The organism is Pseudomonas sp. GL-R-19, from assembly GCF_019956375.1.
Taxonomy (GTDB): domain Bacteria; phylum Pseudomonadota; class Gammaproteobacteria; order Pseudomonadales; family Pseudomonadaceae; genus Aquipseudomonas.
The window spans coordinates 1-115,343 of sequence record NZ_JAHBDJ010000007.1; the positions used below are offsets into that span (position 1 = coordinate 1).

A 115,343-nucleotide genomic window follows, 5' to 3' on the forward strand; every position below is an offset into this window, starting at 1 on the left:
CAGCTTCTTGATGGTTTCCGGGGTTGCAGCAACCCGTGTTTCACCGGTCTGGGTTTCGAGAGGAACACCAATGTGCACGTCAAATCTCCTGCGTGATCTTGTTGAGTAAACCCAGGCACTACGGATGAATGGGGTGGCAAGGACGGCCGATCAGCACGATTGCGCCAAATCGGAACGATCAATCATTCGAACACTGGCAAAAGTCGATTCGTTTCGAGCCTGGTCGAGCGCTGTCAGCGGTCTGGTCGATGACTGCGGCGTAGTCGCGAGCGTTGCCGGTTTGCGACTCATTTCAGAGCCGGAACGCTCGTCGCTGGGTGGAACACCAAAGTACTCGCGATAGCATTTGGAAAAGTGGGGTGTGGACACGAAACCGCATACATACGCCAACTCAATGATCGACAATGATGTTTGCTTGAGCAGTTGTCGCGCTCGAACAAGACGTAACCTCATGTAGTAGCGTGACGGCGTACAGTGAAGGTATTTCTGAAATAGCCGCTCTAGCTGTCGACGTGACAGATCAACGTATTGCGCAAGGTTATCCAGGTCGAGCGGTTCCTCGAGGTTGGCCTCCATCAACGCAACGATCTCCTGCAGCTTGGGCTGGTGAGTTCCCAACACGTGCTTGAGCGGAACGCGCTGATGGTCCTGTTCGTTGCGGATGCGCTCGTAGACAAACATCTCAGAGATGGCAGCCGATAACTCACGACCATGATCGCGACCGATCAGGTGCAACATCATGTCCATAGGGGCCGTTCCGCCGGAGCTTGTGAAGCGGTTTCGGTCGAGGGTGAACAGACTCGAACTGACGCTGACTCGCGGAAAAGCTTCCTGCATGGCGGCCAGAAACTCCCAGTGCACACTGCACTCATAACCGTCGAGCAGCCCGGCTTTGGCCAGTGCCCAACTGCCCGTGCACACGCCTCCCAGCCGTCTGGATTGACGCGCCAGGGCTTGCAGCCAGGTAATGTGCTCGCGGGTAATCACGCTCTGGATTCCAACACCGCCGCACACGATTACAGTGTCCACCACCAATGGATTGCTCCACGAAGCATCCGGGGTGATCGGCACGCCATCACTGGCCCAGACAGGCTCACCACCGGGGCTGAACGTATGCCAGCGATACAGCTGTTGTCCCGACAACTGATTGGCCATGCGCAGGGGCTCTACGGCTGACGCCAGGGAAATCAACGTGAACTTGTCCAGTAGCAGAAAACCAACTGATTTTGTAGGGGTACTGTCGGACACGGTGGATTTCGATGACATCGGGGGTCATGCCCTCACAAAGAGCGATTACGGACTGAGACACAGGAGCTTGTAATACCCCCAGCCTTGGCGCGCGGGGGGTATCAGGTTCGGCGCAATTACCTCCCTGGGTTTATCCCACCGACGTCGCCCTTGCATCCCGCGCAGGCTGACGCGATGTCACCAGACCGATAAAGGAAATCGCCAGCGCCAGCCCAATGGTCGAGCTCACTTCGCTACGGTGTTCCGGGGTGATCATCATGACCGCCAACGCTGCGCAAATGAACGCGATCACCAGCCATGTGAGCCAAGGGAACAGCCACATGCGAAAGGCCAGTTCGACATTCTGCCGACGCAGCATCCGGCGCATACGCAGCTGCGACACCGCAATGGCCAGGTACACCAGCAAGGCAATCGCACCGGAGCTGGCCAGCAGGAAGTCAAACAGCCCGGCGGGCATGAAGTAGCTCCACACGGTGATCGCTGCGCCCAGCACGGTGCTGGCGATGACTGCTGCCCGCGGCACGCCCTCGGAGGAGGTCGCCTTCAGCGCCTTCGGCGCATCGCCACGACGGCCCAGCGAGTACAGCATGCGCGAGGCAATGTAGATCGAGGAGTTCATGCAGCTGGCCACGGCGATCAGTACTACTACGTCCACCATGAACTTGGCGTGGGGAATGTTCATGATTTCCAGGGCCCGCTGATAAGAACCTACCGAGGCCAACAGCGGATCGTTCCAGGGCACCACGGAGATGACCACGAAAATCGACAACAGGTAGAACACGCCGATGCGCCAAATCACCGAACGCGTGGCCTTGGCAATGTTCTGCGACGGGTTGTCGGATTCGGCGGCGGCGATGGTGACTGCCTCGGTGCCGATGAAGCTGAACATGATGGTGATGAAGGCGCCGACTACCGCCGACAGGCCGTTGGGGGCGAACCCGCCGTGTTCGGCCATCAGTCCGCTCAATCCGCTGACTTCCCGATCGGGCACCCAACCCATCAGCACGGCAAAACCCACGCCGATGAAACCGATGATCGCCACCACCTTGGCCATGGCGAACCAGAATTCGAATTCGCCGTACTTGGAGACACTGAACAGATTGGTGATCACCAACGCAATGATCGACACCAGGGCGAACAGCCAGGCATCGATCTGGGGAAACCACTGGTTCAACACATGGCCGGCGGCCAGTGCTTCAATAGGGATCACCAGCACCCAGAACCACCAGTACAGCCAACCGATGGTGAAGCCTGCCCAACGACCTATTGCCTGGTCGGCATAGGTGGAGAACGAGCCGGTGTCCGGGTTGGCCACCGCCATTTCACCGAGCATGCGCATGACCAGAACGACGAGCAAGCCTGAGAATAGATAGGCCAGGAGGACCGCTGGGCCAGCCGCTGCAATGGCATGTCCTGAGCCAACGAACAAACCGGCGCCGATGATACCGGCGATTGACAGCATGGTGACGTGACGAGGCTTGAAGCCCTGCGCCAATTGGCCACTCGAATCCTTGGAGTTCGGGCTAATCATTGTTTTTTTTTTCTCTACTGATCGACATTTAAGCGAATTGATAGGGGCAACAGATCATCATCATTGTTGCCTGCCGGGCTTCCTGAAGGAGGCACCCTTCAAACGCTGCAGTTCTTATCAAACCCATCATCGCGATGTGGTTATCTCGATAAAAAGATGCGCCACCTTACCCGGCTTGTCCGATTATTCAATTACCTGATCACGCCACCTCCGTGTCTGATATCGACACACGAATACATTGTGTTCACGGTTAAAACCAGTCAGTCACTAAGTGGCCAAAGGCAATCATCTCCGGTTCGTTGAGAGTTCCTTTAATAAAGTAGCGTCGATCCTGGTGTTGGCGCCGATGCCGAATATACCCAGTTGCCGAGATGTCACCGACCCAGTCTGATTCCTCACAAACCGTTGCCTGTGCTGGAATTGAGCTGATTTAGAGGTGGGTCGGTCTTGCGTCGGCACGTGGTTCAATTCGGCATCGGCGTCAACAAGGGCGTTTATTTCCACCAATACTCGATCTGAACCCCTACGTTGGAGCCTTGCAAGTCTGTACCAAACGCACCGGTATCAGACAGAGCCGATCCCGGAGATTGCAAGCTGGCGGCGCGTTGCGCAGCCTTGTTCCAGGTAGCGTAGGTGTAATACAGACGAAATTCCGGCCTGTCCCAGAATCCCGGGCCGTTCGGTGACCAAGTCGGCGCGATAGTGTACTTAGTGAGTTTTCGGGTACCGTCTGCGGCTTCAACCTGGTCGCGCCCAACCTCGGTGATCAGCTTGAACTGATCCGTGAACGCATAAATTGGCCGAACACCAATGGATAACCAGTTCTGATCATCCCCTCCAGGGCGAGTGTCTTTTTGATAGACCAGTTCAACTTGACCACTGAAAGCATGAGTCAATTGCCAATCGAAAAACTCCACGAGCCGCCAGCTCTTGTTGCTCTCATCCAGCGTGGTATCACCGGTATAGCCCAATGCGGTGCCCGGCCCTCGGCCGTATTGAACAGCGAACTTGTTGACTCCGCCCAGAAACGCGACCTGCTTGTGCTGGGCAACCACCGACCAGCCCTGATGAGCATCCTCACGGCTCGGCTTGTCCAGATAACTGACGCCCAGCTGAACTTCGCCACCGGGATTTGTGTTGAATCCGCTGACGGTCACATCATGCCGGGTAACAAAATCCTTTTGGAAGACGTTGTCCTTGCGTGACAGCACGTAGCTGTATTTCAGATCCCCCAATGCGACCTGGTCGAACCCAAAGCCCGTTGAGCTTTGGTTCCAGTAGAAGTAGTCGGAAATATTGATGTCGTTTCGGTTGTAGTAACGACGGCCCGCCCAGAAAGAACCGCCATTCAATGCCGGCAACTTGCTCCACTCTGCGTAGAGCTGACTCATCCGCGTATAGCCGTGCTCTCCGTCAAATTTGGGGCTATGGCCATACTCGTTGTTAAACTGTGCCATGCCTTCAACGCTAAGCATTGAGCCGTCGTCCAGTGAAAGCAGATCCTGGCGCAAATCCAGCTCCATATACTGCTCACATTCGTTGCCAAGGCGATATTTGGACTGCGCGCCCGGTAGCTGAAAACACGACTGTGTCCCTCCTTGAGTCGAATTTCCTACCCCGGTTCTGTAGTAACCACTGAACTCTGTTGAATACGCATCAATGGGCAGAAAACCGGCAGCAAGAGACGCACCCAGAACTGCGCTGAGAGTTTTAACGTTCATTCATGACACCTTTTGTTTTTTATATTTATTGGACAAGGTCAATAACGCGAGCTAGCACGCTAGCTCCACACACAAGTTCCCGAACGGGAAATAAGTTAAATCGAATAGAGAACGCACCGTATCGCCTGAGCCAAAGCATGAGAAAAATCCATGCAGTGCCAGGCGGAGTGACGAGGGTAAGCAAGCGATTACTTAACCAATGAGTGAGTTAGCCCTCCTTAAGTTTTAGCCTTTGGAATGTATTTTCAGGCCACGCACTTGGAAGCCCAAACTACCTTAACCACGATGACGTCCTCGGAAGAAATCTATAAGGCCTTGCGTCGAGGAATCATCTGCCGGTTCCGCGTCATAGCGAGTCAGAAGGTTGTAGACGCTGTTGCCTAACTCCTTGCCCAGCTCCACGCCCCATTGATCAAACGAATTGACTCCCCAAATGACACCCTGGACAAAGACCTTGTGTTCATAAAGGGCGATCAGCGCCCCAAGGCTATGTGGATTGATGATCTCAAGAGCAACGGTATTGCTTGGCCGGTTGCCGGGGATCACCTTATGCGGCGCCAGTCGTTCGATCTCACTGGATGAAAGGCCTTTGGCTTTTAGCTCTGCCTCAGCTTCAGCGCGGTTTTTGCCTCGCATCAGCGCTTGGCTTTGAGACAAGCAATTGGCGTACAGCCATTCCTGATGGTCAGCCACTGGGTTGTGGCTGACCACAGGCACAATGAAGTCAGCTGGAATTAGAGGCGTCCCTTGATGCAACAACTGGTGGTAAGCGTGCTGTCCGTTACATCCCACGCCACCCCAGATTACCGGGCCAGTGGTGTAGGAAACTGACGTGCCGTCATGACGAACACTTTTGCCATTGGACTCCATGTCCATTTGCTGCAGATGTTTCACGAAGTTGCGCAGATTATGGTCGTAGGGCAAGAACGCATAGCTTTGCGCACCCCAAAAGTTGTGATACCAAACGCCAAGTACCGCTAAAAGAACGGGAAGGTTCTGTTCCAATGGTTCATTCAGAAAATGTTGATCCATAGCGTACGCGCCGGACAGCAGTTCCTTAAAGTTGGCGATGCCAATGGCCAGAGCAATCGGCAGGCCAATTGCCGACCATAGTGAGTAACGGCCACCGACCCAGTCCCACATAGGAAAAATGTTTGCTTCACGGATGCCGAAATCCAGCGCGGCTTGACGATTACTCGTCACCGCAATGAAGTGGCGATATAGCTTCTCTTCCGTCCCGCCCTTGGCCAGGTACCAGCTTCTACAAGCTTGCGCGTTCTTCAACGTTTCAAGGGTACCGAAGGTTTTGCTGGAGATGATGAACAGCGTTGTTTCTACGTTCAGATCGGCAGTAACCTCTCGGAACTCATTGCCGTCGATGTTAGCCAGGTAATGGCACCGCACCCCATGCCGAGCGAAAGGCGCGAGTGCTTCAGAGACAAGCTCCGGGCCCAGAAATGAGCCACCAATACCAATGTTTACGACATCAGTGATGACCTTATCGTTGTAACCACGCCAAAGATGACTATGGATACGACTCACAACGTCAGTCATCTGCGCCAGAGCACCATGCACATCGCGCATCAAGTTGCGGCCATCGACCATCAAGGGTTCCCCCACTGGTCGCCGCAGTGCGGTATGCAGCACAGGACGCCCCTCGGAACAGTTGATTTTTTCTCCACTGAACATGGCATGCGCGGCCTGTTCCACGCCAGCCTCGCGAGCAAGGTTTACAAGCAATGAACGCGTCTCGTGAGTGATCAGGTTTTTGGAGTAATCCAGAAACAGCCCGCAGCCCGCCAAGGAAAAGTCTTGAAAGCGTTTACTGTCATCTCGAAAGGCATCGCGCATACTGAAGTTGTCCATGCTCTCACGGTGTTCGAGCAACTTGCGCCATGCCGGCAACGCCGTCACATCACTCGTTTTGTTGTAGTTATTCATGCCCAGTCCCTCTTTGCCAATACGGCCTGCGCCGTCTGAACCAACGATTCTAATGTGGAGGTTTTTTGCTTTCGCGAACGCACAAGTACCCAGCAGCGATACGCGCTACAGTTTTAGTGACTACCCTTTATCGGACTGCGTCCACCAGATCGGCGCGCCCATGCAAACATGCACGACAAATAAAAACGAGCTACTGATCGTTCAGTTTAAAAGTTACTCAGGCGGCTGGACTTGGAAAAACAATTGCAATAATTCACGTCCGCAACCGCCAGATCATCAGGATAAATGCCTGAGTACTATTATTTGGGAAAGCCGCAAGAGTCTCGCTGAATTAAAGAGGGTTTCAATCGAAGCGTCTGGCGTCGTCCTTCCGGTTGCTTGATACGCTTCAATAGAAGCTTCACCGCCTGTGCTCCAAGTTCCTCGAGAGGTTGCGCCATAACGGTCAGTCGGGGGCTAAAAGCATCCGCCCAATCGAAATCGTCAAAGCCGACCAGCGCGATGTCCTTCGGCACTTCAAGCCCTGCTGCACGCAGGGCCTGCATAGCACCAATGGTCATCAGGTTGTTGGCAGTCATGATGGCGGTCGGCGGCTGCTCCAGCGCCAATAAACGGCGAGTCGCTTCCATGGCCGGCGCAATCGCCGATTCACCACAGCAAACCAATTGCTCATCGTAGGCAATGCCTGCGTCAGCCAAGGCCGCACGGTAACCGTCAATTCGTTCAAGAGAAGATGACTGGGTCAATCGTCCGGAGACCATCCCGATACGCCGATGTCCAAGTTTAATCAAGTGTGCAATCAACTCTTGAGAGGATTGCTTATTCTCTACCCCCACCTGATCGAAAGACGTCGACAGAAGTCGGTCGATGAGAACCGTGGGTATTTTGTTGGCCTTTAAGTAATTAAATACTCTATTTTCTGGATCATATTCCGAGGCCAGTACAATGCCGTCAACCCGTCTTTCATGCAGCGCTTTGATCGCTTTAAGCTCTTGTTCAGGATCTTTTTGCGTATTGACCAGAATCATCATCAAGCCGCTTTTCGCACAGGCCGCTTCGATGGCACGTACTGTTTCACTGAAGTAATAGTTCGACAGAGTAGCAATCGCTACCCCTATAGCACCTGAAGAGGAGCGTGCCAGAGACCGAGCGAGCGAGTTTCGAATATAGCCCACGGACTCTACAGCCTGATTCACGCTACGAACGGTGTCCGGATGTACTTTGCGAGTACCGTTGAGTACATGGGATACCGTAGACATTGATACGTTTGCGGCCCGCGCGACATCACTCATCTTTGCGCCCACTGTGTACCACTCCTTTCTCACGTGAATTCATGGATAGCGCCGGGACCATGCCCGGCAGTAAGCCATTGTAAAGCTCACGACGAGAAAATGTGTCGCAAGCTCCAGGAATCGGTGCAAGGACAGGCGCGCAATATCGAGGAAGACCCAGCGAGGTGCGCTGCGCACCGATAGCGGGTGAGGCGAGACGATGGAATCCGCTATGCAGCATAGCCGGGCACTCCTTTTTTATTATTTTTACGACCACGTAGCGGACCGTTAACGGGACGCAGGGACGCTGTCGAAAAAAGCATAGCCGACACGAAAGCGCTTGCGCAAGCGCTTTCCTAAGTCTTTCAATTTCCCTCCCGAGCAAAGGAAAGCGCTTGCGCAAGCGCTTTCCTTTGCACTATGTTTGTCGAACAAGAACACCGATGAGAGGTTTCACTGCTTCTCAAATCGGCAGATAAGGAGTCAACCGCTATGCTCAGTACTGGATCTGAAAGTCCTCCTCCTGCTCTATTGGAAATGCGTTCCATCTCCAAGTCATTCAATGGCGTACGCGTGTTGCATGACATCGACCTTAGTATTTTTCCCGGACAAATCCACGCGCTAATGGGCGAAAACGGCGCCGGAAAATCCACTCTGATGAAAATCCTGTCGGGAGCCTATATAGCCGACAGTGGCACTATCCGAATCGATGGATGTGATATTCGAAACTATGGCCTGAACGATGCGAAGTGCCATGGCATTTCAGTTATCTATCAAGAGCTCAGCTTGTGCGCGAATATGAGCGTGGTCGAGAACATCTACCTGGGTAGAGAAATTCGTCGATGTGGGGTTGTAAACCACAAGGCAATGACCGAAGGCGCGCAGGTTGTACTAAAGCGACTTGGCGTCACATTTGATCCACACGCGCTGGTCGGTACATTGTCGATCGCCGACCAACAACTTGTTGAAATCGCCCGTGCAATTCATGCCGATACGCGAATCCTGGTGATGGATGAGCCTACAACGCCGCTGTCTTCAAAAGAGACGGAGAGTCTATTTGCGTTGATTCGCCAGTTACGTGATGACGGTGTCGCAATCATCTATATCAGCCATCGAATGGCTGAAATATACGCCCTGTCCGATTTCGTTTCGGTGCTCCGGGACGGTCGTTACGTGGGTTCGCTGGACCGTGGCACGCTATCGGCTGAAACCCTGGTCCGGATGATGGTGGGTCGCGATGTTTCCGGTTTCTATGCCCATGAGCGTGCTACGTGTTCTTACGAGCAACCGGTACTACGTGTCCGCCACCTTACTGATGGTTTAAAAATTCGAGATTGCAGTTTCGATCTGTATGCCGGCGAAATTCTCGGAATTGCAGGGCTGGTGGGCTCAGGGAGAACAGAACTTGCCCGATTAATTGCAGGTGTCGATGCATACTCGGGCGGACACATTGAACTGGACGGCGAAGTTGTAGCCATACGCTCCCCTCGCGATGCAGGCAATGCAGGTATCGCCTATCTGACAGAAGACCGTAAAGCCTTGGGCCTCTTTCTCGATATGAGTGTCCACGACAATATCAATGTTTGTGTATTGGGAAATGATGCTTCACTGACGGGTTTTGTGGACCGGACGGCTGGAACCGGACGCACCGAACAAGCCATTCAGGCACTCAATATCAAAGCATCTCCAGAGATCAATGTCGGCGCGCTGTCTGGAGGCAACCAACAAAAGGTTTTGCTGGCTCGTCTGCTTGAGATGAAGCCCAAAGTGCTGTTTCTGGACGAACCCACCTCGGGTGTCGATATTGGAGCCAAAACAGAGATATATAAAATAATCAATGCATTGGCCGCCTCCGGCGTTTGTGTCGTGATGATTTCAAGTGAACTGCCAGAGATTGTTGGAATCGCTGACCGTGTATTGGTCATGTGTGAAGGGAAACTTGTCGCCGAACTCGGTGGCCGCAGCGGTGTTGATATCACACCCGAAACCATTATCGCGTTTGCCACAGGCAGCGACAGCTTGACTCTAGCCAACGGAGACTTAGTTCAATGACTTCCCCACTGCAACGCAAAGCAGCAAGTGACTTCATCACACCCAATGCGCGGAACATTGCCGGACCTGGCGCACAGGAAAAAATGCGCCAACTGATGAGGGTAGCGGGCATGCTCCCCGTATTGTTGCTCCTGTGTGTGGGCTTCAGCCTGATGAGCGACAACTTCTTCTCGGCGCAGAACTTCTCGATCATCAGCCAACAAGCCTCTATCAATGTGGTATTGGCATCCGGCCTGACTTTCGTGATTTTGACCGGGGGCATCGACCTTTCCGTGGGTTCGATCCTGGCTGTTTCCGCGGTAGTGGCGCTGTTGATATCGCAAGTTCCCGGATTGTCCTCTCTGGCCATCCCTGCGGGGCTTGGAATCGGCCTGTTGCTCGGGCTCGTCAATGGCGTATTGGTCGCTTTTGGCAAGCTGCCTGCGTTTATCGTCACACTGGGCGGATTGACGGCGATGCGTGGGATCGCACGCCTCATCGGCGAAGACAAAACGGTGTTCAACCCCGACTTGTCATTTGCCTTCATTGGCAACGATACGTTGTTCGGGGTGCCATGGCTGGTTGTCATCGCGCTGGTAGTGGTGACTCTTTCGTGGCTCATTCTTCGTCGGACGGTTTTAGGCGTACAGATTTACGCAGTGGGTGGCAATCCTGAGGCCGCGCGGTTATCGGGAATCAAGGTCTGGAAAGTCCTGCTCTTCGTTTACGCCATATCCGGTTTGCTGGCAGGTGTGGGGGCCATCATGACTTCCGCTCGTTTGATGGCGGCCAACGGTCTGCAAATGGGCCAGTCCTATGAACTCGACGCTATCGCCGCCGTCATCCTGGGTGGCACACGTTTCACCGGCGGCGTCGGCACCATCGTCGGTACGCTGATTGGCGCCCTGATCATCGCGACACTTTCCAACGGTCTGATATTGCTGGGCGTTTCGGATATCTGGCAATACATCATCAAGGGTGTCGTCATCATCGGGGCGGTAGCACTCGATCGTTTTCGGCAGACCGGCGCACGAACCTGAACGCTATAAAACTCCTCTAATACTCCAACAATAAGAGACTGTGCTCATGAAAAAAACAATATTGGCCGCTGCTTGTGCACTCCTGGCATTTAATACCGCTCAAGCGCAAGAGTTGAAATCCGTCGGGATAACCGTTGGCTCGCTGGGAAATCCGTATTTCGTAGCGATGGTAAATGGCGCCAAAGCGCAGGCATTGCAGATCAACCCCGCCGCAAAGTTCACCTCAGTCTCGGCCGACTACGATCTAAACAAGCAGTTCACCCAGATCGATAACTTCATTTCGTCGGGCGTAAACCTGATTCTTGTCAATGCCGTCGACCCTGTAGCGATTGCACCTGCGATTGCCAAAGCCAGAAAGGCCGGCATAGTGGTTGTGGGGGTTGATGTCATGGTGCAGGGTGCCAACGCCACGGTACAGACAGATAACGTTGAAGCCGGCAAGATAGTCTGTCAGTACATTGCCGAGCAGCTGGGTGGCAAGGGTAACGTTATTATCCAGAATGGTACGCAGACTTCAGCAGTCCTGGATCGCGTCAATGGTTGTAAGAGTGTTTTCGCACAGGCCCCCGATATCAAGGTACTGTCCGATAATCAGGATGCCAAAGGCTCGCGCGAAGGTGGCTACAGCGTGATGCAAGGCGACCTGACTCGCTTTGCAAAAATCGACGCGGTGTTCGCTATCAATGATCCCCAAGCCATAGGTGCAGACCTGGCAGCAAAACAACTCAAGCGCAAAGGCATCATTATCGCATCGGTGGATGGGGCTCCCGATATAGAAACAGCACTCAAAAGCGATACACAGATCCAGGCTTCTGCCTCTCAGTCCCCTTGGGGCCAGGCACAACAGGCCGTAACGATGGGTAACGACCTGCTGAATGGCAAATCCCTGGAGAGCACAACGGTACTGCTTCAACCCTCACTTGTAACCCGAACCAATGTTATGGAATACAAAGGTTGGCAAGCTGGCCAATGACTAATAGGCGGTTCAGTCAGAGGGCATAGGCATATCCAGCCACATCTGGAATGCGGGTAATGGCTGCTGCGAGGTGCTCGCAGTAGCCGAACAGCCTGAATTTAATAATCTTTCGATGGCCCTGGCATGTTTTCCAACGCAAACACAATAGTAAGCATAGAGCTACTTGACTACGTCAAGGCTCTGCCTGGTAATCGAATTGTCGTTGCGCTAGCGGGGCCACCTGGTGCCGGTAAGTCCACCGTCTCGGAGGCCTTGGTAGAGGCCCTTAATAGTATCAAGCCGGGGAGTGCAGCGGTCATCCCCGGGGATGGCTTTCATTACGATGACGCGGTTCTTGGATCCTTGAACCTTTTAGACCGTAAGGGCTCCCCCGATACATTCGATGTGGGTGGCTTCAGGAGTCTGCTGCTGCGGCTTCGTGCGAACAACGAACCAACGGTTGCCGTTCCAGTATTCGATCGTAACCTGGAGATATCCCGTGCCGCAGGACGATTGGTTTCCTCTGACGTGAAATATCTCATCGTAGAAGGAAACTACCTTCTATTGAATCTTGCCCCATGGTCGTCCTTAAGGGACTGTTTTGACACCACCATTATGCTGCAGGTTGACCGTAAAACCCTGGAGACGCGACTGCTTGATCGATGGCGATCATTTGGGTTCGATGAGTCTACTGCCTATGAAAAAGTTCATTGCAACGACCTTCCGAATGCCGAATTTGTGATTTCGGCCAGCAGTAGAGCTGACTTCACGATCACAGATGAAGAACCTGCTTCTTCTCCTTGAGCGAGAGTGTCGCAGCCAGCGTGGCTGCCTATCAACAACCTGTAGCGAACCATTAAAGAGCAAACGACTATGTATCTGGTATGTGGCGAAGCGCTGTTCGATTTTTTTAGTGAAAACGACCCCGGAGCTCAAGCTTCAAAAATAAACTACAAGGCCATTACCGGCGGTTCACCATTCAACGTCGCCGTCGGGCTGCGGCGCCTGGGTATCGACGCGGCGCTGTTTGCCGGGTTGTCCACCGACTACCTGGGCCGGCGTTTACAGCAAGTATTGCAGGACGAGGGCGTGGGTTTGGATTTCCTTCAGGACTTCGACGCACCGACCACCCTTGCCATGGTCGCCGTTGGTGCCGATGGCTCGCCGCATTACAGCTTTCGCGGCGAAGGCTGCGCTGATCGTCAGCTGTTGCCGGGGCATTTGCCTGAGTTGGGCGCTGAGGTGCGAGGGCTGCATATCGGCTCGTTCTCGTTGGTGGTGCAGCCGATTGCCGATACCCTATTGGCTCTGGTCCGCCGGGAAAGTGGCAAACGCCTGATCAGCCTCGACCCCAACGTGCGACTCAACCCAGAGCCGAATATCGAATTGTGGCGCGAACGTATCGGCGCTCTGGTCGAACATGCCGATCTGATCAAGGTCAGTGACGAAGACCTGAACCTACTCTACCCCGAGCGTGATCCGCAGAGCGTGATCGAGGGCTGGCTGGAGCACCGCTGCCAACTGGTATTCCTCACCCGTGGCGGTCAGGGCGCGACAGTTTTCAGCCGCCGTCATGGCACTTGGTCGGTGCCGGCCCGAGCCGTGGTGATGGTCGATACCGTAGGCGCCGGCGACACCTTCCAGGCGGCATTGATTGCTTGGCTGACTGAGCAGCAACTGGATTCGGTGGAGGGCTTGCAACGCTTGAGCCGTGAACAGATCGACGCAATGCTCGACTTTGCCGTCAGCGCCGCGGCCCTGACCTGCGGTAAAAACGGGCCGGACTTACCTTTTCGGCATCAGTTGCATTGATATCTGGTCAGGATTGTTTCGTCGGCACTGCACTCTAGCCTGATCGCGCCGCCTCCGTGCCGGATATCAACACGGGAAAACTTTGCACTCGCCGTTGATGCCGGGGTTTTGGCAGTCGCGCGCGATCAAGGAAAAACTCACGTCATCGGTGTATCGAATTTCGATGGCGCTCAACTCAAGCAGGCGGTGAACGAGATCGTTTCGCTCCAGCTGCCGCACTGCGCCTTGTGGTGAAAGGTTGCAATCGACCTGGCTCCACGCAATCACAGCCATTAAAAAAAGCGGCCCTTTGGCACCGATAACATCGTTTCTCGGCGGCGCTGCTTTTCACTATATTGGCCGCCAGATCCGGTGAGTGACTCAACATTCGCCACCCTCAGTGCGAGTAGTCTTTATGAATAAAAAACCAGACAACGCAGGGTTTGTTAATGCAGGTGCGGGAACCCGTGCCGTGTGGGGCGGGGAGCAGGTCAGGCATCCCTACAACGCCACTCAAACACCCATCGTGGTCAGTGCCGCCTATGGTTATGACGACATCGATGTCTGGTACGACGTTGCGTTGGGCAAGACGCCTGGTTTTATTTACAGCCGCATGAGCAACCCGACAGTCGAGACCCTCGAGGCAAAGATTCGCGAGTTGGAACTGGCCGAATCAGCCGTGGCTTTCAGCAGCGGGATGGCGGCGATCAGCAGCGTGCTTTACACCTTCCTGGCCCACGGCGATCGAGTGGTCTCGACCAGGGACAGCTATGGCGGCACCAACAAGATATTCGAAGAGTTCCTGCCACGCACCGGTGTGAACGTGACGTTGTGCGAGACGTTCGATCACGAAGAAATCGAACGCGAAATCGCCAAAGGTTGCCAATTGGTGTATCTGGAAACACCAACCAACCCGACGCTGAAAATACTCGATATCGAGCGTCTGGTGGCTGCGGCCAAGCGTGTCGGTGCCATTGTGGTGGCGGATAACACCTTCGCCACGCCATTGAATCAGAACCCGCTGGCGCTGGGTGTGGACGTGGTCATTCACAGTGCCACCAAGTTTCTCAGCGGCCACGGCGACGTGCTTGGCGGCCTGGTGTGCGGTAGTGAATCACTGATGGCCAAGGTGCGTCATTACCGGGAAATCAACGGAGCGACGCTCGACCCGTTCTCCGCCTACATGATCATTCGCGGCATGAAAACATTGGTGCTGCGCATGCGTCAGCAGCAACGCAGTGCCCGTGCACTGGCCGAGTACCTCTGCGTCGAACCCTTGGTGGAGTCGGTCAATTATCCCGGTTTGCCCGGCCATCCGAATCATGCCGTCGCATGCGCGCAAATGTCCGGCTTCGGTGCCATCGTCAGCTTTGTCGTGGCCGGCGGCATGGACACGGTCAAGGTGCTCTTGCCACGACTGCGATTCGCCCACTGCGCGGGCAATCTCGGTGCGGTGGAAACCATCTACGGTCCGGCCCGCACCACCAGCCATGTCGAGAACACGCTGGAGGAACGCCTGGCCCTGGGTATTTCAGAGGGGCTGGTGCGGATCTCTGTCGGCATTGAAGACACCGACGATCTGCTCGACGACCTGAAACAGGCGTTCGCTTTTGTCAGGGGCGCGGGCAACGAACCCGCGCAATCAAATACGCAGCTTTCAATCAATGAAAGTTGCACCGAAGTTGCAAATTGAAGCGTTAGCGTTAAACCTCACTGCAAGGATGTGAGTGGGGCGTTCATGAAGTGGAATAATAATAAAACTTAGTGGCGATCTGTTTTTTCTCTGCCCCGTCAGTCATCGCAGACGTTAATTCGCGCCCTAACAACTTTCATGAGAGCAATCATGTCCATAAAAGAACAACAACTTCATTCGCGTTCCGGTTTTAAACAGGAAATGCAAACACGGCATATTGTCATGTTGGCATTAGGCGGGGTCATCGGTACCGGACTGTTTCTCACGTCCGGGTACACGGTTAACCAGGCCGGTCCCTTGGGGGCGGTGATCGCTTACATCATCGGCGCGCTCATGGTTTACATGGTGATGATGTGCCTGGGCGAACTGGCGGTACAGATGCCGGAAACCGGTTCATTCAGTACGTATGCCACTCGCTTTCTGGGGCCTGGTACCGGGTATACCGTCGCCTGGCTGTATTGGCTGACCTGGACGGTGGCCATCGGTTCTGAATTCACCGCCGCCGGTATCTTGATGGTGCGTTGGTTCCCGGATACACCGGTATGGATCTGGAGTGCGTTGTTTGCAGGTCTGGTGTTCCTGACCAATGTGATTTCGGTGCGCTTGTTCGCTGAGACCGAGTTCTGGTTGTCTCTGGTTAAAGTGGTGACCGTCATCGTGTTTTTGATGATCGGCGGTGGCGCGATTCTCGGTCTGCTGCACATCGATCAGAGCCACAGTATCGGGTTGAGCAACTTCACTCGCGAAGGACTTTTTCCTACCGGCGTCATGCCGATAGCCATGACGTTATTGGCGGTGTCTTTTGCGTTCTCCGGCACTGAGTTGATCGGCATTGCCGCCGGGGAAACCAAGGACCCGCAGCGCAACGTGCCGCGTGCCATTCGCACGACGGTGCTGCGCCTGGCGATCTTTTTCGTGGGGACCATTTTTGTCCTGGCGACACTATTGCCTCGAGAGCAGGCCGGCCTGGTAGAGAGTCCATTCGTGACTGTGTTCACCTACATCGGGATTCCCTATTCGGCAGACATCATGAACTTCGTGATCATCAGTGCCTTGCTGTCGGCCGCCAACTCCGGTTTGTATGCCGCGTCACGGATGATCTGGACGCTCAGTGACCAGGGTCACCTGCCCAAGCGATTCTCGGCACTGACGCGTATGGGCACGCCGCTCAACGCGATCATCATCAGCATGGCGGGTGGGGCTGCCTCGTTGCTCAGCAGCGTGTTTGCCGCCGACACCATCTATCTGGCGCTGGTGTCGATCTCCGGATTGGCGGTGGTGGTGGTCTGGATGAGCATCGCTGCGAGCCAGATTGCGTTCCGCCGTCACTATGTGGCCAACGGCGGTGATATCCGCGACTTGAAATTCCGTGTCCGGGGTTATCCATGGGTGCCGTTGGGGGCGCTGGTCTGCTGCAGTCTGGCGTGCGTCGGGATTGCGTTCGATCCGGAGCAGCGAGTGGCGTTGTACTTCGGTTTGCCCTTCATCGCCTGGTGCTATTTCGTGTATTACATTACCCGCAAAAGCCGCGAGCGACGCTTGTCGGTTGCCCCCTTGGCACAACCGTCCGACGCGTTCTAGTCAGCGTCGACGGGATGGGCAAGCGTGCTCGGTGGAGGGGGCGTCCAAGAGGTTCAAGCCATGAAGCAAAAGACGCTACCCCCATTGAACTGGCTGCGGGCATTCGAGGTGTCTGCCCGCTGTTTGAACTTCACCCATGCCGCGCAAGAGCTGTTTTTGACCCAGGGCGCGGTCAGTCAGCAGATCCGCCAACTGGAAAGCCATCTTGGAGTGGCACTGTTCAAGCGCTTGCCCCGTGGCTTGGGACTGACCGAGGAAGGCCAGGCTTATCTGCCGGTGGTGCAGGACGCGATCACGCGACTGGCAGTGGGGACCAACGAGATTTTTGGCCAGCATAAACGTCGGCCGATCAAGGTGCGTGGCAGCCTGGCGTTCTTCGTGCATTGGCTGGCACCCAAGCTGGCGGGGTTTAGCCAGGCGCATCCGCATGTCGATATCCGCTACATCAGCAATATCTGGGTCAAGGAACTGGACGGGGAGGATGACATGGAGATTCGCTGGGGCCACGGTCAATGGCCCGGCCTGGTGTCGCAACGCCTGACCTGGGACACGTTGTTCCCGGTCTGCTCGCCGGACCTGATGGCGAAGTCACCGCTGACGGTCCCGGCGGACGTGTCGCACCATCCGCTGTTGCATGTCCTGGGTTATGAAGAGGGTTGGGGTTACTGGTTGAACATGGTCGGTGCGGACACCGTCGACTCCTCGACCGGCATGCAGTTCGACACATTGATCTCCACGTTGCGCATGGCCGAGTTAGGGCAGGGGATCGCCCTGGCGCGGTCCTCGATGGTGGAGGAAATGCTTCAGGATGGACGATTGGTCGAACCCTTTACCCAGCGTATCGAAGCCAGCGAGTCTTTTTACCTTGTGCGCGGTTCCGGGGCCGAGCAACACCCCGACGCGGTGATGTTTTCCACCTGGCTGGTCGAGCAGGCACATCGTTTCAAATGAATGGCCGGAGCCAACCATGCGTTATGTGAGTACCCGAAATTCGGCCGTGCAGGTCGACTTCGAACAGGTCGTATTGTCTGGCATTGCCGAGGACGGTGGGCTGTTCGTACCGCTTGAACTGCCGCTGTTTGAAGCGCAGGACATCGCCAACTGGTCGACCTTGCCCTATGACGAACTGGCCTACAGAGTGATCAGCCCGTTCGTGGGGGAGGCGATCCCCGAGGCAGACCTCAAGCGCCTGCTCAAAGAGGCGGGCAGTCAATTCCGCCATCGTTCCCTGGCGCCTTTGCATCAGGTCGATCGTAACGAGTGGGTGCTGGAACTGTTCCACGGGCCGACTCGCTCCTCGAAGGATTTTGCCGCGCAGTTGCAGGCGCGGCTGGTGCCGTATTTTCTGCGCAAGCGCGGGCGTCGCGGGGTGGTGATCGGTGCCACCAACGGCGATACGGGGCTGGCGGCCATCGAGGCGTTCAAGCACTGCGAGGACACCTGCGTGGTGGTGTTTTACCCAGAGAAGGGCGTACCCCTGGACCAACTCCAGCATCTGCAAGCAGCGGCGCACCCAAGGGTTCATCAGTTTGCAGTGAATGGCAGCTTCGACGAGTGCCAGACCATCGTCACCCGGCTGTTCCGAGAATGGCCCAATACGCAGCACGAGGCGATCAGTTTCAACTCGAGTAACTGGGTCAGTGTGTTGGCGCAACTGGTGTTTTACTTCCACGCGGTGTTGCAACTGGGGGGTGGTCAACGTCCGATCGGTTTCAGTGTGCCGGCGGCGAGTTTTGCCGAGGTGTATGCCGGCTACATCGCGCAAAAAATGGGCCTGCCGATCACCCAGATGATTGTTGCGACCAACCAGAACGACGCGTTGCATCAGCTGTTTCAGAAGAACCACTACAGCAGGTCACGCGCCAACAAGACGCTTTCGCCTGCCATGGACCTGTCGATCTTTTCCAATCTGGAACGCTTCCTTTGGGAGCTCTACGGGCATGACGACCAGGCGGTGTGTGCACTGATGGAGGGGTTCGAGTCCAGCGGCGAGATGGTCATCGCCAACGAGTTCTGGTTGCAGGCGCGGATGATCATCGACTCCTACGCGGTCAGTGATGAGCAGACGCTGACGGAAATCACCTCGCTGTATCGCGACACGGGATACGTCATCGACCCGCATACAGCCACCGGCGTGCTGGCCGCCCGGTTGTATCGGCGAAGCCTGGTGGCGCCAATGGTGACCCTGGGGGAAATCTCACCGGTCAAGTCGGCGGCACTGCTTGGCGAGTTGGGCATCAGTGTGGCGGGGCTGCATCCTGAGGTCGCGACGCAAGGACCGGCGCAGGTTTACCGGATTCAACCGGACGACCTCGATACCATCCATGAGCTGCTCGACGCGCTGTGAAGGCGCGGCAACAGGAGGCCAAGTGAAGCGAATTCTGGACCCTCTCGATGAACACATCATCGCGGAACTACAGCTCAATGCCAGGGCCGCACATGCCGAGCTGGCGGCCAAGGTCAATCTGTCACGCAATGCCGTGCGCCAACGTATAGAAAGACTTGAACGCGACGGGGTCATACAGGGGTATACGGTACGCACGGGGGAGGGGCGACAAGCCACTTCGAACATCAACGCGGTGATTTTCGTCTACCGCTACGACCGGATGCGGGGTGCGGAAGTGCTGCAAGCGCTACGTGCCATTCCGGAAGTCATCCAGTGCGATGTCATGAGCGGTGAATTCGACCTGATGCTGCGAGTGGGTGCTGCGAGCCCACAGCGGGTGCACAAGGTCTGGACTGAAATTGCCGCGTTGCCCGGGGTGGAAAATACCGTGACCTCCTTTGTGCTGTCGTCTGTCGTGTAGCCCATCTTTCGTACCGCTAAAAGCCAACGTGTGTTGGCTTTTGTGCGTGCATCGCGAGCATTTGCGCGGCATTAAAAGTCAAAAGATCTTCTACTCAGGTGGATCGACCCGGTCCAGCACTCGGTTCACCGCCAGTTCGCCCAGCGTGATGACCTGCGCGATGCCCAACAGCGTATTTCGACTCGATCCCTGCGTCCGGTCCGCCAGATCCATCGTCATGACATTGGCCGAAGCCAATGACTCGCAGGCGTGAGCCAACAGGGTTTCGGTATCGAGTTGCGGATTGACGATGAACATGCTGCAGAGTTTGCGGGGAGTGGCCTGCAGGTCGGCGGCAGAGGGGATGCGTTCGGAAGATATTGCCGGATCATTGTTCGGCGGATTGGGTGTGACTTTGAACATATCTCAGGTTCCTAATGATGTGCCAACCTCCGGCTGCTAAACGAAGAGGGTGGCAGCTGCACGCAGGTTAGCAGACCGGGGAACCTAAGAAGCCGGCGCGCCCAAGGGCGCCCTGCGTACAGCCACCATCAAAATGCAGGCGCAAAAACCTGACTGATAGAAGCGTCGTACGACTTAGGTTATACCCGAGCTGCTAAACCCGATCACTGATGAGCAGTGACGCGATTCAAGTTACCGAGCGGCCCCAAGGCGCACAAGCCGGCGGATTCTGGCGTACCTGTAGGCAACGACGCAAGGCGTTGTAGCTTTCATCGAGTAACACTGACAGGCGTTAAACAAGCTCTATTCAATGGCCAAATCGGTGGCGCGAGTTTGCGCAATAACCTGTAGGAGCGAGCCTGCTCGCGATGGTCGTCAACGATAACGCTGAAAGCCTGACACCCCGTGGCGTTCTCCGGTTTTTCGCGAGCAGGCTCGCTCCTACAAGGGGTATGTGGTGGTCAAGATTGGTTCGTCTCCTACCGACTCTGAAGCTTTGCCCAGACACTGGTCAAAACGCCCATAAAATAGAGCAAATTGGCCTATTTCACTGCCCTGGGCCCAGCCCTAACCTAGTGCCCAACAACCCATCACCCGGATCGAGGGCATAACAAAATGACTGAATACAAATTGGCGCTGGTTGGCTTTGGTGGTGTTAACCGGGCATTGGCTCAGCTGATTGCCGATCGTAACGAACAGTGGAAAACAGAACTGGGTTTCACCCTGAAAATCGTCGGTGTGACGGACTTGTTTCTCGGCTCGGTGATTGGCCGCGAAGGGCTGGATGCCAATGCGCTCGCCCAATTGCCGGCAGCCAAAGGTGCATTGGCGCAACTGCCGGGTGGCGACGTCACAGCCCTCAATGAAGCGGTGATCAAGGACTCCGGCGCGGACATTATTGTTGAAGCCACCTTCACCAACCCGGTGGACGGTGAACCGGCGACTTCGTTCTGTCGTTGGGCGCTGGAGGGCGGCCAGCATGTCGTCACCACCAACAAGGGCCCCATCGCCTTGCACGGCGCCGAGCTCAAGGCACTGGCTCGACGCAAGCATGTCGCCTTTGAATACGAAGGCTCGGTCATGAGCGGCACGCCGGTTATCCGCCTGGCCCGGCAGGCGCTGGCAGGCAGCTCCATTGTCGGTTTTGAAGGGATTCTCAACGGCACGTCCAACTTCGTGCTCACCAGCATGGAAGGTGGCCTGGGGTTTGCCGAGGCCGTTGCCAAGGCTCAGGAACTGGGCTACGCCGAAGCCGATCCGACGGCGGATGTCGAGGGGCATGACGTACGCCTCAAGGTGGTGATCCTGGCGAATGAACTGCTGGACGCAAAGCTGACGGTCAGTGACGTCACGTGCAGCGGCATTTCGTCCCTCAGCCTTGGCGACATCGAAAAAGCCCGGCAGGACGGTGCTCGCTGGAAGCTGATCGGGTCGGCGATGCGCCATGCCGACGGTTCGATCAGTGCCAGTGTCGAACCGCGGCTGTTGAACAACGACCATCCGCTGGCCAGTGTCGGTGGCGCGACCAACGCGGTGTCGTTTACCTCCGAACTGCTCGGTGCGGTGACGGTTTCAGGGCCGGGAGCCGGGCGTACGGAAACAGCGTTTGCGCTGCTCTCGGACATCATCAGCATCCATCAATCCACTGCCCGCAACCAGGAGTAAACCCTGTGAAATTATCGCGCCTGGTTCTGGATATCGTAGAGCCGCCCATTGAAGTCTTTAACGCCTATGACGGTTCCGTCATCGGCAGCGTAACGAATGTCTGTGCGTCGCAAGTTCCGCAGTTGTTGGAGACTGGGCGCAGTGGTGCACGAGCGTGCGCGGCGTTAGCGCGTCATCGTCGGGCTCGCATTCTTGAGCAAGCCGCAGTCGACATTGAACGTGATGCCGGTGTGTTTGCCAGGCTGATCGTCGACGAGGCCGGGAAGACCCTCAAACAGGCGGAAAAGGAGGTCAAGCGCTGCGTCAACACCCTCAAGCTGTCGGCCGAGGAGGCCAGGCGCAATGCCGGGGAGGTGGTGCCTTTCGACGCATATGAAGGTTCCGAATCGCGTCAGGGCTGGTTTTCCCGTGAACCTCTGGGTCTGATCGTTGCGATCACGCCGTACAACGATCCGTTGAACCTGGTGGCGCATAAACTCGGTCCGGCGATTGCGGGCGGTAACGCGGTGATTCTCAAACCCTCCGAGCTCGCGCCCTTGTCGGCCATTAAACTGGTGTCTTATCTGGTCGCGGCAGGCTTGCCTGAGTCCGTGGTCACAGTCGCCACCGGCGGCGCGGAACTGGGCAAGGCGTTGGTCGCCGCCCGTGAGGTGCGGATGATTTCCTTCACCGGCGGTTTCGTCACCGCAGAGCAGATCGCCCGCACGGCCGGGTTGAAGAAACTCGCCATGGACCTGGGCGGCAATGCGCCGGTCATCGTCATGGGCGACTGCAACCTTGAGGCCGCTGTCGAGAGTTGCGTGTCCGGAGCCTTTTGGGCAGCGGGGCAGAACTGCGTAGGCACCCAGCGCTTGCTGATTCAGGCGTCGATTTATGAAGCGTTCCGAGAGCGATTCGTCAGCCAGGCCCGTGCGCTTGTGGTCGGCGATCCATTGCTGGCCGACACCGATATCGGCCCCATGATTACTGCGCAAGCCGCGCAGAATGCCGAGCAAGTGGTGAACGAGGCCTTGCAAGAGGGCGCCACGTTGCTCTGCGGCCATCGGCGTGCTGGATCGTGCTACGCCGCCACCGTGTTGGAAAACGTCGATCACGCCAGTCGACTCTGGCGCAATGAGGTCTTCGCGCCGGTGGTGGTATTGCAGCTGTTCGAAACCTTCGATGAAGCCATCGCGTTGGCCAATGAACCCGAATACAGCCTGCATGCGGGGATCTTCACCAATGATCTGGCAACCGCGATGAGCGCCGCACGGAGGATCGAAGCCGGGGGAGTGATGATCAACGACTCTTCCGACTACCGCTTCGATGCGATGCCGTTTGGTGGTTCCAAGTACGGTAGCCTGGGCCGGGAAGGGGTGCGTTTTGCCTACGAGGAAATGACCCAACCCAAGGTGGTGTGCCTTAACACGTTGCGTTAGTCGATTCGCGGTAAATGGATCAGCTCGTATGGCATTGGGTCGGTTTGGTCACTGGCCCAATGCGTTCTGCTGAATGGGGCGGGAGAGGATGGAAGGTGTGTTGTAACGCCTTGCAGCTGTAAAGGCCTTTACACCGCTGCTGCCAACGGCGGGAGTGACTGCTATTCAAATCAATGGGTTAGTTTGTGGCATCGAGTGTGCAGCAGGGAATGTGTCAGCACGAAGCTGGCGAATCTCATACAACAACAAGTGAGACCCTCATGACCCTCATGACCCACAAGAACAACCTGAATGACGCTCTGCCGGGAATGCGCGGCATGCAGCATATCGGCATCACGGTGCCCAACCTGTCTGAGGCTGTTGCCTTCTTCGTCGAGGTGCTTGGTTGCGAGCCATACTTCACCTTTGGCGAGTTCCGTTTTGAAGACGACTGGATGGAGCGGCACCTCAACGTGCATCCGCGCGCGTCCATTCGCGACTTCCAGATGGTCCGATGTGGCAACGGCACCAACCTGGAAATTTTCGAGTACACAGCTCCCGACCAGAATCGTCGGTTGCCCCGCAACAGCGACGTCGGCGGGCACCACTTGGCGTTCTATGTGGACGACATGGAGGCGGCGGTGCAGTACCTGCAGTCTCGTGGCGTGCAGGTACTGGATACTCCATCGACCTTCACCGATGGCCCGGCCAAGGGCCTGACCTGGGTGTACTTCCTGGCGCCCTGGGGGCTGCAGCTGGAGCTGGTGAGTTTCCCGGACGGGATGGGCTACGAGAAAGGCGTGACGCGCCTTCTCTGGGACCCGCGCACACCTGAGCACTGATTCGACTAGAAAGCCTGGCCGGCCCGGCTCGGGCCGGTTACGGGCATTTGAAACTTCTGGTTTAGCTGTCCAGAGCGTTGGGAGCAACGATGTTGTGAAGCTTCATCCAGCGATATAGGGTCGGGCGCGACATGCCGAGCTCGCGTGCCGCGGCGCTGACATTCCAGCGCTGCCTGCGCAAGCAGTCCTCGATTTCGCGTGCATGGGATGTCTGTCGTTCCTGTACGGGAGCCGAACTCCTGGCCTGTTTTTGATTGACGCTCGGCAGGCATTCTTCGGGCAGGTCGTTCACAGTGATTTCATCCGTCTCCGCGGTGGCCAGCGCGTACTGCAACGCATTGCGCAGCTCGCGGATATTGCCTGGCCAGGCGTAGCCGAGGAGAGCACTCATGGCGTCGCCCCGGATTCGTGCGGGACGTTGGCGCTGTTCACAGAGCTCTCTGAAAATGCGTTCTATCAGGTAGTTCTTGTCGGCCCGTTCGCGCAGCGCCGGCAGGCGCAGGATCGCGCCATTGAGGCGGTAGTAGAGGTCTTCGCGAAACTCGTTTCGTTCAATCAACTGCCGCAGGTCGCGGTGACTGGCCGCGATGACGCGGATATTGACCTTGATCGGTTTTTCGCTGCCCAGTGGCATCACTTCCTGCTCGGCAAGCACGCGCAGCAGCCGCGTCTGCAGATGCAGCGGCATGTCACCGATTTCATCGAGGAAGAGTGTGCCGCCATCGGCCTGCTGGATCAGTCCTCGCATACCCTTGCTGCGTGCCCCGGTGAAGGTGCCTGGCTGGTAGCCGAAGAGTTCGCTTTCTATCAATGACTCAGGCATTGCCGCGCAGTTGATGGCGACGAAGGGGGCCTTGCGCCTGTTGCTGCTGTCGTGCAAAGCGCGGGCAAGGCGTTCTTTGCCGGTACCGGTTTCGCCATTGAGCAGCACGTTCAGCGGCTCGTTGCACAGTCGCTTGGCACGAGCGAGCATCTTGCGCATGGCGGGGTCGTCGTCGGAGAGCTCATCGAGCGGGCAGCGTTCCTCACTCGAACGTTGAGCTTGAGGGGCAACGGGCGTTCGGCTGGGCTCCATCAACGCGGCAAAGAACAGGGCGTTTTGACGGTGGGTACGGAAGGCGCGTACCTGGTCGGGGCTGGCGCGGGGGATGCTGAAGATGTCTTCAGGTTCGCAGTCGAACAGATCCTGGATACCGATCCGACGCGCCAGTGCCGAAGGCCGCTCCGGCAACTGCAAGCCACATTCGGCGAGCAGTACACGGGCCGCGGTATTCGCCGCCAGGAGGCTGCCATCCCCGGCAATCGCCAGCAGGTACTGGCGATTGATCAGGACGAACTCGCGGGAACGGTCGAAGCAGAGGATATGAGCTTCACGGTAGCGGCGCAGGAAGTAGGCATCCTCGATCATTCGTGCGTACTGCTTGACCAGTTGCAGGGCGAATTGCTGGGAGTCCTTGGACGGTGGTGAATTCAATGCCGAGATATCCAGCACGGCCAGCAGCTGCCCGTGGGGATTGAATATGGGCACTGCGGTGCAGGTCAGGGCGATGTGATGGGCGCTGAAATGATCATGGTGGTGGCAGGTCAGCGGCAGTTGCTCCTTGATACAGGTCCCCACCGCGCAGGTTCCTGCGTGGTTCTCGCTCCAGTCGGCGCCGAGGTACAGGCCGGTCTTGCGATGCGCCGCCTCATCCAGTGGATCGCCGAGGAACTGCACGGTGATCCCCCGGCTATCGGTGAGGAGAATGACGTACCCCAGCTCGGCGATGTGGCGGTACAGCTGCTCGACGCCTGCACGGGCCACGTTGATCAGCTCGTCCGCGTGGTCCTGGTGTTCGCGCAATACCTGACGCGGAACAAACCGCGGTGGTGCGGGCTTGGCCGGATCCAGACCGTAATCCTGGATACAACGCTTCCAGGACCGGGTGATGATGGATTCGTGCCCAGCGCTATCGCTGGCGTAGGACAGCACAGTGTCGATGTGCAGGCTGGGGGTCGAAAGGGTGCTCATGCGGCCTCCCGGGCACGGGATGAGGGGTCCGTGACGATCTTGTTCTTGTTTGGCATCAGCACGTGGGGGGCGGGCTGGCACGGTTGCAATCACATTACGAGTTTAGCCCTGCGCTGTCACTTCCCTCGTTGATGCGGCTGGAGCACCGCCAGAAGTCCGGTAAAGGGTCCCCCTTTTTGTTGGCGGTGCCCGGCAATGCCGTCGCTGCGATCTTTCACTCAGTTCAGGTATCGCCAGCCTTTACGTATGTAAAAGGCCTGGACGGATGCTTACAGGTGTAAAGCCTTCGCTTTACAGGTCATGCTCGAAAGATGTTTTTTGATTTCTAAAAAATCATTTAAAAACAGCAGGTTAAGATTTGTTTTTGGCATTGGCACACAAGTTGCCCCTTCACTGCCGAAGGGGCCGAAAAGGCACCCGGACTAATAACAATAACGTCGGCCACACCTGTTCCCACCTTACAGGCGTGCCGGCAAAAGCCTGGAGCTCTGCCATGCATGACTCTTCACCCCTGAGTGGCCCTCTGAGCCGTCGGCGCTTCCTCAGTCTTTCGGGGCAGTCGGCCCTGATCATCGGCGCTACCGCCGTTTTCAGCCAGCTCATTCCCGTCACCGCCATCGCCGACGACGTGTTGCCCCGGTTGCCCGCCGGGCTGCTGCAGATGGGGCGCGATATCTATCCCCATGACCGGCTCGGCGATGCACCGTATGCCAAGTCGCTGGTCGAGCTGCTCGGTAAACACCCGGACCTGGTCAACGATGGCTTGAAGGCCCTGCAGGGGCGAGCCCGCACCACACAGGGTCGGCCTTTCGAAGAGATCGTCAGCGAGGACGATCGCGTCGCTCTGCTTCGCGAGATCGAGACCACGCCGTTCTTCCGCGAAACCCGCAGTGCGCTGATGTTTGGCATCTACGACAACAAGACGCTGTTCCCACTGTTTGGCTACGAGGGCTCGTCGGTGGAGAAAGGTGGCTATATCGCGCGTGGCTTCAACGACCTCGACTGGCTCTGATCAGCCTTCTCTTCGCGGCTCCATCCATTCCAACAATGAGGGTTAACCCCATGGCAGCGAAATACTCCCAGGACGACAGCGATGTCGTCGTCATCATTGGCTCGGGCGCCGGCGGCGGGACCCTGGCTCACGCCTTGGCCAAGCAAGGAATCCGTACCGTGGTGCTGGAAGCCGGCAAGCGTTACGAGATGTCCGACATCGAAAACGATGAGTGGGCCATGTTCAACAAGATTTCCTGGCTCGACAAACGCATCGCCACCGGCGGCTGGGACGTGGCGCGCAACCACCCGAACCTGCCGGCCTGGATCGTCAAAGCGGTGGGCGGCAGTTCCGTTCACTGGGCCGGCGTGGCCCTGCGTTTTCGCGACTTCGAGTTTCGCATGCGCACCGAGAACGGCGATATCAAGGGCGCCAATGTGCTGGACTGGCCAATCAGCTATGAGGAGCTGGAGCCCTGGTACGTCAAGGCTGAGAAGCACATGGGCGTGACCGGTCCAAGCACCGGAATGCCTTATCACCAATGGCACAACTCCTTCAAGGTCCTGGCCACAGGCGCCCAACGCATTGGCTACAAGGAAATCCAGTCCGGCCCCATGGCGATCAACACGCAGCCCTATGACAGTCGTCCCGGTTGCATGCAGATCGGCTTCTGCATGCAGGGCTGCCGCGTCGGCGCCAAGTGGTCGACTCTCTACACCGATATCCCCCGCGCCGAGGCTACCGGCAACTGTGAGGTGCGTCCGCAGAGCATGGCGCTTCGCATCGAACATGATGCCCGCGGCCGAGTCACCGGGGTGGTTTACGCCGACGCCGAGGGCCACCAGCAGCGCCAGAAGGCCAGAGTGGTGTGCGTGGCCGGTAACTCCATCGAGTCGCCGCGCCTGTTGCTCAACTCCGAGTCCTCGATGTTCAAGGACGGCCTGGCCAACTCCTCCGGTCAGGTTGGGCGCAACTACATGTGTCACACCACCGCGGGCATCTACGCAGTGCTGCCCAAGCCGATTCACATGTATCGGGGCACCACCTGTGCCGGAATCATTTCCGACGAGTCGTACAACAACACTTCGCGGGGCTTCGTCGGTGGCTACCGGCTGGAAATCCTGTCCCTCGGCCTGCCGTTCATGTCTGCCTTCCTCGATCCGACCCCGCAGGGCTGGGGGCGTGCCTTCGCTTCGCGGATGGAGCGCTACGACCATATGTCCGGCGTGTGGTTGTGCGGTGAGGACCTGCCCATGGAGAGCAACCGCATCACCCTCCACGGCGTCGAGAAGGACCAGTACGGCCTGCCCGTCCCGGTGGTGCACAAGGACGACCATGCCTTCGACACCGCCATGCGTAATCACGGTGTGGAGCAGACCCGCAAGTGCTACGAGGCGGTCGGTGCCACCGAGGTGATCCGCCTGCCGTCTTACCCGGCCAGTCACAACATGGGCACCAACCGCATGAGCGCCAAAGATTCCGACGGCGTGGTGAACAAATGGGGCCAGAGCCACGACATCCCCAATCTATTCGTCTCCGACGGAAGCCAGTTCACCACCAGCGGCGGGCAGAACCCGACCCTGACCATTGTCGCCCTGGCCTTGCGCCAGGCCGAGCACATCGGCGCGTTGATGAACCAGCGCGCCCTCTGAGGAGGCAATCCCATGACCACGCCCAGCAAAGCCCAGCGACTCTGGATGCTCGAGCAGATGCTCGTCAGCCGTTACCTGGAAGAGTCTATCGAACGAATCTACATGGAAGGCAAGACGCCTGTATTCAACATGGCCAATGGGCCAATTCCCGGTGAGATGCACCTGTCCAACGGCCAGGAGCCTTGCGCCGTCGGTGTCTGCGCCCACCTCGCGGTGGAGGACATCGTCACCGCCACTCACCGCCCACACCACATCGCCGTGGCCAAGGGCGTAGACCTGGACGAGATGGTCGCCGAGATCTTCGGCAAAAAGACCGGCCTGTCTGGCGGCCGCGGCGGCCATATGCACCTGTTCGACGCACGGGTGAACTTCTCCTGCTCCGGCATCATCGCCCAGGGCATGGGCCCTGCGGTCGGTGCTGCGTTATCGCGCCAACTACAGGGTAAGTCCGGAGTCGCCGTGGCCTACCTGGGTGAAGGCGCAGCGAACCAGGGAGCCTTCCACGAAACCCTGAATCTGGCCGCGCTGTGGAAGCTGCCGGTGGTCTTCGTCATCGAGGACAACGCCTGGGGCATCTCGGTGGCCAAGGCCTCTTCGACTGCCATCGAGCGCAACTACCTGCGTGCTGCCGCTTATGGCATGCCCGGCGTGTTCGTCCCGGGTAACGATGCCGATGCCATCTTCGCCGCGGCCGGTGAGGCCATTGCTCGGGCCCGTGCCGGTGAAGGGCCGAGCCTGATCGAGATCGAAACTCACCGCCTGGCCGGCCATTTCATGGGTGACGGCGAAACCTACCGTCCTGCCGGCGAGAAGCAAGCCTTGCTGGCAAAGGACCCGATTCCGGTTTACCGCCAACGCCTGTTGGATCTGGGCGTGCTGGACGAGGTCGGCGCCGCCGCCATTGAAGAACGTGCCCGGGGACGCGTCGACGCCGCGGTGCAGTTCGCCCGCGACAGTGCCTATCCGGCACCGCAAGAAGCTCTGGAAATGGTGTTCGTGTGAACGGAGCCCGCCACAACAACGACAAGAAGGAGATCGACATGTACCGACAACCAACGATGAAGGCCGCAGTTTGGCATGGCCGACGCGACATCCGCCTGCAGGACGTTGCCTGCCCGCCGCAACCTCAGGCGGGCTGGGTGCAAATCCGTGTGCAATGGTGCGGCATCTGTGGCTCGGACCTGCACGAATACCTGGCTGGGCCGGTATTCATTCCCACTGATACCGCCCATCCACTGACTGGCCTCAAAGGGCAGTGCATTCTCGGCCACGAGTTCTGCGGCGAGATTGTCTGCGTGGGGGAGGGGGTTCAGAACTTTGCAGTAGGTGAGCGTGTGGCCGCCGATGCTTGCCAGCATTGCGGCAAATGCTGGTTCTGCCAGCAGGGCCAATACAACCTGTGTGAGAACCTCGCCTTCACCGGATTGATGAACAACGGTGCGTTCGCTGAACTGGTCAACATCCCGGCAAATCTGCTGTACCGCCTACCGGAAGGTTTCCCTGATGAGGCCGGCGCGCTGATCGAACCTCTGGCGGTTGGCATGCACGCGGTGAAGAAGGCCGGCAGCCTCCTCGGCCAGACTGTGGTGGTAGTCGGCGCTGGAACCATCGGTCTGTGCACCATCATGTGCGCCCGTGCCGCGGGTGCGGCCCGGATCATCGCGCTCGAAATGTCCACGGCGCGCAAGGCGAAGGCGCTTGAGGTGGGGGCCACCGAGGTGCTTGACCCCAGCCAGTGCGATGCCATTGCTTCGGTGCGCGAACTGACAGATGGATATGGTGCCGCGGTTTCCTTCGAGTGCATCGGCCACAAGAGCACTGCCAAGTTGGCTATCGATGTCATTCGCAAGGGCGGGCGCTGCGTGATGGTGGGCATCTTCGAGGAGCCCAGCGAATTCAACTTCTTCGAAATCGTCGCCACCGAAAAGCAGGTCATTGGCGCCTTGGCCTACAACGGTGAGTTCGCCGATGTCATCGCTCTGATCGCCGACGGCCGCCTGGACGTCACTCCGCTGATCACCGGGCGGATCGAACTGGAACACATCCTCGAGCAGGGCTTCGAGGAGCTGGTTAACAACAAGGACCAGAACGTGAAGATCATCGTCAGGCCGTTCGCGCCTGCCGCTGCCCGTCACTGATCCCATCGACGGAGGAAACGAGACATGTCCGCAACAATCAAAGAACGCAAACTCACCGTCGCCCGCGCCATGGCCGAGGCGATGGCCCAGGAAATGCGCCTCGACCCACGCGTCTTCGTGATGGGCGAGGACATTGGCCAACTCGGCGGGGTGTTCGGCAACACCCGTGGCCTGCATGAAGAATTCGGCAGCGCGCGCATTCGTGATACGCCTATCTCGGAAACCGCCTTCATCGGCGCGGCCGTGGGCGCGGCCTCTGACGGCATGCGTCCGATTGTCGAACTGATGTTCGTCGACTTCTTCGGCGTCTGTATGGACGCGATCTACAACCTGATGGCGAAGAACACCTACTTCTCCGGCGGCAAGGTCAGCGTGCCCATGGTGCTGATGGCATCCACCGGTGCCGGCTACTCCGACGCCGGGCAGCATTCGCAGTGCCTTTACGGCACCTTCGCTCACCTGCCAGGCATGAAGGTGGTGGTGCCGAGCAACGCCTACGACGCCAAGGGCCTGATGACCGCCGCCATTCGTGATGACAACCCGGTCATCTACCTGTTCCACAAGTCGCTGCAGGGCATGGGCTGGCTGGGTACCGAAAAGGGCGCCACGGTGGCTGTACCGGAGGAACCCTATACCGTGGAGATAGGCAAGGCGAAGACGGTTCGCGAAGGCAGTGATGTCAGTATCGTCAGCCTGGGTGCCGGTGTGCATCACGCGCTGCGCGCTGCCCGGCAGTTGGAGCAGCAGGGTGTCAGCGCCGAAGTGGTGGACCTGCGCAGTCTGGTGCCGCTGGACCGTGAGCACGTCATCGCCTCTGTGCGCAAGACCGGCCGACTTATCGTTGTCGACGAGGACTACCACAGCTTCGGTGTGAGCGGCGAAATCATCGCTAGCGTCGTCGAACACGACATCGGGATGCTCAAGGCGTGCCCGCAGCGAGTGGCTTTCCCCGACATTCCGATTCCTTTCACACCGCCTATGGAGCAATGGGCGCTGCCTTGCGCAGCAAAGATCGTTGCGGCCTTCCAGAACCTGAAGAACGAGGAATAACAACATGTCCAACTCAATCCTGATTCCCGCCGACCTCTGGGAAGGCGACGCCGAAGCCGTGATCACCTCCTGGCTGGTCAGTGATGGCGCCGAAGTTGGCCAAGGCGACCTGGTGGCAGAAATCATGTCTGAAAAGGCCCAGTTCGAGATCGAGGCACCGGCTTCAGGCGTGCTGAAAATCCTCGAAGAAGAAGACGCGGTGGTCGCCAAAGGCGCGACCATCGGGTTAGTGGAGTGAGCCATGGGGCACATACAGAATGTTGCTGCCCGTACCGGTAGCACCGTGCTCTTGAAAGGCATGCGAAAAATGATCGCTGCGAAGATGAGCGAAAGCTTGCAGACTGCAGCGCAACTGACTCACCACGCTGAATGCGAGTTGACCAACCTGCAGGCGAAACGGGCGCAGCTGAAGGCTGCGGGTAGCCAGGTATCGCTCCAGGACCTGCTGCTGTATGAGATCGTATGTTCCCTGAAGAACCATCCGGGACTCAACGCAACCCTGCAGGATAACCAGATCACGCGGCATGGTTCGGTGCATCTCGGTCTGGCGATCCCGCTGCCGGACGATCTGCTGGTGGCGCCCGCACTGTTCGATGCCGACCAACTGGATGCGCAGGGCTTGGCATTTGCACGCCGGGCCCTGGTGGACAAGGCACTGTCCGGGAAGCTCTCGGTGAAGGAGCTGACGGGTGCCACGGTGACCGTGACCAACCTGGGGCTGTCGCGGGTGCGTTTCTTCACGCCCATCCTCAATGTCCCTCAGGTGGCCATTATCGGGCTGGGAGGCATCCAGCGTCGCCTGCAACGAGGCGCTGATGGTTCGTTATCGGAGCGCGACTTCATGGGTCTTTCGCTGACCTTTGATCACCGGGCCGTGAACGGTGCTCCTGCCGCAGACTTCCTCGATGATCTGTGCCAGCGAATCGAAGGGGTAGAGCCACCATGAGCCGGATCTGGCGCGTCATTGTCGAGGCCGGCCTGGAGGCTGAGCGAAAAAGGCTGAGGACGAGTCGATTTCCTTAAGACAATCCAGCCGTGCGGACGTTTGAAAAGCGTCCGCTTTTGGCTGTGGATTCATCCGGTCTGTGCGATGGGCGTCCGCATCGGTGGCTAGCCGAATTGGACAGTACCGGACATTTGAATGAGTTTTACGTGCGGGAAGTACTATCAAGTGATCCGCCGAATCCAATGATTGCCTTGGTCTCCAGGTATTCCTCCAAGCCGTAGACACCATACTCACGACCATTACCAGAACGTTTATAACCACCGAATGGAGCCATTGGATTCCAGGCGGGGTAATTCAGAAGCACTTGTCCCGCGCGGATACGAGAGGCCACTGCACGCGCTAGATCAAGGTCCTGAGACTGAACATGGGCGCTCAGGCCGTATACCGTATCGTTTGCGATAACGACCGCCTCTTCGATCGTTTCATACGGAATAATGCACAGCACCGGTCCGAAAATTTCTTCTTGGGCGATGCGCATTGCCGTATCTACCTCGGAGAATACTGTCGGTCGAGTGTAGAAGCCCTTTTCAAAACCCGGCACACGTCCGGGTCCGCCGCAAACGAGTTTTGCACCCTCACTCAGGCCTGCCTCGATCATGGCTTGCACGCGATTGAACTGGGCCTCGTTGGCAATGGGACCGAGCACCGTAGCTTCCGATTGCGGATCACCCACGATGATCGCATTGGCGGTTTCGGCTGCCAGCGATTCAACCTCCGCCAGCCGGTCCTTAGGTACGATCATTCGTGTTGGGGCGCTGCACGATTGTCCGACGTTGCGGAACGCCGACATCACGCCCAATGGAACGGCTTTGGCAAAGTCGGCGTCGGGAAGCAGAATGTTCGGGGATTTGCCTCCCAATTCTTGCGTGACGCGCTTCACCGTATGGGCGGCCGCCTGTGCGACCAGCGCGCCCGCGCGGTTGGAGCCGGTAATCGAAATCATATCGATATCAGGGTGCGCAGCCATCGCTGCGCCGACCTCGGATCCACTTCCGTTCACGAGGTTGAAGACGCCTGGTGGAAGGCCAGCGTCGTGGACCAGTTGTGCAAAAAGCAGGGCGCTCAGAGGCGACAGTTCGCTTGGTTTGAGGACCACAGTGCACCCGGCAGCAATAGCCGGGGCGACTTTCGCGGCGATTTGATAAAGCGGCCAGTTCCACGGAGTGATGAGACCGCAGACGCCTATGGGCTCGCGTTCAATCGCGGTTCCACCTTCAACCGTCTGGAAACGATAAGTGGACAGGAGGTCGCGGGCGACCCGAACGTGTTCGGCCGCGAGAGGCACTTGCATTGCCCGGGCGGAACCGATGGCAGCGCCCATTTCGAGAGAGAGGGCCTGCGCGAGCACTTCTTTTCGCTCAAGGATGAGCTCATGGATCTTTCCAAGGACAAGCGCGCGCGACTCTGCGCAGGTAGCAGACCAACCAGCAAATGCTGCACGCGCCGCAGCTACTGCCCGATCAACATCCTCGGCGGAGCCTTGCGCGACCTGCGCAACGACCTCTTCAGTTGCCGGATTGACCACCGGCAAACTTGCCGGGATTGCCGGGGAAGACCAACAGCCATTGATATAAAACTTGTGAGACGTTTGCGGATCAACGCTGTAGCTATTCGAAGATTGTATTGTCATCCAACTGGCTCCCTTGAGCGGTAATAGGCACTGCAAGCAGCAGAGGGCGGTCTGGCTCATGACCCTGCAAGGCCGCTGAAACATAGATCAAGCCGAACGTGGAAATCACCAGAACATCGCCGTGGCGACCAGGACATCGCTATGCCGCGTCTTCTCAATAAGCTAACAAAGCGTGCCAGATGAAATGTGCTGTTCTTGAGGTTTGCAAGGGAGAATCTGCCGTATCTGTCAGGCTGACTTTGTATGAGCGCAAGTTGACCCGATTTCGTCAGAAACCTTGCTGATAGACAGCTCAAGGAGACCATTACCGGTCAGTGCGGTCGCAGGCTCATCGGTGGCGGTGGTGGGCCATATAGATAAGCAGGAAGGGACGTGGTGCTGCATCGTGCAATGCGCCGCCTTTGTAGAGCTGTCACGACGCGTACAGATGTTGCTTTGACCGGTATGTCACACCTATCGCCAATAGAAGCAAGGTTGTCCCCAAACGCATTGAAGTCTTGCCTGGCCCCGCCTCACCTCGCAGCACAATCAGCGGGCGCGAGCTCAGCGAATGCCCCCGTTCTCCTTTCGCCAGTCATGAATACTGCCGCACATTGCGTTGTGCGTGGCTTGCCAGCGCACTATAAAAGCCCGCAAAGGCGTAGAAACAGGGGGGGAGCGCCCGGGGCTGGAGCATCCCGCAAAGTCTGCTGAGCAAGCCCTGCAAAACGGTGGTTTGTACCAAGCAGCCTATACTTTTAACAGTTTATGCATGGTCTCTTGGTGTTGTAATAAATCCGTGATGCAGCGTTGCTCCGATGCTTCCAGAGCGGAGTAACTGCTTGCCCCGTCATGACCTCAACCATCATTAAGGACCGCACTCATGAGCTTTCTTCGACCCAAGTTTATTACCTTTGACTGCTATGGCACGTTGACCAACTTTCAAATGGGAAACATGACGCGCGAACTGTTCGCCGATCGTGTCCCTTTTGAGCAAATGGATCAGTTCGTCAAGGACTTTGCCGCCTATCGTCTGGATCAGGTGATGGGTGACTGGCGGCCATATGATGAGATCATCAAAACCGCTCTGGCGCGCGTCTGCAAACGTTGGGGTGTCGAGTACCGGGGTGAAGGCCAACTCTACTACGACGCCGTACCGACGTGGGGGCCACATGCCGATGTACCGGCCGGCCTTTCGAAGATCGCCGACAAAATCCCCCTGGTGATTTTCTCCAATGCCAGCGACAGCCAGATCATGTCCAACGTCGACAAGCTCGGCGCGCCGTTCCACAAGGTCTTCACCGCCGAACAGGCTCAGGCCTACAAACCGCGTCTGGCGGCGTTCGAGTTCATGCTCGACAACCTCAACTGCGGCCCGGAAGACATCCTGCATGTGTCCTCCAGCTTCCGTTACGACCTGATGCCGGCCCACGACATGAAGATCAAGAACAAGGCCTTCGTTGCTCGTGGTCACGAGCAGCCAGCGAATGCGGTCTATGGCTACCACCAGATCCCGGATATCGGCGCATTGCCCGGGTTGGTCGGTCTCTAAGTCTCAAGGCACTCTTCAAGGCAAAAGGGGTTAGACATGGGCAGTGAGTCCTATTGGCTCGATACCGCACCGCAATTCACCGGTGCACAGCTCGGCGCATTGCCCGGGCAGGTCGATGTGGCCATCGTCGGTGGTGGTCTCACTGGCCTGGCCGCGGCCCGAGCCCTGGCCTTGAAGGGGGCCAGTGTGGTGGTACTGGAAGGCGGGCGAGTGATTGGCGAGGCTTCGGGGCGTAATGGTGGTCACTGCAGCACCGGCGTTGCCCAGGACTACGCGGCACTCAGCGCCAGCCTCGGCGCTGATAAGGCGCGTGCTTATTACCAGGCCTATGAAAGCGCCGTACAGAGCGTCGTTTCATTGGTGGAGCAGGAGCAGATTGCCTGCAATCTCACGCGTAATGGCAAGCTCAAGCTGGCCGCCAAGCCGATGCATTACGAAAGCCTGGCGCGCACCTGCGAGTTGATTCGGCGAGAGGTGGATGCCGATGTCGAATTGCTGTCCGCGCAAGAGGCCCGTGCTGAAGCCAACTCGGTGCAGTTCCATGGAGGCATGCTGCAGCGCAACGGCGTGCAGATGCACGTCGGGCGCTTCGGTGTCGGGCTGGCCGAAGCGGCGGCACGTCATGGCGCATCGATTTTTCAGGGCGTGACAGTGACGGACTGGAAAGCCGGAGCCGGCGGCTATCAGGTCAACACCACCAAGGGCTCGCTACACGCCACGCAGGTTCTGCTGGCCACAGGCACGTGCCAGCAGGGCGGATTGGGCTGGTATCGGCGGCGGATCGTGCCGGTGGGCAGTTTCGTGATCGCCACGCAGGTGCTACCGCAGGCCCTGATCGACAGCTTGCTACCGGCACGGCGCTCCTATGTCACCAGCCGCATGATCGGTAACTACTTCCGCCTGACGCCGGACAACCGCTTGCTGTTTGGCGGTCGTGCCCGGTTTGCCATGTCCGACAGCATTTCCGACGCCAAGAGCGGCAAGGTATTGCAGGCGGCGATGGTCCAGATGTTTCCGCAACTGGCTAGCGTGAAGATCGACTACTGCTGGGGTGGTCTCGTGGATATGACCTCCGATCGGTTACCCCGCGCCGGGCAGCATGGAGGGGTTTATTACTCCATGGGCTACAGCGGTCATGGGGTGCAAATGTCGGTGCACATGGGGCAGGTCATGGCCGAGGTAATGGCTGGCAAGGTCGAGGCCAATCCGTGGCGCGAACTCGATTGGCCGGCGATTCCCGGGCATTTCGGCAAACCCTGGTTCCTGCCTCTGGTGGGAGCGTATTACCGCCTGCAGGACTACCTGCACTGAGTTCATGTGGTTGCTTCTCATTTTTACGTTTCAATCACGCTGCGCTTAATCGCCAGCACTTGAGCCTTATCATTTGCGAAAGGTTGGACTGACATGACTGACGATAAAAAGAATATCGACTCCCAGTTGATCACCGGTGAAGAAAGTCTGCGTGTTTTTGAAGGGCTCAATCGCGGCATGTCACGCCGCAATGCGTTGCAAATGCTGGGGTTGGCAGGGGTGGCCGCAGTGGGGGCTGGCAGTCTGTTCGGCGCCGCTGGCAAACTGTTTGCCGATGATGAAGGTGCAAGCCCTGGCAAAGGCAAGCCCGGCGGTCGTATCCGCGTCGCAGGCTCGTCCAGTTCCACCGCCGACACCCTGGATCCAGCCAAAGGTTCGTCGTCCACCGACTACGTGCGCCATTACATGTTCTACAACGGCCTGACCCGTTTCGACAGCCATATGGTGCCGCAACTGGAGCTGGCCGAGCGTATCGAAACCACTGACGCCACGCTCTGGGTGATCAGCCTGCGCAAGGAAGTGACCTTCCACAACGGCAAGCCCCTGACCGCCGCTGACGTGGTGTTTTCCCTGTTGCGGCACAAGGACCCGATCACCGGCTCCAAGGTCCTGCCGCTGGCGTCGCAGTTCGCCGAGGTCAAGGCCGTCGGCACGCACGAAGTGCAGATACAATTGAGCGGCCCGAATGCTGAATTGCCGTCGGTTCTTGCCATCTCTCACATGTTGATCGTTCCCGAGGGTACGAGCGATTTCAGCCAGGGCATCGGTACCGGCCCGTTCAAGGCCAAGGAGTTCAAGCCAGGGGTGCGTTCGATTGGTGTGCGCAATTCCAATTACTGGAAACCCGGCTTGCCCTATCTGGACGAGATCGAATTTATTGCCATTGCCGACGAGTCGTCACGGGTCAACGCCCTGTTGTCGGGCGACGTACACATCGTCAACGAGGTTAACCCGCGTTCAACGGTTCGCATCAAGGGCAGCACCAGGCATCAGGTAGTGGACTCGCCGTCGGGTAACTACACTGACCTGATCATTCGTCAGGACCAGCTGCCAGGCCAAAGCCCGGAATTCACCCAGGCCATGAAATACTTGCTGGACCGCGAGCAGATCAAGTCGGCGATTTTCCGTGGCTACGCCAGGGTCGGCAACGATCACCCGATCGCACCCGGTGCGCGCTTCTTCAACGCCGACCTGCCACAACGTGCCTACGATCCGGAAAAAGCCAAGTTCCTGCTCAAAAAGGCCGGCATGGAAAGCATTACCATGCCGCTGATGTGCTCGCCGGCTGCGACCGGTTCGGTGGACATCGCCGTGCTGCTGCAGCAGTCAGCCAAACAGGCGGGGCTCAAGCTCGACGTCAACCGCCTGCCGAGCGATGGCTACTGGTCCAACCATTGGGCGAAGCACCCGCTGAGCTTTGGCAACATCAATCCGCGGCCCAATGCCGACATGCTTTTCTCGCAGTTCTTCCAGTCGACAGCACCCTGGAATGAGTCCGGCTGGAAAAACGAACAGTTCGACCAACTGTTGGTACAAGCCCGAGGTGAAACCGACGAGGCCAAGCGCGGCAAGATGTACGCAGATATGCAAACCCTGGTGCATGAGCACAGCGGTATCGGCGTGCCGGTGTTCATCAGCAACATCGATGGCGCCGATCAGCGAGTCAAGGGCTACGGCACCAACCCCCTGGGCGGTTTCATGGGGTACATGTTTGCCGAGCAGGTCTGGCTGGACGCTTGATGAAAGTCGGGTTTTTGCTGCAGCTACATTGCATGAGGATAGGGTGATGAACAGCAACACACTGTGGTTGATCGGCCGGCGCCTGGGCGCGGCGATCGTGACCTTGTTGATTGTGTCCATGGTGGTGTTCGCCATCACGGCGGTGCTGCCGGGGGACGCGGCGCAACAGTCTCTGGGGCAGTTCGCCACGCCGGAACAAGTGGCCGCCTTGCGCCTGAAAATGGGGCTGGATCAGCCCGGTGTGTTGCGTTACCTGCACTGGTTGATGAACCTGCTTAGCGGTGATATGGGGCAGTCGGTGTCCAACGCCATGCCGGTCAGTGACTTGATGGCCGGGCGTCTGCCCAATACCTTGATGCTTGCGGCCGCGACGGCGCTGGTGTCAGTACCGGTGGCGTTGTTTCTGGGCATCGGTTCGGCCATGGGCCGGGGAGGGCGCATCGACAGTTTCCTGAGCTTTTTCACCTTGACCATGGTTGCGGTGCCGGAGTTTCTGGTCGCGACCCTGGCGGTTCTGATTTTCGCGGTGAACCTGGGTTGGTTGTCGGCGCTGTCCTACGCCAGTGACATCACTTCACCCTGGCAATTCATGCGCACTTACGCGTTGCCGGTGATGACGTTGTGCTGCGTCATCGTCGCGCAAATGTCGCGCATGACCCGGGCGGCAGTGATTGATCAGCTCGACAGCGCTTACGTGGAAATGGCCCGGCTCAAAGGTGTGAGCAAGATTCGGATCGTTTTACGCCATGCCTTGCCCAACGCCATCGGACCCATTGCCAATGCCATCGCCCTGAGCCTGTCTTACCTGTTGGGCGGGGTGGTGATCGTTGAAACGATCTTTAACTACCCCGGCATCGCCAGCCTGATGGTCGATGCCGTGACCAACCGCGACATGGCCCTGGTTCAAGCCTGCACCATGTTGTTTTGTACGGCGTATTTGACGTTGGTGCTGATTGCCGACCTGTGCGCGATTCTTTCCAATCCGAGGCTGAGAAATCAATGAACAATCTCATTGTGAAATCGCCGACTACTACCAAATTGGCACTGGGCAAGGTTTCCCACGGATCGTCCTGGGTCGGCCTGATCGGCGCTGCGATATGTGTGATCTGGTTGCTGGTGGCCATCTTCGGCCCATGGCTGGCACCGCATCCGGTCGGGGAAGTGGTCTCTGATAATGTCTTCGACACCCTGAGCGCTACTTACCCGTTCGGCACCGATTACCTGGGCCGCGACATGCTCAGCCGGATCCTCGTCGGCGCACGATTCACCGTCGGCCTGGCCTTGGTGGCGGCGGTGTTGGCCAGCGGTCTGGGGACCAGCTTCGCGTTGCTGTCGGTGGTGTCGCCGAAGTGGCTGGATGAGTTGATCAGTCGCCTGATGGACGCTTTCATTTCAATCCCCAGCAAGATGCTGGCGCTGATCATGGTCTCGGCCTTCGGCTCCTCGGTCACCTTGCTGATCTGCACGGCGGTATTGAGCTTCACCCCGGGCGCATTCCGCATCGCCCGCAGCATGGCGGTGAACATCGAAGCGCTGGAATATGTGCAAGTGGCCCGTACTCGCGGCGAGCGTCGGCTGTACATCGCCTGCGTGGAAATCCTGCCGAACATGCTCAACCCGGTGCTGACGGACCTGGGTTTGCGCTTTGGCTTCATCGTGCTGCTGCTCAGTGGCATGAGTTTCCTCGGGTTGGGTGTGCAACCACCGGATGCCGACCTCGGCTCGCTGGTTCGCGAGAACATCGGCGGTCTCAACCAGGGGGCGCCGGCCATCGTGATTCCGGCGTTGGCCATCGGCACCCTGACCATCGGTGTGAATCTGTTTATCGACCGACTGTCGTCGCGACGTAGTCGACGTTCGGGAGGTCATTGAAATGAGTGCATTAATTAGCGTTCAGGACCTGCGAGTGGTCGCCTGTGGCGAGCTCGGTGATGTGGAAATCGTCAAGGGCGTAAGCTTCTCCCTGCAGAAAGGCGAAGTGCTGGCGTTGATCGGTGAGTCCGGCTCCGGCAAGACCACTATCGCCCTGGCGTTACTCGGTTATGCCCGACGCGGTTGTCGGTTGGCGGGCGGGGTGGTGCAGATCGGCGAACACGACATGCTGGCGTTGAGCGAAGGCGAGCTGCAAGGCTTGCGCGGCAACCGTGTGTCGTACATCGCCCAGAGCGCCGCCGCGGCGTTCAATCCGGCGAAAAAACTTATCGACCAAGTGGTGGAGGGCGCGTTGATTCATGGCCTGGGCAGCAGGACTGTGCTTGAGGCCAAGGCCATCGAGTTGTTCCGCGACCTGGCCCTGCCAGACCCCGATCACATTGGCCAGCGTTACCCTCATCAGGTTTCCGGTGGGCAACTGCAACGTGTGATGGCGGCCATGGCGCTGATCAGCGATCCATTGCTGGTGGTGCTCGACGAACCGACGACGGCGCTTGATGTGACCACCCAGATCGATGTGCTGCGCGCCTTTAAACGGGTGGTCCGTGAACGTGGCGCGACGGCGGTCTATGTCTCCCACGACTTGGCCGTAGTGGCGCAGATGGCCGATCAGATCGTGGTGCTCAATGGTGGCGAGATCTTCGAACAGAGCGCCACGGCACCCTTGCTTAAAGGCCCGGCCCACGAATACACCCGCAGCTTGCTGGCGGCAGCACGGCCGGACACCACCATCCGTCCACCCTGCGGTGTCGCTGAAGACACGCCTTTGCTGACTATCCAGGGACTGACCGCCGGTTACGGCAACAAAAACGCGCATGGCATGCCATCGATCCTGGTATTGGAGGACATTGATCTGACGGTTCGCAGAGGCCAGGCGATTGGCGTCATCGGTGAGTCAGGTTCTGGCAAGTCGACTTTGGCGCGGGTTGTGGCCGGGTTGTTGGCGCCGGCCCTCGGCGGGCTGACCTTCGATGGCCAGCCCCTGGGAGGCAGCCTGTCGTCGCGCACCGACGAGCAGTTCCGACGCATTCAAATGGTCTTTCAGAATGCCGACACCGCACTCAACCCGATGCACAGCGTCAGCACTATTCTGAGTCGCCCGCTGAAGATGTACTTCGGCCTCAAGGGTGCGGCTTTGCGCGAGCGTATCGGTGAGTTGCTGGATCTCGTTCGTTTGCCGCGCACGCTGGCTGAACGTCGTCCGAACGAACTGTCCGGCGGGCAGAAACAACGGGTCAATCTGGCCCGGGCCCTGGCGGCCAAACCGGATCTGATTCTCTGCGACGAGGTGACCTCGGCACTGGATACCGTGGTCGGTGCAGCGATTCTCGAACTGTTGCGCGACCTGCGTCAGCAACTGGGCGTGTCCTATCTGTTCATCAGCCATGACATCTCCACCGTGCGAGCCCTGTGCGACGACATTGTGGTGATGTACAGCGGCCACAAGATTCAGGCCGGTACTCGACAATCGTACGCTGAAGCACCCTTCCATCCCTATACCGACCTGTTGATCCATTCGGTGCCGGAGTTGCGTCAGGGCTGGCTGGAAAGCTGCGGAACAACGACCTGTGGCACGCTGCCGCCTATAGGTGCGAAGGCCAATGTGCCAGGGTTGTGCACCTTCCTCAATCGCTGCCCGGTGCGGGTTGACGGCCTGTGCAATTGCGTCCCGCCGGATCGTCGGTTGATTGTTGGCGGCAGTGAAGTCCTTTGCCATCACGACAGTGCCGAGCTGCTGAAAGCTCAGCAGGATTCCAACAGCATGACCGTGGGAGCCTATGCATGAACGGGCGTTTCGTAAGGCTGGCCGAACAGGGCCGGCCCATCATCAAACTTCAGGTAGACGGCAAGCCTATCGAGGCGCTGCAGGGCGATACGCTGATGGTCGCGTTGCTGACTCAGGGTTCGGCCTTGCGCCAATCGGAGTTCGATTCGGGCCGCCGCGCCGGTTTCTGCCTGATGGGAGCCTGCCAGGACTGTTGGGTCTGGACCCGCAGCGGCGAGCGTCTACGCGCCTGTTCCAATGAGGTCCGTGAAGGCCTGGATATTGTCACCACACAACCGGAGGCGATATGGCCACTGCGCGGCTGAGCACTCATCGAGTCGTTATCGTCGGCGCCGGGCCGGCCGGTACACGTTGTGCCGAAACCCTGGTCGCCGCTGGATTAAAGCCCATCCTGATCGACGAGAATCGCCGGGATGGCGGGCAGATCTACCGTCGCCAGCCCGAAGGTTTTACCCGGGATTACGCCACGCTGTATGGCACCGAAGCCGCCAAGGCCAACGATCTGCACCAGAGCTTCGATCGCTTGCGCGGGCAGATCGACTATCGCCCGGACACGCTGGTGTGGAACCTGACACCGGGGCAACTGTGTTGTGTCAGCCAGGGCAAGCACTCGACGGTGGATTACGACGCGCTGATCCTCTGCACCGGTGCCACCGACCGCTTGATGCCGATCGAAGGCTGGCAGTTGGCGGGCACGTATAGTCTCGGTGGTGCGCAGATCGCCCTGAAATCTCAGGCTGTGTCCATCGGCCACCGCGTGGTGTTCATGGGCAGCGGGCCGTTGCTGTATCTGGTTGCCAGTCAGTATGTGAAGGCGGGAGCGAAGGTCGCGGCAGTGCTCGACACTTCGCCTCTGAGCAAACGCATCCTTGCCATGCCGAAACTGCTGGCGCGCCCGGGGTTGCTGTTCACCGGGATGAAGTTATTGGCGCAGTTGTATCGCGCGAAGATCCCGGTGCATCTGGGCATTTCGCCGCTTCAAGTGCAGGGCGATGCGGCCAGCGGTGTCAGTGGCGTACGCGTGCGCACGGCACGCGGTGAGACCTTGACGGTGGATTGCGATGCCGTCGCGCTGGGTTATCACCTGCGCCCGGAAACTCAATTGGCCGACCTGGCCGGTTGCCGTATGCGCTTCGATGAAGCGTCGAGCCAATGGTGGCTGGCTACGGATGAAGATGGCCGGACCTCGGTCAGCGGCGTGTATGCCGCCGGTGACGGTTCGAAGATTCGCGGCGCCGATGCGGCCGAACACGCCGGGAGACTGGTGGCCATGGCGCTGCTGGAGGATCAGCAGCAACCGATGAACGTCGGGTTGCGCGACGAACAACGGCACGTGCTGGCGGTAATGGATCAGTTTCGTCTCGGACTGGCCCAGGCGTTTCCGTGGCCTTCTGCCCAGGCCAAAGCGCTGCCGGATGAGGCGATCGTCTGCCGCTGCGAAATGATCACGGCCGGCGAGTTGCGTCGGACCGTCAGTGAGAAGGGGGCCTGTGAAGTCAACCGGGCCAAGGCCTTCAGTCGGGTCGGTATGGGCCGCTGCCAGGGGCGTTATTGCTCGCAGGCCGGGGCAGAGGTGATTGCCGCTGCCGCGGGCGTCAGCGTGCAACAGGTCGGCCGACAACGGGGGCAGGCGCCGGTCAAACCCCTTTCGATACTCACCGAGGAGGTGTCGCCATGACGGTACAGAAAGCCGATGTCGTGATTGTCGGCGGCGGCCTGATGGGCTCGGCGGCGGCGTTTTTCCTGCGCCTGCGCGGGCAGTCGGTGATTTTGCTGGAGCGCGACCAGATCGGTCAGTACGCCAGCGGCGTGAATTTCGGCAACGTGCGACGTCAAGGGCGTTATCTCGGGCAGCTGGAACTGGCCAATCGTTCCTGGGCGTTATGGAAGCGTCTGCCAGAACTGATTGACGATGACCTGGAATTCATCGCCAGTGGGCATATGCGGGTGTGTTACCGCGAAGACGAGATCGCCGAGCTGCAAGCCTACGCAGACGCTCCTGAGGCAGAGCAGCTGGAGCTGAAGATCTTTAGTGGCGACGAATTACACAAGCGCTTTCCGTTTCTCGGCCCGGATGTGAAAGGCGGCTCTTATGCCCCCCACGATGGGCATGCCAACCCGCGTCTGGCGGCCCCGGCATTTGCCCGCGCGGCACGACGCCTCGGTGCGCAGATCGAAGAGCGCACGGAAGTGGCCGAGGTGCAAAAGGTCGGCGGTGAGTTCCACATCAGCACCACCGACGGTCGTCAGTTCTGCGCCGCTCAGCTGTTGATCACCGCTGGCGCCTGGGGCCAAAAACTCTCGGCGCAATTCGGCGAACCGGTGCCGCTGGAAACCCATGGTCCGCAAATGGCCGTGACCGAGCCAGTGCCTTACGCCTTGCCGACAGTCATCGGTGTCTATACCAAGATTCCCGAGGAAGTGATTTATTTCCGCCAAATACCCCGTGGAAACATCATTATCGGTGGCGGCTATCGTAGCGAGCCGGACATGCTCAACCGCCGGGCCTATGTCGAGCCGCGCAGCATTCTCAATCAGTTCGATCAGATGCGTCGCCTGCTGCCGGGTGTCGGCAACCTGAACATCATTCGGGTCTGGAGTGGTATCGAAGGTTACCTGCCTGATTCCCTGCCCATAATGGGGCCGAGCGGCACCATTGATGGTTTGTTCTATGCGTTCGGTTTCAGCGGTCATGGCTTCCAGCTCGGTCCGGGCGTGGGCGATGTGATGGCGGAACTGATCAGCACCGGCAGCACCAGCACTTCGATTTCGCCGTTCTCCATCAACCGGTTCGCTGCTTCAGTCGAGCAACGGAGCAAGGTCTCATGAAGCCCCGTGTACTGGACATTCTTGAACGCCTGATGGCCTTTGAAACCGTCTCTTCGGAGTCGAACATGGCCTTGATCGAATACGTGCGCGATCTGCTGCTGACCAAGGGCATCGAGTCGCTGATCGTCAAGGACTCCACTGGCAAAAAAGCCAACCTCTTCGCCAGTACCGGGCCGCGGGAAGTGCCGGGGATTCTGCTGTCCGGTCATACCGACGTGGTGCCGGCAGCGGGGCAGGCCTGGACCTTTCCAGCGTTTCAGGCAACGGTGCAGGACGGACGGATTTACGGGCGTGGCAGTTGCGATATGAAGGGCTTTATCGCGTTGGCCATCGACTCCATGCTCGACGCCGCCGACCATTCATTGAGTCGGCCATTGCAACTGGCGCTGTCCCATGACGAAGAAATCGGCTGCGTGGGTGTTCGACGCTTACTGGACGTTTTGCACCTGGCACCGGTGCGGCCGTTTCTGTGCGTGATCGGTGAGCCGACCAATATGCAGTTTGTGCTCGGGCACAAGGGCAAGGGTTCTTACCGCACTTACTGTCGCGGTCTGGAGGCACATTCCTCCCTGGCACCGCGCTCGGTCAATGCGATTCATGTGGCCTGCGATTTCATTGCTGCGCTGCGTCAAAGCCAACATCAGCTACAAGAGCAGGGCGCTCAGGATACCGATTACGACGTGCCTTACAGCACTGTGCATGTCGGGCAGATTATCGGCGGCAAGGCGCTGAACATCGTGCCGAACTTGTGCACCCTGGATTTTGAAGTGCGTAACTTGCCGGCGGACGACCTGGATCAGTTCCTGGAACAGATGCGCGAGCGTGCCGAAGTGATCGTGCGCGAAGCCAAAAAGCTGTCCAGTGTGGCGGATATCGAAATCGAAACCCTGAACGTCTATCCGGGCCTCGATACCCACCCGAGCGTCGAAGCGGTGCGCTTCCTGAAAAACTTCGCCGCCCCGGACATTGGCACTGCCAAAGTTTCATTCGGCACTGAGGGCGGGCTGTTCAAACAACGCCTGGATGTGCCGGTGGTGGTCTGTGGCCCGGGCTCGATAGAACAGGCACACAAGCCTGACGAGTTCATCGAGATCAGCCAGATGGAAGCCGGCGAACACTTCCTGCAAGGGTTGTTGGGCTCGATGCGGCTTTAGTGTCCCGCTTGCTGACACCGAACATTGATTGGTGTACATATCCGTTTCTGTGGTCACGGCTACTATTGGTTTCGCTTTTACAGCGAGTCACTTGGAAAAACGGAACGCCGCCCGGCCTGTAGGAGCAGCCGGTCGACGCTCGATTGCTCGCGATGGAGGTCAACGATGACGCGGGGAGCCTGACACCCCGCGGTGCTCTCAGGTTTTTCGCGAGCAAGCTCGCTCCTACAGGGCCCGCCGCGATCGGCCATCCATGGCCGTGCGCGGCTAACCCGGCATCCATGCCGGGTTGCCCACTGCGCAGAACCTCCACTCGGCCTCTCGATATAGGTGCATCAAGATCAACAGCTGCAGGCGAGCTAACGCTCGGCCTGATGAGTGGTGAAAAGCAGAGCGGATGGGCGCTGATTTTTTTGTGGGAGCTGGCTTGTCGGGTCGCCGCATCGCTGCGATGGCGGCCTGTCAGCCGATCAATCTTCTCCGGATGTACCCAGTCCAACTGTGGGGGCCTGCTCGCGAAGCTGTTGATCTTGGCCTGCAAACTGAATGACATCGTCAAGCACTACATCGTCTGACCGCGACAATATCCATCACCCCACCAACAGTAGAGCCTGCCGTCGCATGCCGATTTTCAGCATTCGACGACTGCCGGGGCGGCGCTTTCAGCATCCTCGTCCGGGACGACACAATAGACTGAAGGCTGTCTCGGAACAGGACTCGACCATGCTCAACAATCGCCTGAAAGACCCCAGCCTGCTGGTAGAACTCGCTTACATCGACGGTCAGTGGATCAGCGCCGACAACGACGCCACCCTTGACGTCATCGACCCGGCCAGCGGCCAGTTGCTCGCCCGCGTACCCGCGATGCACGGCAGCGAAACCCGACGCGCCATCGAAGCTGCCGAACGCGCCTGGCCGGCCTGGCGCGCACGCCCGGCGGCAGAACGGGCGGCGCTGCTGGAGCGCTGGTATCAGGCGATGATCGACAACCTGGACGATCTCGCGTTGATCATGACCTGCGAGCAAGGCAAGCCGCTGAATGAAGCCAAGGGCGAGGTCCGCTATGGCGCCAGTTTCGTCAAATGGTTCGCCGAGGAAGCCCGCCGGGTTTACGGCGAAACCATACCGGCACCCAGTGGCGACCGCCGCTTGCTCACGCTCAAGCAGCCGGTCGGGGTTTGTGCCGCGATCACCCCGTGGAACTTCCCCAACGCGATGATCACCCGCAAATGCGCACCCGCTTTGGCGGCCGGCTGCCCGGTCATCGTCAAACCCTCGGATCTGACTCCACTGTCCGCCCTGGCTCTGGCGGTGCTCGCCGAACGCGTCGGCATTCCGGCCGGGGTGTTCAACGTAGTGACCGGTATGCCCTCCGGCATCGGCGAAGAGCTGACCGGCAACCCGACGGTGCGCAAGATCTCCTTCACCGGTTCCACTGCTGTCGGTCGGCTGCTGATGCGCCAGAGCGCCGAACACATCAAGCGCTTGAGCCTGGAACTGGGCGGTAACGCGCCGTTCATTGTGTTCGACGACGCTGATCTGGAACAGGCAGTGGCCGGCATCATGCTCAGCAAGTTCCGCAACGCTGGCCAGACCTGCGTTTGCGCCAACCGGATCCTGGTGCAGGACGGAATCTACGAGCGCTTCGCCCAGCGCCTGGTGGAGGAGGTGGGCAAGCTCAAGGTCGGCAATGGCCTGGACGCCGACGTGACCATTGGCCCATTGATCAATGCGGCCGCGGTGAACAAGGTCGCTCGGCATATCGACGATGCTTTGAGTCAGGGAGCCCGTCTGCTTTGTGGCGGTATCCCTGAGGGCGACAGCCAGTTCGTCCAGCCGACGGTACTCGGTGAGGCCCATGCCGGGATGTTGCTGGCCAACGAAGAAACCTTCGGCCCAGTTGCACCGCTGATGCGCTTTACCAGTGAAGAAGAAGCGCTGGCCCTGGCCAATGCCACGCCTTATGGCTTGGGCGCCTATTTCTTCACCCAGGATTTGCGCCGTTCATGGCGGTTCGGCGAGGCGCTGGAGTTCGGCATGATCGGTCTCAACACCGGGCTCATTTCCATGGAAGTCGCCCCATTCGGCGGTATCAAACAATCGGGTCTTGGCCGTGAAGGCAGCAAGTACGGCCTGGATGAATACCTTGAAGTCAAAGCCTTCCACATTGGCGGGCTGTGATCCGGTCACCGTTTGAACAGGACATTGAGGAGCCACGATTGATGAGCAAACTATTCAGAATCGCCGCGATTGCCGGCGATGGTATCGGCAAGGAAGTACTGCCGGAAGGACTGCGGGTACTGGAACAGGCGGCGAAGAAATGGCAGCTGGATTTGAGCATCGAAGTGCTCGACTGGGCGCACTGCGATTACTACCTGGAACACGGGCAGATGATGCCCGCCGACTGGTTCGAACAACTCAAGGGCTTCGACGCGATTTACTTTGGCGCCGTGGGCTGGCCGGACAAAGTGCCGGATCACATTTCCCTGTGGGGTTCGCTGCTGAAGTTTCGCCGTGACTTCGACCAATACGTGAATATCCGCCCGGTGCGGCTGTTTCCCGGCGTGCCGTGTCCGCTGGCCGGACGTGAAGCGGGGGACATCGATTTCGTGGTGATCCGAGAAAACACCGAAGGCGAGTATTCGTCGGTCGGCGGCAAGATGTTCGAAGGCACCGAGCATGAGTTCGTGCTGCAGGAGTCGGTGTTCACCCGGCGCGGCGTGGACCGGATTCTCAAGTTCGCCTTCGATCTGGCCCAGACCCGGCCGCGAAAACGTCTGACCGCGGCCACCAAGTCCAACGGCATTTCCATCAGCATGCCCTACTGGGACGAGCGCACGGCGCTAATGGCGCAGCAGTACCCACAGGTCAGCTGGGACAAGCAACACATCGACATTCTCTGTGCGCGCTTCGTGCTGCAACCGGATCGTTTCGATGTGGTCGTGGCGTCCAATTTGTTCGGCGACATTCTGTCCGACCTGGGACCTGCCTGCGCCGGTACCATCGGCATCGCCCCCTCGGCCAACCTCGATCCGGAGCGACGCTTCCCCTCGCTGTTCGAACCGGTCCACGGCTCAGCACCGGATATCTACGGGCAGAACATCGCCAACCCGATTGCGATGATCTGGTCCGGTGCCTTGATGCTGGATTTCCTGGGCAATGGCGATGAGCGCTACCGTGCGGCCCATGACGGTATTCTCAAGGCCATCGAGCAGGTTATCTCCGAGGGGCCGATCACCCCCGATCTGGGAGGGCAGGGCTCGACCCAGGATGTCGGTATGGCAATCGCCGCGGCGCTTTGAGCTGAGGAAACACCCGGTCGGCTTCACCGCTCTACTCATTCTTGTGTGTCACCCTTTTAGCCCGTTCACACTGCGGGCTTTTTTTGGTTCATCACGGATTACCGGGAAAGATGCTCTCGATCTACGCAACTATCGACCCGGTGCACGGCCCTGGATGGACTAATTGCGGACTATATTGAGGGGGAGGGTTGTCGTCTTTGTGCGCGCAGAATTGGCGCGAATACGATCGGTCGCACATATCCCGTTCGGCCAAAAGCGGTCTACGTACTGGCGCGAACAGAGGGTTCGTGCATGGCCTGCTCTACCACCAGCGGCGGCGGACTCACGGCCGCGTTGTTCAGGTTCAATCGGGGGCGCTGCTCAGGATAGGCTGCGCACACGCGCTCCCAGAATGCTTCCCCAGCGACAGACTTGTCTGACATCAGCTGCACTTCCATTCCCGCTTCTCACCTCTGTTTGAATGGTGACTGGGGCTTGGGCACTCGCCACGCCCACGAGCTTCAATGGCGCGATCAGTTATCTCTTCAGAGCTGCCTGGTCCATCAATAGCCGTTCGTCAAAGCCGATATAAATTAGGGTTTTACCGAGTCTTCGAGCGTGCGCGCCTGAGCGTCAATGGGCGGGTCGCTGGGCGGTTCAGTGACTGGCTTATCGTCGCCCATGGATTTGCGGAACCCCCTGATCGTATCGCCGAGATCCGCCCCCAAGCCTTTCAGGCGCCTGGTTCCGAACAGCGTGACCACGATCAACAGGATGATCAGGAGTTTTCCGGTACTGAAGCCACCCAATCCCATTGTCTGTACTCCGCAAGTTATTGATCGGTTTTGTGGTGGGGCCGGCGAAGGAGAAATCCATCTGCCGGCGCTAACGCGGTTCGAGTTACTTGACGACGTAGAACTTGCGTACATAGACGCTGCTGTTCCAGGCGCATGGGGCGCCTCGGGGCACGAACACTGTATCGCCAGTGTTGACCGTCAAATGGGTCCCGTCCGCTACCTGGAGAGTGACGCTACCTTCGAGCAGGTGCATCAGTTCATGCAGCATGTGCGGCCTCGCCTTGCGGGTATAGGGTGTCGAGTCCCAGACGCCGATGCGCAGGTTGGTCGGTTCTTCCACAAATAAATTGTGCGAGCGACATTGCGGTGCGGGGCTTAGCAGAATTTCTGCATCCGGTGCTGCCGAGGGAGAGAGCAGGGTTAGTTGGGGGAGAGGCGTTAACCCGGGATTGCATGCCTCAACGAGCTGGGTATCCGCGCAGAATGCCCAGAGAGAGTCGGGTTGCGCATCGACTTGAAGACACGTACCCCGGGCAATCACTGCACTATCACCGGGATTTAGTTGGAGCGTGCCATCCTGACTCTGCAGGGTGACTTGTCCCGCGTGTACCACAATCATTTCGCTGTAGGGATATTCATTGACGCTGAATTGTCCGCTCGCCTGGACCACGCCAGCAGCAATGTCATCCGTCCCGACATATGCAATATGCCTGTCGAAAGGATCGTTGGCCCCTAACGAACCGGGGGTGAATTTTGTTGAAACGGGACTGCCGTCGGCGTGTGCCAACAGCACTGCAGTGGGCTCTTGCATGAAGGAGTTTCTCCAGGAATATGTGTCGTGTGGCGTTGGATGGATCTGTGGGGTTTGTCAGCCGATGGCCTGAGTCACCAGCGCAAACTGGCGCACTCCGCCGAAAGCCTGCGGTGGGGTACCACGAGCCATTTGCGCAACGGTGTCGACCTGCTTCAGCCCGGCTTCCTCCAGCCAAGGGGCCAGTCCGCTATCGGACGGTATATCCATGCGCACGAATGCGTCCGGCACTTGGGCCAACAACACCGCGATCAAGTGCTTGGCTTGCTCTGGATTTTCCGCGATGACCGGGCCGATGCAGCGACCACGGCCGAATGGGCGCAGCATGGCGAAGGCGCGTAGCTGACCCCCGCGCTCGATACCGACCGAGTGTTCGACAGTATCGAACAGATCGTTGAGCACGGAGTGTCTGTTCAGGCCGCTGCCGGCGTTGGCCAGTTCGATTTGATCGCTTCGATCGGCTTCGGTCAGCGGGCGGCAGCGCTCACCGGCTGGCAGATCATTGGGTACTGGAGGCAGCACATGCCCCTGATGTTGTTGAATATGTCCAAAGTCAATGAATCCCTGACTGGCATAAAGTGGGGCACCGGCCAGCGTCGCATTGAGCATGGCGGTACGTGATCCGCAAGCCTCAAGTGCCAGTTCCATCAGCTTGCGACCTATACCCTGGCCCTGGTACTCATCACTGACGATCACCAGGCCGATAGTGGCGTAATCTCCCTGCGCACAGGTGAACGCAGTACCGATCAGATGACCTCCATCTTCTACGACAAAACCCTGCGCGATGCGCTGCAACATGGCCCATTCCTCCAGGCGGTGGGGCCATTTCAACTGTACGGACAAGGCGTGGGCCAGCGGCACATCGGCCGGGGTCATGGGGCGATAGGTATACGCAGGGCGTTGCGAGTTGGACATGACAGATCTCCGTAGACAGGGAGCGTGACCGGTCGGATTTCTCCGCTGAAAGTGTTGGTATCTCACCTGCTGTGAGGCCTGACAAGAGGCGGTCATTGATTCGGCAGATTCTGTAGGCGACAGCGCTGCAGGCCACAGTTGCTGCTCAAATGAGAGGCAAGATCGGCAGCAAATACCGGGTCGGTTTTCAGGCTGCAGGGCAAAGCCAAAGGCGCTGCTGATGGGTACATTGCTTAAAAAAAGCGTGGGCACGCTCCCTTGCAGGAGCTGCGATGCGGCGATCCGACTTGTCGGGTCGCCGCATCGCAGCGATGGTCGATAGCGATAACGCTTGTGAACCGGATAAACGCGGCGTACTTGAGTCCATCGCCAGCAAGCTGGCTCCTACAGTTTCCCTGGATTGCGTGAAGAACCTAAAAAATCTGGCGCCAGTTGGTTGTTACTGGTGAGTTGACAGCCGTTGCTCAGTAACTTCGCTCGCGGTCAACCTGGCCAAGCATTGACTCACCGCGTTGATGCCGGCGGATATTCTCCAGCAACACGCTAAACGCACTTTCCGGTTGGGTCATCGCAGCGATATGCGGTGTCAGCAATATCTGCGGATGGTGCCAGAAGGGATGGTCCGGCGCTGCCGGCTCCTGTTCCAGTACGTCGAGCACCGCCGCGCTGAGCTGGCCGCTGGCCAAAGCCTCCAGCAGATCCTCTTCTATCAGGTGCCCACCCCGGCCCATGTTGACCAAGGCAGCACCTTTGGGCAGGTGCTGGAACAACTGTCGGTTGAGAATCCCTTTAGTCTGCTCGGTCAATGGCAGGACACAAAGCACTATGTCGCACTGGCTGAGGAACGCTGGAAGTTGCTCGGCACCCGCAAAGCAGTCCACCCCGGCAATGCGATGCTCACTGCGTGCCCAGCCCGATAAGTCGAACCCAAAGGTCTGCAAGGTGGCCAGAATCTGTTGAGCCTGTGTGCCGAGACCCATTACACCTACCCGCCGTTTGGCTGCCGGTTGCAGCAGGTGAGCCTGCCAGCACCGAGCCATTTGTTGCTGGCGATAACGGAGCATATCCCGGTGCAGGCTGAGCACCGCAAAACTGGCGTATTCGCACATGCCCCGGGTGATGCTCGGGTCGAGTAAACGTACCACCGGCAGGGTCGTTGGCAGACGGTCAAGGTCAAGTTGGTCGACGCCGGCCGACAAGGCGAACAGTACCTGCAGGTTTGGCAACAATGTTTCGAGATCGTCCGGCGCCTGCCAGGCTGCCAGGTAGCGAATATCCTTCGGATCGCCGATGTCCGGCCAGGCACGCCATTCGATATCTGGAGCGTGCTCAGCGAATAGGCGCTTCCATTGTTCGCCGCGCACCGGGTCAGCTTTATAGAGCAGGGCCATGGGTAACTTCTCGCTTCAGATTGGGAGTATCCAGCATGCCCGAGTGGCAGAGCAGGATATGTCGAAAGAATCTGCGTAAACGCATAACGTTGCGTTGTATGGGGCGCATGTCGGCAGATTCCATGGGCGCTGGCTACAGCTGAAGGATTCTGCTGTTTACCAGGGTGAAAACAGTCGATCCGAATTTCTCAGAGGCCAAGTTCGGCTTAGACAATTGCGTCGAAAGCTTAACCTTTGGAACACATCGCAGCCGTTTCCCGGTTGCCAGGTTCACTATGGGAGATGCCATGAACAGTAAAGTCGAAGAAACCCCGAGTTTGCTCCGTCAGCGCGATCAATTCGTGCCACGGGGTTTGGTCACGGCACACCCGCTGGTCATCGACCGGGCCCAGGGTTCTGAAGTGTGGGACGTGGACGGGACGCGCTACCTGGACTTCGTCGGCGGCATTGGCGTTTTGAACATCGGTCACAATCACCCGAAGGTGGTCGCGGCAGTGCAGACCCAATTGCAAAAGATCAGCCATGCTTGCTTCCAGGTGGTGGCCTACAAACCCTACATAGACCTGGTACAGCGTTTGTGCGAGTTGGTGGGTGGCCAAGAAGCCTACAAGGCGGCGCTGTTTACGTCTGGTGCAGAGGCGGTAGAGAACGCGGTGAAGATCGCCCGCGCGCATACCAATCGTTCAGCCGTTATCTCCTTTCGTGGCGGTTTCCATGGGCGTACTTTACTGGGTACGACCCTGACTGGCATGAGCCAACCCTACAAGCAGAACTTCGGGCCCTTCGCTCCCGAAGTCTTCCATACCCCATACCCTAACGCCTATCGTGGTTTCAGCAGTGAGATGGCGCTGCAAGCCCTGAACGAATTGCTGGCGACCCAAGTCGCTCCGGATCGAGTAGCTGCGATCATCATCGAGCCGGTGCAGGGCGACGGAGGCTTCCTGTCCGCGCCGCCGGAATTTCTCCAGGCGCTGCGGGCTCTGACCGAGCAACATGGCATCGTGCTCATTCTCGATGAGATTCAGACCGGATTCGGCCGTACCGGTAAATGGTTCGGCTTCCAGCACGCCGGGATTCAGCCGGATCTGGTCACCGTCGCCAAGAGCCTCGCCGGTGGTTTGCCAATATCGGGCGTGGTAGGTCGTGCGCACATCATGGACGCGCCATTACCCGGTGGTCTCGGCGGTACCTACGGCGGTAACGCCCTGGCTTGTGCGGCCGCGTTGGCGGTGATCGAAACTTACGAGCAGGATCAGTTGCTCGAGCGTGGTGAGGTATTGGGCGAGCGGCTGCGTCAGGGCCTGCTGCGCTTGCAGGCACGTCACCCTCGTATTGGTGACGTGCGCGGCACCGGCTTCATGCTGGCAATCGAATTGATCAAAGACGATGAGGCCCGTAGCCCCGATGCAGAGCTCACCCAACAACTGATCGATCAGGCCAGGATTGGCGGGCTGTTGGTGATCAAATGCGGGGTGTACCGAAATGTGCTGCGCTTCCTGGCTCCTCTGGTAACCGAAGAAAATCAGATCGACGAAGCGCTGACAATTCTTGAAGCGGCATTGTTGCGAGTGTTGGATTAATCTCAGGTCTCGGTTGGCGCAATGTAGCAATGCGCCGACCGAGGGCATTTAGAGCACATGGATTGATGAATGCATCATGGGAGGCTACACACCATGTACCTGACTGATTATTGTGCACTGCTGATCGATTGCGACGAAGTCCTGGTCGATCGGGATTCCGGTATCTGGACGGCCCTGCAACCTTTGCTCGAAAACCATCCGGGCATGCCAGGCAGGGAAGAGGTATTGGCTGAGTTTGACGAGGCGGTGCGCACGCTCTATCCACGTTTTTCCGAGTTGGGCTTCAGTGGCTTATTGTGCTTTGCCCATCGTCAGCTGGCCGAGCGTTTTGGGCTCAAGGCCAGTTGGGAAGAGGGCATGAGTTTCGCCCGTTCGGCATGCAACTGGTCGCTGTTCGAGGACGCGCCCGGTGCCATGTTGTATCTGCGCAAATTCTATCGGCTGCTGGTGTACTGCGATAGAGATGCCGAGGATCGCGAACAGCTCTGCGAGCGTTTGGGGATTGTGCCCGAAGACCTGCATTCCCGAGCCAGTAATCCATTGGAGGACAGCGAGTGGTTGCTGGCCAACAACCTGGAGCCCAAAAATATTCTGCAGATTTCCAGACCTCCTGCGCAGCCGCCAAAATTGGCTGGTTTGTGCCTGATCCGCCGTGGTCATGAGAATTATACTCAGGAATATTCCGCAGATTTTTACATCACAAGCATGGCCGACCTGGTCGCGCAGCATCAGCTATCTTTGCGACGTTGAGTTTGCTAAAACCACTGTCTAACTGAACGGCAATCAAGAGGTACCCGATGGAAGGTTTAATTAAACTAGACCGAATTGATATCAGTATCCTGGTTGAGCTTCAAAAAGACGGTCGAATGACCAACGTCAGTCTGGCCGATGCGGTGGGCCTGTCATCCAGTCCATGCTTGCAGCGGGTCAAACGGCTTGAGTCGGCTGGCTATATTTCCGGGTATAGAGCTCATCTAAACCTTGCCAAGATCACCGACTCGGTCACGGTATTTACTGAAATCACGCTCAGCGACCATAAACGGGAGGACTTCGCCAAGTTCGAGTCCAATATTCGTTTGGTCGATGAGGTGCTTGAGTGCCATTTAGTCAGCGGCGGTTACGATTACCTGGTGCGCTTCATGACCTGCAGTATTCAGCATTATCAGGAAGTGATCGAAGGGCTGCTGGACAAGAATATCGGTATTTCCAAGTACTTCAGTTACATCGTCATCAAATCCCCAGTACTTAAAGATGGGGTCCCGCTGCGTAGGCTATTGCGTCACCATTAAATGGTTCGCTGACGGCACCTAGCTTGTGCGTTCCTGGATTGAACGCCAGACGCGATGCTCGCTCAACATCAACGTCGCTATAGCTACCAGCACAGGTACAAAGGCAAGCGCACAGATAACGGCCCAACCGTATCGATTCAATATGCCTCCCGATGCAAACGAGCCGAGCACCACGGCGCCAAAGACAATGAAATCATTGAACGCCTGGACACTGTTTCTTTCGCTTGTTTTATGACACTGAAGGACGAGCGCAGAGGCGCCGACAAAACCGAAATTCCAACCAATCCCCAGAAGCACCAAACATAGATAAAAGTGGTAGGGCTGCACACCGGCAAGCCCGACAGCAATAGCAACGCCGGTTAACATCAACCCCATCAACACAACGCGGTTTGCTCCAAAACGGCGGATCAGATTTCCAGTGAAAAAACTGGGTGCGTACATTGCGATGACGTGCCACTGCAATGCCAGGTTCGATGATTCCAGTGAAAGATCCTCATGCTTCATTGCCAGTGGGGCCGAAGTCATCAGGAAATTCATCAAGGTGTAAATGATGACGCCACAGAGCATGGCGTTGATGAGTCGAGGCTGCCGAACAATCACCGCAAGCGGGCGACCTGGAGTACGAACAGCTGCCTCATGGCGTGGCAAATCGACACCTGACAGCACCACCGCCGAAACCACTGCCATTAATGCGGCTGCAACGTAAGTAACGATAAACAGGTGTGACTCCCATAGGTCCATCGTATAGGTGACCGTCTGTGGACCTAGTACACCCGCCACTAGCCCGGCAGCCATGACGATTGAAAGCGCCCAGGGCTGCCTGTTTTCTGGAACGCATTCTGCGGCGGCGAAACGAAACGTCAGCACCACAGCGGCATAAGCGCCACCCAACAGCATCGCAGCACAGAAAATGAAAAAGGAGGACAAATAAATGCCAATCGCAGCCAGCACTCCCATCAGGATGCCGCACAACGCTCCCAGCATAAACACGAGGCTGCGCCCATAGCGCTGCGCAATGGCACCGGCAGGTAGCGTGCAGCTCGCCATGCCCACGACAAAAATGGAGATGGGCAGCGTCGCCAATGCCTTATCCGGTGCAAGCATGTCTCCCACAATAGCGCCGGTTGCATAGACGATGACTGAGTTACCACCCGCCAATGCCTGGGCGGTTGCCAGGCGAAAAATGTTGCTGTTCCCGGATGTGGCTGACACGACTTCTCTCCCTTGAATGAATCGTCCCTTAATGCTGCTGCCGTTGCATCGCCAAGACGGGTTACCCGGATGACGATGAACGCAGTGCTGCATTTGACAGGCATCTCTGCCGACCCGTTGGCGCCTCTTACACACCGCCGTACTGATACACGGTCGCACTCCAGTACTGGTTGCCGTTACGTTTTTGGCGAGCCCATCCGTCGGCCACCAGTTGATTGGCGATCATTCGATTCATAAAGCCGTGACCGAGCAGCAGAACCGGTCCATCGCTGGCAAGGGACTGCAATCGTTTGGCTGCCACACTGGCGCGCATCCTCGCAGTGCCGGCGGATTCGACGTTGCGCGAGTAACCGCACAGCCATAAGACTCGAAGGATAAATGCCCAGGTAAACGGCGATAGCCGTGGCCGTTTCCAATGACCAAAAGGCAGTTGTGCTTCGCAGAAAAGTGCGTCTACCAGCGCAGGCTTCAGGCCGAGCGCCTGGACGGAGGTCAGCGCACGAGGCGCGCTGCTTGAAACAATCACCGTGGCGGTTGCGGCGAGTTGCAGACTGGCATGCGGGACCGGGTGGTGGGTAATTTCGGATCGGTTGTATTGTTCGATCCAGTCTTTCATCTCGAGCGCTGAGATCTTGTCGGTTGCGGCCAGTTTTGGCTGGCCGTGACGCATCAGGATGATTTCCCTGTTCACAAATTGACGTCCTTGTTCTGGTGTGTGGTAAATGACCAGCAAGTGCGGTCTCGGGAACTCAAGGTACCCCTCGCGTACCCGCATAAAACCGCACAATGAGGCTCGAGATTATCGGCTTTGGGACTGGACGGTAATCCCTTCTGCGAAAGTCAGTTGTCGACCATGACCGATGAGCTTTTTTTCTTCGAGGCGCGCGCACTGTGCTTTTCAAACCAGCCGTGATCACGGTACCACGCCACGGTGTCAGTGATTGTCTGCTCTAGCGTCCGGAAACTCAGGCCAAGCTCCTGCTCGCTCTTGCGATGGTTGAAGCAGGAGCGGTCCTCCTCTCGTATCAACAGGCGCAACGTGGCCATGCTCAGCAGAATGGGCTTGCCGGTCAGGCGCGCATAGATCTCCTGCACAGTTGCCAAGGTGTATAGAAAGGGCAGCGGTAGTTGTCGAACGGGGGTCTTTACGCCAGCGATACGTCCTAGAACAGGGACCAGCTGACGCATCGTCATATTCCGGCCCGCCGCGAGATAGCGCTCACCTCGTCGGCCCTGTTTGGCGGCAGCAATCAGCGCCCATGCCACATCACGGGCATCGACAACGGAGAAGCTGCCAGGGATCAGCCCGGGCAACTTGCCGTTCACGACATCGTTGACCAATTGTCCCGAGGAGGTCGGGCCAATGTCGGCAGGGCCCCACATCCAACCGGGCAGGACCATGCAGGCATGCATCTCGGGATGTGCTTCCAGGAACGACAGGACGACACGGTCGGCGAGGATCTTGCTGCGGTAGTAGTCATCCGCGTCGGCGTCGGCCCGCAGACATGTCTCATCGATGGACGAGCCAGGTGCGCCGTCGAGCACGGCAATGGAAGAGGTATGGACGAACCGTCGTATACCGGCGCGGTAGGCCTGGTTAAGCAGGCGCCGCGTACCAGACACATTGATCTTTTCGAGTTCTTTCCAGTGGCTGCCGCCCTTGTAGTTGTCGCGAAAGAACGCCGCGGTGTGGAACACCGTATCGCAACCTTGCAGCGATGCTGCGAATGCGTCGACATCGGCCATGTCACCCACGACCAGCTCCACCCCCGGCAGATTGTTGAACTGCTGTTCACCTTTGGCTCTTGAGCGGACCAGGCCTTTGACCGTGTAGCCACGAGCGACCAATTCACGCACCAGGTTGTTGCCCAGCAAGCCGGTTGCTCCAGTAACAAATGCGCTGCGCATGGCTCAACCCTCACCCTGTTCGGCTAACGGCATCAACACCGCGCTGTCGAAGAAGACCTCTTCACGGATGGCCAGCCCGTTTCTGAAGGTGAAGTGTGCGGCGTAGTGCACGGTAATATGGCGTCCATGGGGTGCAATCACCCGGCCTGGCAGCACCAAGGGTGCGGCGAAGGTGCCGGTCAGTAAGGCAGTCAGCGCCAAACGATCGTCAGCGACCATGAATGGGGTGAAGGTCACTTGGGCATCAGGGAACGCTTCGAACAGCGCAGTCTCTCGTTTGCGCATGGCGTCGCGACCGGTTTGAATCCCCATGCCATCGACGTAGATGAAGTCTTCGCAAACCAATGCAAGCATCGCCTCCACATCACGGCGATTGAAGGCTCTTGAGGCGCGTTCCGCATAGTCGTTGGGGCCAGTAGTCATTACAGTCCATTCCATTCGTGTCGAGGGTCTATAGATATACCTTTGAGGCCTCCCCCGAAAAACAGCGACTACTGCATAATGGATTTGCACATATGCAGACCAGGGAGGACAGGACGCATGGCGTTGCAAGCAAATTGGGACGATCTTCGTCTGCTGTTGGCAGTCTCGCGGCGTGGCAGCTTCCTTCAAGCTGGCCAGTTGCTGGGTATCGCGGCGTCTACCGTGTCCCGCCGCCTGACCCAACTTGAGGTCGCACTGGGCGAGCCACTCGTCGAGCGGGGCGTTGAAGGATGCTGGTTGACCTCGCGGGGCCAATCCCTCGTGGAAGTTGCCCTGGCTGCGGAAGCGGGCTTGAGGCGTCAAACCGCTGCAGGCATATCCGAGCCACACACAGAGCTGGCTGGCAGTGTCCTGGTCAGTGCAGGCGAGGGGTTCTCGTCTTGCGTGCTGGAGGCCGCGAGTCGCTTCACTTCTCTGCACCCGCGTTGCTCGGTGGAGCTTTTGGTAACAGCCGACTTTCACAAGATCGTCCGCGGCGTGGCAGACATTGCTGTACGTACCGCTCATCTGGGTGAGCCGTCGCTGATTTATCGACCCATAGGCCGGCTCGCCTACGGTGTCTTCGCTGATGCAGGTTATCTGAAGCGGTTTCCAGGGGTGACCCCGGCCACTGCGGTCAATGTTGCCTTGCTTCCCCCGCTGGACATGTTGCCGCAAATGCGTGCGGCAAAGGCCGGTGGTCTGGACCGCGCGCAGATCAGCGTGAATTCGTTCGCCGTGCAGCTCGAATCGGTGAGGCGAGGTATGGGGGTGGCCGTACTGCCCCGTATACTGGCGAAGGATCTGATCGGGTTGTTCCCGGATCTCCACCTTCCAGATATGGAGGTCTATCTGGTGACCCGGCCTCAGGCATTGAAGCAGGCCCACATCAAATGTTTTTTTGCCATCCTGGAGCAGGTGCTGCTCGAAGCCCTGTCCATGGAAAATGTCGAAGGTTACCTCTTGGGGGGTGGCCCGTGAGTATCGGGGCAATAACGATCTCTACCGCGTACGGGTCACCGTGCAATAGACTGGGTTTGCGGTGAGCGTGGAGCGCTTGTCAAATACCCACTCAAAGGATGAGCACATGAGCCGTACCGACCATATCTGCCTGATGGCAACCTATAACAAATGGATGAACGAAAAGATCTATGGAGCGGCCAGGTGCTTGTCCGATGATGAGCTATCAGCTGATAGAAAAGCGTTCTTCAGGTCGATTCTCGGGACGCTGAACCACGTGGCAGTCGGAGACACCGTGTGGCTAAAGCGATTCGCCAAACATCCAGCGAACCGCTCGGCATTGGAGCCGGTGAGGCGATTTTCTGATCCGAAAAGCCTTGACCAGGCGTTGTTCTCTACTATTCGAGAACTCTCAGTGTATCGAGAGACGCTTGATCAGATCATCGTCGAATGGGCCAGCTCTATTACAGAGTCCGATCTGGATCACACCCTCCATTATGCGAGCTTGAAGGGGGTAGTGTCGGACAAGGATTTTTTCGGCCTGGTGATGCATTTCTTCAACCATCAGACCCATCACCGTGGCCAGGTTACTACGCTGCTTTCACAGGCTGGTGTCGACATAGGTGATACAGATTTAGTCGTCCTCATCCCATCCCGATCCGGCGTATGAAGAAAAGCGGGATACCGGTATTGAGAATTCACCGCCAAAAGGGGTAATTCGATTCGGATCGCACTGATTACATCGCTGTCGCCCTGGCTTGATCCATGACGAACACCTCGCACCGCTGGTGGTGAACGTGCGGTGTCCCTCCGCATCGTTGCCTACCTGATAGCTAATCCCGGGGGGCAGGGTGACCTTGCGACACAAGCGTCTGGCAAAGCCATCTGGTCATCGCCCAGAAACCAAGGCACGGGATTGACTCCGGTGGCAGGGCCAATGATGGTGCAGTCAGCGGCCCTCATGCGACACTCCCCGCCCTACAAATCAGGGAGCGTGTTGACATGGTGCGTTTGCTTGCGGTCTCAGGGAGTCTTCGTGAGGTCTCCTCTAACTCAGTACTGTTGCGTGCAGCTGAGGTTCTCTGTCCCGAAGGGCTGTCGATAGCGCATTATCACGATGTTGGCCAGTTACCTCATTTCAACCCGGATTTCACGGAAAATCCTCCTGAATCCATCAGGGGCTTACGCTTGAGTATCGCCCACGCGGACGGCGTTCTGATCTCTTGCCCTGAGTACGCTCGCGGAATTCCCGGCTCATTCAAGAATATGCTGGACTGGCTCGTTAGCTCTGAGGAGTTCCCAGGTAAACCCGTTGCTCTTTTCAACGCTTCACCTCGGGCTTCGCACGCGCAGGCGGCACTGCGGCTGGTTCTGGAAACAATGTCGGCTTGTATCGTGGAGCAAGCATCGATATCCGTAAATTTGCTTTCCACGCAATTGAGTGCAGAGACTATCGCAAATGATCCAACGATCCGCCCACTGATCGTTTCGGCACTTGAAGCATTCAAGCAGCAAATCGATGGTAAAAAAGCGGGCTGATACACGTACGGATCATGGCCATTGAACCGTGCAGACTGGATCAAACTCATGATCGCCACCGCCCCGTTTTCTGCTGCGTAGAGATCCTGCAATGAGCCAGTTCTTGCGTCCAGGAGCCCATGGTCGGATCTGGTTGTCGGCCCAATTGTAGTTAATGGGAACCGCCCCGTCATCAAGGTAGCGCGATAGTGCTGCCCAGCGTTTCAGGCTGTAATCCAGTGCTCTGCTGATAGCCGAAACCGTCATGCACCAGAACTTTCATACGAGTAGCGCGCCGGTTGGCGAACAGATAAGCACAGTGCGGCTTAGCCGCGCCGAATACCGCGATCACCTTGGCCAACGCAGTCTCGGTGCCTGCACGCATGTCCATCGGCTCGGTGGCGAGCCAGATGGAATCGATGCGGATCATCGCAGCAGATCTCGCAGAAAAGTCGCGCAGGCAGCAGCACTTTCGGTTGCCCAGTTCACTTTTGCGAAATTGCACTCCACTTGACCACCCGTTCGCATTTGACCTGAACAATCATTTGCATTCGTTCTGACCACCAATTGCATCGGATTTGACCAGCTTGCTTCGTGGCCATGACCGGCAGAGAACGGCCATTAGCGGTCATTGGTGGGCGCACAATTACATTTCCTGAAAATTCAATGCGCTCAAGGTGCCCTCTGTAAAGCTCTGCCCAATTGTCCAAATCTCCGCCAGAGACTGCGCACGCAGCCTACCTCGCGGACTTCCAGGAGGGCGATACATGCGCTTTGAGATGGTCTGCGTCCCCAGGGGATTCAGTTGGACTCACATTCTCGGATCAGTTTCTTGTTGATCTTTCCAACGCTGGTTTTTGGAATATCTGCAACGAACTTGAACTGTCTGGGAATCGCCCATTTGTTGATACGGCCGGACGCTACAAACTGCTGTAAATGCGCTTCGAGCTGCGCTTGATCGAGGTGTTTGCCAGGTACGCAGACCACCAAAGCCATGGGCCGCTCGCCCCATTGCTCATCGGCGATGCCGACTACAGCAACAGCACTGACCGACGTGTGCTCGCTGATGAGGCTTTCCAGCTCCAGAGAACTGATCCATTCCCCGCCCGTTTTGATCACATCCTTGATTCGATCCTTGATTTCCACCACGCCTCGGGGATTGATCGAGGCCATGTCACCGGTGTGCAGCCATCCATTTCGCCACAGCTCTGCGCCCATTTCCTGATCCTTGAAATAACCTTGGGTCAACCATGGCGTGCGCACCACGATTTCGCCCAGCGATTCACCATCATGAGGAACGGCCTTGCCCCCCGCATCGATGATTTTCAGATCGACCATCGGTATTGGCGTCCCCGTCTTGATGCGACTGGAAAGCTGGGTTTGCGCCGGTTGCTCAAGATCCTGGGCATGCAGGTAGGTGGTGCAGAGCAATGGGCAGGTTTCGGACATCCCATACGCGCTGTGCACGCGAATGCCACGGCTGGTCGCCTGCTGTGCGACTCCCATGGTCATGGAGCTTCCACCCAGCAGCATTTTCCAGCCAGCGAAGTCGGTCTGAGTTGCCTCTTCGCATCCAAGGATCATTTGCAAAATCGTCGGTACACAGTGAGAAAACGTGACCTTCTCTTCACGGAAGAGTCTTGCCAGGCGATTGGGTTCGTAGCGACCGGGGTAAACCTGTTTGACCCCCATTAGAGTGGCAACATAAGGCACGCCCCAGGCATGAACATGGAACATGGGGGTAATGGGCATGTAGACGTCATCGGAACGCAGTAGTGGCTGGCCTTGAAAGGCACTCAAAGTGCCGACGGCATTCAAGGTGTGCAGCACCAATTGGCGGTGCGAGAAATACACCCCTTTGGGATTGCCGGTGGTGCCTGTCGTGTAAAAAAGCGTCGCCACCGAGTTTTCATCAAAATCAGGAAAGTCGTAATCTTCATTGGCCGTGGCCAGCAATCGCTCATACTCCCCCAGCACCGGCAAGTCGGTAGCGGTTGCATCGTCGTCAGTCAGTTGAATGTAACCTTTGACAGTCGATAACCCCTCCTGAATCTGCTCGATCAGGGGCAGAAAATCGTCATGGACCAGCACCAGATCGTCTTCGGCGTGATTCATGGTGTAGCGCACCTGGTCTGCGGAAAGGCGAATATTCACAGTGTGCAAAACCGCGCCAATCATCGGGACAGCAAAAAAACACTCCAGATAACGATGACTGTCCCAGTCGAGCAGCGCTACGGTATCGCCTGCCTTGACGCCCACCGCCGTCAAGGCGTTGGCCAAACGCTGTATCCGCTCATTAAGTGTCCGATAGCTGTAACGCAATTTGTCGGCATAGACAATCTCTTGCTCTGGCTCGTACCGGGCTCCTGACAGCAGCAAGCGCTTGATCAATAGTGGGTAGGCATAAGCGTCTGGCGCTGGCTTGATTATTTTTGTTTTCAGCATGGTGTTACTTCTCACTCCTGTCTTTCAGGCATTGGCCCAGCTTCCTCCCGCCGATAAACAGCCAGTACGGAAACTGCATACACTTCGAACCGTGGTGAGGCACAGTAGGTTTTGCCTGATCGATACGCTGTGCATTTCGTGTCAGGGGCTAGCCTTTTGATGACAGAAATCAACGAGTGCTTCCTCCCGAATCGAGACAGGACAGGTTTGTAAAGTCACTTGGATGGAATACTGCCAAGATGGTTTTCATTTCGTACCCAACCCTCTATAAAGGGTTCGATGCTGCATACTCGCTTGCCATTCACGACAACAACTAATGCCCATGCATTGCGCAGTAGAGGCAAGTGAAAAAAACAATAATGAGGCAACTTTAATGGCCCTGATGGCTCGTACCGCTGCCCTGACGAATTACCTGGAACTGTGCGCGCAGTTGGGTGTTAACCCCCAGCAGTTGCTCTCTGAGTTCGGACTCAGCACGCCGATGTTGAAGAGCCCGGAACTACGTATCCCCATGACAGTGGTGGCAATGCTCCTAGAGGCGACCGCAAAAGCCAGTGGTTGCGAAACATTCGGCTTGCGCATGGCCGAGTCACGACAGCTTTCCAACTTTGGTGCAATCAGCCTGCTGCTTACCCACCAGCCAACCTTGCGGGATGCCTTGAACACCATTGGGCAGTATCGACACCTGCTGAACGAATCCCTGGCAATGGATATCACTGAGACGGACAAGATAGTGATCATTCGCGAGGAAATCATAATCGACCCGTCTACGCCAAAGCGGCAGAGCATCGAGTTGGCTATTGGCGTGCTGCATCGGCTATGTGGCGCACTTCTAGGAAAGAGCTGGCGCCCGCTGAGCGTCAGTTTCACTCACGCCGCGCCGAAAGATTTGAATGTTCACCGTCGAGTTTTCGGCTGCAATGTTGAATTCAACGAACAGTTCAATGGCATTGTCTGTCTTGTGTCGGATCTGAATGCCACCAATCCAACCGCAGACCCGGTGATGGCGAGTTACGCCCGAAGTTTTTTTGAAGCGCAGCCTGGCGCAAACAAGGGTTCGACACTTAACGAAGTGCGTCAGGCCATTTACCTGTTGCTGCCCATGGATCGCGCCACGATCAGGCAGGTAGCCCAATCCCTCGGCATGAACGTGCGCACCTTACAACGAAGGCTGGAAGAAAGCGGCGTCAGCTTTTCCGAACTGCATGAACAGGTACGGCAAGACCTGTTGCTGCGTTATATGGAGAATCCACGCTACTCTTTGGGCCAGGTCGCAGGGCTGCTGGGCTACTCATCGCCCAGCTCGTTCACCCGCTGGTTTACGGCCCAGTTCGGCATGGCGCCGGCGACTTGGCGGCGCCAGCACCTAAACAACGACGAGTAATGGAAGTCACTGCTGACCCAGGGATCAGCAGTTCGGGCTCCGACCTTCAGACAGTCAGTTCGCTGCGATCCCGGAAGTATTCCAAGGCCTCGGGATTGGCCAGTGCTTCGACGTTCTTCACCGACTCACCATGCACGACGTTACGGACCGCCAGCTCGACAATCTTGCCGCTCTTGGTGCGAGGAATATCCACGACCTGGAGGACCTTGGCGGGAACATGGCGTGGCGTAGTGTTATTGCGGACCTGCAGTTTGACCCGCGCGACCAGGTCATCGTCGAGTTGCTCGCCGTCACGCAGTTTCACGAACAGTACAACGCGGGTATCGCCTGCCCATTCTTGCCCGATCACCAAGGACTCAACAATCTCCGGCAACAGTTCAACCTGGCGGTAAATCTCCGCGGTGCCGATGCGCACGCCTCCGGGATTCAAAGTGGCGTCGGAGCGCCCAAAGATAGCGAAACCGCCACGACTATTGATCTCGGCAAAATCGCCATGGCACCAGATGTTCGGAAAACGGTCGAAATAGGCCGCGTGGTAGCGCGAGCCGTCAGTGTCATTCCAGAACCCGACAGGCATGCAAGGGAACGGCCGTGTGCACACCAGCTCGCCTTTGATTTCGCGGACAGACTCACCTTGCTCATCGTATACAGCCACCGCCATGCCTAAGCCCGCACGCTGGATTTCACCGCGAAAGACAGGCTGTATCGGTACGCCTAAGACGAAGCCTGAAAGGATGTCGGTTCCGCCGGCGACCGAAGCCAGGTGTAGATCGCTCTTGATCTCGCGATAGACGTAATCGAACCCCTCTGGAGCCAGCGGGCTGCCGGTCGACAGAAAAGCCCGCAAGGCCGTCAACGAGTGGCTGTGGCGTGGCGAAAGCGCCTGCTTGAGCAACGCATCGATAAACTTGGCCGACGTGCCGAAATGAGTCATGCCTTCGTCGTCGGCGTAATCGAAAAGAAGGCTACCAGGACGGCCGTCGCGACCAGCCAAAAAAGGTGATCCGTCGTAGAGCAGCACCGTCGCCCCGGATGCCAGGCCGGACACCAGCCAGTTCCACATCATCCAGCTGCAAGTGCTGAAGTAGAACAAGCGATCATCGAGATGCACATCAGTGTGTAGTTGGTGTTCCTTGAGGTGTTGCAGCAACGAGCCGCCGTGACCATGAACGATGCATTTGGGGACACCGGTCGTTCCGGAGGAAAACAGGATGAACAACGGATGATCGAAAGGCACTTGAGCGAACGCGATCTCGGCAGCGGCGTAGGGCTCGATAAAGTCGGCGAAACGGACACCGCGGACAATGTTGGCGACATCCGGTACGTCCTCCACATACGGCACGACTACGGTACTCAGGAGGCTCGGCAGTCGAGCCGCTACTTCGGCATTTTTCGCCAGACAATCGACGCGTTTGCCGTTGTACCAATAGCCGTCTACGCACAACAGCAGTTTGGGCTCGATTTGCCCGAAACGGTCGAGTACTCCCTGCACTCCGAAGTCTGGTGAAGCCGAGGACCAGACCGCCCCCAGCGAGGCGGTGGCTAACATGGCAACCAGGGTTTCGGGCATGTTCGGCATGACGGCAGCAACACGATCGCCCTTGCCGATTCCCAATGCTTCCAGGCCCTGGCGAAAGCGAGAAACCTGGGTATAGAGTTCGCCTCGGGACAACCGGCGTCGGACCTTGTCTTCACCCCAGAATACCAATGCATCGCCGTCGTCGCGGCGAGCCAGCAGCGATTGTGCATAGTTCAATTGCGCATTCGGGAACCAGCGTGCTCCGGGCATCTGCCCACTGTTTTCCAGCACTACATCACCCAGTTCGCCGACTCCGCCACAGAACTCCCAGACCAGTGGCCAAAACTGCTCAATCTCCTCGACAGACCAACGCCATAGCGCGTCGTAGTCGGTGAAATTACGCCCGGTACGCGATTGCACAAATTGCATGAAAGCCATCAGGCGCGTGTTGGCGATGCGCTCGGCGCTGGGCTGAAAAATGGGTTTCTCGTTCATATCAGTCTCTCTCGGTACAGGCAGACGGCCAGAGCGAAGCGGCCGAAATTTAAAGGTGTTCAGGTGAAGGCCCGGGGGCAGCAACGTTTACGGTTGAACTTCAAGGGGCCGCGCCCACCGCTGGCGCGGAGCCAGGTGATTTCAACTTTCCGATATCACGGTGGTAGTGACGCTTGCCATACCAAAACACCAGGGCAGATGCGACGGCCATCAGCGGGATGATCTGGAAGGCGTGGTCCAGGCTGACCGCATCGGCCAGCATGCCGGTGACCAGTGGGCCAGGCGCCAGACCCAAAATATTGTTAGCCAACGCCAGCACCGCGAATGCTGTGGCGTGCACCGAAGGATGGGTCAGATTAGCCACCATGGCACCGGCCGGCCCGCAGGTGCCACTGGCGACCAGCATCCCCATGCTGATCAAGGTGAGTTGCAAGGCGCCTGGCGGCAAATGGAAAGCCACTGCCAGTAACAAACCGCTGATCAGGCAGTAGGCAATGGCCAGGGTGATTTTGCGGTCTGGTGCTTTGCGGCACAGGCGATCACTCAACATGCCACACAGGATCATGCCGCCACCGCCGATCAGGACGATCAACGCCGAAAGCATGCCGGCCTTGTCGGTGTTCATGTGGTAGTAGCGATTCAAATAGCTCGGAAACCAGGCGAGTACCGAACCAACGACAAACAGCTGGAGGCCATTGCCAATGTAGGCGCAGATCACCGAGCGACTGGCAAACAGTGTGGCCAGTGGGCGTTTAATAGTCTCTGCTGCGGCCTGGCCCTGCGAACTGCATGGGCGTTGCGCGGTAATGCGTCGCTCACGCACAACAATCAGGTAAACCACCGCCAGGCACATTCCGAACAGTGCCATGCTGGTGAACGCAACGCGCCAACCCAGGTGTGCGGCGATAACCCCGCCCAACGCCATGCCCAGCACCGAGCCGAACATGCTGCCGGCCATGAACGCACCCGACAGGGAAGCGCGCATATGTTTGGGGAAAACGGATAACACCACGGCAATACCGACACTGCCATAGGCCGCCTCACCGGCGCCGACCAGAAAGCGCGCGACAAACATCTGATTGAAGTTTTCCGCGATTGCGCACCCCAGTGTCGCCAGGCTCCAGAACATGGCCATCAGCACCAGGCTTTTGACGCGTCCCCAACGGTCTGCAAGCAACGACAATGGAATGGTCAGTAAACCGACCATGACCGAGACGATACTGCTGAGCATCCCCAACTGCGCGTCACTCAGAGCCCATTCGGCCTTCAGTAGCGGGAAAACCGCGTTGAGCACCTGGCGTGACATGTAATCGGAAATCAGCAGGCCAAAGGTCAGTGCGAACACAACCCAGGCAAACCTACGGGGAACGCTGACGGCGACGTCCGCGCAATCACCGACGGTGGCGTGATGGAAAGCCATGGCAGTTCCTTGAGTCGATGTGTCTTGTTGTTATTAGGTTCAGCGGCAGGGAACGTTCAACGCCCCCTGCCTTGGCCAGTCTGGCTGGCAATCGATAGCACAGGTCTTGGGTGAAGGTAGATCCGTTAGTGACGCGGCTTGCGATTCGGTGCGAAACCATTCGCGGCCAGCGTTTCGTCCGCGTCCTTGTAGAACGTACCGATCTTGTAGATTTTGCGGGCCTCTTTGCCATTGGCAACCGGTCGTGCGCATTCATTGGCGATGCGCACCAGTTGCTCAATTTGCTCCACGCTGCTCATTTTGCGCGAACGATCAGGTGTCCAGATCGTATCTTCGATACCACAGCGCACATGCAGACCCATTGCAATGGCCATCATGTTGAGCGGCAGCACGTTGTTCATCTGGCCCTCGAATGTCAGCACTGCGCCATCCGGTACTGCCCGCATGAAGTTGGTCATGTTGTAGGGCGTCATCGAGTCTGCGCCACCACCGATGGGAATCCAGGTCAGAATCAAAGGCACGTTGCAGACACCACGGCGCATCATGCGTTCGACGGTTTCCAGCGAGTTGATGTTACCCATCTGGAACTGTACCTGGATGCCGTTCGCGCTCAGGCGTTTGACGTGCTCTTCCACCCACCCGGGGCCGGCCGGTATGGTCATTTCGCGGTAGGCGATCTGTTTCACCGGATCAGCGAACGAGGTGCCGGCAAGATCGGCCTCGGACAACGCCTCGATGATGTTGAACTGGTTCGAATTGATGGCCAGGGTTACCTGATCCGGCTTCGGTGTCAGCTCGGCCAACATGTGGCGTGTGTCGTCGGATAGCCATTTGGCGACCTCGCCTTCCGACTCCGGCGCAAATGAAATCGAGCCGCCCACCTGAATGATCATATCCGGTACGGCCTCACGTACTCCGGCGATCAGCTCGTTGAACTTGGACAAGCGTTTTGAGCCTTTGCCGTCAAGTTCGCGCACATGCAGGTGCAGCACTGTGGCACCGGCCTCATAGCAGTCGACAGCCTTCTGTACTTGTTCGTCTATGGTGACCGGAATGTCTTCCGGGAAGTCACCGACCTCGAACTGAGGGCCATAGGGAGCAACAGTGATGACCAGTTTTTCCTGATTTTCGGGGTATAGCGAACCGTCAATGAAATTCATCGGTATCTCCGAGGACGAATTGTTTTATTAAGAGTTTTTTCAGTCGACAGAAGGAAAATCTAATAGGGCTTACTGCCTATGATTACGGTGCGATCCATCTTTCGATGGCACGCTGGATAATCCATTACGGCATAGTGCTGCGTTGCGCTGTTGTCCCAGATTGCGACACTGTTGGGTTCCCAGCGCCAACGCACCTGATATTCCGGGATATAGGCCTGACTGATCAGATAGCGCAGCAATTCTCCACCACCGGGGTTCGCGTCCTGCCCATAGCGGACATGTTCGCTGGTGTGGAAATTGGTGAAGTGCGTGGTAAAGACATTCACGTACAACACCTTCTCGCCGGTTTCCGGATGCGTTCGCACAACTGGATGCTCCGCATCCGGGTATTGGGCTTTGAGTGCCAGGCGTTTTTCCATCGGCATCGTTGCACCAAAAGTGGCCTCGATACTGTGGCGAGCCCTTAAGTTGGCAATCTTTTCCTTGATGTAGGCAGGTAGATTTTCATAAGCCAGCGCCATGTTTGCCCACATCGTATCTCCCCCAACCGGAGGGCATTCAACACATCTCAACACTGCACCCAATGGTGGGGCTTCCCGCCAGGTGGAATCGGAATGCCATGCATTTTCGTAACGGCCGGGTCCTTGATCCGGTGTCTTGTAGATACGGACCAGGCCAGGATGCTCCGGATCACTGCCCACGGCCGGGTGATCTTCCAGATCGCCGAACCGTCGCGCAAATGCAACGTGTTCCGCGCTGTTGATGTTCTGATCCCGTAGAAACAGAACACGATACTTGAGCATTGCTGCGCGGATTTCGGCGAACAGATCGTTATCGTGAATTGCATCCACTAGCTTAACGCCCACCAGTTCGGCGCCCAACGCACAGGTTTGTTGTTTTATGTGCATAACGCAAAGTTTCCTAAGTCACTTTTATTATTCGGCGATGAATGCTCCGTCGCGCCGCCAGAGTTCGAACGATTGCGTCCTTGTGCGGTAACGAAGAAGAAAACAGCTTTCGTTTCAATTACGCGTGCATGACCTAAGTGCGAGGGCTTCAGTTCGCACGCCGGCTCCACTACGACGTCACGGAACCAGCACAGTCGCCCCGATCGTCTTTCGCGACTCCAGCATGCGATGCGCTTCGGCGGCCTCTGCGAGCGCGAAGACCTGTTTCGGCTCGCTCGAAATCTTCCCGGCAAGCACCAGATCGAACAGTTCCTTGGCCATGGAGAGCATGTGCGAACGAGGCTTGATGTAATGCACCATCGCCGGACGCGTGAACCATATTGACCCCTTCAGGGCAAGCGTCAGCGCATCGATATTGACGGGGCCGGAACTCGTCCCATTGCTGACGAGGGTGCCACGCACTTGCAGGCTGTCCAGGGACGCCTGCAGGGTGTCCTTGCCAACAGAGTCATAGACGACCGGTACACCCTGTCCGTCGGTCAGTTCGCGCACACGCTCTGCGATGTTCTCGCGAGAGGTGACGATCGTATGTGTGCAACCGTTAGCCTTGGCGATTTCAGCCTTTTCGTCACTGCTGACAGTGCCGATCATCGTTACCCCAAGCGCCCGCGCCCATTGGCAAGCGATCAGGCCGACCCCGCCGGCAGCAGCGTGGTACAGAATCGTCTCGCCACCCTTTAATGGATAAACCTGACGGAAAAGGTATTGAGCTGTGAGGCCCTTCATGATGAGCGTCGACGCTGTGCGATCCGAGATCCCGTCAGGCAGCGGAATCAGCACCTCGGCGGGTATCACACGCACGTCGGAATAGGCGCCTTGCGGCCCCATCAAATAACCGACCCGATCTCCGACTTTGATATCGGTCACGCCAGGCCCCACAGCCTCGACGACACCGACAGCGTCCGTACCCAGGCCGCCCGGCAGTTGTGCAGGGTAATAGCCGGTGCGGTGGTAGATGTCGATGAAATTGACGGCGATGTAGCTATGTCGAACGCGAGCCTGCCCCGGCCCCGGTTCACCAACCTCGACGTCTTCATAACGAAGCACTTCGGGTCCACCGGTTTCGTAAAAGCGAACAGCTTTGGCCATCTCGTTTCTCCAGTCTGAATTTTCTTGTCGGGCTACGGCCCTTTGGACTGGAATATACGAATATTCGAACCGGGGTTATGTACATCTCACGACGGAAGCTATCCAGTTCATGACAATCCGTTTCGCAAAACCAAGGAAGATGTTGGCTCGCCGAGACTGATTGAGGGCAATATCGAAGAGGCAATGAATGGCTGCTTCACGCCCTGAGGAAGTCAGTCAACCTAAATCGAGGTTCTTCAGGAGCGGTGAACCACGCTTCCTCAAGGCATTCAAATAGGTGGTTTCATCGTAGAGCGTCCTGGTCTGCCAGCACCGATACAGAATCCGAATCCACTTAAACGCGAGTGTGCACCATGTCTGGCCTTGCGGGGCTGGGCAGATGACTTGGCCGGACGGATACCGTGCGACGATCCTCCAGTGCGCCCGATGCGCCAACCGCAAACAGCCCGGTTTAGCGTTACCCTTCGACGGTCATGCGCATGGCCAGGCCCGCGAGGACCGTCCCCATCAGCCAGCGCTGCACGGTCTGCCACACGGGCTTGCGTGCGAGGAATGTCGCAATGGAGCCCGCCATGACGGCAATCAGGGCGTTGACGCTTACGCTGATGACGATCTGCGTAGAGCCAAGCACGATGGATTGCGCCAGCACGCTGCCGTGGCCGGCGGGGTCGATGAACTGGGGCAGCAGCGACAAATACATGACCGCGACTTTGGGATTCAGCAGGTTGGTGACAAACCCCATCATAAACAGCTTGCGCGGGTTGTCCTTGGGCAGGTCGCGCACCTGGAACGGAGAGCGGCCGCCGGGCTTGACCGCTTGCCAGGCCAGGTAGAGCAGATAGAGCGCGCCGCCGAGTCGCAGGGCGTCATACGCATAGGGAACCGCCAGGACCAGGGCTGTGATGCCCAATGCGGCGCACAACATATAAACGACGAAACCCAACGCCACGCCACCCAGGGAAATCAGTCCGGCCATTCGTCCCTGGCAGATCGAACGCGAGATGAGATAGATCATGTTCGGGCCGGGAGTCAGCACCATGCCGAGTGAAATCAGGCCGTAGGCAAGCAGGTTGGACAGTTCGGGCATGGCGTAACTCCTGAAGGAAGAGATAACGAATTGAAGCTGCGCTAAATCCGTATAGAACGGCTTTCGCGATCTCTGAGGTATGGACCTGGATGGTGCGGACGATAGTAGGGCGGCCAAAGGGAGAACGTTAGATACAGATTGACTGACAAAACGTCATACAGCGGTCGCAGCACTTGATGTCGGTGGCTCGCGCCAACCGGGCGATGGCCGCGCCGTGCGCGGCCGTGGTCCGGTTCATGCTGGACAATCGGTTTTGCGCGTTGGCGATGGCGAGCTCACTGGCAGGGTACCAGCGGCCGTCTGGCGACCCACCTTGAACCATGCAGCGTACAACGCCGGGACGAAGAAAATCGTCAGCAGCGTCGCCACGGTAAGGCCGCCCATGATCGCAATTGCCATCGGCCCCCAGAACACACTGCGCGTTAGCGGGATCATGGCGAGCACAGTGGCCAGCGCCGTCAGCATCACCGGACGGGCCCGGTGAATGGCGGCATCCAGCACAGCATTCCACGGGTCACGCCCCTCGGCGATTTCGATTTGAACCTGATCGATCAGGATCACCGCGTTGCGCATGATCATGCCACCCAGTGCGATGATGCCCAGGATCGCGACGAAGCCCAGCGGCGACTGGAACACCAAGAGCGCCGGCACCACACCGATCAGGCCCAGCGGTGCGGTCAGCATCACCATCCACATGCGGGAGAAGTTCTGCAGTTGCAGCATGAGTAACAGCAGGATGGTGATCAGCATCAACGGGGCCACCGCGAGTAGCGCCTTGTTCGCCTTGTCACTTTCCTCCACCGCGCCGCCCACGTCGATGCGGTAACCGGTCGGCAGCCTGGCTTCGATATCCTTGAGCAACGGCTGGATTTCCTGCGTCACCGATACACCCTGCTCGCCATCCTTCACGTCGGCACGCACCGTGATCGCCATGTCGCGGTTACGGCGCCACAGCACTGGCTCTTCCAGTTCAGAACGCACCTGTGCGACTTGCGACAGTGGCACCACCGTGCCCTGGCGCGTGTAGAGGTTGATGTCTTTCAGTGTGTCGAGGTTCAAACGTTCCTCTGGCACGGCACGGGCTACGATGTCGATCAGATCCTCGCGCTCACGCAGCTGCGACAGGGTTGCGCCGTTCATCACGGTCTGGGTCGCCAACGACACGTCGGCCGGTGTAAGGCCAAGCGCGCTGGACTTGTCCTGATCGAGCTCCACTTTCAGCGTACGCACCGGGTCGTTCCAGTCGAGCTGGAGATCGCGCACCTTTTGGTTGGACGCAACCACCTTCTCCACGTCGCGGGCGATCTTGCGCACCATCTGGGTATCGGGGCCTACGACGCGGAACTGCACCGGGTAGCCGACAGGCGGCCCCAACTCGAGCCGGGTCACGCGCACCCACGCCTGTGGGAATTGTTGGTCAGCCGAGGCCACCAGCCGCGCACGTACTCGCTCGCGTGCATCCAGATCCTTGGTCATCACGACGAACTGGGCAAAGCCCGGATTCGGCAGCTCGGGGTTGAGCGAGAGATAGAAGCGCGGTGCGCCGGCGCCGGTGTAGGCGGTATAAAAACGCACGTCCTCGTCCTTCGCGAGGATCTCCTCCATGTGCTTGACTTGCTCGGTCGTCGCGGCGAACGAGGAGCCTTCCTTGACACGCAGGTCAATGACCAGCTCAGGACGCGAACTGTTGGGGAAGAATTGCTGTGGCACTAGCTTGATACAGGCCAGAGCAAGTACCAGAGCGCCAACCGTCGCACCGATGACCACCCAGCGGCGCTCGATGGCGGCGTCGATCAGGCGGCGCAGGCTACGGTAGAACTTGGTATCGTGCAGATCACCGTGCTGGTGCTTGCCCAAGTCGTTGGGCAGCATCTTGACCGCCAGGTACGGCGTGAAGATGCCGGAGCAGATCCACGAGAACAGCACCGCGGCACCGACGATCCAGAAAATGCCGCCCGCGTACTCGCCGGTGGTGGACTTCGAGAGGCCGATCGGCAGGAAGCCCACGACGGTGATGAGTGCACCGGTCAGGCGCGGCATGGCGGTGGACTGATAGGAGAAGGCGGCTGCCTTCACGCGATCCATGCCGGTCTCCATCTTCGCCACCATCATCTCGATGGCGATGATGGCGTCATCCACCAGCAGTCCCAGCGCAATAATCAGTGAGCCGAGCGAGATGCGCTCGAGGTTCCAGCCCATTGCCAACATCACCAGCGCCACGCCGCCCAGTACCAGCGGCACCGTGGCCGCGACCACGAGGCCTGCGCGCCAGCCCAGGCTGGCCAGGCTCACCGCAATCACGATGATCAGCGCCTCGATCAGCGCGTGTGCGAAGTCGTGGATAGCATCCTTTACCGTGGTGGGTTGGTCGGCCACGAGCTCCAGCTCCACGCCGTGCGCAAGTTCTGACTGGATCTTGGCGACGGCCGTGTCCATCGCCTTGCCAAGGTCCACGATGTTGCCGTCGCTGGTCATTGTGATGCCGAGCATCAGCACTGGCTGGCCGTTGTGGCGGACCGTGTAGGTCGGCGGATCTTCGAAGCCACGGGTAACGGTCGCGATGTCGCCGAGCTTGATCAGCCGGCCGCCCGCGGCGATTGGCACATTGCGGATAGCCTCTTCGCTGGCGAATTGGCCGCTCACGCGCACCATGACGCGATCACCGTGGGTGTCGATCTGGCCTGCGGGCAGCATCGTGTTCTGGCTCTTGAGGCTTTCGGCGATGGCCAGCGGTGTAATGCCCAGCGCTGCCAGGCGCTCGTGCGAGAACTCGACGTAGACACGCTTGGCCTGCTTGCCGATGACATCGATCTTCTTGACCATCGGCACCTTCAGCATCTGGCGCTTGATGTCCTCGGCCACGTCCGACAGGTCAGCGTGGCCAACGCCGTCGCCCTTGACTGCGTACATCAGGCCGTACACGTCGCCGTACTCGTCGTTCAGGATCGGGCCGATCACGCCGTCAGGCATCTCCAGGCTCAGGTCGTTGAGTTTCTTGCGCGCCTGGTACCAGGCCTCGCGCTGGTCAGCCTTGGAGGTGCCGCCGCGCACGGTAAGCGTCATGCCCGCGTAGCCCTGCCGCGCGTAGGTGACCACCTTTTCGAAGTTGTCGATTTGCTCGAATTTCTTCTCCATACGATTGAGGACCTGGTCCTGCAATTGCTGGGCGGTGGCGCCCGGCCAGATGACCATGGCGGTCATGGAAGGCACCGAAAAGTTCGGATCTTCGAGCTGACCGAGCCTGGTGAAACTGAAGGCGCCGGCCGCCGCGACAATGAGGAGCATGAACAGGACGATGGCGCGATGGCGCAGCGCCCAGTCGGTGAGGTTGAAATTGTTCATCGGGTGGCCTGCTGCGTAGTGTTCGTGTCAGCGATCGCCGCACCGGGGAGCGCGACCTTCAGTCCGGACGTCATTTTCTGGATCCCGGCGGTAACGACTAATGCGCCAGCCTGCGGCCCGGAGACGAGCACTTCGTCGTTGCGGTAGGCCCAAACTGCCACATGCTCCAGTTCGACGATGCCTAACGGATCCTTGCCCACAGGCGTGACTACCCAAAGCGCCGGCTGACCGCCGCTTTGGGTCAGTGCCGTCGCCGGCACCGCCGCCACCGAGACGCTTGTCATCACGCTCTTGGCCATTACCGTGGCGGTGGCGCCCAGCGGCAGCGCCTGCATTGGCTTGAGCCGCGCGCGATAGGTGCGCGTCTGCGCCGCAGCCTGCGGCGACAGCTCGCGCAGCGTGACATCGAAGGTCTCGTTCGGCGCACTGGCCAGCGAGGCCTTGAACTGCGCGTCCTTGAAGACGGACAACTGATCCTCGGGCACGTCGATGACGATCTCGGATTCATCCGGATTCGCAACCGAGACCACCGGTTGACCCTCCGCCACGACCTGGCCCGCCTCGAAGCGCACAGCCGTGACAACACCGCTACGGGAGGCGCGCAGCACGGTGTAGTTGAGCCGGTTGCGCGCGAGCTCGAGTTTTCGCGCCTCGGCCTCGGCAGTCGCATGAGCGGTCTGGGCATTGGTATGTGCACGCTCGTCGTCGGCCGCACTGACCGAGCCATCAGCCTTTAGTGCGGTAAGGCGTTGGTGGTCCGAGTCGGCCTGACGAGTCTGCTCGACGGCAACTGCCCACTGCTGTTGCGACGCTTGCTCAGCGAGGCGGTAGTCGCTGTCGTCCAGCACAGCCAGTACGTCGCCCTCGCGCACAAACTGACCTACATCGACCTTGCGCTGGGCTACCTTGCCGCCTACGCGGAAGGCTTGATCGACTTCATGCCGTGACTGCACGGTGCCCACGTAGCGATTGCTTTCGCGGGCATTGTCGTAGCTGATTTCAACGGTGCGTACCGGTCGTGGGGCCTGCACGGACGGCTGATCCGGGCTGCACGCGCAAAGCATGGCGGCGACGGCCAAAACGCCGGCCGTAGTAAGGGAATGTTTCAAGACGGTTCCTCTTTGGAAAACGACAGATTCTCAGGAAAGTGGTGGCCGGTCGGCTTCGGCGGATGCGGTTGGGTTGGAGGGTTGTTCGAACACCTGCCAGCCCCCGCCCAGTGCCTTGTAGAGCTGCACGCTGTCGAGCAGCAGTCGGGTGTTGCTTTCGTTAGAATTCAAGCGTGCCGCCAGGCGCGCCCGCTGCGAATCCAGCAGTGGCAACAGGTCGATCTGCCCGCGGTTATAGAGCGACTGGGCGCGGTTTTGCGCGGACTCTGCGGACGCGGCGGCCAATTGCAGCGACCCGGACCGGCGGCGTTCCTGCGCAAGCGTGACGAGGGCGTTTTCCACATCCTCGAGCGCCCGTACGATGCCGTCTTCGGCGCGCAGCAGCGCCTCTTGTTGAGCGCTTTCAGCCGCTTCGTTGATGGCTTGCGTGCGCCCGGCGTTGAAGAGCGGCATCGCCAGCAGGCCCGCGACGTTGGTGAAGCGCGCAGCGCCGAGATCGGCACCGTTCAGGTTGAGACCCTGGCGGCCGAAGGAAGCGCCGAGAAAGAGCTGCGGGAACCACTCAGCTTTCGCTTGCTGGCGACGAGCATTGGCGGCGTCGAGTTGTGCCATCAGCGCCAGTACGTCAGGTCGGCGTTGCAGCAACTCGGCGGGCTGGCCGGGCTTGGCCTCGGGCACATCGATCAAATCACCGCTTGAAGGCTGGATGTTTGTGGTGTTGAAAGACTGGTCTGCAGTCAGCACTGCGATACGGTGACGCGCCACCGCCACTTGGGTTTCCAGCGGCGGAATCTGCGCCCGCGCCGACAAGGCGTCGGTCTGCGCGCGTTCGACGTCGAAAGCGGATGCGAGCCCGACCTGTTGACGTGCGGTGACCAGACGCAGCGTCTCGTCCTGCATCGCCGAGATTGCGCGAAGCGTCGCGACCTGGCGCTGCGCACCGACCAGTGTGAAGTAGTTGCTGACCACGTCGCTCATCACCAGCAGGCGTACGCCGCGCATGCTGTGTTCCGCGGCCAGCGCATCGGCGTCAGCCGCCGCTGCGCCGGCGCGCAGACGGCCGCTCAGGTCGAGTTCCCACGAGACGTCCAGACCCACACTGGTGGTCTTGGTATCCGGATAGCCCTGTTTCGTGGCCAAGTTGTAGCCGCTGCGGCGGTCACTGCCGGAGACGGATGCGCCGACACTCGGGAGCAGCCAGGACTGGCTGACCGTTTCTCCGGCACGCGCGGCACGCAGGCGCTCGGCGGCAATCTTGACGTCGCGGTTCTCACGCGCAGCCCGGCGCACCAGATCCGTCAGCAACGGATCGTGGTAGACCTCCCACCACGCCGCCTCGGGTTCCATTTCGGAGGCCGTGCTGGCGGCGAAATTGCTTGGCAGGTCAACCGCTGGCTTGAAGACCGGTGTGGAGCAACCGGAAAGGGCGAGGGCGATCGAAGTGGCAAGGGCGGCCGCAATAACGAAGCCGGTCGTGCGCTCGGCCCGTTTCAAGGTTGTCCGGGCGGTGAGGAGGGGCAGTGGAAAGGAAACTGGAAGTCGCGGCATCGCATTGGACTCGTGTGGATTCGAGATGGCATCAGCGTAAGGCCCGATGTGCACGAAGTCGTCAGCGAAGCGTCGCCGTTCGGTCGCCATATCGAGCGCACATTCAGGTGGGAGACGTCACTCGCCGTCGGCATCTGCCGCGTGCTCGCTGGCCGCCGACCTGAGGTCCGAGTCGATCGACTCCAGCAACTCTTCGGCGCACGAAAACTCGCGCTGACGTCCGGTGACCAGGTTTTCGAGGCGGCCCACTAGGGCCCCCGAAGCGGCATCGCTACGCAGCTTGATGACGTATGTGCGGCGGCTCGGGTACTTGGTTTCAGAGTTAAGGATCATCACAGTCCAAGGGGGCAAGAAAGTTCGACGACAGCGTAAGCTGCCCCTTGGGTCGAGTCGTAAGCGAAAGGTCAGGCTTCGGTCGGGACAGCGCCGCTTCCACAGAAATTAATGTCGGTAAGTTAAGGATTTGAACAATGCGAACTTGTGGGAGCGAGCCTGCTCGCGATGACGGCGGTACATTCAGCATCAATATTGGCTGACCCGTCACCATCGCGAGCAGGCTCGCTCCCACAGGTCTGTGTCCTTAATTTTTCAATCAGACTTTGCAGCCTGAATCAGCGAGCGCGCACGTTTCACCAGCCCGGTTCCGTCAGTTTCAGGCAACTGGTCAACCAGCGTCGCCAATGCCTGGTGGTCCTCGGCCACGGCGTCGTGGTGCTCGCACAGCTCGACCAGCGCGAGCAGCTCCAGCCATGGTGCTTCCTGGGCGCGAGCCTCCTCAACCGCGCGCCGCACCGCAACGTTGCTGGCGTCGGGCCGACCCTGCGCTCGCGCGATCGCTGCTTCCAGCAGCAATAACTGTGGCAGGTACACGCGCTCGCCCAGTTCCTCGCCCACCTGAAGTGCTTCCTGCAATTGGACTTGCGCTGCGTCGTAATCACCTGCCAGCAGGAGTGCCTCGGCGGCGTAGCCGAGTACTTCGCTGGCACCGGAGCGCATACCGAGCCCGGTGTGTTCCTCGTAGGCCTCACGGATGTGGCGGTAGCCGTCGCGGGGTGCACCGTTGCGGGCGTCGGCCCAGCCGCGCCACCAGCGGCAAGCCGTGCGCCCCAGAGCGAGCGAATACTCATCCACCAGCGTCTGCATGTCGTCAGCCAGCGCTGCCACACGCACGTGGTTTCCCATCCGCACCTCGATCAACACCTCCTGCCAGGCAGCGACCAGCCACGTCATAGGTTGGCGCAGCGCTTGTGCACGGGCTCGCGCGTGCTGCATATGAGTTCGACCCTGCTCAATCAGGCCGGATCGCACCAGCTCGATGGCCAGCATGCCGTGCAGCATGACCTGTGGATCGGCCGCAAAGATCTCGTTCGTTCCGATGTCCAGCGGCTCGGCGATCGCGAGGGCGCGCTCCAGCCAACTGCGGGTTGTTTCAGTGCGTCCCTGAAGGTGATGCACCTCGCCCCGTACGATGCACGCCGCCAGCATGAGCTCTGGATCCTTCGAGTCGCAGGAGAGGGCCTCGGCACGCTCGGCCACTTCCAGCGCCACCGTATACTCGCCGCGCAAACCGAGCAGATAGCCGAACCCATGCAGCAGGCGAGCGCGCATGGGGTGCTCGGGAACATCCGCCAGCAGCGTGTACGCACGTTCGAAGGCGCTCCTGGCTTCGCTGCCGACACCGAACATGTGGAAAGCCGAAACCCCCTGCAACGTAGCCAGGGTTATTTCGAGTGCATTGCGCTCCGTCCCTTCGGATGCCTGCATGAGCAGGACCAGGGCGCGCTTGGTGAGGCCAATGCACAAGTCCGGGCTGAAGTGCAGCAGTGCTGCTTCTGCGGCCTCGGCGTAGTAGCGCAGTGCGATCATCGGCATCCGGGCGCGGTCGAAGTGCATCGCCAGCTCAGAGGCAGCAACCGGCACGCCGGTCGTGCGCTCGCGTTCGAGGGCAGCACCGACCTGACGATGGAGATGGGTGCGTAACGAACGTGGCGTGCGTTCATACAGCACCTGACGAAAGAGGGCATGCCGGAACGAGTACGGCAGTTCTACCTCTTCAACTTCGGGGGCTCGTGACTGTGTGAGCCATACCTGCTCCTGCCTCAGCGTCTCACAAGCGCTGGTTATCGAAGAGAGGTCGCGTTCGAGGGCCAGAGAAACCGTCTCAACCCGGAAATCGACCCCACACACGGCTGCTGCCGAGAGGAGTGTACGTCGCTCCGGGCCAAGCCTGGCGATGTAGTGATCAATGATGGCTGCGAGGTTTTCGGGAACCGCCAGATCCGCAAGCCGAGCCTCGATGGTGGCTTTGTCGCCCTTTGAGTCCATCACTTCACTGATGATCGACGAAACGAACAACGGCACACCATCGGTCCGTTCGTGCAGTGCGCGCACAAAGGCTTCATCGCCTGCCAGCGAGGCTGAACGCAGCGCAACATAGTCAGCGACCTCGGTTTCCGAGAACGGGTCGAGCACCACTTCCTCGCACAAACGCTGCAGACGCAGTTCATGGCGCAACGAGCTGAGCGGATGCTCGAGAGCCACAACTTCGGCAAGGCGAAAGCTCGACAACCACATAAGTCGCGCACGGCCACGTCGCCGCGCCACATAGTCGATAAGCTGAACCGTCGCCCGATCGCTCCAATGCAGGTCTTCGGTCACCAACATTAGCGGCCGCTGCTCTGTATAGCGGTCAAGCAGTTCGCCCATTTCCCGGAGCATGCGATCCGGGCCGACGCCGGCAAGCTCGCGCCGCAATGCGTCTCTCTCCTGCGTGGTGCTCAGCCACGGAAGTTGCAGCAACCAGGTCGGCGCCACTGCGCGCATCAGCGCCGGCAGGGTAGGGTCGCCGCGGCATAGATCGGCCAACGCTTCCAGCACCGGCAGATACGGCTCGCCGGTGCCGTAATGCTCCACGCAATGGCCGCGTGCGCAGGTGATGCCGCCAAGGCTGGCAAGGAAATTTTCGATTAACGTGGTCTTGCCAATCCCCGGTTCTCCAGCGAGCCAGACCACGGCTCGCTGACCGCCATCCGCCCGCTCCCATGCCCGTTGCAGTCTTGAGAGTTCGTCGGCGCGACCGATGAATGGCGGTGACGGATGCGCGCCGGCCGCCGGCACCGTCGCGGATGCAGGCGGCATCGAAGGTGCAGGGGAGGGCGCGGCGATGAAGCGATAGCCGCGCCTCGACACAGTCTCGATATAGCGGGGCTGCCTGGGGTCGTCGCCCAGCACCTTGCGCAGATCGCTGATGGCCGTCTTCAGCACCGAATCGCTGACGAACCGATGCCCCCACACGGCATCAAGCAAGGCATCCTTGGTCACCAGCGATCCCGGCTGGCGTGCAAGGACGCACAGCAGTGTGAAGGGAGTTGGTGCCAACGCCACAGCTTCTCCGTTGCGTGACAGGCAGGCGTTAGCCTCGTCGAGTTCGAACTCGACGAAGCGGAGCTGGACTGGGTTCGGCTGGGGCTGCGGACGTGCCACGTTGGATTCCTGAAGACTAATACATGGGTGTGCCCTCGTGAGGCATGGCACCTGGTCACTCCAATAACAACGCTGATCGACTCAGAAGCCAAGCCTCACCGGTCGGAAACTGGCCCTGCGCATAGCTCACATGTCCTCATCACGGTACGGTAATGATCTCAAAAAATTAATGACAAAAACATCAATATTGAAATATCTCTCAATATTGAATACCTTGACTCTGCCTGACGATGAGGCCTGTACGCCTCACGACTTCAATCACAACAAGGGCTCGAGATGAACAACAACAAGAAAGTTCCCGAATTGACTCCCTCCGCCGTCGATGTGCTGGTCGTCGGTTACGGTCCGGTAGGTGCAACAATCGCGGCGCTGCTCGGCCGCTACGGAGTAACGACCCTGGTGCTGGACAAGCTCCATGACATCGTACTGATGCCCCGTGCCATTGCTCTGGACAATGAGGCCCTGCGCATCCTGCAACTCGCCGGGTTGTCGGAAGACGCTTTCGAGAAGATCGCTATCCCTGAAGTGAGGATGCACTCCCCGGTCCTCGGGCAATTCGGTCGAGCCAATACTGAGGGCTGTATCGACGGCCACCCCAAACTGGTGACTTTCTATCAACCCGACCTCGAGCGAGCGATGCGCGGCCAGGTTTCCCGGCTGAAGTCAGTGACCAGTCTGGGCGGTTTCGAGCTGGAAAATCTGGTCGAGGAGTCAGATTGCGTGGTGGCCACCGTCCGGGATCAAAATGGACACTCGCATTGCGTTTGCGCCCAGTATGTGATCGGTGCGGATGGCGCAAGCTCCAGGGTCAGGGCACTGATTGGCCAGGAGTTCGAAGGACAAACCTATGCAGAGGATTGGCTGATTGTCGATGCCAGGAACCGGCATGAGTCAGCCATTGATCACATCGAGTTCATCTGTGATCCGAGGCGTCCAACGCCGCACATGCCCGCACCCGGTGGAAGGGAGCGTTGGGAGTTCATGCTGCAACCAGGCGAATCCCGGGAAGAGCTGGAAAGCCCGGAAAGCATAGCCCGGCTGATCGCGCCATGGATCAACCCGCAGGAACTGGAAATCGAGCGCAAGGCGGTGTATCGATTCCACGCGCGTTGCTGCAACAGATTCAGCAAGGGACGTATCTTCCTCGCCGGCGACGCAGCGCACATCACCCCACCTTTTGTCGGGCAAGGACTCGTAGCGGGCCTTCGAGATGGCGCCAACCTAGCCTGGAAACTGGCCTGGGTCCTTCGCGGCCATGCCGCGCCTGCAATACTCGATACCTATGACGAAGAGCGCCGCCCCCATGCCCAGGCGATGATCGATCTGGCGAAACTCATGGGCCGCCTGGTGATGCCCAAGAACAGGATCGCAGCTTTTTTCATCCATGGCCTGATGCGCATGCTGGCGTTGACTCCCGCTACCAGAAGGTACTTCGAGCAGTTGGACATCAAGCCGAAGAACACCTTCAAGCATGGCCTGTTCGTGCAGCATCGTCGGGGCGACAAACTGGTTCGTGGCAGCCTGTTTCCCCAAGCCTGGGTTCGCAACATGCAACAGCAGATCCAACTGAGCGACGATGCGCTTGGAGGCAACCTGACCCTGGTTGGATTCGGTGTTGACCCGTTGTCACTGCTGACCGCTGCTCAGGTTGTTTCCTGGGACAAAATGGGAGGCCACTTCTTGCAGATCGGACCCTGCGGCCAGCGCTCCGGCGGCGGTTGCGACTTCATCGAAGACCTGAACCATGGCATCCTGCCGCTGGCTGCCAAAGGCACGCTGGTTGCTGTTCGCCCCGACCGTATCATCATGCACCACGCCCCAGGCTTCGACGCAGGCAGTCTCGTTCGAGACTGTATGGGCCTGTTGGCTAGCGCCGACGCCACAGCCGATAGCGTTTCCATTACCATTAACGAGCCCCCTCGATTAAGAGCCTGAAGATGCCTTCCCCCACTTTCCCTTCAGAAGCAACTGAGCAAGAGCCTCTCACTCGAGGCCACAAGAAGCGTGAACGTACCCGTCGCGGCCTGGTGGACGCGGCGTTGCGTCTTGTCGCACGTAAGGAGGTGGGGGAGATTGCACTGCTCGATGTCGCCTCGGAGGCCGCGGTATCCAACGGCACCATCTACAACTATTTTCGAACGCGCGACGAAGTGCTCGAGGCCGTTGGCATCGCCATGGCGAGTGAGTTCTCCGATGCCATTTCCGCCTTGAGTTCGGACGTGCACTGCGGTGCACAGCGGCTTTCGATTGGTGTGCGCATGTTCGTATGCCGGGCTGCGTACGACCATCAATGGGCCAACGCACTGCTGCGCATCATCCATTCCGATCAGACCATGCGCTCGCGCTTGGCTGCTCATGTGCTGGGCGATTTGCGTGAAGGTCTACGCGCGGGGACTTTCGCTTATGAGGATGAAGGGATCGCTCTGGACATGGTCGTATCGTGCACAACCGGCGCCATGCGCTCGGTTGTCGAAGGGCGTGTGGTGGAAGAGCACGATCAGCGGGTCGCCGAGATGATTCTCAAGGCTCTGGGTGTAACACCTGCCAAAGCCAGGAGAATCGCCGATAAGCCGCTACCGGCCGGCTAAACCCGGCCAATCCATTGCCGATAGCTCTTCGCCTGGCGACGAGACTTCAGCTGATTGCCGATCAATGCCATGAGTGGCGACGTCCTGGGTTTTGTCCGTTTTCCTTGACTCAGCAAGCCGAGCTGCTTCTTGATCACCGACGCCGTTGCAAGCGATGCCAGCGCCTTGTTCTTCCAGCGGACGACGATGGGCTCCACTTCGGTGTCCTTACCTGCCATCCACTGGCTTGGCAGGGTCGGCTCGATTGCCAACGCGGTGGCAAGCCCCACCATCGACACCGAGCCGCTCACCACTCGCTCCGCCACCTCCTTTCTACGCACGCCGCCGGTGACCATCAGCGGCATGCGCGCTATTTCTCCTATTTTTTCCGCACACTCGAGAAAATAGGCTTCTCGAGCCAAGCGGCTGCCATCGCGTGTTTGCCCCTGCATCGCCGGGCTTTCGTAGCTGCCGCCGGACAACTCGACCAGGTCGACCGCCTTGGCGTTGAGCATTTCCACCACGCGAGCCGCGTCCTCGGCATCGAAACCGCCGCGCTGAAAATCGGCAGAATTGAGCTTCACAGCAACGCAAAAGATCGGTGCCACTCGCTGACGTATTGCATCGATGGTTCGCAGGAGAATTTGCGCACGATTTTCCAGGCTGCCACCCCAGCGGTCGCTACGCCGGTTGGTCAAGGGTGAAAGGAATTGGCTGAACAGGTAGCCATGCGCTGCATGTATCTCCACGCCGGTGAATCCGGCACGCTCGGCCAGCACCGCCGCTTGGGTATAGCGCTCAATCAGCTCTTCGATCTCCTGCTCCTCCAAAGCCCTGGGCGGCACAAAAGCTTTTGATAGTCCGGGAATGTCGACGGCAACCGCAGAGGGCCCCCGTGCCGATTGCCCCATGGAAGCCAATAGCTGCCGTCCGGGATGATTGATTTGCATCCAGGCCTGGGCCCCACGACTGCGGCAGGCATCGGCCCATAGCCTGAATTCGTCCAGGTTCCGATCGTCCTCAAGCACCACGCCAGCGGGGCCGGTCAAGGCGTGGCGGTCAACCATGACGTTGCCAGTGATGATCAGGCCGGCACCACCCTGCGCCCAACGCCGATAGAGCTTGACCAGCGCGTCCCCTGGAGCGTGATCCTCATTGGCAAGATTCTCCTCCATGGCAGCCTTGGCGATCCGGTTTGGAATCACCGTACCGTTAGGCAAACGAAGCGGTTTGAAGAGCATTGAGCCGGTCATGTTCTGTCCTTCAGCTAATAAAAAGTCGGCCGGCCAGCGCAGGGCTTGATGTGCCGAGAAGGCAAGCCTGAAACACAACACAATTGAACATGCGTGTTCAGTTGTGTCAATGGCGTCTGACTTTAATTGACCCGGCTTCAGGCCGACTTTCAGACAGAACAAGCGACACGTTTAAAAATAGGGTTGACGTAGAATGAACACGAGTGTTCAATCTGTCCATAAGGTAATCCTGGAGAGAGAACCGTGGAATCCCTGAATCCAACACAGCGCCGCATTCATCAAGCCGCCTTCCGCCTGTTCGCTGAAAGAGGCACCTCACAAGTGAACATTCTCGACCTCGCCCAAGAGGCAGGCGTGGCGCGCGGAACGGTCTATAGCAACATCGACAGCATGGAAAGCCTGTTCGAGGCGGTCGCCAGCCATCTCGCGAAGGAGATGCATGAGCGCGTCAACAAGAGCTTCAATTCCCTCTCTGATCCGGCTCAGCGCCTTGCCAATGGCATTCGATTGTTCATTCGTCGAGCGCACGAAGACTCACAGTGGGGCGCATTCATCCATAAGTTCGCCATGAGCAATTCTTCGTTACGCGAAATGTTCAGCAGCCAGGCGACTACGGATCTTCTGAGCGGGCTTTCCACTGGACGCTATACGTTTGCGCAGGAGCAATTGCTCTCAGTACTGACGCTGATTTCGAGCAGCGTCCTGGGCTCGATTTTTCTGGTGCTGGAAGGGCACAGAACGTGGCGCGAATCGGGATCTGATACGGCTGAACTCGTGCTGCGTGCCTTGGGTGTGCCTCTGGAGGAGGCTAGAGCGCTGGCGACCGTAGAGTTGCCGGCACTTCCTCCTATCGACTAAGCGCGGTAACTGAAACAACGAAAAACCCCTGGCGTTTTCAGGGGTTCGGGGATCGCTTTGCCTTGAAAACTGGAAAACAAGAACAATGAATAACAAAAATCAACTGCCCCAGTTAGTAACACAACAGCCTGTCCGGTATCCGCAACCGACGGTTAAAGCCCAAGGTCTGACTCACCTGATCTTTCAAAGGCCAGACTTGAATGAAGCGGCGCATTTCCTGACAGACTTCGGCCTGGCCGTCAGTCATCAGAACGCCGAAACGCTCTATCTGCGCGGCACTGAACCGGCTCCCTATTGTTACCGTGTCCACCGTGCAGAAAATGCATGTTTTGTCGGGTTCGGGCTGGCAGTCCAATCGCTCGAGGATCTGGAAAAGCTGACGCAAATTCCAGGTGCGTCATCGATCGAGACATCGACACATCCTGGCGGCGGGCACTACCTCAGACTGACCGATCCTTCAGGGTTTACCGTCGAAGCAGTTTGTGGCCAGACGCCAAGTAAAACCCTGCTGCACAGAGCCCCACTTCCCTGGAATCTGGCGCAAGAGCAATCGCGAATCAACGCCACGCAGCGCCCGCCGATTGCACCGCCTGAAGTAATCAAACTGGGTCACATCGTCATTGAAGTGGCCGACTATCAGGCGACCTGTGCCTGGTACACCCGGCATTTCGGGTTTATTCCCAGCGATGTGCAGGTACTCCCTGACGGCACCCCCATCGTCGCTTTCATGCGCCTTGATCTCGGTGACAGGCCTGCGGATCACCATACGCTCGCGATTGTCCAGGGGTTCATGGCGACCTATAGCCACAGTGCCTATGAGGTCGTCGATGCCGACGCGGTGGGCATGGGGCAACGGGTCCTGCGAGAGCGGGGTTGGGAGCACTCGTGGGGAATCGGCCGGCACATCCTGGGCAGTCAGATCTTCGATTACTGGCAAGACCCTTGGGGTGATAAGCACGAGCACTACTGCGACGGAGATATCTTTACCGCCATACAACCTGTGGGCATCCATCCCGTGAGTCCCGAGGCAATGGCGCAGTGGGGGCAGCGCATGCCCAAGAATTTTACCAAACCCAGGATGAGCTTGAGCAATGTACGAGCCCTGATCCGCAACCTGCGGCGCAGCCCGGACTTGACGCTTCGCAAGTTGATCACGCTGATGCGGATGTTCGGGTAGCGCGGCCGCCATGTCGGGCAACGCGACACGATATGGCCGGCGAGACGTGCTCAAAGCCGGTGCCCTGATCGCCGGCGGCTCGTTGATCTACAGCGTCGCCAGCCCACCCTCAGAACAACACCACAGTTCTCGCGCCATCGAGCGCGGGACAAACGCTGCCCCAGGAGTACCTTCAATGTCTGCTGTACATGTAGTCCGCTTTGAGTTTGAGAACGGTATCCACTGGGGCGTGTTACGCCAAGACCGTATCACGATTGTCCCAGGTACTTTTGAGACCACGGGTGACTTCATCAACCAGAACAGTATCGATGAGCTCGCTCAACTCAATGGTACTCAGTTGGAGGCGCACCAAGTGAAACTGCTGTCGCCGGTGACCCGCAATCAACAATTCGTCTGCCAAGGGGCCAACTATCGACAGCACATGATCGAGTCGGGCATGGACCCGGATGCGAAGAAATACAACATGATCTTCACCAAGGCGACCAGTTGCCTGGTGGCCGCAGACAGCGTCCTGATCAAGCCGCGCACCGTCCGTTTCCTTGACTATGAGATCGAACTTGGGCTGGTGATGAAACGCGTTATCAGTGGCGCAGTGACCGTCAACGATGCCAACCTGCATGAATTCGTTGCCGGCGTGGTCATTGTCAATGACTACTCGGCACGCGACATTCAGATCCCCCAGATGCAGTTCTACAAGGGCAAGAGCTTTCGCACGTTTGGCCCGGTCGGCCCCTACCTCTGCTTGCTGGGTGCCCAGGACATGCATTACCTGAAAGCATTGCAGTTGCGCCTGACGGTCAACGGCGAAGTACGGCAAAGCGACAGTACGGCCAACCTGGTGTATGGCCCCGCTGAAACCCTGACCGAACTCTCCGCCGTGCAAGATCTTGCCCCCGGCGACCTGATCGCCACCGGTACTCCGGCGGGATGCGCTCTGAGCATACCGTCGCCCGCCAAACAGCGCATTGCGGCCCTGATGCCAGAAGCCACCAAGTGGAAGCTGTTCCTCAAGGCGCAGGAAGGGCGGACGCAGTATCTCAAGGCGGGAGACGTCGTCGAAGCGCGCATTCGCAGTGCGGATGGCGTGATTGACCTGGGTGTGCAACGCAACCGAGTCGTAGAGGAAGCCTGAAAATGATGGTGCAATCTCTGAACGACATTGAACGTATCGAGCAGGTCCCGTTGTCGGAACGTGGCTTGGCTTCCAGCACCTATGAAGCACTGGCGCGTACAGCCGAACTTTCTCCCAATGCGCCCGCACTGAGTTTCTTCGCTGACGCTACCTGCTTCAGGAGCACCCATCACTGGAGCTATGCCGAACTCATCGAAGATATCACTCGAGCGGCGAATGCTTTCCACGATCTGGGCATTACCCCGGGTGAAGTGCTGGCCTTCATCCTGCCCAACCTGCCGGAAACCCACTTCACCATCTGGGGGGGCGAAGCGGCCGGTGTCGTCATGGCGATCAACCCACTGCAAGAAGCCAAACAGATGGCTGCCTTGCTGCGGGCCGCCAAGGCCAGCGTGGTGGTAACGCTCGCACCGACGCCGGGCAGTGACCTGTGGCCTAAGTTGGCCTCCCAGCTGGATCAACTTCCCGAGATCAAGCACGTCGTTTGGGTTGGCATGGGACCCTATGTTGATGCAGCTCAGCGTGAATCGCTTGAATCCCTGGCACAGAAAGAACGTGAGGTGCACAGGGATGCCACGATTCACGAATTACGAGCGTTGATGAATGCCCAGCCAGGCACGCATCTGAAGAGTGCTCGGCTGTTCCGCCCTGAGGATCGTTCCTCTTACTTCTGCACCGGCGGTACCACCGGGCTCCCCAAGATTGCGATGCGTACGCATGGGGCGGAGGTCTTCAACGCGTGGGCCATGGCCACGCACATGCAACCCCGCGGGAGTGGCCAGGTCATTTTTTGTGGGTTGCCGCTGTTCCATGTAAATGCCCAGCTGGTGACCGGCCTGATGCCTTGGACCCAAGGTGATCATGTCATCCTCGGTACGCCGCAGGGTTATCGCGGTGAGGGTGTGATCCCACACTTCTGGGAGATGGTCGAGCACTTCGGCATCAACTTCTTCTCCGGCGTACCCACCGTCTATTCCGCACTGTTGCAAAACGAGCTGGAAGGCCGTGACCTGTCCAGCCTGCGTTATGCCATGTGTGGTGCCGCGCCGATGCCGGTTGAGCTTTTCCGGGAGTTCGAAGGCCGGACCGGGGTGAAGATCCTCGAAGGCTACGGACTCACGGAAGGCGCGTGCGTCTCCTCGGTTAATCCGCCCCATGGCGAGCGCTTCGTCGGCTCCATCGGCATACGGATTGCCTATCAGGACATGCGTGCAGTCATGCTCGATGACGCTGGAGAGTATCTGCGCGACGCCGACACCGACGAAATTGGCCTGATCACCATCACCGGTCCGAACCTGTTCGAGGGTTACGTTGAAGAAAGCCATAACCGGGGCCTGTGGATCGACATCAATGGTCAGCGCTGGCTGAATACGGGCGATCTGGGTCGCCAGGATGAAAATGGCTACTTCTGGCTGACCGGGCGCAAAAAGGAGCTGATTATCCGTGGCGGCCACAATATCGATCCCAAGCAAATCGAGGAGGCTTTGCAGGCCCACCCAGCGGTGGCGTTGGCGGCTGCCATCGGCAGCCCGGACGCCTATTCGGGTGAAGTGCCGGTTGCCTACGTGCAACTGCGGCCAGGCCACGTTTGCGATGTCGAAGAACTTGAGCGGTTTGCTCAACACCACATCAGTGAGCGGGCGGCCATTCCCAAGCGGATCGAAATTCTCGAAGCGCTGCCGTTGACGGCGGTGGGCAAGATCTTCAAGCCCGCGTTGCAGCGGCGCGAAGTTGCCAGGGTAGTCCGGCAGGATGTGGATCGTATGTGTCTGAAGGACATTGGGGTCGAAGTGATTGCGCATGAACAACGTGGACTGGTCGCCTGCATCCGGGCCGGGAGAAATCAAGAGTCCCTGGCCCTCCTTCTAGGTCGCTATAGCTTTCAGGTGGAGTGGCTCAAATGATCCTGACTTTGTAATTTCGCCACTCCGGCCCTGGTACTAATCAGCCAGGGCCTTTTTCAAAAAAACGATGAACTTCAACCGGTACTGCCAAGTGCACCGGAAGGCGAAGCTTTGCCTGCGCACCAATCAATAACAACAATACGAGGTGGGAAATGAACCTGAGCAACCGTGCAATCCCGTGTCTCTCAGCTGTGCGAGAAGTGTCTTCCTGGATCAAATTCACAGGTGCCGCGGCAATACTCAGCGTTTCAACAAGCGCGGGGGCCAATGGCATTGCCTTGAACGAACAAAGTGCAAGCAGCGCGGGTACTGCTTATGCGGGAAGATCGTCTTCTGCGCTGGACGCCAGCACCATCTTTGGCAACCCTGCGGGCTTGACCAAATTGAAGCGTACCGAGATTTCCGGCGGAGCCGCGGTTGTCTCGGTGAGCGATGACATCAGTGATGCGCAGAGCAGTGCCCCGGGAACGAATAAAGGGGACTCGGTACCATTGGGGGTCGTGCCCTTCGCCTATATGTCGACGCCGCTTGACGAGCGTTTTTCGATTGGTCTGGGCCTGTATGCTCCGAGTGGCCTGATCAATGATTACGAGAGCGGTTTTCAGGGCCGCTACCATGGTTCCTATAGCACGACCAAGGAAGTAACCCTGCAGCCCACCATTGCCTATCGGATCAACGATTACGTATCCATTGGTGGCGGGCCGACCATCAACCGTTTCACTGCAAAGCTTCAGAATGACTTGGCCACCGGTGCCCTGAACAACGGCCAGGACACAGAGGTCACTATTAAAGGCGATGACACGGCACTTGGCTACAATCTCGGCATCTTGTTTGACTTGAGTGAGGCGACGAGTTGGGGGATTAACTATCACTCAAAAGTGGCTTATCACCTCAAAGGGCATACTGAGGTTTCCGGCTCCCCGAGCGTTATCCCGCTGGACGGAAACTATGACAACAAGATAGACATCACTATGCCCGAATCAGTGGACACGTCCATCACCCATCATTTCAATAGTCGCTGGACGGGATACCTGGGAACCACCTGGAAGCGTTGGAGCCGGATCAAGAAGGTCGAGGCAGTCAACAGCGGTCTTTCCCCCTTGGGCCAGGCGGCTGGCCTGGGAAGTGTGACCGAAGAAATGAACTGGCGTGACACTTGGGCCACCGCAGTTGGCGCGTCCTTTGAATTGAACCAACAATGGCTGCTGCGCGCAGGTTACGCCTATGATCCGTCGCCCATTAGAAATGCCGATCGCAGCGTGCGCGTTCCGGTTGGGAATCGCCAGGCCGTGACTTTGGGCGGTGCTTATTCGCCGAGTTCCGATCTGACGATAGACTTTGCTTATGGTTATCTCTGGGATTCCAGAGTCTCAGTGAAACAGTCGAACAACTCCGGTCTTCAGCCGGAATACAGTGCCAACTACGAAAATAGTGCGAATGGATTTTCAGTACAGGCAACCTATCGGTACTAATCGACAGGACTCAATTTTTAATAGAGTCCATATTTGCGAGCCTTCCCGAAAGTTTCCCTTTCGTCGTTAATCAACTACTCAATCGGGACGTCACACCTCTGGCAGTTGATGAGCGCGCAGCGGGGGGACAAATATGAAGAGCTGTGTGAGAGGTAGCTATTGGCCGATTCTGTTGAAAAAGTCGGTTCGCCCAAACAGCCTGGTCATTGACTGGTTAAAACGCATTTTTTGCACACTGCTACGTGAAATCCGAGCCCGGAAGCCTCGCCGCCACCTCATGGGCAACCCGAAGTGTGAACTCCAATATGGCGGCATTCAGGGCGGGTAGGGCGAGCTGATTCGGGTTGATCTTGAAAAGCAGGCATCGTTCTGGCTGCTCCGGCCTGAAGGTTCGCTGGTGCGGGCCTCTTTTTTTGGTGATTCACATCCCTCAATGCTCATGGGCATGCGAATGGATCGTGAGGGCACCAGGTACCTTGGTGCGTTCGAGTCCCCCACGTTCCAGCCACCGGAGGGTCTGCTCATAGGCACGCTGCAGCAAAGACTCGGTCTGGTCAAAGTTGAAAACCGAGACATCCACCGGGCACAAAGGCGGGACGATGTGCAGACTGGCGAAAGTGCGGAAGTGTTCGATGTCGCTCACCAGTTGGCGCATGCTCATCAGATTGACGGTGTGCAGGGCTAAGGCGACCAGTCCTCGGGGAGGTTGCATTAGGTCGCAACTCATTCCGGTGGGGATGACCACGACGTTGGTGGCTCCCAAGGCTACGGCAGTCGAAATAGGTGTATTGCTTGCCACGCCGCCGTCAACCAGGAACTGATCGGCGATTTGTACGCAGGGGAACACCAGCGGAATGGCAGCGCTGGCCAGTAACGCCTGCTCGAGTTCGCCACTGGACAGAACCGTCTCGGCACCACTGAGCAGGTTGGTGGTGACGATGTATAGGGGCAGCACCGCATCCTCAATGCGGTGAATGGGCAATGCCTGACCCAGCAGCCGATTCAAGGCCGACGGCTGCAACAGATAGCCACGCCGTTTGATCAATCCTCTACAGGTATCGAACCAAGAGAGGGGGAAGACGTCAGTTTTACTCAGCCCGCGCCAGAATCCGGCGAGCGCCTCGACGCCATCGGAATCGGGTCTTGCGGCAAAGTAGGCACCGTTGATAGCGCCTACCGAAGCACCAACCACCATGTCGAATCGAACATTGGCTTCGACCAGGGCCCGCAACATTCCCACCTGCACCGCCCCCAAACTGCCACCGCCAGCGAATACGATTGCGGTTTTGGTCGCCATGGCGGAAGTCTCTGTGCGCAAATGTATCGAATGAGTGTAGCTGGCGGGTCGGCATTACTCACTTTGAAGTGCAAACTCGATAGCGCTCAGCAAAGCATCGCTGCTGAAGGGCTTACGCAGGCATTCGATGGGTTTATAGCGACCGGTTTCGGCCAGTGTCGCTTCATCCCAATGTGCCGACATGCAAATCACCGGGAATTTTCTGTCCTTGAGCGTCAGTGCGTGCATGACGTCTATCCCTGACAGGCCGTTCATCTTCAAATCCAGCAACAGACACGCAATGTCATCGAAGTTTTCGAGGGCCAGGAGTTCCTCGCCCGAGGCGAATACCCGGGCGCGGTATCCGGCCGACCGAAGCAGGTTGGCCAGGCTTTTGCGCACGGACGCATCGTCGTCCACGATGCAGACGATGATCATGGCGCTGACGGATGACCCGGGCGCGGCGCAGTCATTGTTGGTAGTCATGTAGGACTCTGCACGCCAAACGTCGGCTCTGAGCTAATCAAGCCATACAGGCTGACCAGGCTCACCAGCGAGCGCGTCTGCATCTTCTCCATGATGTGTTTGCGGTGGACCTTGGCGGTGATTTCGCTGGTGCCCAGCCGGTTGGCGATGTGTTTGTTGGACAGACCCTCCACGATCAGTGGCAGCACTTCGCGCTCACGGGGGGTCAACAGGGCGGCCCTTTGACGGGCACTCTGAGTGCGTTGCCATTGCTCGAACGTCGCCGCTGCGCGCTGACGGGTGGTGCGCAGGATGTCCAGCAACTGGCCGTCGTTGAAAGGCTTGGTCAGGAACTCGACCGCTCCCGCTTTCATGGCCTGCACCGACATCGGGATGGTGCCGAAACCGGTCATGAAAATAACCGGCCACGGAAGTCCGCGCCGCCCGAGTGTGGATTGCAGTTCCAGGCCTGTCGCCTCGGGCAGGCTGACGTCCAGCAACAGGCAAGCGGGGCCGATGTCGAGGTCAGCGCTGAGCAATTCTTCGGCCGAGGCGTATATCCGGTGCACGATGCCTTCGGCCCGCAGCAGTCGGCTGAGCGCTGTGCGCACGCAGGCGTCATCGTCCACGATGAACACCGGTACGCTGTCAGGATCGATCCTCTGCTGATCCTCGGACGCCAAGGGGCCCGGGGCCGCAGGATGGAACAGGGGCAGGGGCGGTTCACGTTCTTTCAATAATCGGTAACCTCGGCGCGGGACCGTCTGGATGAGCTCTTTTTCTCCGAGCAACTTGCGCAGCGAGGAAATCTGCACCTGCAGATTGTTTTCCTCGACGACGGTGTCAGGCCAGACCTGTGTGATCAATTCATCTTTGCTGACGATTCGGCCATCGGCCTGCATCAGCACCGAGAGGATTTCGAACGCCCGGCCCCCGACACGCAGCGGCCGTCCATCAAGAAAGGCTTCGCGCCGTTCCAGGGAAATAGTGGCTTGGCCGAGTCGGATCATACATTCCTCTGCACTGCGTTGACGGGGCGTGACGCCGGAACGTCGTTTCATCAGGGCTACACGCTAGGGTGCGTTCTCAGTTAGTTTTCACGGGAAAACTAACTGAGAACGCACCCTAGGGGACGGCCTCGCATAATGCAATTATCCCGAGGGATAACATGCGGCGATTTCAGAGCGCAAAAACCACAGGCGGCAGGGGCCCTCAACTGCCATTCTGGTGCCGATGACGGACAGGATTGCTTGAGCGCAACCCCCGGGCCAGAGCCTTGCGTATACTCCCAGGCTCAGCCCGAAACGAATCTTCAGCGGTGATTGTTCATGCCCAGCAGCCCTCTCTCAGCATCCGGTTCCCACAGTCTTGATGTCGTACACGATGAAGCCTGGCTGGAGCGTTGCACCTTCACCATACTGCGCCGGGAAAACGACCTGACCTGGTTCACGCTCCAGGATCGGGCATCGGGCACACGCTGGCTCGCCGCCCGGGCGCCGATTCAACGGCCTGCTCTATGCCAGCGGCTGGAGCGCGATTTTCACCTGAGGCTGGATCCGGCCTGGGCGATTGCCCCTGTCGCGTTCATCCGCTCGGCCGAGGGGCCTTTGTTGATTTATCCCGTGTCTGGGGTGCCGCTGACTGATTTGATCACTGACACAGGGCTGCCACTGGCGCGCTTGCTGGCCATCGCCGTAGCCGCGGCCAACGCGCTGGCGAGCGCCCAGAAGATGGGCGTGCGACATGCCAGCCTGCTACCCCACCACTTGGTGGTGGATGCGGCCGACTCGGTCAGACTACTGAATTTTCACCGCCATGCCGGGGAAGCGCCCGCCGATGAATTGCCTGACCTGGAACAATGGCCTTATCTGGCCCCCGAGCAGGTACGACGCGATGCCGCCAGCTTTGATGCGCGCAGCGATGTCTACGCGCTGACCGCGATTCTTTATCAGGCACTGACCGGCCGACTGCCGCTCACCGCCCGCGACCCGTCCCAATGGCTGCACGTGCACGCCGCGGTCCAGCCGCAATCACCGGCGATTCATGTCACCGATCTGCCGGAAGGCATCTGCCGAGTGCTGCTCAAAGGCCTGGCGAAAGAACCGGGTGCCCGCTACCAGAGTGCCGAATCAATAGCCGCGGATCTGGCCTGGTGCCAACGGCAGTGGCTGGAACATGAGCGTATCGACGCGTTCCGCCTGGGCGCTTTCGATGCGTTGCCTTCCCTGGCCCGCAGCGATGTGCTGTTTGGTCGAGAGGACGAACGTACGCAGTTGGTCGAGCTGATGCATCAGGTGGGCAGCGATGGCATTGCCCGGGTTCTGCTGGTCGGTGGCGCGCCGGGCGCCGGCAAGTCGACGCTGATCCATCAGGGTGTCCGGCCGCTGGCGTCCGGCTACTGGGCCAGTGGCAAGAGCAATCTGTTGCAGCAGGAAATTCCATTTGCACCCTTGGCAGAAATCTTCAAGTCGCTGATGACCCAGTTGCTGGGCAAGCCGGCTCTGGAGTTGCAGACACTGGGCGAGCAACTGGTCGAACGGCTCAAGGGGCGGGGCAGGCTTCTGGTGGAGTTGGCGCCCGAGGCTGAGTTGGTCATCGGGGTCACACCTGAGCTACCGAACATGCCGGCCCGACATGCGCTCGATCGCGCCAACCGAACCCTGCTCGATGTATTGGAAGTCTTCGCTCAGCCGGGATGCCCCTTGGTGCTGTTCGTGGATGACGTGCAATGGGCGGACGATTCGACGCTGTCGTTTTTGCAGGCCTTCGTCGCCCGGCGGCCTCGGCATCTGGTGCTGATCCTGGCGTATCGCGAGGCCGAGTCGCAGGCCCTCGAGCGCAAGGGGGGAGTGCTGGAGGTGCTGGGCCGCGAGCAATCGTTACCCTGTGCAAGCGTCATGCTGGGGCCATTGTCGGTGCCCGCCGTCGCGCAGCTGATCGCCGCTGAACTGGACGCCGACCCCAAGGAGATTGAGGCGCTCGCGCAAGTCGTGCATTACAAGACGGCCGGCAATCCTCTGTTTGTCAGCCAGGTGTTGCGCGCATTGATCGATGAATGTCTGGTGCGCTTTGACGTGCAGGGTCGCCGCTGGGTCTGGAATCAACAGGAGGTGGACGGTTATCGCTACGCCGACAACGTCGCGGACTTGATGGTACTGCGACTCGAACGCCTGTCGCCGATGGAGCGCGAAGTGCTGCGCACGGCGGGCTATGTCGGCGGGCGCTGTGATGAATCACTGCTGCATCGGCTGTTGCCGTGTGAGCCGCAACAAATTACCCATGGCGTGCAAAGCCTGGTCGATGCAGGTTTTCTGCTGCGTGAGCGCGAGCAACTGGTGTTTCCCCATGACCGTGTGCTTGAGGCGGCCTGTCAGCTGGCGGCGTCAGCGGGACGCGCCGCCGAGCATGCGCGTATCGCTGGCGCCATGCTTGATCATTGGGGCGAGCAGATCCATGAGCGTGTGTTCGAAGTCGCCAGTCAGGTCCAGCGCATTGACGCCGATGAACTGGAGGCGCATCGCCGCGCCGCGTTCGTCGAGCTGTTGGTCGAAGCCGCCGAACGCGCCCGGGACACCGCCTCTGTCGAGCAGGCCGTGGGCTATCTACGCACGGCCGAGAGTCTGCTCGGCCAGACAGGTTGGTCGAGCCTCTACAGCCAGACGTTTGCCACCCAATGGCTGGCTGCCGAGTGCGACATGCTCCTGGCCGATCTGATCGGGGCCCAGCGCCGCCTCGACGACTGCCTGACCCACGCCACCACAGTGCTCGACCGCGCGAAGACCTATCGGTTACGGGCCACCTTGCGCACGCTGCATTCCGATTACGAGGGGGCGATCACCGAGGCGCTGAACGGTTTGGCCTTGCTGGATATTCCCCTTCAGCGCAGGCCCTCACAGAACGATTTGACCCTGGCATTTACCCAGGTTCGTGAGTTTGTCGGCGCACGCCGCATCGCCGATCTGGTGCATTTGCCCAAGGCCGATGACCCGTCTGTCGAAGCGGCCATGGAGTTGCTCAGTACGTTGATTTCTTCGTTCTTCGTCGACGACGACATTCGTTTTCTGCATTTGGCGAAAATGGTCGAACTCACACTGCTGCATGGCACCACGCCAAGCAGCGGCTACGGTTTTGCCTGGTTTGGCGTGATGATTGCCGAACGCTATGGCGAATATGTGGACGGGCAGGCCTTCGCCGAAGTGGCGCTTGAACTCACCGACAAGCACGGCTACGAAGCAGGGCGCACAGGCACGCTGGTAGCGCTCGATCAAGTCAGCCCGTGGACCCGACCGATGGCCTACGCTCGACAGAAGGCATTCGCCGCATTCGAATGCGGCCAGGCCGGTGGCGACCTGGGCATGTCCTGCTATGCCTGCAACCACATCGGCTCAGACCTGCTGTTCATGGGCGAACCCTTGCAAGGAGTGTTGAACGAACTGGAGCATGGGTTGGCGTGGGTGCGGCAATTTCATTACATCGATATCGAGCGCATCCTGCTGGCGCAACAGGCATTCGCCACCGATCTGCGCGACGGGCGCCTGCATCGGCCGTTGGCCGAATTGGATGGCATCGAACATGACCGTTTCGGTCCCATCGACCGTACCCGTGTGTCGCAGCCGACGCTGTTCTGGTCGTGGCTGTATTGCGGTATGTCGGCGTTTTATTTCGGCGATATCCCTTGCGCATTGCGACGTTTCGAAGAAGCCGCCGCGCTGGCCTGGTCCATTCCGGCGCATATCAATCTCGCCGATTACTACCTGTTTTACAGCCTGGCGCTGGGCAGCGCGCAAGCGCCGGGCGAGGTGGCGGAAAAACTGGAAAAACTCGAGCGGCAACGCCTGCGGTTCCTGCCGTGGGTCGAACTCAACCCGATAACCTTCCGCAACAAGTTGCTGCTGATCGAGGGCGTCATCGCCCGTTTGCGCGGTCAGGAACTGGTAGCCATCCGCTGTTTCGATCAGTCGCAGATCGCTGCGGCGGCGGCCGGTTTCATCCATGAGCAGGCGCTGGCCCATGAACAACTGGCCGATATCTGCCTACCCAACGGGCTGGTGTCGGGTGCCAGCCACCACCTGCGTGTCGCGCGCGACTGCTACAACCTGTGGGGCGCCGAAGGCAAGGCGCGTCAATTGGAAACCTTGCACCCGTTTCTGAGTGCGCAGCCGTCGTTCGAGCCGGTCCGGCCTGTGACCCAGGTCCGCCTCGATCTTGAAGTGGGGATCGAAGCGGCGCGCGCACTGTCGCAGGAAGTTCTGCTCGACCGACTGGTCGAAACCCTGATGAATCACTTGATGATTCAGGCCGGTGCCGACAATGGCGTGCTGATGATCGTCAGCGGCGCCGAACTGCAACTGGCGGCGACGGCTTCGGTCGAAGCCGGCAATGTACGGGTCGCTCTGGACGCCGGGCAACCGCTCGAACAGATGGCGCCGGCCTCGGTACTCAACGCCACGATGCGCACGCGCACGACCCTGGTGCTCGACGATGCCCGGGCCGATTGTCCCGAGGCCTACAGCGCCGATCTGCAACAGCGGCAAGCACGGTCGGTGTTGTGCCTGCCGCTGCTCAAACAAGGCACGTTGATCGGCCTGGTGTATCTGGAAAACAGCCTGGTCCCCAAGCTATTCAGCGCCCAGCGCTTGACCATGCTGGAAATTCTCGCCTCTCAGGCCGCGGTGTCACTGCAAACCGCCAAGCTGTATGCGCAGCTGGTCGAGGACAACCAGCTACGCGCGCAGATGGAAGCGGACTTGCGCAGTTCCCGCGCGGAACTGGCGCGTAGCTCGCACCTCAAGGTCATGGGCGAGCTTTCTGCTTCGATTGCCCATGAAATCAGCCAGCCGTTGCTGGGCATCGTGTCCAATGCCTCGGCCAGCCTGCGCTGGCTCAAGCGTGATCAGCCCGATCTGGAAGAGGCGATTCAGGGGCTGGAAGACATTCGCTCGGACAGCGCCCGCGCCGCCGACATTGTCCAGGCGCTGCGCGCACTCGCCAAGCAGACGCCGTTGCAACGGTTGCCGGTGCAAATCGATCACTTGATCGGTGAGGTCGTGCGCCTGACCGCCACTGACCTTGCGAACCGCAATGTGCGCCTGGAAACCCGGCTCGATGCGCAATGCCCGGTGTCGGTCGACGCGGTACAGATCCAGCAGGTGGTGTTCAACCTGATCACCAATGCGCTGGAGGCCATCGCCGGAGCAGGGTCGCCCAATGGATGCATCATCATCGGCTCAGCGGTGAAGGACGTTCATGTCCAGGTCTGCTTCCAGGACAACGGCCCCGGAATTGACGCGCACCAGCGCGAGCAGATCTTCGATGCGTTCTACACCACCAAAGGCAGCGGCATGGGAATGGGCCTGGCCATCTGCAGGTCGGTGATCGGCGCGCACGGCGGGACGCTGGTGGTCCAGGACAGCGAGCAGGGCGCCCGGATTTGCTTCAACCTGCCACTGGCACCGGCCAGCGCCGGATAAAAAAAGGTTCTTCACGGAATCCCGGGGGAACACCGATACCTGTAGAAACTGCGATGCGGCGATCCGACTTGCCAGCGATGGCGACCTTACGGCCGAGCATTTTCTTCCTGGTGTACATATTCATTGCTGCGGTAACGGCCACTTAGGGTTCCGCCCTGACGGCGGGTCACTTTCGAAAAGCGCGAAAGTAACCAAAGCGCTTTGCCCCTTACATTCGGTGCCTCGCTGTGGCTCGGCATGCCCTCGCTCCGGTCCTGCTCCGTGGGCCCGCCGCGATCGGCCATCCATGGCCGTGCGCGGCTAACCCGGCATCCATGCCGGGTTGCCCACTGCGCAGAACCTGCGCTCGGCCTCACGAGGCGGCGTGCACCGCAACAGCACCGCGAGGCGAGCTAACGCTCGACCTCGTTGTTTGGTGGTGCACGCGTTCCCCTGTAGGAGCTGGCTTGCCAGCGATGGTCGGTAACGATAACGCGTGTGAACCGGATAAACGCGGCGTACTTGAGTCCATCGCCAGCAAGCTGGCTCCTACAGTTCCCCGGGATTACGTGAAGAACCTAAAAAAAGGCCGCATGAGCGGCCAAAGGGGAGGAGTTCGTTTTGTCGATCTCGATCAGTTCACGCGTGCAGCTCTTGCGCGCGCGACTGTCCCACGCCGTCGACCAGGCTTTCGCGAATTATCCATTCGGGTATGTCCCGATCAATCACGGGTGGCTGGCCAGGGTGGCTCGCTACATGATCAAAGGTCCGTCGCCATGCCTTGGGTGTCATCCCTTCCAGGCGGCTGAAGGTGCGGGTGAAATGCGAGTGGTCTGCGAAGCCGCATTCATAGACGACATCGGTGATCGGCATCGAGGTGATCAGCAGGCTTTTGGCTTTTTCGATTTTCATCATCACTAGCCAGCCTTGCGGCGAGTGGCCGGTAACCTTTTTGAACGCCCGGGAAAAATGGCTACGGGACAGGTTGCAGTGTTCGGCAATCTCGCTGATGCGAACGCAACTGCCCATGTCACGCAGCATCAGCTCCTTGGCGCGGCGCTCCTGCCAGCCGGACAGGGCACCCAGCGGCCGGGCAAGGGTGCATGGATGGTTTGAAATCACCGATTGCGGGTTCATGGCGGCTCTCCTGATCGTTCAGGAAAGTCTGTCCGCCGGGGACATTTAAAGTCCTTAAGCAAACCTTAAGAGTTCTGAAATCCAGTGTCCGTTGCCGTGTGTCCTTCCATGCCGTTCAGCTAGGTTGGAAGCAAAGGATGACTTGTTTTTTACCGGACTCGTCAGAGCGTTCCAAAGGTCAACTCCATCGCCAGTACAGCGGACAACGCCAGCATAATCAGCAACGCGATAAACATCAGGCTCAACTCGGCGACCTGCTTATAAAGGGCAATCGGCCTTTTCGTGACTCGTGCAATTGATTTATTAGAGGAAGCCATCGCCCATTCTCCCTTTTGCGCCCAATACGTAATCGCTCCAGAAGGAGTACATCAGGATCACCGGCAGGATGAACTGCGCGCCGATCAGGGCGATCAGGGCGAACAGCCGACGGGTGGCCGGTGATGCCGTCGCCCACAGGCTGACGGCTGGCGGGCCGAAATCATCCAGCGAGACGGCGTTGGCGGTAGTCAGGGTAAGGCGCATCGCACAGGGCGGGCTTGACCTGAGCAGCAAGGCGATGGCGTTGCATGGTGGTGTCGCACGATTCATTTTTCACCCCTCGCATCATGCCGGGCCCGCCGTCTCCATGATGTACGGGACGACAGCTGTTGCGGGTACCAGGGGGGCTGCAACTAATGAGCCATTTCAATTGGGCAAAGAAAAACTTCAAATGAATGAACAGGCACTGAGTGTTTGACGCGAGAGAAAAGGGGGAGGGGGGAATATTCCTCAAATCAGGTGGTAAACGCCCGGTTGGGTGGGTGAAATTCCCCATTTATGGAGATAGCCCCCGGCCCTTTTTCACCGACCATTCTGGGTAGGGGCTTCTCGTACCCGATGGCGGTTCGACCGGCTGCGATTGGCCTACCGCAACGAGCGATAGGCAATGGGGTCGATGTAAGCCGACTGCAGGTCGCGCTCCGGGATCTCCCAGATGATTTGCCTTGGCGGCGTTTCTTTGGAGGCCGGGTTGTTGAGGTAGCTGTTTGCAGCACCAGAGAACGCTCCGCCATCTTTGGCGAAGTTACCTACGGGGGCACCCAGTGCCTGCTGCAGAAACCCTGCAAAGTTGGAGTTGCGTGAGAATGAAGTGCCGATGAGCACGGTATTGGGGAGGTCGGCATCGCCAAACAGGTCTGCCTCAGTGTCAGGGCTGGCGGCTGACGCAACGGGAAGTTCGTGGGTGCGGGTCTCGGCGAGCATTTCGGGTGCGGGTTGCCATTTGAGCGGCAGCCAGTCGATGCCCGCCAGATGGACCAGGTCGCCAGGTCGCACCGCGAGCGAGGCATGACTTTCGTTGAACGACCTGCGTGGCGTTGCGCTGATGCCCAGGCTCTTCAGGCGCTGCGCGATGGCCTCGGCCGCCGCCTTCGCACCGGATTCGCTCCAGTGCGTATCGGTGCGCAACCAGGCACTGGCCCCCAGTGGCATCAGCGCACCGGTGAGGTCCAGATTCGACACGCCCCCCGCATCCAGCTTCGAGGTCCAGGCCTGGATGCGCCCTTCGAGAGCGGCCGGGCGGTGCAGTGCGCAACGCTGCCCGGCAGCGATACGGCTCTTGTCTGGAACGATGACCACCAGCAGGCCGATGTCACGTTGGGAGAGCTGCTGCTTCAGATCAATCACTGCCTGGACTTTGGCATCGGCATTGCGCTGTGCCTGATGATTGACCTTGAGTTCATCGGCCAAAAACAACCAGTCAGGACAACCCGAGCGAACCCTCGGCCCGGTGTCACTGAGCAAAAGCCAACTGACACCGCGCTCCAGCTCGGCGAAGGTCGTGGGGAGGTAAGCGTTGGACAGTTCCTTGGCGATCCGATGGGTGATATCGCCATCGAGAATCTGCGTGGTCAGCACTTTATCGGGTAGCAGCGAGATCTGCCCTGAAACGATCAGACGGCCAGAGGACAGCAGGCCGACGACCAGGAATATCAGCAGCGCCACGCCGGCCAACCGACTGCTGCGTGTCGCCAGATCATCTGGCTGAGTGGGGGGCGGGGTGTGCTTTAAGCTCGTCATCAGAATTGGAAATACAGGAAGGGTACGGTTTCGCGACTGGCGATCAGTGCGAACGACAGCATGAAACCGGCGATGGGCCAAAGGGCGGCGGTGTAGAGCGAAAGGCCGCCCAGTTGTTTCTCACAGTAAGGGCGCAGCAGCGGTGCGACGACACCGAACACTCCCAGCAAACCCGCAAGGCCGTGCACCGGGCGCAGGGTCGTGGACAGTTCGTCACCGAGGGCGATGCCCTGCAGACCGAACTGTCCGGCATACAGGCTCAGCGCGCTATGAAAGTCGGGGGCGCGGAACAGTGTCCAGGCCAGGCACACGAACAGCAGTGTCAGGCCATGGGAAAGCACCGGCGGCACCGGGGGCAGGGAAGAGCTGTTCCAGGCACGATTCACACACAACGCAATGCCATGGGCGCTGCCCCACAGCAGATAATTCCAGCTATCGCCACCGTGCCAGAGGCCGGCGATGGCCATGATCAGGAACAGGTTGCGGTAGGTTTTCCAGGTGCCGTTGCGATTGCCGCCCAGCGAAATATACAGATAGTCGCGTAACCAGCTGGACAGCGACAGATGCCAGCGGCGCCAGAAGTCCTGGATGCTGTTGGCCAGATACGGACGATCGAAGTTCTCGGGAAAGTGAAATCCCAGCATCAGCCCCAGCCCGATGGCCATGGCACTGTAGCCGGCGAAGTCGAAGAACAGTTGCAAGGAATAGGCAAGGCAGCCGATCCAGGCGTCGGAGAAGCTGGGGTTCGGCACACTGAACGCCACGTCGACTACCGGCGACAGGGTGTCGGCCACAAGGACCTTCATGCACATCCCGACCATGAACCGGCGTGCGCCCAGCGAGAAATTCTGCAGGTTGAAGTAACGTCGATTCAGCTCACGCCGAACCCAGTCATAGCGGATGATGGGGCCGGCGACCGAATGGCCGAACATCGAAATATAGGTGGCGTAGTGAGTGAAGCTGCGTTCAACCGGCACGGTACGGCGATGCACATCCACCAGATAGGAAATCGCCTGCAAGACGATAAACGACAGCCCCGCCGGCATGATGACCCGCTGCCAGTCCGGGGGCATGGCGCCGTACCCGGTGAAGGTATCGATCAAGGTGCCGGCAACGATGTTGGCGTACTTGTACCAGCACAGCACCGCCGTGTTGAGCACGATCAGCGTCGCGAGTAGCCGCACGCGGCCCTTGCCATCTTCGCGCAAGGCGTCAATCAGCAAGCCGCCGACCCACGCCGTGATCGTCAGCACCACATGCAACGCGAGGAACCGTGGGCTCAACCAGCCATAGAACAGCCAGCTGCCGATCAGTAACGTGACGTTGCGCCAGGCGGCCGGGCACACGGCATAGGCCGCCAGGAACAGCGACAGGAACAACGTCAGAAACTCGAGAGAGGCAAAAACCATGGTGGTGGCGCGATCCGATCAGTGGGCCAGGACGTCAGTCGCGAGCAACAGGTGAGGGCCATTTGCGCCAGGCAGCAGCACAACGCTATAGCGCTCGCCAGCCTTGAGCTGGCCCAGGTCCAGCGGGGCACCGACGTTGGTTTGGGCGCAGACCAATTGCACCGACAGGTTGACCGGGTTGATCGCTCGGCGTTGCACGCTGCCGTCGGCCACCGCCTTGAACAAGTCGGCGTTCTTCCCCGCAGCGCGCAAACCGGCCTGGGTGCACGCTGGATCGGCGCTGATAAACGCCAGCGAGGCTCTCAGGCTATTGAAGTCGTCGGGTTGCTCGCGGATGACGACCTGGCGGATACCTTGAGCGCTGTCTGACAAGGCGATCACACTGGCGAATTCGCCTGCCGCCACCTGGATGTCCAGCGGCTGGCTTTTGCCGTTGCGTTCCAGGGTGCCCTTGATCGGCTGATTGGCGGGCACGGGCAGGTAGTCGGACACGGCAATCGAGCCTTCCAGTTTGAGGCTTGCGCGCGAACCTTCGGCCAGCAGCTGCAGCGGTTGGTCGGCGGCGTTGATAAAGCGCAGGAAGGCCGAGTCCTGATCCGGGCCCGTCGGGTACAGGGCAATGTCGGCGGCCTGGGCGTGCAGGCTCAGCATCAAGGGCGCGAACAGCGCCCAGCCACAGGTGGACCGGGTCATTTACCGGCTCCCGTGCTGCTGACAGTGTCGGCAGGCAGTTTGGCCAACGCGCCACCAATCGCATTGCCCCAGGATTGATAACCGGCGACGGTGAAGTGCTGCCCATCGGTGGTGATCCACTGCCCGGGTTTGGAGAACGTCAGCGAATCGATGTAGGTGCAAGGCGCCACGTTCGCGGCCAGAAACTGCGACATCAATTGGGTGCGGGCATCATTCTTCTGGTACATGCCACCGGCTTTGCCCCAGGCTGGACCCACCCAGGCGCAGCGGGTTCCGGTAGCGGCAATGGCCTTGGCCAGGCCGGTGACGCTTTGCCATGCCCAGGCCTTCGGAAACACCGGTTTGTCATAGGACGCCATGGTGTCGCCGATGACCAGTACCACCAGGTCGGGCTTGTCGGCGGCGATCAGGTCCTGGATCGGTGTGGTGGTTGCCTCGCGCCCCTTGATCATGATCTTGTCGTTGCCTTTGCGCTCGGCGCCGCAGTCGACCTTCTTGCTGATCAGCCAGTCACCGGCGCTGGCGCCGCAGGCACCGATGGAGTGGACCTGGGCGCCTTGGCGAGTCAGGTTGTCGTGCAGCGGCTCCAGCAAATGGTCCGCGAGGCTCATATGGCTCTCCCCAAGGACAAGGAGAGTGAGACCGGCAAGGGCAGAAGTGGGCATCGAAAGCTCCAGAATGATCAGTTGGAATAAGGCGAGGTGTACGGGCTGACCGGCAGGCTCATGGGGCCGCTGATCTCCTCGAACTGGTAGCGCAAGGACAGGGCTCCGCTGATTTGTTGGTAGTCGCGGGCGTTGTCCAGGCCCAGATTGGCGCCCAGCAGGAAGTTCGCAGCGACCTTGTATTCAGCCGCCGCGGCGACGCTGTAGCCGATCCCGGTTTTGTTTTGCCCTTCGTAGCGCAGGCCCGAGGCCGCCTGCTGGGCTTTGTCGGTCGGGAAATAGTCGACGCTGTCCTGCTCGAAATGCTGCACGCCGACCGAGCCCTTGACTTGATACGTCAAACGCCCGGTGCGTTGTGCCCAGGTCACCGGAATGCCCAGGGCGAAGAACGTCTGCGGGCTGAAATAGCCGCCGTGGCCGTAGGTGAAATAGTCCTGGTTGTTGGCGTAGCTGATGCCGGTCATGCTCAAACCGACGGTCAGTTTGCTGTCCGTTGCATTTTGCAGGTACCAGTACACACCGCTGCCCAGTTCACTGCGGCTGTTGGACTCGACATGGTTACCCAATAGCTGGTGCCAGGAGGCGTAGCCATAGGCGCCGACTTCGCTGTCGTCAAAGCTCAGTTGACCGCGTCCGCCGTTGGCGGTCACACCGCCCCAGGACTGCCCGCTGCGTTTGTCCGTGGTGCCGGCAAACGAGGTGAGGCTGTCAGTCACCGGACGCCGGGAAACGCTCACGCCGTAGCGGACATTAGAGGTGTCGCTGATGGGGCGATCAACGCTGATGCCGCCCGTGGCGGTGGTGTATTTGAAACCGAGCGGGGTAGTGCCGAGATCGGCTTTGAGCCCATCCGCGGGCCGTTGAATGGCGACGGAAAGGCCGACGCCCTCGGCTTTCTGCGACTCAACGCTGCCGCTCTGCGCACCGTTGCCGAAACGCGACAGCGCCTCGCTGTTGGCACTGCCGGCGTTCAGCGAGACCGGCGTCACGCGCAGGGCGACGCGGCTCTCATCCAGCGGGATATTGATTTCCAGCGGTGTTTCAATATCGGTGAGTTTGCTCAGCCCCGACTCACTGTTGTTGCTGCGAATGCTCACGCCCTGGGTGACGTAGGCGCTGCGCTCCTGAAGGATTTTATTGAGCGCCAGTTGCGCGGGGCTGATGTCCTCGCTCACCAGTGCTGCGCGGGGCAACTGCGACTCGAATGGATTGCTCGCCTGCTGCGGCCTTGGCGGGGCATCGATGGCAAAAGGGGCGCTGCCCGGCATCTCCTGAACCGGTGGCGGGATGGCTGCCAGCAAGGTGTCGCGACTGACTTCGTTACGTGAGCCCGATACCCCGGCAAAAGGGTTGGGCGCCACCGTCGAGCCGGCCAGTTGGCCGCCCTGGCTTCTGCGTTTCTCGCTCTGTTCGATGGCCACGGCTTTGCGCAGCAGATCAGTCGCCGTGCCGGTCTTGCCCATGTTCTGGTAGAGACGTGCGGCCTCGGTCAGCGTTTGAGGGTTACCGGATTCGGTCTTGAGCAGCTGTTGCAGCGCCTGTTCGGCAAAGGCCGCGTCATGTGCCAGCACCGCCGCGTCGGCAGCACCCAGCAGTAGTTGCGGGTCGTTTGGCTGGCGCTGTAACAGCGGTTTGTAGAGTTCGAGGGCTTTTGCCGTATCGCCGTTTGCCGAGTACATCCGCGCCAGGGCCGCGACGGCCGCGCTGTCACCGGGACGTTGCGCCAGTGCGGGCGCCAGCGTGTCATAGGCGTTGGCCAGATCGCCTCGCTCACGCAGCTGGTCCGCCTGGCGGATGCGATAGAGATAGAGCAGGTCGTCGAATCGCTTGTGGGCCGGGGCGTTCAAGGGCTTGTTCTGAAGGTCGCGCAGAATCTGGTTGACCTGCGTGTCTTCTCCGGTTTTAAGCAGGACAGCGGCGTATTGCAGGATGAAGTCCGCCGAGGGCGCTGTGGTCTGTTGCAACCGTCCGCGCATGAGGGCCAGCGCACGGCCCGGCTCGCCGATGTCGACGTAGGCCGAGGCCAGGCTGGCCGTGCGGTCTGGACTGTCGTTGGCCGTCGGCTGAATGCGCTCGAGCAAGGTCAGGGCTTCCTGGCGCTGTCCGCGCTTGCCCAACTCGATCACCTGGCGAAGTTGCAGGTTGAAGCTGACGTCAGCGGCCAGCGCTTGCATGTCCGGGGTGCGCTGGTTGGGGCGCAAGCGTCCCAAGGTTGTCTGGGCGGCTTTCCACTCACCCATCTGGACCGACAGCAAGGCGCTGACGTAAAGCGCATCGGCATTGTCGGGGTGGGCCTGGAGCATGGCATCGATCAGGTCCCGAGCCTTCTGGGGTTCGCCCATCGCCAGATTCAGGCGGGCCAGGGCGAAACGCGTCCAGATGTTGTCCGGCTCAACGCGCAGCGCGTCTTGCAAGGCGTTACGCGCAGCGGGCAAGTCGTTGCGTTGTTCGGCGAGGGCGGCCAGTTGCGTCGCGCGCAAAGCTTGCAGGCGTGCGGACTGGCCGATCTTTGCCTGTCCGGTGGCGGGCAGGTTGTTGATCAGTTGCAGGGCTTCATCGTTCCTGCCGCTCTTGAGCAGCACGTTGACCAGCCCTTCCTGTGCTTGAAGGTCGTCGCGGCGCAGGCTCAGCACCTGGCGATAGTTGCGCTGGGCGTCATCGAACTGGCCCGCGCTGGCCTGAATGTCCGCCAGGGCGAGGCGAGCGTCCACCCCGTTTGGATTGAGCCGCAGGGCCTGGTTGACCAAGTCCTGTGCCTGGGCTGTCTGGCCTTTGGCCTGGGCGTCGCGGGCCTGCTGCAACGCAGACCAGTAGTGCACTTCGTTCAGCGCAACTTGCCAGTGGCTGCCGCCCTGTTGTCGCGTGGCCTGAGCCAGGAGCTTTTCCGCTTCGGCCAGTCGGTGTTGCTGCTGGCGAACCACCCCAAGGCCACCCAGCGCATCGGCATCGTCGGGCCGGCTTTTCAAGCGCGCTTGAAAAGCCTGTTCGGCGGTGGCCTGATCGCCTTCCTTGAGCGCCTTCAGGCCGCGCGCGACTTCGGCGGGCGGTTGCCATTCCTTGCTAGCCGTCGTCGCTGCCTGTTGTTTGCCCTTGTTCATCTGTGCCCGGATTTCCACGTCATCCGGATGCGTCTTGAGGTACGCCTCGAACAACGGTACTTGTGCTGGATCGGGCGGACCGATCCAGGTCAGCGCCAGGCGCCAGCTTTCGTCGGCATCACCGGCAATGTCGGTACGTTGGGTTAGCGCGGCCAGGGCGCGGATGCCCTCGGCACGGCTGTCTTCATGGCGTACCAGATGCTTGGCGTAAAACAGCGCGACGATCGAGTCGTTGGGCATCTCACGTTGCAGGCGCTGAAATCCACCGCGTGCTTCAGCCCAGTCCGCCTGATTGAAGGCAAGGTTGTTGTAATACTCACGGCCGATCGTACCTTGAGGTGGACGGCCATCGAACAGCGAGCGAAACACCACGGTCGCCTTGTCGCGCTCACCGGCATCGACGAGGCGTCTAGCCTCTTCCAGGCGCTGCTGGTTCTGCGGTTGTGCCAGGGCGATGTCCTGCGCCAATTGCAGTGCCTGCCGCGGCAAAGGCTGGATGGCCTGCAAGCGGGCGAGGTATTGCTGCGCCTGTTGTGGCTTGTCCTGTTGCACGCCGATCAAGCCCAGGCCATAGAGTGCGTCAACCTGGGCCGGGTCCAGCAACAGGACTTTCAGCCAGACTTCCGCCGCGCGTTGAGGGTTTTTGTGCAACTGCCAGTACTGCCCTTGCTCGACGAGCAATGTCTGTGGCGTCGGACTTTGAGCGTGGGCAGAAGCGGCCGTCCATGCGCTCATGACGGCGATGGCTAGCGTGCGGTGGTGCGCGTGCATGCGGTCTCCCAGGAGAGTTTCAGCGTTCCGTCTTCCCGGAATCGATAATGTTTATCTGCCCAGCCGAGCGCGAACAGGCTGAGCATGAAGTTGTAGTAACGCGGCGGACCAACGTCGGTATCAGGCCTGGACAGCGCTTCGCGCAAGGCGACTTCCACGCGGTCTCGTTGCTGATCGGCCAACCTGGGTTGCCCCTTGGCCTGAAGGTAGGGAATCAGTGCAGCCCGGAAGCCGAAAGGGCTCTGACCCTGGACACTGCCGCGCATAACCTGGACCGTTTCCGGGGGGGAACCCGTCGCGACAGTGCTGCGGGCCATACCGTCCAGCCGTTTGAGCAGTAGCGCCGCCAGCGGTTCGGAGGTATCAGTCATGCCCAGCCAGAGGTACACGCGAATGGCGTCGTAGCTGCCCTTGTCGCCGTTGACCGGGTCGCTCACGAAGACACCCGATTGTGCTGAAGTGCCTTGATAACCGACCCAGTCAGCGATGAAACCGTGGCGGCTGGATTGGGCAATCATCGTCGCGGTGTTATCGGCAATCGCTTGCCAGGGCCCGAAGGGTGCTTCCTTGGCCAGCCGCCGTAACAGCGGCAGTGGCAGGTAGCTGGGGTTCAGGCGCCAGAGCGCGTCCGGCTGGACGAAGCCCTGTGGTCCAGGCAAAACCATTGGGCCCAGCCCAGGTAAATTGACGACCAATTGCGCTTCGATCGTCGCCATCAGCTGCAGGGCGTCCCGGTGATAGTCCGGCCGATGCCACAGGCGTGCGGCTTCGAGCAAGGCGTAGGCGATCCACAGGTCGGCGTCGGCGGCCGAATTGACGTCTTGCAGGCGCCACTGACCGTCCTTGCCTTGCCCCCATAACCAGCCCGGCAGGCGTGTGGCGGTGGCGGAGCCTGCGAGGTTGGCCGAGGTCCAGCGCCAGAGTTTGTCAAAGCGTGGCTGATCGTTGCCGATCAGTGCGAAGAGCATGCCGTAGGACTGCCCTTCAGAGGTGCTGTGATTGTTCTCGAGGCTCGATTCCAGAACCCGGCCGTCGGCCTGGACGAAGCGTGTTGCATAGGTTTGCCACAGTGGCCAGGCCGGCGGCTCGCAGGAGTTTGCGGCCGCCATCGCCGGCACCAGCAGGGCGAGCGCAAGCATAGCGCTCAACCTGCGCGCGTTACCGCGCAGGCCCTGGCGACGTGAAGTACCCCGGCTGCTCATGGACGGCACAGGCATGAACGACACTGGCCCGCGCGGCTCATTGGCCAAGACGACGTTTGGCCCGTAAGCGCAGGGCCAGGTAGGCCATGGACGCAAGCAGCAGGACCCCGAGAAGCGTGAACAGCATGAGCGCCATTACGTTCTGCGAGAGGTACCACTGCAGATAGCGCAACGGACCCAGGCGCCCGACGTAGTAATCCTGCTCGGCGACCAGCGATTCGACCTGCTTGCCCTTGACCACTACCAGACTGCCTTGCAATTGCCGGGCATTTTCCTCGCTGCTGAGCAGGGCGCTGGTCACGTCGGCCAGGCCGCCGGGCCTTGTGCCGGCGATAAACACCACGCTGCGCCCACTCTTGAGCGGCGATTCGAATCCGGTCAGATAAGCACTGCCGCCCTCGGCGCTGAACCTGAAGCTGCTGCGCGCTTCACGCCGATTGGTTTGCGTATCCGGGCTGATCCAGTTGCGCAGACGCAAGGGCAGGTCAGACAGTTCAAAGTACTGCGCAGCGTCTTCGCCCCTGGCCGGCAGAAGGTGCTGCCATTGATCCAGCAGCGGCTGATTGTTGCCCGAGGCGAGCACCAGCAAATCCCGGTCGCGTTGCTCGGCCACCTGGTCGGCGTGGACCACCTTCACGCCGGTGGCCGGATAACCGGTGGAGTCGCCGAAACGGCCCAACAGGGTCAGATAGGCGCTCAGATCGGCCGGGCCTGGCTCGTTGGGCAGGATCACCGATGTTTCAGACAGGTCGGCCATGCGGGTGAACGGGAAGCCACTGTCCTTGAACACCCCGAGGTTGGGCATCGCCATGAAATGTTCGTATTGGCTGAGGTCCAGGGTCGAGTCCGGGTCGATCACACCGCGCATGTTGTCGATGATGATGTCGCGGCATTCGCCCTGTTTGATGTAGTCATACATGAAACGAAATTGCAGGCGCGATTGCAGCGCGACTGAATTGAGCGGCAACAGCATGCGCGACGTGCGGGCCAGGCTGTCGTCGGTTTTGAGCATCGACAGCAGGCTGTCGCTGTTGCCGAGTTTCTCGATCGAAGGCAGGTCGATCGACTTGATGAAGGTGTCGTTGAAACTGATCAGCAACGAAGAGTTGGTGGAGACCGGTTGCGGCGTATAGCGGTACTTCAGGTCAAGTTGCGCACCGGGCTCACGCCAGTTGAACAGATCGGGTGGCAAGCGCAGGGCAACGGTCATTTGTCCCGGGTTATAACCCGACACATTGAGCTCTGCCGGTTTCGCCAGTTCACCCAGACGAACCGGGCGATCGGAGGGTAGCCAGTTGGGCGCGTCGTACGGTTGGCGTGGCTTGAGCGAGTCGATCCGGTCGATCACCACGCTCTGCCCGGAAAAGGCCGAGCCACCGAGGGCCAACGCGGTCGCGGCGACTTTGAGATCGGCGCCGTCGCGCCCGGAGACGATCAACAGTTTGCCCTGAGCATCATTGGGATTGCTCACGAGGGTCAATGTCGGCCCGGTGGCCTCTTTGATCGGCAAACCATTCAAGGTCGTTGACTCGCTGGCGCTGATAAACACCACCGCGTTGCCTTTGGCCGGCAGGCTGCTGAGGCTGGCGGGGAAGGTTGCGCCGCGGTAGCTGGCCAGTGCGCCGAACCAGGAAGACAGGATGCCGGCGGCTTCAAGCTCCGGACCGCTTGGGCGCGCGGCGAACACGAAGGGCAGCTTCAGGGGCGAGGCGTCTCGACGATCGAACAGAGGCTGCGGCAGAGCGGACAGGTCGTTGGGCTGTTTAATCGAGGACACCTGGAGGCTCAGCTGGCTCTCGTTGCCGATCCTGGCCCACAGGCTGGAGTGCAAAGGGTCTTCACATTGCATCGTGTAGTGACCGATGAAC

The 115,343-nt window shown here is 59.0% G+C and carries 92 protein-coding genes and 1 pseudogene (1 of these 93 running past the window's edge); 47 read left to right on the forward strand and 46 right to left on the reverse strand.

Annotated elements, in window-relative coordinates:
- The 6 genes from KGA83_RS04010 to KGA83_RS04035 form a co-directional block, all read right to left on the reverse strand.
- Positions 1 to 78 (reverse strand): hypothetical protein (locus KGA83_RS04010; protein WP_223441004.1); only part of this gene is annotated, 78 nt, incomplete at its 3' end.
- A 72-nt stretch (positions 79 to 150) separates the two neighbouring features.
- Positions 151 to 1,266 carry a GlxA family transcriptional regulator gene (locus KGA83_RS04015; protein ID WP_108219394.1) on the reverse strand — a complete coding sequence of 372 codons (1,116 nt, stop codon included), beginning with the start codon at positions 1,264 to 1,266 and terminating at the stop codon, positions 151 to 153.
- Between the two features lie 112 nt (positions 1,267 to 1,378).
- A complete protein-coding gene (gabP, locus tag KGA83_RS04020; protein ID WP_108219393.1) occupies positions 1,379 to 2,779 on the reverse strand; it encodes a GABA permease in 1,401 nt (466 codons plus the stop codon).
- 494 nt (positions 2,780 to 3,273) lie between these two features.
- Positions 3,274 to 4,500 carry a maltoporin gene (locus KGA83_RS04025; protein WP_108219392.1) on the reverse strand — a complete coding sequence of 409 codons (1,227 nt, stop codon included), beginning with the start codon at positions 4,498 to 4,500 and terminating at the stop codon, positions 3,274 to 3,276.
- Between the two features lie 276 nt (positions 4,501 to 4,776).
- The gene (gene pgi, locus KGA83_RS04030) at positions 4,777 to 6,441 is read right to left on the reverse strand and encodes a glucose-6-phosphate isomerase (RefSeq protein WP_108219391.1); all 1,665 of its coding nucleotides are present in this window, start codon (positions 6,439 to 6,441) and stop codon (positions 4,777 to 4,779) included.
- A gap of 299 nt (positions 6,442 to 6,740) precedes the next feature.
- A complete protein-coding gene (locus tag KGA83_RS04035; protein ID WP_108219390.1) occupies positions 6,741 to 7,745 on the reverse strand; it encodes a LacI family DNA-binding transcriptional regulator in 1,005 nt (334 codons plus the stop codon).
- Positions 7,746 to 8,204: 459 nt separating this feature from the next.
- Between KGA83_RS04035 and KGA83_RS04040 the strand changes: the two genes are divergently transcribed.
- The 10 genes from KGA83_RS04040 to KGA83_RS04085 all read left to right on the forward strand — a co-directional run bounded on the left by KGA83_RS04040 (position 8,205) and on the right by KGA83_RS04085 (position 19,610).
- Complete coding sequence (locus KGA83_RS04040; RefSeq protein ID WP_223528565.1) at positions 8,205 to 9,764, forward strand: sugar ABC transporter ATP-binding protein; 1,560 nt, start codon at positions 8,205 to 8,207, stop codon at positions 9,762 to 9,764.
- Positions 9,761 to 10,783 (forward strand): ABC transporter permease subunit, encoded by a 1,023-nt coding sequence (locus tag KGA83_RS04045; RefSeq protein ID WP_108219388.1) that lies wholly within the window; start codon positions 9,761 to 9,763, stop codon positions 10,781 to 10,783. The genes KGA83_RS04040 and KGA83_RS04045 overlap by 4 nt, the downstream gene beginning before the upstream one ends.
- A gap of 46 nt (positions 10,784 to 10,829) precedes the next feature.
- Positions 10,830 to 11,756: an ABC transporter substrate-binding protein gene (locus KGA83_RS04050; RefSeq protein ID WP_223528568.1), complete on the forward strand. Its 927-nt coding sequence runs from the start codon at positions 10,830 to 10,832 to the stop codon at positions 11,754 to 11,756.
- A gap of 126 nt (positions 11,757 to 11,882) precedes the next feature.
- On the forward strand, positions 11,883 to 12,542 hold the full coding sequence (locus tag KGA83_RS04055) for a nucleoside triphosphate hydrolase (protein ID WP_218433830.1): 660 nt from the start codon (positions 11,883 to 11,885) through the stop codon (positions 12,540 to 12,542).
- 69 nt (positions 12,543 to 12,611) lie between these two features.
- Positions 12,612 to 13,550 carry a carbohydrate kinase family protein gene (locus KGA83_RS04060; RefSeq protein WP_223528571.1) on the forward strand — a complete coding sequence of 313 codons (939 nt, stop codon included), beginning with the start codon at positions 12,612 to 12,614 and terminating at the stop codon, positions 13,548 to 13,550.
- Positions 13,551 to 13,944: 394 nt separating this feature from the next.
- Positions 13,945 to 15,222: a cystathionine gamma-synthase family protein gene (locus tag KGA83_RS04065; RefSeq protein WP_108219384.1), complete on the forward strand. Its 1,278-nt coding sequence runs from the start codon at positions 13,945 to 13,947 to the stop codon at positions 15,220 to 15,222.
- Between the two features lie 150 nt (positions 15,223 to 15,372).
- Entirely contained in the window at positions 15,373 to 16,803 is a 1,431-nt protein-coding gene (locus KGA83_RS04070) for an amino acid permease (RefSeq protein ID WP_223528574.1), read from the forward strand.
- A gap of 60 nt (positions 16,804 to 16,863) precedes the next feature.
- Entirely contained in the window at positions 16,864 to 17,754 is an 891-nt protein-coding gene (locus KGA83_RS04075; protein ID WP_108219382.1) for a LysR substrate-binding domain-containing protein, read from the forward strand.
- A 16-nt stretch (positions 17,755 to 17,770) separates the two neighbouring features.
- Positions 17,771 to 19,150, forward strand: coding sequence for a threonine synthase (gene thrC, locus KGA83_RS04080; protein WP_223528578.1), 1,380 nt, complete (start codon positions 17,771 to 17,773; stop codon positions 19,148 to 19,150).
- A 22-nt stretch (positions 19,151 to 19,172) separates the two neighbouring features.
- The gene (locus KGA83_RS04085; RefSeq protein ID WP_008003746.1) at positions 19,173 to 19,610 is read left to right on the forward strand and encodes an Lrp/AsnC family transcriptional regulator; all 438 of its coding nucleotides are present in this window, start codon (positions 19,173 to 19,175) and stop codon (positions 19,608 to 19,610) included.
- Between the two features lie 90 nt (positions 19,611 to 19,700).
- Here the strand turns inward: KGA83_RS04085 and KGA83_RS04090 are convergent, their stop codons facing one another.
- Positions 19,701 to 20,012, reverse strand: a complete 312-nt coding sequence (locus tag KGA83_RS04090; RefSeq protein ID WP_223528580.1) for a DUF6124 family protein — start codon at positions 20,010 to 20,012, stop codon at positions 19,701 to 19,703.
- A 654-nt stretch (positions 20,013 to 20,666) separates the two neighbouring features.
- Between KGA83_RS04090 and KGA83_RS04100 the strand changes: the two genes are divergently transcribed.
- The 3 genes from KGA83_RS04100 to KGA83_RS04110 all read left to right on the forward strand — a co-directional run bounded on the left by KGA83_RS04100 (position 20,667) and on the right by KGA83_RS04110 (position 23,955).
- Entirely contained in the window at positions 20,667 to 21,716 is a 1,050-nt protein-coding gene (locus tag KGA83_RS04100; RefSeq protein ID WP_223528583.1) for a homoserine dehydrogenase, read from the forward strand.
- A 5-nt stretch (positions 21,717 to 21,721) separates the two neighbouring features.
- Positions 21,722 to 23,134 (forward strand): aldehyde dehydrogenase family protein, encoded by a 1,413-nt coding sequence (locus tag KGA83_RS04105; protein ID WP_223528586.1) that lies wholly within the window; start codon positions 21,722 to 21,724, stop codon positions 23,132 to 23,134.
- A 260-nt stretch (positions 23,135 to 23,394) separates the two neighbouring features.
- Positions 23,395 to 23,955 (forward strand): VOC family protein, encoded by a 561-nt coding sequence (locus KGA83_RS04110; protein ID WP_108219375.1) that lies wholly within the window; start codon positions 23,395 to 23,397, stop codon positions 23,953 to 23,955.
- A 61-nt stretch (positions 23,956 to 24,016) separates the two neighbouring features.
- Here KGA83_RS04110 and KGA83_RS04115 read toward each other — a convergent pair whose 3' ends face one another.
- On the reverse strand, positions 24,017 to 25,966 hold the full coding sequence (locus KGA83_RS04115) for a sigma-54-dependent Fis family transcriptional regulator (RefSeq protein ID WP_223528589.1): 1,950 nt from the start codon (positions 25,964 to 25,966) through the stop codon (positions 24,017 to 24,019).
- Positions 25,967 to 26,459: 493 nt separating this feature from the next.
- Between KGA83_RS04115 and KGA83_RS04120 the strand changes: the two genes are divergently transcribed.
- Genes KGA83_RS04120 through KGA83_RS04150 form a run of 7 tightly spaced genes read left to right on the forward strand, consistent with a single transcriptional unit; the run spans position 26,460 to position 32,743 of the window.
- Positions 26,460 to 26,978 carry a transcriptional initiation protein Tat gene (locus KGA83_RS04120; protein ID WP_108219373.1) on the forward strand — a complete coding sequence of 173 codons (519 nt, stop codon included), beginning with the start codon at positions 26,460 to 26,462 and terminating at the stop codon, positions 26,976 to 26,978.
- Positions 26,979 to 27,028: 50 nt separating this feature from the next.
- Positions 27,029 to 28,609: a GMC family oxidoreductase gene (locus KGA83_RS04125; RefSeq protein WP_223528592.1), complete on the forward strand. Its 1,581-nt coding sequence runs from the start codon at positions 27,029 to 27,031 to the stop codon at positions 28,607 to 28,609.
- A gap of 12 nt (positions 28,610 to 28,621) precedes the next feature.
- Positions 28,622 to 29,611 (forward strand): thiamine pyrophosphate-dependent dehydrogenase E1 component subunit alpha, encoded by a 990-nt coding sequence (locus tag KGA83_RS04130; protein ID WP_108219371.1) that lies wholly within the window; start codon positions 28,622 to 28,624, stop codon positions 29,609 to 29,611.
- Between the two features lie 56 nt (positions 29,612 to 29,667).
- On the forward strand, positions 29,668 to 30,747 hold the full coding sequence (locus KGA83_RS04135) for a 2,3-butanediol dehydrogenase (RefSeq protein WP_223528720.1): 1,080 nt from the start codon (positions 29,668 to 29,670) through the stop codon (positions 30,745 to 30,747).
- Positions 30,748 to 30,771: 24 nt separating this feature from the next.
- Positions 30,772 to 31,797: an alpha-ketoacid dehydrogenase subunit beta gene (locus KGA83_RS04140; RefSeq protein WP_108219370.1), complete on the forward strand. Its 1,026-nt coding sequence runs from the start codon at positions 30,772 to 30,774 to the stop codon at positions 31,795 to 31,797.
- Between the two features lie 4 nt (positions 31,798 to 31,801).
- A complete protein-coding gene (locus tag KGA83_RS04145; protein WP_108219369.1) occupies positions 31,802 to 32,035 on the forward strand; it encodes a lipoyl domain-containing protein in 234 nt (77 codons plus the stop codon).
- Positions 32,036 to 32,038: 3 nt separating this feature from the next.
- Positions 32,039 to 32,743, forward strand: coding sequence for a 2-oxo acid dehydrogenase subunit E2 (locus KGA83_RS04150; RefSeq protein ID WP_223528595.1), 705 nt, complete (start codon positions 32,039 to 32,041; stop codon positions 32,741 to 32,743).
- 202 nt (positions 32,744 to 32,945) lie between these two features.
- On the opposite strand, the gene KGA83_RS04155 is transcribed toward KGA83_RS04150, so the two are convergent.
- Entirely contained in the window at positions 32,946 to 34,433 is a 1,488-nt protein-coding gene (locus tag KGA83_RS04155) for an aldehyde dehydrogenase family protein (RefSeq protein ID WP_223528598.1), read from the reverse strand.
- An 862-nt stretch (positions 34,434 to 35,295) separates the two neighbouring features.
- Between KGA83_RS04155 and KGA83_RS04160 the strand changes: the two genes are divergently transcribed.
- From KGA83_RS04160 to KGA83_RS04215, 12 genes are all read left to right on the forward strand, one after another.
- The gene (locus KGA83_RS04160) at positions 35,296 to 35,964 is read left to right on the forward strand and encodes a haloacid dehalogenase type II (protein ID WP_108219366.1); all 669 of its coding nucleotides are present in this window, start codon (positions 35,296 to 35,298) and stop codon (positions 35,962 to 35,964) included.
- Between the two features lie 36 nt (positions 35,965 to 36,000).
- Positions 36,001 to 37,275: an NAD(P)/FAD-dependent oxidoreductase gene (locus KGA83_RS04165; RefSeq protein ID WP_108219365.1), complete on the forward strand. Its 1,275-nt coding sequence runs from the start codon at positions 36,001 to 36,003 to the stop codon at positions 37,273 to 37,275.
- Between the two features lie 93 nt (positions 37,276 to 37,368).
- The gene (locus tag KGA83_RS04170) at positions 37,369 to 39,015 is read left to right on the forward strand and encodes an ABC transporter substrate-binding protein (protein WP_108219364.1); all 1,647 of its coding nucleotides are present in this window, start codon (positions 37,369 to 37,371) and stop codon (positions 39,013 to 39,015) included.
- 46 nt (positions 39,016 to 39,061) lie between these two features.
- The gene (locus tag KGA83_RS04175) at positions 39,062 to 40,018 is read left to right on the forward strand and encodes an ABC transporter permease (protein ID WP_108219363.1); all 957 of its coding nucleotides are present in this window, start codon (positions 39,062 to 39,064) and stop codon (positions 40,016 to 40,018) included.
- Entirely contained in the window at positions 40,015 to 40,887 is an 873-nt protein-coding gene (locus tag KGA83_RS04180) for an ABC transporter permease (protein ID WP_108219362.1), read from the forward strand. Before KGA83_RS04175 ends, KGA83_RS04180 begins: the two co-directional genes overlap by 4 nt.
- A gap of 1 nt (position 40,888) precedes the next feature.
- Entirely contained in the window at positions 40,889 to 42,733 is a 1,845-nt protein-coding gene (locus tag KGA83_RS04185) for an ABC transporter ATP-binding protein (RefSeq protein WP_223528600.1), read from the forward strand.
- Positions 42,730 to 43,038, forward strand: a complete 309-nt coding sequence (locus KGA83_RS04190) for a (2Fe-2S)-binding protein (RefSeq protein WP_052964739.1) — start codon at positions 42,730 to 42,732, stop codon at positions 43,036 to 43,038. Before KGA83_RS04185 ends, KGA83_RS04190 begins: the two co-directional genes overlap by 4 nt.
- The gene (locus tag KGA83_RS04195; protein WP_223528603.1) at positions 43,020 to 44,411 is read left to right on the forward strand and encodes an NAD(P)/FAD-dependent oxidoreductase; all 1,392 of its coding nucleotides are present in this window, start codon (positions 43,020 to 43,022) and stop codon (positions 44,409 to 44,411) included. Before KGA83_RS04190 ends, KGA83_RS04195 begins: the two co-directional genes overlap by 19 nt.
- Positions 44,408 to 45,562, forward strand: coding sequence for an NAD(P)/FAD-dependent oxidoreductase (locus KGA83_RS04200; RefSeq protein WP_223528606.1), 1,155 nt, complete (start codon positions 44,408 to 44,410; stop codon positions 45,560 to 45,562). The genes KGA83_RS04195 and KGA83_RS04200 overlap by 4 nt, the downstream gene beginning before the upstream one ends.
- Positions 45,559 to 46,716, forward strand: coding sequence for an acetylornithine deacetylase (gene argE, locus KGA83_RS04205; protein WP_223528609.1), 1,158 nt, complete (start codon positions 45,559 to 45,561; stop codon positions 46,714 to 46,716). Before KGA83_RS04200 ends, argE begins: the two co-directional genes overlap by 4 nt.
- 723 nt (positions 46,717 to 47,439) lie before the next feature.
- Positions 47,440 to 48,897 carry an NAD-dependent succinate-semialdehyde dehydrogenase gene (locus KGA83_RS04210; protein WP_108219356.1) on the forward strand — a complete coding sequence of 486 codons (1,458 nt, stop codon included), beginning with the start codon at positions 47,440 to 47,442 and terminating at the stop codon, positions 48,895 to 48,897.
- Between the two features lie 41 nt (positions 48,898 to 48,938).
- A complete protein-coding gene (locus KGA83_RS04215; RefSeq protein WP_108219355.1) occupies positions 48,939 to 50,018 on the forward strand; it encodes a tartrate dehydrogenase in 1,080 nt (359 codons plus the stop codon).
- 260 nt (positions 50,019 to 50,278) lie between these two features.
- Here KGA83_RS04215 and KGA83_RS04220 read toward each other — a convergent pair whose 3' ends face one another.
- The 5 genes from KGA83_RS04220 to KGA83_RS04240 form a co-directional block, all read right to left on the reverse strand.
- On the reverse strand, positions 50,279 to 50,440 hold the full coding sequence (locus KGA83_RS04220) for a hypothetical protein (RefSeq protein WP_223528611.1): 162 nt from the start codon (positions 50,438 to 50,440) through the stop codon (positions 50,279 to 50,281).
- A 150-nt stretch (positions 50,441 to 50,590) separates the two neighbouring features.
- On the reverse strand, positions 50,591 to 50,812 hold the full coding sequence (locus tag KGA83_RS04225) for a twin-arginine translocase TatA/TatE family subunit (protein ID WP_108219354.1): 222 nt from the start codon (positions 50,810 to 50,812) through the stop codon (positions 50,591 to 50,593).
- 85 nt (positions 50,813 to 50,897) lie between these two features.
- Positions 50,898 to 51,605, reverse strand: coding sequence for a cupin domain-containing protein (locus KGA83_RS04230; RefSeq protein ID WP_223528614.1), 708 nt, complete (start codon positions 51,603 to 51,605; stop codon positions 50,898 to 50,900).
- A gap of 57 nt (positions 51,606 to 51,662) precedes the next feature.
- On the reverse strand, positions 51,663 to 52,520 hold the full coding sequence (locus KGA83_RS04235; protein ID WP_223528616.1) for a GNAT family N-acetyltransferase: 858 nt from the start codon (positions 52,518 to 52,520) through the stop codon (positions 51,663 to 51,665).
- A gap of 464 nt (positions 52,521 to 52,984) precedes the next feature.
- Positions 52,985 to 53,911 (reverse strand): 2-hydroxyacid dehydrogenase, encoded by a 927-nt coding sequence (locus KGA83_RS04240; RefSeq protein WP_150752395.1) that lies wholly within the window; start codon positions 53,909 to 53,911, stop codon positions 52,985 to 52,987.
- Positions 53,912 to 54,198: 287 nt separating this feature from the next.
- Here KGA83_RS04240 and gabT point away from each other — a divergent pair, with 287 nt between their 5' ends.
- From gabT to KGA83_RS04255, 3 genes are all read left to right on the forward strand, one after another.
- Positions 54,199 to 55,491, forward strand: a complete 1,293-nt coding sequence (gene gabT / locus KGA83_RS04245) for a 4-aminobutyrate--2-oxoglutarate transaminase (RefSeq protein WP_108219350.1) — start codon at positions 54,199 to 54,201, stop codon at positions 55,489 to 55,491.
- 93 nt (positions 55,492 to 55,584) lie between these two features.
- Positions 55,585 to 56,241, forward strand: coding sequence for a 2-haloalkanoic acid dehalogenase (locus KGA83_RS04250; RefSeq protein ID WP_223528618.1), 657 nt, complete (start codon positions 55,585 to 55,587; stop codon positions 56,239 to 56,241).
- 47 nt (positions 56,242 to 56,288) lie between these two features.
- A complete protein-coding gene (locus KGA83_RS04255; protein WP_108219348.1) occupies positions 56,289 to 56,780 on the forward strand; it encodes an Lrp/AsnC family transcriptional regulator in 492 nt (163 codons plus the stop codon).
- Positions 56,781 to 56,798: 18 nt separating this feature from the next.
- On the opposite strand, the gene KGA83_RS04260 is transcribed toward KGA83_RS04255, so the two are convergent.
- The 4 genes from KGA83_RS04260 to KGA83_RS04275 all read right to left on the reverse strand — a co-directional run bounded on the left by KGA83_RS04260 (position 56,799) and on the right by KGA83_RS04275 (position 60,323).
- On the reverse strand, positions 56,799 to 57,992 hold the full coding sequence (locus KGA83_RS04260; protein WP_223528621.1) for an MFS transporter: 1,194 nt from the start codon (positions 57,990 to 57,992) through the stop codon (positions 56,799 to 56,801).
- Between the two features lie 127 nt (positions 57,993 to 58,119).
- Entirely contained in the window at positions 58,120 to 58,662 is a 543-nt protein-coding gene (locus KGA83_RS04265; protein WP_223528723.1) for a histidine phosphatase family protein, read from the reverse strand.
- Between the two features lie 170 nt (positions 58,663 to 58,832).
- A complete protein-coding gene (locus KGA83_RS04270; protein WP_223528624.1) occupies positions 58,833 to 59,900 on the reverse strand; it encodes an SDR family oxidoreductase in 1,068 nt (355 codons plus the stop codon).
- A gap of 3 nt (positions 59,901 to 59,903) precedes the next feature.
- On the reverse strand, positions 59,904 to 60,323 hold the full coding sequence (locus KGA83_RS04275) for an ester cyclase (RefSeq protein WP_223528628.1): 420 nt from the start codon (positions 60,321 to 60,323) through the stop codon (positions 59,904 to 59,906).
- A 117-nt stretch (positions 60,324 to 60,440) separates the two neighbouring features.
- Here KGA83_RS04275 and KGA83_RS04280 point away from each other — a divergent pair, with 117 nt between their 5' ends.
- From KGA83_RS04280 to KGA83_RS04290, 3 genes are all read left to right on the forward strand, one after another.
- Positions 60,441 to 61,343 carry a LysR family transcriptional regulator gene (locus KGA83_RS04280; RefSeq protein ID WP_108219344.1) on the forward strand — a complete coding sequence of 301 codons (903 nt, stop codon included), beginning with the start codon at positions 60,441 to 60,443 and terminating at the stop codon, positions 61,341 to 61,343.
- 106 nt (positions 61,344 to 61,449) lie between these two features.
- Positions 61,450 to 61,992 carry a DinB family protein gene (locus KGA83_RS04285; protein WP_223528631.1) on the forward strand — a complete coding sequence of 181 codons (543 nt, stop codon included), beginning with the start codon at positions 61,450 to 61,452 and terminating at the stop codon, positions 61,990 to 61,992.
- A 332-nt stretch (positions 61,993 to 62,324) separates the two neighbouring features.
- Positions 62,325 to 62,861 carry an NADPH-dependent FMN reductase gene (locus KGA83_RS04290; RefSeq protein WP_223528634.1) on the forward strand — a complete coding sequence of 179 codons (537 nt, stop codon included), beginning with the start codon at positions 62,325 to 62,327 and terminating at the stop codon, positions 62,859 to 62,861.
- Here KGA83_RS04290 and KGA83_RS04295 read toward each other — a convergent pair.
- The 3 genes and pseudogenes from KGA83_RS04295 to KGA83_RS04305 all read right to left on the reverse strand — a co-directional run.
- Positions 62,861 to 63,098 (reverse strand): annotated as a pseudogene (locus KGA83_RS04295) (IS66 family transposase); the annotation flags it as partial. The gene KGA83_RS04290 and the pseudogene KGA83_RS04295 overlap by 1 nt on opposite strands.
- A complete protein-coding gene (gene tnpB, locus KGA83_RS04300; RefSeq protein ID WP_223528637.1) occupies positions 63,034 to 63,270 on the reverse strand; it encodes an IS66 family insertion sequence element accessory protein TnpB in 237 nt (78 codons plus the stop codon). The gene tnpB and the pseudogene KGA83_RS04295, both read right to left, overlap by 65 nt.
- Positions 63,271 to 63,641: 371 nt before the next feature.
- Complete coding sequence (locus KGA83_RS04305) at positions 63,642 to 65,285, reverse strand: fatty acid--CoA ligase (RefSeq protein ID WP_223528639.1); 1,644 nt, start codon at positions 65,283 to 65,285, stop codon at positions 63,642 to 63,644.
- A 382-nt stretch (positions 65,286 to 65,667) separates the two neighbouring features.
- Here KGA83_RS04305 and KGA83_RS04310 point away from each other — a divergent pair, with 382 nt between their 5' ends.
- Positions 65,668 to 66,669 (forward strand): AraC family transcriptional regulator, encoded by a 1,002-nt coding sequence (locus KGA83_RS04310; protein ID WP_223528725.1) that lies wholly within the window; start codon positions 65,668 to 65,670, stop codon positions 66,667 to 66,669.
- Positions 66,670 to 66,715: 46 nt separating this feature from the next.
- On the opposite strand, the gene KGA83_RS04315 is transcribed toward KGA83_RS04310, so the two are convergent.
- The 11 genes from KGA83_RS04315 to KGA83_RS04370 form a co-directional block, all read right to left on the reverse strand.
- The gene (locus KGA83_RS04315) at positions 66,716 to 68,683 is read right to left on the reverse strand and encodes an acetoacetate--CoA ligase (RefSeq protein WP_223528641.1); all 1,968 of its coding nucleotides are present in this window, start codon (positions 68,681 to 68,683) and stop codon (positions 66,716 to 66,718) included.
- Between the two features lie 100 nt (positions 68,684 to 68,783).
- On the reverse strand, positions 68,784 to 70,103 hold the full coding sequence (locus tag KGA83_RS04320; protein WP_223528644.1) for an MFS transporter: 1,320 nt from the start codon (positions 70,101 to 70,103) through the stop codon (positions 68,784 to 68,786).
- 125 nt (positions 70,104 to 70,228) lie between these two features.
- The gene (locus KGA83_RS04325) at positions 70,229 to 71,263 is read right to left on the reverse strand and encodes a 3-keto-5-aminohexanoate cleavage protein (protein ID WP_223528646.1); all 1,035 of its coding nucleotides are present in this window, start codon (positions 71,261 to 71,263) and stop codon (positions 70,229 to 70,231) included.
- Positions 71,264 to 71,322: 59 nt separating this feature from the next.
- A complete protein-coding gene (locus KGA83_RS04330; protein ID WP_223528650.1) occupies positions 71,323 to 72,171 on the reverse strand; it encodes a TauD/TfdA dioxygenase family protein in 849 nt (282 codons plus the stop codon).
- A gap of 177 nt (positions 72,172 to 72,348) precedes the next feature.
- The gene (locus tag KGA83_RS04335; RefSeq protein WP_223528653.1) at positions 72,349 to 73,320 is read right to left on the reverse strand and encodes a quinone oxidoreductase family protein; all 972 of its coding nucleotides are present in this window, start codon (positions 73,318 to 73,320) and stop codon (positions 72,349 to 72,351) included.
- 457 nt (positions 73,321 to 73,777) lie between these two features.
- Positions 73,778 to 74,407, reverse strand: a complete 630-nt coding sequence (locus KGA83_RS04345; protein WP_223528657.1) for a LysE family translocator — start codon at positions 74,405 to 74,407, stop codon at positions 73,778 to 73,780.
- Between the two features lie 234 nt (positions 74,408 to 74,641).
- Entirely contained in the window at positions 74,642 to 77,749 is a 3,108-nt protein-coding gene (locus KGA83_RS04350) for an efflux RND transporter permease subunit (RefSeq protein ID WP_223528660.1), read from the reverse strand.
- The gene (locus KGA83_RS04355; protein ID WP_223528662.1) at positions 77,746 to 78,858 is read right to left on the reverse strand and encodes an efflux RND transporter periplasmic adaptor subunit; all 1,113 of its coding nucleotides are present in this window, start codon (positions 78,856 to 78,858) and stop codon (positions 77,746 to 77,748) included. The genes KGA83_RS04350 and KGA83_RS04355 overlap by 4 nt, the downstream gene beginning before the upstream one ends.
- Before the next feature lie 30 nt (positions 78,859 to 78,888).
- Positions 78,889 to 80,406, reverse strand: a complete 1,518-nt coding sequence (locus KGA83_RS04360) for an efflux transporter outer membrane subunit (protein ID WP_223528728.1) — start codon at positions 80,404 to 80,406, stop codon at positions 78,889 to 78,891.
- A 117-nt stretch (positions 80,407 to 80,523) separates the two neighbouring features.
- Positions 80,524 to 80,739, reverse strand: a complete 216-nt coding sequence (locus KGA83_RS04365; RefSeq protein WP_108219339.1) for a hypothetical protein — start codon at positions 80,737 to 80,739, stop codon at positions 80,524 to 80,526.
- 255 nt (positions 80,740 to 80,994) lie between these two features.
- The gene (locus tag KGA83_RS04370) at positions 80,995 to 83,889 is read right to left on the reverse strand and encodes an ATP-binding protein (protein WP_223528665.1); all 2,895 of its coding nucleotides are present in this window, start codon (positions 83,887 to 83,889) and stop codon (positions 80,995 to 80,997) included.
- Between the two features lie 276 nt (positions 83,890 to 84,165).
- On the opposite strand from KGA83_RS04370, the gene KGA83_RS04375 reads away from it, so the two are divergent.
- Together KGA83_RS04375 and KGA83_RS04380 are read left to right on the forward strand one after the other, a co-directional pair.
- Complete coding sequence (locus KGA83_RS04375) at positions 84,166 to 85,824, forward strand: bifunctional 3-(3-hydroxy-phenyl)propionate/3-hydroxycinnamic acid hydroxylase (RefSeq protein ID WP_108219336.1); 1,659 nt, start codon at positions 84,166 to 84,168, stop codon at positions 85,822 to 85,824.
- 2 nt (positions 85,825 to 85,826) lie between these two features.
- On the forward strand, positions 85,827 to 86,477 hold the full coding sequence (locus KGA83_RS04380) for a TetR/AcrR family transcriptional regulator (protein ID WP_223528668.1): 651 nt from the start codon (positions 85,827 to 85,829) through the stop codon (positions 86,475 to 86,477).
- Here KGA83_RS04380 and KGA83_RS04385 read toward each other — a convergent pair.
- The gene (locus KGA83_RS04385) at positions 86,474 to 87,709 is read right to left on the reverse strand and encodes an NADH:flavin oxidoreductase/NADH oxidase family protein (protein WP_223528730.1); all 1,236 of its coding nucleotides are present in this window, start codon (positions 87,707 to 87,709) and stop codon (positions 86,474 to 86,476) included. The two genes, KGA83_RS04380 and KGA83_RS04385, sit on opposite strands and share 4 nt — an antisense overlap.
- A gap of 243 nt (positions 87,710 to 87,952) precedes the next feature.
- Between KGA83_RS04385 and KGA83_RS04390 the strand changes: the two genes are divergently transcribed.
- From KGA83_RS04390 to KGA83_RS04410, 5 genes are all read left to right on the forward strand, one after another.
- Positions 87,953 to 88,567, forward strand: a complete 615-nt coding sequence (locus KGA83_RS04390; protein ID WP_108219333.1) for a TetR/AcrR family transcriptional regulator — start codon at positions 87,953 to 87,955, stop codon at positions 88,565 to 88,567.
- Between the two features lie 85 nt (positions 88,568 to 88,652).
- Complete coding sequence (locus KGA83_RS04395) at positions 88,653 to 89,744, forward strand: VOC family protein (protein ID WP_223528671.1); 1,092 nt, start codon at positions 88,653 to 88,655, stop codon at positions 89,742 to 89,744.
- Positions 89,745 to 89,919: 175 nt separating this feature from the next.
- Entirely contained in the window at positions 89,920 to 90,876 is a 957-nt protein-coding gene (locus KGA83_RS04400; protein WP_108219331.1) for a fumarylacetoacetate hydrolase family protein, read from the forward strand.
- Between the two features lie 2 nt (positions 90,877 to 90,878).
- On the forward strand, positions 90,879 to 92,780 hold the full coding sequence (locus KGA83_RS04405; RefSeq protein WP_223528674.1) for an acyl-CoA synthetase: 1,902 nt from the start codon (positions 90,879 to 90,881) through the stop codon (positions 92,778 to 92,780).
- Positions 92,781 to 92,932: 152 nt separating this feature from the next.
- A complete protein-coding gene (locus tag KGA83_RS04410) occupies positions 92,933 to 94,252 on the forward strand; it encodes an outer membrane protein transport protein (protein WP_108219329.1) in 1,320 nt (439 codons plus the stop codon).
- Positions 94,253 to 94,682: 430 nt separating this feature from the next.
- On the opposite strand, the gene KGA83_RS04415 is transcribed toward KGA83_RS04410, so the two are convergent.
- The 3 genes from KGA83_RS04415 to KGA83_RS04425 are packed head-to-tail and all read right to left on the reverse strand — an operon-like array spanning position 94,683 to position 97,003.
- The gene (locus KGA83_RS04415; RefSeq protein ID WP_223528675.1) at positions 94,683 to 95,549 is read right to left on the reverse strand and encodes a patatin-like phospholipase family protein; all 867 of its coding nucleotides are present in this window, start codon (positions 95,547 to 95,549) and stop codon (positions 94,683 to 94,685) included.
- A gap of 54 nt (positions 95,550 to 95,603) precedes the next feature.
- The gene (locus KGA83_RS04420; RefSeq protein ID WP_223528733.1) at positions 95,604 to 95,966 is read right to left on the reverse strand and encodes a response regulator transcription factor; all 363 of its coding nucleotides are present in this window, start codon (positions 95,964 to 95,966) and stop codon (positions 95,604 to 95,606) included.
- A gap of 44 nt (positions 95,967 to 96,010) precedes the next feature.
- Complete coding sequence (locus tag KGA83_RS04425) at positions 96,011 to 97,003, reverse strand: response regulator (protein WP_223528678.1); 993 nt, start codon at positions 97,001 to 97,003, stop codon at positions 96,011 to 96,013.
- Positions 97,004 to 97,408: 405 nt separating this feature from the next.
- On the opposite strand from KGA83_RS04425, the gene KGA83_RS04430 reads away from it, so the two are divergent.
- Positions 97,409 to 102,463, forward strand: a complete 5,055-nt coding sequence (locus KGA83_RS04430) for an AAA family ATPase (protein ID WP_223528735.1) — start codon at positions 97,409 to 97,411, stop codon at positions 102,461 to 102,463.
- A gap of 618 nt (positions 102,464 to 103,081) precedes the next feature.
- Here the strand turns inward: KGA83_RS04430 and KGA83_RS04435 are convergent.
- The 10 genes from KGA83_RS04435 to bcsB all read right to left on the reverse strand — a co-directional run.
- Positions 103,082 to 103,579 carry a helix-turn-helix transcriptional regulator gene (locus tag KGA83_RS04435; protein ID WP_223528680.1) on the reverse strand — a complete coding sequence of 166 codons (498 nt, stop codon included), beginning with the start codon at positions 103,577 to 103,579 and terminating at the stop codon, positions 103,082 to 103,084.
- Between the two features lie 161 nt (positions 103,580 to 103,740).
- Entirely contained in the window at positions 103,741 to 103,896 is a 156-nt protein-coding gene (locus KGA83_RS04440; RefSeq protein ID WP_218433703.1) for a hypothetical protein, read from the reverse strand.
- On the reverse strand, positions 103,883 to 104,167 hold the full coding sequence (locus tag KGA83_RS04445; RefSeq protein ID WP_223528683.1) for a hypothetical protein: 285 nt from the start codon (positions 104,165 to 104,167) through the stop codon (positions 103,883 to 103,885). Before KGA83_RS04445 ends, KGA83_RS04440 begins: the two co-directional genes overlap by 14 nt.
- A gap of 315 nt (positions 104,168 to 104,482) precedes the next feature.
- Positions 104,483 to 105,637, reverse strand: a complete 1,155-nt coding sequence (locus KGA83_RS04450; RefSeq protein ID WP_223528686.1) for an alginate O-acetyltransferase AlgX-related protein — start codon at positions 105,635 to 105,637, stop codon at positions 104,483 to 104,485.
- On the reverse strand, positions 105,637 to 107,046 hold the full coding sequence (locus tag KGA83_RS04455) for an MBOAT family O-acyltransferase (RefSeq protein WP_223528687.1): 1,410 nt from the start codon (positions 107,044 to 107,046) through the stop codon (positions 105,637 to 105,639). Before KGA83_RS04455 ends, KGA83_RS04450 begins: the two co-directional genes overlap by 1 nt.
- 18 nt (positions 107,047 to 107,064) lie before the next feature.
- Complete coding sequence (locus tag KGA83_RS04460; protein ID WP_108219323.1) at positions 107,065 to 107,739, reverse strand: alginate O-acetyltransferase AlgF; 675 nt, start codon at positions 107,737 to 107,739, stop codon at positions 107,065 to 107,067.
- On the reverse strand, positions 107,736 to 108,404 hold the full coding sequence (locus KGA83_RS04465) for an SGNH/GDSL hydrolase family protein (RefSeq protein ID WP_108219322.1): 669 nt from the start codon (positions 108,402 to 108,404) through the stop codon (positions 107,736 to 107,738). The genes KGA83_RS04460 and KGA83_RS04465 overlap by 4 nt, the downstream gene beginning before the upstream one ends.
- A gap of 17 nt (positions 108,405 to 108,421) precedes the next feature.
- Entirely contained in the window at positions 108,422 to 112,273 is a 3,852-nt protein-coding gene (locus tag KGA83_RS04470; protein WP_223528690.1) for a cellulose biosynthesis protein BcsC, read from the reverse strand.
- A complete protein-coding gene (gene bcsZ, locus KGA83_RS04475; RefSeq protein WP_223528738.1) occupies positions 112,249 to 113,475 on the reverse strand; it encodes a cellulose synthase complex periplasmic endoglucanase BcsZ in 1,227 nt (408 codons plus the stop codon). The genes KGA83_RS04470 and bcsZ overlap by 25 nt, the downstream gene beginning before the upstream one ends.
- Positions 113,476 to 113,512: 37 nt before the next feature.
- Positions 113,513 to 115,343, reverse strand: partial view of a cellulose biosynthesis cyclic di-GMP-binding regulatory protein BcsB gene (gene bcsB / locus KGA83_RS04480; protein WP_223528692.1) — the 3' portion only. 473 nt of this gene lie beyond the right edge of the window; the window shows 1,831 of its 2,304 coding nt (coding positions 474–2,304); the start codon falls outside the window, past its right edge; it ends in the stop codon at positions 113,513 to 113,515.

Bases quoted from the DNA above. Each gene is read 5' to 3' on its own strand.
- KGA83_RS04015 (WP_108219394.1), bottom strand. From the start codon at position 1,266: ATGTCATCGAAATCCACCGTGTCCGACAGTACCCCTACAAAATCAGTT.
- gabP (WP_108219393.1), bottom strand. From the start codon at position 2,779: ATGATTAGCCCGAACTCCAAGGATTCGAGTGGCCAATTGGCGCAGGGC.
- KGA83_RS04025 (WP_108219392.1), bottom strand. From the start codon at position 4,500: ATGAACGTTAAAACTCTCAGCGCAGTTCTGGGTGCGTCTCTTGCTGCC.
- pgi (WP_108219391.1), bottom strand. From the start codon at position 6,441: ATGAATAACTACAACAAAACGAGTGATGTGACGGCGTTGCCGGCATGG.
- KGA83_RS04040 (WP_223528565.1), top strand. From the start codon at position 8,205: ATGCTCAGTACTGGATCTGAAAGTCCTCCTCCTGCTCTATTGGAAATG.
- KGA83_RS04045 (WP_108219388.1), top strand. From the start codon at position 9,761: ATGACTTCCCCACTGCAACGCAAAGCAGCAAGTGACTTCATCACACCC.
- KGA83_RS04050 (WP_223528568.1), top strand. From the start codon at position 10,830: ATGAAAAAAACAATATTGGCCGCTGCTTGTGCACTCCTGGCATTTAAT.
- KGA83_RS04055 (WP_218433830.1), top strand. From the start codon at position 11,883: ATGTTTTCCAACGCAAACACAATAGTAAGCATAGAGCTACTTGACTAC.
- KGA83_RS04060 (WP_223528571.1), top strand. From the start codon at position 12,612: ATGTATCTGGTATGTGGCGAAGCGCTGTTCGATTTTTTTAGTGAAAAC.
- KGA83_RS04065 (WP_108219384.1), top strand. From the start codon at position 13,945: ATGAATAAAAAACCAGACAACGCAGGGTTTGTTAATGCAGGTGCGGGA.
- KGA83_RS04070 (WP_223528574.1), top strand. From the start codon at position 15,373: ATGTCCATAAAAGAACAACAACTTCATTCGCGTTCCGGTTTTAAACAG.
- KGA83_RS04075 (WP_108219382.1), top strand. From the start codon at position 16,864: ATGAAGCAAAAGACGCTACCCCCATTGAACTGGCTGCGGGCATTCGAG.
- thrC (WP_223528578.1), top strand. From the start codon at position 17,771: ATGCGTTATGTGAGTACCCGAAATTCGGCCGTGCAGGTCGACTTCGAA.
- KGA83_RS04090 (WP_223528580.1), bottom strand. From the start codon at position 20,012: ATGTTCAAAGTCACACCCAATCCGCCGAACAATGATCCGGCAATATCT.
- KGA83_RS04100 (WP_223528583.1), top strand. From the start codon at position 20,667: ATGACTGAATACAAATTGGCGCTGGTTGGCTTTGGTGGTGTTAACCGG.
- KGA83_RS04110 (WP_108219375.1), top strand. From the start codon at position 23,395: ATGACCCTCATGACCCACAAGAACAACCTGAATGACGCTCTGCCGGGA.
- KGA83_RS04115 (WP_223528589.1), bottom strand. From the start codon at position 25,966: ATGAGCACCCTTTCGACCCCCAGCCTGCACATCGACACTGTGCTGTCC.
- KGA83_RS04120 (WP_108219373.1), top strand. From the start codon at position 26,460: ATGCATGACTCTTCACCCCTGAGTGGCCCTCTGAGCCGTCGGCGCTTC.
- KGA83_RS04125 (WP_223528592.1), top strand. From the start codon at position 27,029: ATGGCAGCGAAATACTCCCAGGACGACAGCGATGTCGTCGTCATCATT.
- KGA83_RS04130 (WP_108219371.1), top strand. From the start codon at position 28,622: ATGACCACGCCCAGCAAAGCCCAGCGACTCTGGATGCTCGAGCAGATG.
- KGA83_RS04135 (WP_223528720.1), top strand. From the start codon at position 29,668: ATGAAGGCCGCAGTTTGGCATGGCCGACGCGACATCCGCCTGCAGGAC.
- KGA83_RS04140 (WP_108219370.1), top strand. From the start codon at position 30,772: ATGTCCGCAACAATCAAAGAACGCAAACTCACCGTCGCCCGCGCCATG.
- KGA83_RS04145 (WP_108219369.1), top strand. From the start codon at position 31,802: ATGTCCAACTCAATCCTGATTCCCGCCGACCTCTGGGAAGGCGACGCC.
- KGA83_RS04150 (WP_223528595.1), top strand. From the start codon at position 32,039: ATGGGGCACATACAGAATGTTGCTGCCCGTACCGGTAGCACCGTGCTC.
- KGA83_RS04155 (WP_223528598.1), bottom strand. From the start codon at position 34,433: ATGACAATACAATCTTCGAATAGCTACAGCGTTGATCCGCAAACGTCT.
- KGA83_RS04160 (WP_108219366.1), top strand. From the start codon at position 35,296: ATGAGCTTTCTTCGACCCAAGTTTATTACCTTTGACTGCTATGGCACG.
- KGA83_RS04165 (WP_108219365.1), top strand. From the start codon at position 36,001: ATGGGCAGTGAGTCCTATTGGCTCGATACCGCACCGCAATTCACCGGT.
- KGA83_RS04170 (WP_108219364.1), top strand. From the start codon at position 37,369: ATGACTGACGATAAAAAGAATATCGACTCCCAGTTGATCACCGGTGAA.
- KGA83_RS04175 (WP_108219363.1), top strand. From the start codon at position 39,062: ATGAACAGCAACACACTGTGGTTGATCGGCCGGCGCCTGGGCGCGGCG.
- KGA83_RS04180 (WP_108219362.1), top strand. From the start codon at position 40,015: ATGAACAATCTCATTGTGAAATCGCCGACTACTACCAAATTGGCACTG.
- KGA83_RS04185 (WP_223528600.1), top strand. From the start codon at position 40,889: ATGAGTGCATTAATTAGCGTTCAGGACCTGCGAGTGGTCGCCTGTGGC.
- KGA83_RS04190 (WP_052964739.1), top strand. From the start codon at position 42,730: ATGAACGGGCGTTTCGTAAGGCTGGCCGAACAGGGCCGGCCCATCATC.
- KGA83_RS04195 (WP_223528603.1), top strand. From the start codon at position 43,020: ATGGCCACTGCGCGGCTGAGCACTCATCGAGTCGTTATCGTCGGCGCC.
- KGA83_RS04200 (WP_223528606.1), top strand. From the start codon at position 44,408: ATGACGGTACAGAAAGCCGATGTCGTGATTGTCGGCGGCGGCCTGATG.
- argE (WP_223528609.1), top strand. From the start codon at position 45,559: ATGAAGCCCCGTGTACTGGACATTCTTGAACGCCTGATGGCCTTTGAA.
- KGA83_RS04210 (WP_108219356.1), top strand. From the start codon at position 47,440: ATGCTCAACAATCGCCTGAAAGACCCCAGCCTGCTGGTAGAACTCGCT.
- KGA83_RS04215 (WP_108219355.1), top strand. From the start codon at position 48,939: ATGAGCAAACTATTCAGAATCGCCGCGATTGCCGGCGATGGTATCGGC.
- KGA83_RS04220 (WP_223528611.1), bottom strand. From the start codon at position 50,440: ATGTCAGACAAGTCTGTCGCTGGGGAAGCATTCTGGGAGCGCGTGTGC.
- KGA83_RS04225 (WP_108219354.1), bottom strand. From the start codon at position 50,812: ATGGGATTGGGTGGCTTCAGTACCGGAAAACTCCTGATCATCCTGTTG.
- KGA83_RS04230 (WP_223528614.1), bottom strand. From the start codon at position 51,605: ATGCAAGAGCCCACTGCAGTGCTGTTGGCACACGCCGACGGCAGTCCC.
- KGA83_RS04235 (WP_223528616.1), bottom strand. From the start codon at position 52,520: ATGTCCAACTCGCAACGCCCTGCGTATACCTATCGCCCCATGACCCCG.
- KGA83_RS04240 (WP_150752395.1), bottom strand. From the start codon at position 53,911: ATGGCCCTGCTCTATAAAGCTGACCCGGTGCGCGGCGAACAATGGAAG.
- gabT (WP_108219350.1), top strand. From the start codon at position 54,199: ATGAACAGTAAAGTCGAAGAAACCCCGAGTTTGCTCCGTCAGCGCGAT.
- KGA83_RS04250 (WP_223528618.1), top strand. From the start codon at position 55,585: ATGTACCTGACTGATTATTGTGCACTGCTGATCGATTGCGACGAAGTC.
- KGA83_RS04255 (WP_108219348.1), top strand. From the start codon at position 56,289: ATGGAAGGTTTAATTAAACTAGACCGAATTGATATCAGTATCCTGGTT.
- KGA83_RS04265 (WP_223528723.1), bottom strand. From the start codon at position 58,662: ATGCGTCACGGCCAGCCAAAACTGGCCGCAACCGACAAGATCTCAGCG.
- KGA83_RS04270 (WP_223528624.1), bottom strand. From the start codon at position 59,900: ATGCGCAGCGCATTTGTTACTGGAGCAACCGGCTTGCTGGGCAACAAC.
- KGA83_RS04275 (WP_223528628.1), bottom strand. From the start codon at position 60,323: ATGACTACTGGCCCCAACGACTATGCGGAACGCGCCTCAAGAGCCTTC.
- KGA83_RS04280 (WP_108219344.1), top strand. From the start codon at position 60,441: ATGGCGTTGCAAGCAAATTGGGACGATCTTCGTCTGCTGTTGGCAGTC.
- KGA83_RS04285 (WP_223528631.1), top strand. From the start codon at position 61,450: ATGAGCCGTACCGACCATATCTGCCTGATGGCAACCTATAACAAATGG.
- KGA83_RS04290 (WP_223528634.1), top strand. From the start codon at position 62,325: ATGGTGCGTTTGCTTGCGGTCTCAGGGAGTCTTCGTGAGGTCTCCTCT.
- tnpB (WP_223528637.1), bottom strand. From the start codon at position 63,270: ATGATCCGCATCGATTCCATCTGGCTCGCCACCGAGCCGATGGACATG.
- KGA83_RS04305 (WP_223528639.1), bottom strand. From the start codon at position 65,285: ATGCTGAAAACAAAAATAATCAAGCCAGCGCCAGACGCTTATGCCTAC.
- KGA83_RS04310 (WP_223528725.1), top strand. From the start codon at position 65,668: ATGGCTCGTACCGCTGCCCTGACGAATTACCTGGAACTGTGCGCGCAG.
- KGA83_RS04315 (WP_223528641.1), bottom strand. From the start codon at position 68,683: ATGAACGAGAAACCCATTTTTCAGCCCAGCGCCGAGCGCATCGCCAAC.
- KGA83_RS04320 (WP_223528644.1), bottom strand. From the start codon at position 70,103: ATGGCTTTCCATCACGCCACCGTCGGTGATTGCGCGGACGTCGCCGTC.
- KGA83_RS04325 (WP_223528646.1), bottom strand. From the start codon at position 71,263: ATGAATTTCATTGACGGTTCGCTATACCCCGAAAATCAGGAAAAACTG.
- KGA83_RS04330 (WP_223528650.1), bottom strand. From the start codon at position 72,171: ATGCACATAAAACAACAAACCTGTGCGTTGGGCGCCGAACTGGTGGGC.
- KGA83_RS04335 (WP_223528653.1), bottom strand. From the start codon at position 73,320: ATGGCCAAAGCTGTTCGCTTTTACGAAACCGGTGGACCCGAAGTGCTT.
- KGA83_RS04345 (WP_223528657.1), bottom strand. From the start codon at position 74,407: ATGCCCGAACTGTCCAACCTGCTTGCCTACGGCCTGATTTCACTCGGC.
- KGA83_RS04350 (WP_223528660.1), bottom strand. From the start codon at position 77,749: ATGAACAATTTCAACCTCACCGACTGGGCGCTGCGCCATCGCGCCATC.
- KGA83_RS04360 (WP_223528728.1), bottom strand. From the start codon at position 80,406: ATGCCGCGACTTCCAGTTTCCTTTCCACTGCCCCTCCTCACCGCCCGG.
- KGA83_RS04365 (WP_108219339.1), bottom strand. From the start codon at position 80,739: ATGATCCTTAACTCTGAAACCAAGTACCCGAGCCGCCGCACATACGTC.
- KGA83_RS04375 (WP_108219336.1), top strand. From the start codon at position 84,166: ATGAACAACAACAAGAAAGTTCCCGAATTGACTCCCTCCGCCGTCGAT.
- KGA83_RS04380 (WP_223528668.1), top strand. From the start codon at position 85,827: ATGCCTTCCCCCACTTTCCCTTCAGAAGCAACTGAGCAAGAGCCTCTC.
- KGA83_RS04385 (WP_223528730.1), bottom strand. From the start codon at position 87,709: ATGACCGGCTCAATGCTCTTCAAACCGCTTCGTTTGCCTAACGGTACG.
- KGA83_RS04395 (WP_223528671.1), top strand. From the start codon at position 88,653: ATGAATAACAAAAATCAACTGCCCCAGTTAGTAACACAACAGCCTGTC.
- KGA83_RS04400 (WP_108219331.1), top strand. From the start codon at position 89,920: ATGTCTGCTGTACATGTAGTCCGCTTTGAGTTTGAGAACGGTATCCAC.
- KGA83_RS04405 (WP_223528674.1), top strand. From the start codon at position 90,879: ATGATGGTGCAATCTCTGAACGACATTGAACGTATCGAGCAGGTCCCG.
- KGA83_RS04410 (WP_108219329.1), top strand. From the start codon at position 92,933: ATGAACCTGAGCAACCGTGCAATCCCGTGTCTCTCAGCTGTGCGAGAA.
- KGA83_RS04415 (WP_223528675.1), bottom strand. From the start codon at position 95,549: ATGGCGACCAAAACCGCAATCGTATTCGCTGGCGGTGGCAGTTTGGGG.
- KGA83_RS04420 (WP_223528733.1), bottom strand. From the start codon at position 95,966: ATGATCATCGTCTGCATCGTGGACGACGATGCGTCCGTGCGCAAAAGC.
- KGA83_RS04425 (WP_223528678.1), bottom strand. From the start codon at position 97,003: ATGATCCGACTCGGCCAAGCCACTATTTCCCTGGAACGGCGCGAAGCC.
- KGA83_RS04435 (WP_223528680.1), bottom strand. From the start codon at position 103,579: ATGAACCCGCAATCGGTGATTTCAAACCATCCATGCACCCTTGCCCGG.
- KGA83_RS04440 (WP_218433703.1), bottom strand. From the start codon at position 103,896: ATGGCTTCCTCTAATAAATCAATTGCACGAGTCACGAAAAGGCCGATT.
- KGA83_RS04445 (WP_223528683.1), bottom strand. From the start codon at position 104,167: ATGAATCGTGCGACACCACCATGCAACGCCATCGCCTTGCTGCTCAGG.
- KGA83_RS04450 (WP_223528686.1), bottom strand. From the start codon at position 105,637: ATGACGAGCTTAAAGCACACCCCGCCCCCCACTCAGCCAGATGATCTG.
- KGA83_RS04455 (WP_223528687.1), bottom strand. From the start codon at position 107,046: ATGGTTTTTGCCTCTCTCGAGTTTCTGACGTTGTTCCTGTCGCTGTTC.
- KGA83_RS04460 (WP_108219323.1), bottom strand. From the start codon at position 107,739: ATGACCCGGTCCACCTGTGGCTGGGCGCTGTTCGCGCCCTTGATGCTG.
- KGA83_RS04465 (WP_108219322.1), bottom strand. From the start codon at position 108,404: ATGCCCACTTCTGCCCTTGCCGGTCTCACTCTCCTTGTCCTTGGGGAG.
- KGA83_RS04470 (WP_223528690.1), bottom strand. From the start codon at position 112,273: ATGCACGCGCACCACCGCACGCTAGCCATCGCCGTCATGAGCGCATGG.
- bcsZ (WP_223528738.1), bottom strand. From the start codon at position 113,475: ATGAGCAGCCGGGGTACTTCACGTCGCCAGGGCCTGCGCGGTAACGCG.